Source organism: Streptomyces sp. Tue6028 (genome assembly GCF_002300165.1).
Taxonomy (GTDB): Bacteria; Actinomycetota; Actinomycetes; order Streptomycetales; family Streptomycetaceae; genus Streptomyces; species Streptomyces siamensis.
On the sequence record NZ_MLCE01000008.1, the window covers coordinates 1 to 113369 of the forward strand.

At 72.2% G+C, this 113369-nt stretch carries 97 protein-coding genes (1 of these 97 running past the window's edge); 44 read left to right on the plus strand and 53 right to left on the minus strand.

Translation table 11 applies throughout. The annotated features are described in order from the left end of the window. The first annotated feature begins 277 nt into the window (after positions 1-277). The 5 genes from BKI49_RS06550 (at position 278) to BKI49_RS06570 (ending at position 4052) form a co-directional block, all read left to right on the plus strand. Positions 278-670, plus strand: a complete 393-nt coding sequence (locus BKI49_RS06550; protein ID WP_095933244.1) for a YidH family protein — start codon at positions 278-280, stop codon at positions 668-670. Beyond that, entirely contained in the window at positions 667-996 is a 330-nt protein-coding gene (locus BKI49_RS06555) for a DUF202 domain-containing protein (RefSeq protein ID WP_095933407.1), read from the plus strand. Before BKI49_RS06550 ends, BKI49_RS06555 begins: the two co-directional genes overlap by 4 nt. A 336-nt stretch (positions 997-1332) precedes the next feature. Then, complete coding sequence (locus BKI49_RS06560; RefSeq protein ID WP_095933245.1) at positions 1333-1629, plus strand: hypothetical protein; 297 nt, start codon at positions 1333-1335, stop codon at positions 1627-1629. A 179-nt stretch (positions 1630-1808) separates the two neighbouring features. Then, positions 1809-2831 carry a phosphotransferase family protein gene (locus tag BKI49_RS06565; RefSeq protein ID WP_095933408.1) on the plus strand — a complete coding sequence of 341 codons (1023 nt, stop codon included), beginning with the start codon at positions 1809-1811 and terminating at the stop codon, positions 2829-2831. Between the two features lie 6 nt (positions 2832-2837). Beyond that, positions 2838-4052, plus strand: a complete 1215-nt coding sequence (locus tag BKI49_RS06570) for an acyl-CoA dehydrogenase family protein (RefSeq protein WP_095933246.1) — start codon at positions 2838-2840, stop codon at positions 4050-4052. 176 nt (positions 4053-4228) lie between these two features. Here BKI49_RS06570 and BKI49_RS06575 read toward each other — a convergent pair whose 3' ends face one another. From BKI49_RS06575 to BKI49_RS06585, 3 genes are read right to left on the minus strand one after another with little or no spacing between them, the layout of a single operon-like run. Then, the gene (locus tag BKI49_RS06575; protein ID WP_028801670.1) at positions 4229-4822 is read right to left on the minus strand and encodes a TetR/AcrR family transcriptional regulator; all 594 of its coding nucleotides are present in this window, start codon (positions 4820-4822) and stop codon (positions 4229-4231) included. 41 nt (positions 4823-4863) lie between these two features. Continuing rightward, the gene (locus BKI49_RS06580) at positions 4864-6531 is read right to left on the minus strand and encodes a class I adenylate-forming enzyme family protein (RefSeq protein WP_095933409.1); all 1668 of its coding nucleotides are present in this window, start codon (positions 6529-6531) and stop codon (positions 4864-4866) included. Continuing rightward, positions 6528-7292, minus strand: coding sequence for an SDR family oxidoreductase (locus BKI49_RS06585; RefSeq protein WP_095933247.1), 765 nt, complete (start codon positions 7290-7292; stop codon positions 6528-6530). Before BKI49_RS06585 ends, BKI49_RS06580 begins: the two co-directional genes overlap by 4 nt. A gap of 491 nt (positions 7293-7783) precedes the next feature. Between BKI49_RS06585 and BKI49_RS06590 the strand changes: the two genes are divergently transcribed. Both BKI49_RS06590 and BKI49_RS06595 read left to right on the plus strand, forming a co-directional pair. Beyond that, positions 7784-9061, plus strand: a complete 1278-nt coding sequence (locus tag BKI49_RS06590) for an exo-beta-N-acetylmuramidase NamZ family protein (protein ID WP_095933248.1) — start codon at positions 7784-7786, stop codon at positions 9059-9061. An 86-nt stretch (positions 9062-9147) separates the two neighbouring features. Continuing rightward, positions 9148-10464 (plus strand): serine-threonine protein kinase, encoded by a 1317-nt coding sequence (locus BKI49_RS06595; protein ID WP_095933249.1) that lies wholly within the window; start codon positions 9148-9150, stop codon positions 10462-10464. A gap of 60 nt (positions 10465-10524) precedes the next feature. Here the strand turns inward: BKI49_RS06595 and BKI49_RS06600 are convergent, their stop codons facing one another. Further along, positions 10525-13311 carry a penicillin acylase family protein gene (locus tag BKI49_RS06600; RefSeq protein ID WP_095933250.1) on the minus strand — a complete coding sequence of 929 codons (2787 nt, stop codon included), beginning with the start codon at positions 13309-13311 and terminating at the stop codon, positions 10525-10527. A 286-nt stretch (positions 13312-13597) separates the two neighbouring features. Here BKI49_RS06600 and BKI49_RS06605 point away from each other — a divergent pair, with 286 nt between their 5' ends. From BKI49_RS06605 to BKI49_RS06615, 3 genes are all read left to right on the plus strand, one after another. Further along, positions 13598-14200, plus strand: a complete 603-nt coding sequence (locus BKI49_RS06605; protein ID WP_095933251.1) for a hypothetical protein — start codon at positions 13598-13600, stop codon at positions 14198-14200. A 612-nt stretch (positions 14201-14812) separates the two neighbouring features. After that, on the plus strand, positions 14813-15589 hold the full coding sequence (locus tag BKI49_RS06610; protein WP_179332354.1) for a 3-keto-5-aminohexanoate cleavage protein: 777 nt from the start codon (positions 14813-14815) through the stop codon (positions 15587-15589). Between the two features lie 85 nt (positions 15590-15674). Further along, positions 15675-16742, plus strand: a complete 1068-nt coding sequence (locus BKI49_RS06615; protein WP_095933252.1) for an RNA ligase (ATP) — start codon at positions 15675-15677, stop codon at positions 16740-16742. 235 nt (positions 16743-16977) lie between these two features. Here BKI49_RS06615 and soxR read toward each other — a convergent pair whose 3' ends face one another. Further along, positions 16978-17475, minus strand: coding sequence for a redox-sensitive transcriptional activator SoxR (gene soxR, locus BKI49_RS06620; protein WP_095933253.1), 498 nt, complete (start codon positions 17473-17475; stop codon positions 16978-16980). 107 nt (positions 17476-17582) lie between these two features. On the opposite strand from soxR, the gene BKI49_RS06625 reads away from it, so the two are divergent. Continuing rightward, complete coding sequence (locus tag BKI49_RS06625) at positions 17583-18044, plus strand: MaoC family dehydratase (protein ID WP_095933254.1); 462 nt, start codon at positions 17583-17585, stop codon at positions 18042-18044. A gap of 21 nt (positions 18045-18065) precedes the next feature. On the opposite strand, the gene BKI49_RS06630 is transcribed toward BKI49_RS06625, so the two are convergent. The 3 genes from BKI49_RS06630 to BKI49_RS06640 all read right to left on the minus strand — a co-directional run bounded on the left by BKI49_RS06630 (position 18066) and on the right by BKI49_RS06640 (position 20291). Next, positions 18066-18692, minus strand: a complete 627-nt coding sequence (locus tag BKI49_RS06630; RefSeq protein ID WP_095933411.1) for a TetR/AcrR family transcriptional regulator — start codon at positions 18690-18692, stop codon at positions 18066-18068. A gap of 123 nt (positions 18693-18815) precedes the next feature. Continuing rightward, complete coding sequence (locus tag BKI49_RS06635; RefSeq protein WP_095933255.1) at positions 18816-19070, minus strand: YiaA/YiaB family inner membrane protein; 255 nt, start codon at positions 19068-19070, stop codon at positions 18816-18818. 69 nt (positions 19071-19139) lie between these two features. Then, positions 19140-20291 carry an acyl-CoA dehydrogenase family protein gene (locus tag BKI49_RS06640; protein ID WP_095933256.1) on the minus strand — a complete coding sequence of 384 codons (1152 nt, stop codon included), beginning with the start codon at positions 20289-20291 and terminating at the stop codon, positions 19140-19142. Positions 20292-20380: 89 nt separating this feature from the next. Between BKI49_RS06640 and BKI49_RS06645 the strand changes: the two genes are divergently transcribed. From BKI49_RS06645 to BKI49_RS06655, 3 genes are all read left to right on the plus strand, one after another. Continuing rightward, positions 20381-21022 (plus strand): TetR/AcrR family transcriptional regulator, encoded by a 642-nt coding sequence (locus BKI49_RS06645; RefSeq protein WP_095933257.1) that lies wholly within the window; start codon positions 20381-20383, stop codon positions 21020-21022. A gap of 365 nt (positions 21023-21387) precedes the next feature. Beyond that, positions 21388-22113: an ArsR/SmtB family transcription factor gene (locus tag BKI49_RS06650; protein WP_095933258.1), complete on the plus strand. Its 726-nt coding sequence runs from the start codon at positions 21388-21390 to the stop codon at positions 22111-22113. 109 nt (positions 22114-22222) lie between these two features. Further along, positions 22223-23212: a DMT family transporter gene (locus tag BKI49_RS06655; protein WP_095933259.1), complete on the plus strand. Its 990-nt coding sequence runs from the start codon at positions 22223-22225 to the stop codon at positions 23210-23212. Between the two features lie 65 nt (positions 23213-23277). Here BKI49_RS06655 and BKI49_RS06660 read toward each other — a convergent pair whose 3' ends face one another. The 11 genes from BKI49_RS06660 to BKI49_RS35685 form a co-directional block, all read right to left on the minus strand. Beyond that, positions 23278-24360 carry a Zn-dependent alcohol dehydrogenase gene (locus BKI49_RS06660; RefSeq protein ID WP_095933260.1) on the minus strand — a complete coding sequence of 361 codons (1083 nt, stop codon included), beginning with the start codon at positions 24358-24360 and terminating at the stop codon, positions 23278-23280. Between the two features lie 17 nt (positions 24361-24377). After that, entirely contained in the window at positions 24378-25766 is a 1389-nt protein-coding gene (locus BKI49_RS06665) for an aldehyde dehydrogenase family protein (RefSeq protein ID WP_095933261.1), read from the minus strand. Between the two features lie 105 nt (positions 25767-25871). After that, complete coding sequence (locus BKI49_RS06670; protein ID WP_095933262.1) at positions 25872-26330, minus strand: DUF3574 domain-containing protein; 459 nt, start codon at positions 26328-26330, stop codon at positions 25872-25874. Between the two features lie 20 nt (positions 26331-26350). Beyond that, on the minus strand, positions 26351-27694 hold the full coding sequence (locus BKI49_RS06675; RefSeq protein WP_095933263.1) for an ABC transporter ATP-binding protein: 1344 nt from the start codon (positions 27692-27694) through the stop codon (positions 26351-26353). A gap of 350 nt (positions 27695-28044) precedes the next feature. After that, complete coding sequence (locus tag BKI49_RS06680; protein ID WP_306453543.1) at positions 28045-28752, minus strand: class F sortase; 708 nt, start codon at positions 28750-28752, stop codon at positions 28045-28047. Positions 28753-28807: 55 nt separating this feature from the next. Beyond that, entirely contained in the window at positions 28808-29500 is a 693-nt protein-coding gene (locus BKI49_RS06685) for a hypothetical protein (RefSeq protein WP_095933265.1), read from the minus strand. A gap of 101 nt (positions 29501-29601) precedes the next feature. Further along, the gene (locus BKI49_RS06690) at positions 29602-30846 is read right to left on the minus strand and encodes an MFS transporter (protein ID WP_095933266.1); all 1245 of its coding nucleotides are present in this window, start codon (positions 30844-30846) and stop codon (positions 29602-29604) included. Continuing rightward, positions 30846-32249, minus strand: a complete 1404-nt coding sequence (locus BKI49_RS06695; RefSeq protein WP_095933267.1) for a CitMHS family transporter — start codon at positions 32247-32249, stop codon at positions 30846-30848. The genes BKI49_RS06690 and BKI49_RS06695 overlap by 1 nt, the downstream gene beginning before the upstream one ends. A gap of 121 nt (positions 32250-32370) precedes the next feature. Then, positions 32371-34683, minus strand: a complete 2313-nt coding sequence (locus tag BKI49_RS06700) for a molybdopterin oxidoreductase family protein (protein ID WP_373557523.1) — start codon at positions 34681-34683, stop codon at positions 32371-32373. 409 nt (positions 34684-35092) lie between these two features. Further along, positions 35093-35710, minus strand: a complete 618-nt coding sequence (locus BKI49_RS06705) for a TetR/AcrR family transcriptional regulator (protein ID WP_095933269.1) — start codon at positions 35708-35710, stop codon at positions 35093-35095. Further along, positions 35707-36579 carry a nuclear transport factor 2 family protein gene (locus BKI49_RS35685; RefSeq protein ID WP_257004642.1) on the minus strand — a complete coding sequence of 291 codons (873 nt, stop codon included), beginning with the start codon at positions 36577-36579 and terminating at the stop codon, positions 35707-35709. The genes BKI49_RS06705 and BKI49_RS35685 overlap by 4 nt, the downstream gene beginning before the upstream one ends. A gap of 201 nt (positions 36580-36780) precedes the next feature. On the opposite strand from BKI49_RS35685, the gene hmgA reads away from it, so the two are divergent. From hmgA to BKI49_RS06725, 3 genes are read left to right on the plus strand one after another with little or no spacing between them, the layout of a single operon-like run. Further along, on the plus strand, positions 36781-38121 hold the full coding sequence (hmgA, locus tag BKI49_RS06715; protein WP_095933270.1) for a homogentisate 1,2-dioxygenase: 1341 nt from the start codon (positions 36781-36783) through the stop codon (positions 38119-38121). A 49-nt stretch (positions 38122-38170) separates the two neighbouring features. Beyond that, positions 38171-38920 (plus strand): GntR family transcriptional regulator, encoded by a 750-nt coding sequence (locus tag BKI49_RS06720; protein WP_095933271.1) that lies wholly within the window; start codon positions 38171-38173, stop codon positions 38918-38920. 42 nt (positions 38921-38962) lie between these two features. Beyond that, the gene (locus BKI49_RS06725; RefSeq protein WP_095933272.1) at positions 38963-40180 is read left to right on the plus strand and encodes a type ISP restriction/modification enzyme; all 1218 of its coding nucleotides are present in this window, start codon (positions 38963-38965) and stop codon (positions 40178-40180) included. A gap of 225 nt (positions 40181-40405) precedes the next feature. Here the strand turns inward: BKI49_RS06725 and BKI49_RS06730 are convergent, their stop codons facing one another. Further along, entirely contained in the window at positions 40406-41125 is a 720-nt protein-coding gene (locus BKI49_RS06730) for a TetR/AcrR family transcriptional regulator (RefSeq protein ID WP_095933273.1), read from the minus strand. Positions 41126-41188: 63 nt separating this feature from the next. Here BKI49_RS06730 and BKI49_RS06735 point away from each other — a divergent pair, with 63 nt between their 5' ends. The 3 genes from BKI49_RS06735 to BKI49_RS06745 all read left to right on the plus strand — a co-directional run bounded on the left by BKI49_RS06735 (position 41189) and on the right by BKI49_RS06745 (position 44368). Next, on the plus strand, positions 41189-42157 hold the full coding sequence (locus BKI49_RS06735; RefSeq protein ID WP_095933274.1) for an ATP-binding cassette domain-containing protein: 969 nt from the start codon (positions 41189-41191) through the stop codon (positions 42155-42157). Continuing rightward, positions 42154-42936 (plus strand): ABC transporter permease, encoded by a 783-nt coding sequence (locus BKI49_RS06740; RefSeq protein ID WP_095933275.1) that lies wholly within the window; start codon positions 42154-42156, stop codon positions 42934-42936. The genes BKI49_RS06735 and BKI49_RS06740 overlap by 4 nt, the downstream gene beginning before the upstream one ends. 211 nt (positions 42937-43147) lie before the next feature. Continuing rightward, positions 43148-44368, plus strand: a complete 1221-nt coding sequence (locus tag BKI49_RS06745; RefSeq protein ID WP_095933276.1) for a CaiB/BaiF CoA transferase family protein — start codon at positions 43148-43150, stop codon at positions 44366-44368. Positions 44369-44527: 159 nt separating this feature from the next. On the opposite strand, the gene BKI49_RS06750 is transcribed toward BKI49_RS06745, so the two are convergent. The 3 genes from BKI49_RS06750 to BKI49_RS06760 all read right to left on the minus strand — a co-directional run bounded on the left by BKI49_RS06750 (position 44528) and on the right by BKI49_RS06760 (position 46264). Then, the gene (locus BKI49_RS06750; RefSeq protein WP_028801703.1) at positions 44528-44797 is read right to left on the minus strand and encodes a hypothetical protein; all 270 of its coding nucleotides are present in this window, start codon (positions 44795-44797) and stop codon (positions 44528-44530) included. 115 nt (positions 44798-44912) lie between these two features. Further along, on the minus strand, positions 44913-45725 hold the full coding sequence (locus BKI49_RS06755; protein WP_095933277.1) for an anti-sigma factor: 813 nt from the start codon (positions 45723-45725) through the stop codon (positions 44913-44915). Further along, a complete protein-coding gene (locus tag BKI49_RS06760) occupies positions 45722-46264 on the minus strand; it encodes a sigma-70 family RNA polymerase sigma factor (RefSeq protein ID WP_095933278.1) in 543 nt (180 codons plus the stop codon). The genes BKI49_RS06755 and BKI49_RS06760 overlap by 4 nt, the downstream gene beginning before the upstream one ends. A 238-nt stretch (positions 46265-46502) precedes the next feature. On the opposite strand from BKI49_RS06760, the gene BKI49_RS06765 reads away from it, so the two are divergent. From BKI49_RS06765 to BKI49_RS06780, 4 genes are all read left to right on the plus strand, one after another. Then, complete coding sequence (locus BKI49_RS06765; RefSeq protein ID WP_095933279.1) at positions 46503-48041, plus strand: DUF4331 domain-containing protein; 1539 nt, start codon at positions 46503-46505, stop codon at positions 48039-48041. 122 nt (positions 48042-48163) lie between these two features. Continuing rightward, entirely contained in the window at positions 48164-50002 is a 1839-nt protein-coding gene (locus BKI49_RS06770; protein WP_095933280.1) for a tetratricopeptide repeat protein, read from the plus strand. Beyond that, the gene (locus BKI49_RS06775; protein ID WP_095933281.1) at positions 49999-51864 is read left to right on the plus strand and encodes a sulfite exporter TauE/SafE family protein; all 1866 of its coding nucleotides are present in this window, start codon (positions 49999-50001) and stop codon (positions 51862-51864) included. Before BKI49_RS06770 ends, BKI49_RS06775 begins: the two co-directional genes overlap by 4 nt. A gap of 45 nt (positions 51865-51909) precedes the next feature. Next, positions 51910-53559, plus strand: a complete 1650-nt coding sequence (locus BKI49_RS06780) for a serine/threonine-protein kinase (protein WP_095933282.1) — start codon at positions 51910-51912, stop codon at positions 53557-53559. 3 nt (positions 53560-53562) lie between these two features. On the opposite strand, the gene BKI49_RS06785 is transcribed toward BKI49_RS06780, so the two are convergent. Beyond that, entirely contained in the window at positions 53563-54372 is an 810-nt protein-coding gene (locus tag BKI49_RS06785) for an SGNH/GDSL hydrolase family protein (protein WP_095933283.1), read from the minus strand. A 448-nt stretch (positions 54373-54820) separates the two neighbouring features. Here BKI49_RS06785 and BKI49_RS06790 point away from each other — a divergent pair, with 448 nt between their 5' ends. From BKI49_RS06790 to BKI49_RS06810, 5 genes are all read left to right on the plus strand, one after another. After that, positions 54821-55246: a hypothetical protein gene (locus BKI49_RS06790; RefSeq protein ID WP_257004644.1), complete on the plus strand. Its 426-nt coding sequence runs from the start codon at positions 54821-54823 to the stop codon at positions 55244-55246. A 417-nt stretch (positions 55247-55663) separates the two neighbouring features. Beyond that, positions 55664-56482, plus strand: coding sequence for a glycosyltransferase family 2 protein (locus BKI49_RS06795; RefSeq protein WP_095933284.1), 819 nt, complete (start codon positions 55664-55666; stop codon positions 56480-56482). After that, positions 56479-57492 (plus strand): glycosyltransferase family 2 protein, encoded by a 1014-nt coding sequence (locus tag BKI49_RS06800; protein WP_095933285.1) that lies wholly within the window; start codon positions 56479-56481, stop codon positions 57490-57492. Before BKI49_RS06795 ends, BKI49_RS06800 begins: the two co-directional genes overlap by 4 nt. Positions 57493-57512: 20 nt before the next feature. Next, positions 57513-58286, plus strand: coding sequence for a polysaccharide deacetylase family protein (locus BKI49_RS06805; RefSeq protein WP_179332360.1), 774 nt, complete (start codon positions 57513-57515; stop codon positions 58284-58286). Continuing rightward, entirely contained in the window at positions 58279-62136 is a 3858-nt protein-coding gene (locus BKI49_RS06810; protein ID WP_095933286.1) for a lipopolysaccharide biosynthesis protein, read from the plus strand. Before BKI49_RS06805 ends, BKI49_RS06810 begins: the two co-directional genes overlap by 8 nt. A gap of 133 nt (positions 62137-62269) precedes the next feature. Here BKI49_RS06810 and BKI49_RS06815 read toward each other — a convergent pair whose 3' ends face one another. Then, complete coding sequence (locus BKI49_RS06815) at positions 62270-63691, minus strand: GH39 family glycosyl hydrolase (RefSeq protein ID WP_095933414.1); 1422 nt, start codon at positions 63689-63691, stop codon at positions 62270-62272. A 167-nt stretch (positions 63692-63858) separates the two neighbouring features. Between BKI49_RS06815 and BKI49_RS06820 the strand changes: the two genes are divergently transcribed. Then, positions 63859-64953 (plus strand): DUF5925 domain-containing protein, encoded by a 1095-nt coding sequence (locus BKI49_RS06820; RefSeq protein ID WP_095933287.1) that lies wholly within the window; start codon positions 63859-63861, stop codon positions 64951-64953. 96 nt (positions 64954-65049) lie between these two features. Next, positions 65050-65802 (plus strand): DUF72 domain-containing protein, encoded by a 753-nt coding sequence (locus tag BKI49_RS06825; RefSeq protein ID WP_095933288.1) that lies wholly within the window; start codon positions 65050-65052, stop codon positions 65800-65802. Between the two features lie 91 nt (positions 65803-65893). On the opposite strand, the gene BKI49_RS06830 is transcribed toward BKI49_RS06825, so the two are convergent. Continuing rightward, a complete protein-coding gene (locus BKI49_RS06830) occupies positions 65894-66262 on the minus strand; it encodes a GntR family transcriptional regulator (protein WP_179332355.1) in 369 nt (122 codons plus the stop codon). Positions 66263-66332: 70 nt separating this feature from the next. On the opposite strand from BKI49_RS06830, the gene BKI49_RS06835 reads away from it, so the two are divergent. Both BKI49_RS06835 and BKI49_RS06840 read left to right on the plus strand, forming a co-directional pair. Further along, entirely contained in the window at positions 66333-67262 is a 930-nt protein-coding gene (locus BKI49_RS06835; protein WP_095933290.1) for a GNAT family N-acetyltransferase, read from the plus strand. Then, a complete protein-coding gene (locus tag BKI49_RS06840; protein WP_095933291.1) occupies positions 67243-67743 on the plus strand; it encodes a ribonuclease FAU-1 family protein in 501 nt (166 codons plus the stop codon). Before BKI49_RS06835 ends, BKI49_RS06840 begins: the two co-directional genes overlap by 20 nt. Before the next feature lie 115 nt (positions 67744-67858). On the opposite strand, the gene BKI49_RS06845 is transcribed toward BKI49_RS06840, so the two are convergent. The 4 genes from BKI49_RS06845 to BKI49_RS06865 form a co-directional block, all read right to left on the minus strand. After that, entirely contained in the window at positions 67859-68473 is a 615-nt protein-coding gene (locus BKI49_RS06845) for a class I SAM-dependent methyltransferase (RefSeq protein WP_095933292.1), read from the minus strand. Positions 68474-68990: 517 nt separating this feature from the next. Next, on the minus strand, positions 68991-69440 hold the full coding sequence (locus tag BKI49_RS06855; protein ID WP_095933294.1) for a GNAT family N-acetyltransferase: 450 nt from the start codon (positions 69438-69440) through the stop codon (positions 68991-68993). 125 nt (positions 69441-69565) lie between these two features. Then, the gene (locus tag BKI49_RS06860) at positions 69566-71641 is read right to left on the minus strand and encodes a hypothetical protein (protein WP_373557525.1); all 2076 of its coding nucleotides are present in this window, start codon (positions 71639-71641) and stop codon (positions 69566-69568) included. 359 nt (positions 71642-72000) lie between these two features. Then, positions 72001-72681 (minus strand): DUF4328 domain-containing protein, encoded by a 681-nt coding sequence (locus tag BKI49_RS06865; protein WP_143658389.1) that lies wholly within the window; start codon positions 72679-72681, stop codon positions 72001-72003. A gap of 286 nt (positions 72682-72967) precedes the next feature. On the opposite strand from BKI49_RS06865, the gene BKI49_RS06870 reads away from it, so the two are divergent. Continuing rightward, positions 72968-74008: a lytic polysaccharide monooxygenase auxiliary activity family 9 protein gene (locus tag BKI49_RS06870; RefSeq protein ID WP_095933296.1), complete on the plus strand. Its 1041-nt coding sequence runs from the start codon at positions 72968-72970 to the stop codon at positions 74006-74008. A gap of 58 nt (positions 74009-74066) precedes the next feature. Here the strand turns inward: BKI49_RS06870 and BKI49_RS06875 are convergent, their stop codons facing one another. Next, positions 74067-74927, minus strand: a complete 861-nt coding sequence (locus BKI49_RS06875; RefSeq protein WP_095933297.1) for an esterase/lipase family protein — start codon at positions 74925-74927, stop codon at positions 74067-74069. A 171-nt stretch (positions 74928-75098) separates the two neighbouring features. Further along, the gene (locus BKI49_RS06880) at positions 75099-75542 is read right to left on the minus strand and encodes a MarR family winged helix-turn-helix transcriptional regulator (RefSeq protein WP_095933298.1); all 444 of its coding nucleotides are present in this window, start codon (positions 75540-75542) and stop codon (positions 75099-75101) included. A 105-nt stretch (positions 75543-75647) separates the two neighbouring features. Here BKI49_RS06880 and BKI49_RS06885 point away from each other — a divergent pair, with 105 nt between their 5' ends. Beyond that, entirely contained in the window at positions 75648-76022 is a 375-nt protein-coding gene (locus tag BKI49_RS06885; protein ID WP_095933299.1) for a cupin domain-containing protein, read from the plus strand. Between the two features lie 83 nt (positions 76023-76105). Here the strand turns inward: BKI49_RS06885 and BKI49_RS06890 are convergent, their stop codons facing one another. From BKI49_RS06890 to BKI49_RS06940, 11 genes are all read right to left on the minus strand, one after another. Beyond that, positions 76106-77080, minus strand: coding sequence for a DNA polymerase Y family protein (locus BKI49_RS06890; protein WP_095933300.1), 975 nt, complete (start codon positions 77078-77080; stop codon positions 76106-76108). Further along, complete coding sequence (locus BKI49_RS06895) at positions 77077-80589, minus strand: DNA polymerase III subunit alpha (protein ID WP_095933416.1); 3513 nt, start codon at positions 80587-80589, stop codon at positions 77077-77079. Before BKI49_RS06895 ends, BKI49_RS06890 begins: the two co-directional genes overlap by 4 nt. A 227-nt stretch (positions 80590-80816) precedes the next feature. Next, the gene (locus tag BKI49_RS06900) at positions 80817-81899 is read right to left on the minus strand and encodes a S1 family peptidase (RefSeq protein WP_095933301.1); all 1083 of its coding nucleotides are present in this window, start codon (positions 81897-81899) and stop codon (positions 80817-80819) included. Positions 81900-82188: 289 nt separating this feature from the next. Further along, positions 82189-83196 carry a slipin family protein gene (locus BKI49_RS06905; RefSeq protein ID WP_257004653.1) on the minus strand — a complete coding sequence of 336 codons (1008 nt, stop codon included), beginning with the start codon at positions 83194-83196 and terminating at the stop codon, positions 82189-82191. 243 nt (positions 83197-83439) lie between these two features. Further along, positions 83440-84339, minus strand: coding sequence for a S1 family peptidase (locus BKI49_RS06910; protein ID WP_095933302.1), 900 nt, complete (start codon positions 84337-84339; stop codon positions 83440-83442). Positions 84340-84598: 259 nt separating this feature from the next. Further along, positions 84599-85381, minus strand: a complete 783-nt coding sequence (locus BKI49_RS06915; protein ID WP_095933303.1) for a DUF1684 domain-containing protein — start codon at positions 85379-85381, stop codon at positions 84599-84601. Between the two features lie 4 nt (positions 85382-85385). Further along, positions 85386-86720, minus strand: a complete 1335-nt coding sequence (locus tag BKI49_RS06920) for an NtaA/DmoA family FMN-dependent monooxygenase (protein WP_095933304.1) — start codon at positions 86718-86720, stop codon at positions 85386-85388. After that, positions 86717-87796 carry an LLM class flavin-dependent oxidoreductase gene (locus BKI49_RS06925; protein ID WP_095933305.1) on the minus strand — a complete coding sequence of 360 codons (1080 nt, stop codon included), beginning with the start codon at positions 87794-87796 and terminating at the stop codon, positions 86717-86719. Before BKI49_RS06925 ends, BKI49_RS06920 begins: the two co-directional genes overlap by 4 nt. A gap of 70 nt (positions 87797-87866) precedes the next feature. After that, positions 87867-88619: an amino acid ABC transporter ATP-binding protein gene (locus BKI49_RS06930; protein ID WP_095933417.1), complete on the minus strand. Its 753-nt coding sequence runs from the start codon at positions 88617-88619 to the stop codon at positions 87867-87869. A 129-nt stretch (positions 88620-88748) separates the two neighbouring features. Continuing rightward, positions 88749-90503 carry an FAD/NAD(P)-binding protein gene (locus tag BKI49_RS06935; RefSeq protein WP_095933306.1) on the minus strand — a complete coding sequence of 585 codons (1755 nt, stop codon included), beginning with the start codon at positions 90501-90503 and terminating at the stop codon, positions 88749-88751. Beyond that, positions 90500-91351 (minus strand): amino acid ABC transporter permease, encoded by an 852-nt coding sequence (locus tag BKI49_RS06940; protein WP_095933307.1) that lies wholly within the window; start codon positions 91349-91351, stop codon positions 90500-90502. The genes BKI49_RS06935 and BKI49_RS06940 overlap by 4 nt, the downstream gene beginning before the upstream one ends. A gap of 443 nt (positions 91352-91794) precedes the next feature. Between BKI49_RS06940 and BKI49_RS06945 the strand changes: the two genes are divergently transcribed. Beyond that, positions 91795-92751 carry an ABC transporter substrate-binding protein gene (locus BKI49_RS06945; RefSeq protein WP_095933308.1) on the plus strand — a complete coding sequence of 319 codons (957 nt, stop codon included), beginning with the start codon at positions 91795-91797 and terminating at the stop codon, positions 92749-92751. A gap of 211 nt (positions 92752-92962) precedes the next feature. On the opposite strand, the gene BKI49_RS06950 is transcribed toward BKI49_RS06945, so the two are convergent. Next, complete coding sequence (locus BKI49_RS06950; protein ID WP_095933309.1) at positions 92963-94270, minus strand: DUF5685 family protein; 1308 nt, start codon at positions 94268-94270, stop codon at positions 92963-92965. A 290-nt stretch (positions 94271-94560) separates the two neighbouring features. On the opposite strand from BKI49_RS06950, the gene BKI49_RS06955 reads away from it, so the two are divergent. Next, positions 94561-94998, plus strand: a complete 438-nt coding sequence (locus BKI49_RS06955; RefSeq protein WP_028805261.1) for a cell division protein SepF — start codon at positions 94561-94563, stop codon at positions 94996-94998. 44 nt (positions 94999-95042) lie between these two features. On the opposite strand, the gene BKI49_RS06960 is transcribed toward BKI49_RS06955, so the two are convergent. Then, the gene (locus BKI49_RS06960; protein WP_095933310.1) at positions 95043-96233 is read right to left on the minus strand and encodes an acyl-CoA dehydrogenase family protein; all 1191 of its coding nucleotides are present in this window, start codon (positions 96231-96233) and stop codon (positions 95043-95045) included. A 224-nt stretch (positions 96234-96457) separates the two neighbouring features. Then, a complete protein-coding gene (locus BKI49_RS06965; protein ID WP_095933311.1) occupies positions 96458-98065 on the minus strand; it encodes an MFS transporter in 1608 nt (535 codons plus the stop codon). A 260-nt stretch (positions 98066-98325) separates the two neighbouring features. Here BKI49_RS06965 and BKI49_RS06970 point away from each other — a divergent pair, with 260 nt between their 5' ends. Together BKI49_RS06970 and BKI49_RS06975 are read left to right on the plus strand one after the other, a co-directional pair. Then, complete coding sequence (locus BKI49_RS06970) at positions 98326-99495, plus strand: glycosyltransferase family 39 protein (protein WP_095933312.1); 1170 nt, start codon at positions 98326-98328, stop codon at positions 99493-99495. A 239-nt stretch (positions 99496-99734) separates the two neighbouring features. Further along, positions 99735-100760, plus strand: coding sequence for a phosphatase PAP2 family protein (locus BKI49_RS06975; protein ID WP_095933313.1), 1026 nt, complete (start codon positions 99735-99737; stop codon positions 100758-100760). Positions 100761-100893: 133 nt separating this feature from the next. Here the strand turns inward: BKI49_RS06975 and BKI49_RS06980 are convergent, their stop codons facing one another. From BKI49_RS06980 to BKI49_RS06995, 4 genes are all read right to left on the minus strand, one after another. Then, positions 100894-101109, minus strand: coding sequence for an I78 family peptidase inhibitor (locus BKI49_RS06980; protein WP_028805256.1), 216 nt, complete (start codon positions 101107-101109; stop codon positions 100894-100896). 351 nt (positions 101110-101460) lie between these two features. Further along, positions 101461-102441 (minus strand): helix-turn-helix transcriptional regulator, encoded by a 981-nt coding sequence (locus tag BKI49_RS06985; RefSeq protein WP_095933314.1) that lies wholly within the window; start codon positions 102439-102441, stop codon positions 101461-101463. 156 nt (positions 102442-102597) lie between these two features. After that, positions 102598-103884 (minus strand): ABC transporter substrate-binding protein, encoded by a 1287-nt coding sequence (locus BKI49_RS06990; protein WP_095933315.1) that lies wholly within the window; start codon positions 103882-103884, stop codon positions 102598-102600. Next, positions 103859-104389: an MTB12 C-terminal domain-containing protein gene (locus BKI49_RS06995; RefSeq protein ID WP_179332356.1), complete on the minus strand. Its 531-nt coding sequence runs from the start codon at positions 104387-104389 to the stop codon at positions 103859-103861. Before BKI49_RS06995 ends, BKI49_RS06990 begins: the two co-directional genes overlap by 26 nt. Positions 104390-104510: 121 nt before the next feature. Between BKI49_RS06995 and BKI49_RS07000 the strand changes: the two genes are divergently transcribed. From BKI49_RS07000 to BKI49_RS07010, 3 genes are read left to right on the plus strand one after another with little or no spacing between them, the layout of a single operon-like run. Beyond that, positions 104511-104993 carry a hypothetical protein gene (locus tag BKI49_RS07000; protein WP_095933317.1) on the plus strand — a complete coding sequence of 161 codons (483 nt, stop codon included), beginning with the start codon at positions 104511-104513 and terminating at the stop codon, positions 104991-104993. A gap of 10 nt (positions 104994-105003) precedes the next feature. Then, complete coding sequence (locus BKI49_RS07005) at positions 105004-108054, plus strand: ABC transporter permease subunit (protein ID WP_095933318.1); 3051 nt, start codon at positions 105004-105006, stop codon at positions 108052-108054. Further along, a complete protein-coding gene (locus BKI49_RS07010) occupies positions 108051-108770 on the plus strand; it encodes an ATP-binding cassette domain-containing protein (protein WP_095933319.1) in 720 nt (239 codons plus the stop codon). Before BKI49_RS07005 ends, BKI49_RS07010 begins: the two co-directional genes overlap by 4 nt. Here the strand turns inward: BKI49_RS07010 and BKI49_RS07015 are convergent. After that, a complete protein-coding gene (locus BKI49_RS07015) occupies positions 108667-109395 on the minus strand; it encodes a LysM peptidoglycan-binding domain-containing protein (RefSeq protein WP_306453544.1) in 729 nt (242 codons plus the stop codon). The genes BKI49_RS07010 and BKI49_RS07015 overlap by 104 nt on opposite strands. A 119-nt stretch (positions 109396-109514) precedes the next feature. Then, the gene (locus BKI49_RS07020) at positions 109515-110183 is read right to left on the minus strand and encodes a transglycosylase family protein (RefSeq protein WP_095933320.1); all 669 of its coding nucleotides are present in this window, start codon (positions 110181-110183) and stop codon (positions 109515-109517) included. Between the two features lie 536 nt (positions 110184-110719). On the opposite strand from BKI49_RS07020, the gene BKI49_RS07025 reads away from it, so the two are divergent. Both BKI49_RS07025 and BKI49_RS07030 read left to right on the plus strand, forming a co-directional pair. Further along, complete coding sequence (locus BKI49_RS07025; protein WP_095933321.1) at positions 110720-111493, plus strand: hypothetical protein; 774 nt, start codon at positions 110720-110722, stop codon at positions 111491-111493. A 110-nt stretch (positions 111494-111603) separates the two neighbouring features. Next, positions 111604-112002 (plus strand): hypothetical protein, encoded by a 399-nt coding sequence (locus BKI49_RS07030; protein WP_095933419.1) that lies wholly within the window; start codon positions 111604-111606, stop codon positions 112000-112002. A gap of 56 nt (positions 112003-112058) precedes the next feature. On the opposite strand, the gene der is transcribed toward BKI49_RS07030, so the two are convergent. Then, on the minus strand, positions 112059-113369 hold the 3' portion of the coding sequence (der, locus tag BKI49_RS07035) for a ribosome biogenesis GTPase Der (RefSeq protein ID WP_095933322.1). The gene runs 165 nt beyond the window's last position; only the last 1311 of its 1476 coding nucleotides appear in the window; its start codon lies beyond the right edge, outside the window; it ends in the stop codon at positions 112059-112061.

Sequence of the window (113369 nt, forward strand, 5' to 3'; positions counted from 1 at the left end):
TCACGCCGAAGGGCCGGGCAGCAGACCGAGGGGCAGGCCTCACGCCGAAGGGCCGGGCAGCAGACCGAGGGGCAGGCCTCACACCGAAGGGCCAGGCAGCAGACCGAGGGGCAGGCCTCACACCGAAGGGCCAGGCAGCAGACCGAGGGGCAGGCCTCACACCGAAGGGCCGGGCACCGGACCGCCTCGGACGGAGGGGCCGGCCTGGCGCAGAGGGGCCGGGCCTCGCCCAGAGGGCCCGGCATGCGTCCCACACGGGACCGGTAGGGTCCTGGGCGTGATCGAACTCGTGCGGAATGTCCGGTTGTGGTTCGCGCCCCAGGAGATCCGCCAGGAGGGCGGGACACCGGACTACCGGTTCTCGCTGGCGAACGAGCGGACCTTCCTCGCCTGGCTGCGCACGGCGCTCGCGCTGATCGGCGGCGGCTTCGCGGTGGACCAGTTCCTGCCGGACCTGCGCTGGGCCTGGCGCGTCGGCCTCGCGCTCGCTCTGCTGGGCGCGGGCGTGCTCTGCTCGCTGCGCGCCGTCAATCACTGGGTGCGCTGCGAGCGCGCCATGCGTCGCGGCGAGGATCTGCCGGTGTCGCGCTTCCCGGCGCTGCTGAGCATCGCCGTCGCCGTCGTCGCGCTCGCGATGGTGTTCGTGGTGCTCGCCGGGTGGGCGGGGTGACCGCGCAGGCCCAGGACGAGCGGGACCCGGGCCTCCAGCCGGAGCGCACCCGCCTCGCCTGGCGCCGTACGACCCTGTCGAGCACGGTCGCCGCCCTGCTCGCCATGAAGACGGCGCTGCACGGCGGCCGCTCGGTGGCCGGTCTGCTGGCCTGTGCGCTGTGCTGCGCGCTGTGGCTGGGCTTTCTGGCGCTGGCGCATCACCGCATCCGGACCCTGTCGACGGCCGGCCCTGGTGGCCCGGCGGCACTCGCACCCCGGCACGCGACCGCGGCGGCCCTGTGCACGGTGGCGCTGGCCGTGTGCGCGCTGGCGCTCGTGTTCTGAGGAAGAGCTCCGCCGGTGCTCCGGGGCCACTCCCTTCGCGTGCCCCGGGTCCGCCGCCCCGGTCGGCCCACCGATCGGCCCATCGGCCGGCCTACCGATCGGCCCATCGGCGGCCTACCGATCGGCCCACTCGTCGGCCCACGACGTCGGGACGAGTCAACGGCGGGCGGGCCCGCCCAGCGGCCCGGTCCGTCGGGCGCGTCCGTTCCGCGGGCGGGTGACGGTCTCGACCCTCCGGAGTACATGGACGGCACGCGTGCCCGAAAAGACGCGATTGCCCTGTTTCGCGGCGCTAGCCTGAGCCGTCATTCCACGCCACTTCCGAAGGTGAGCAGCATGACCACCCTTCACCAGGAGCATCCGACCCACGAGCACACCCACGGCCCGGACTGCGGTCACCCCGAGGTGCGGCACGGGGACCACGTCGACTACGCGCACGACGGACACCTGCACCGCGAGCACTCCGGACACTGGGACGAGTGCGAGCCGAGCGGCCACGTCGCGCACGAGGAGCACGCACACCAGCACGGCGAGGGCTGCGGACACACGGCCGTGGCGCACGGCGACCACCTCGACTACCTGCACGACGGCCACCGGCACGCCCGGCACGACGGGCACTGGGACGACCACTGAGCGGTCGCCCCCGGCGCCGACCTGGCACCCCCCTCACGGCGTCTCCCCTCGGCCGCGCGGCCCGCACGTTCCGCGCGACCTCGGGGAGACGCCGATCACGTTTCGCGCACCCACTGGACGACATACCGACCGGTCGGCATCATGGTCGACATCCGGTTTCCGTGTGCGTAGGAGCAATGATGAGCCCAGACCACCCGCCAGGTCTCGATCTCGACCAGCTGCGCGGCCTGCTCGACCGTGAGCGCCCGGGACTGGTGCACGGCCCCCTGACCGGCCGGCTGATCGAAGGCGGACGGTCGAACCTCACCTACGCGGTCACCGACGGCGCCGCGAAGTGGGTCGTCCGACGGCCTCCGCTGGGCCATGTGCTGGCCACCGCGCACGACATGAAGCGCGAGCACCGGGTGATCAGCGCCCTGCACCCGACGGCCGTGCCGGTACCCGCCCCGCTGCTGCTGTGCGAGGACGAGTCGGTGCTCGGCGCGCCCTTCTACGTCATGGAGTTCGTGGAGGGAACGCCGTACCGCACGGCGCAGCAGCTCGCCCCGCTCGGCGCGCAGCGCACCCGCGACGCCGTCCTCGGGCTGGTGGACACACTGGTCGAGCTGCACGCGGTCGACCCGGAGGAAGTGGGCCTCGGCGACTTCGGCCGCCCCGAGGGCTTCCTCGACCGGCAGCTGCGCCGCTGGGGCAAGCAGCTGGACGCGTCCAGGAACCGTGAGCTCGCGGGGATCGACGAGCTGCACGCCGCCCTGGGACGCGAGCTGCCGCACTCCCCGGCACCCGCCGTGGTGCACGGCGACTACCGGCTCGACAACGTGCTGATCGGCACCGACGACCGCATCAAGGCCATCCTCGACTGGGAGATGTCCACGCTCGGCGATCCGCTCACCGACCTCGGCCTGCTGGTGATGTACAGCGCGCCGCTGGACCTGCCGAACTCCCCCATCAGCACGACCGCCTCGGCCGTCGGGCACCCCGAGCCGGCCGAGCTCGTCGAGCGGTACGCCGCGCGCTCGGGGCGCGACGTGTCCGCCGTCTCCTGGTACACGGCCTTCGCCTGGTTCAAGCTCGCCGTGATCCTGGAGGGCATCCACTACCGCTACACGCTCGGCCAGACGGTCGGCGCCGGCTTCGACCGCATCGGCGAGCTGGTGCCCTTCTTCATCGAGCACGGCCTGACCACCCTTCAGGAAGGCTGATCCGCCATGGACTTCGCATTCGACGCACGCACCGAGGAGCTGCGCGCCAAGCTGCTCGCCTTCATGGACGAGTACGTCTATCCGGCGGAGGCCGTCGCCGAGGAACAGCGCGCCCGGCTGGCGTCGCCCTGGGACACCCCGGCCGTCGTCGGGGAGCTGAAGGCCGAGGCCCGCAGGCAGGGCCTGTGGAACCTCTTCCTGCCCGACTCGGAGTACGGCGCCGGGCTGACCAACCTCCAGTACGCGCCGCTCGCCGAGATCACCGGCCGCAGCCCGCACCTGGCGCCGACCGCGCTGAACTGCGCCGCGCCCGACACCGGGAACATGGAGGTGCTCGCGCAGTTCGGCGACGAGCAGCAGAAGAAGCAGTGGCTGGAGCCGCTGCTCGCCGGTGAGATCCGCTCGGCGTTCGCGATGACCGAGCCGGAGGTGGCCTCCTCCGACGCCACGAACATCACCACGCACATCCGGCGGGACGGCGACGAGTACGTCATCACCGGCCGCAAGTGGTACATCTCCGGGGCGATGAACCCGGACTGCAAGATCTTCATCGTGATGGGCAAGACGGACCCAGAGGGGTCCGACATCCGCCGTCAGCAGTCGATGGTGCTGGTTCCGCGCGACACCCCGGGCGTCGAGGTCCGGCGCGCCATGCAGGTGTACGGCTACGAGGACCACTCGCACGGAGGCCACGCCGAGGTCGTCTTCGACCAGGTGCGGGTGCCCGTCGGCAATCTGGTCGGCGAGGAGGGCGGCGGCTTCGCCATCGCCCAGGCGCGGCTCGGGCCGGGGCGGATCCACCACTGCATGCGGCTGATCGGCATGGCCGAGCGGGCGATCGAGCTGATGTGCCGGCGGGCCGTGTCCCGGACGGCGTTCGGCAAGCCGCTCGCCCAGCAGGGCGTCGTGCAGAACTGGATCGCCGACGCCCGGGTCGCCGTCGAGCAGCTCCGGCTGCTGGTGCTGAAGACCGCGTGGATGATGGACACGGTCGGCAACAAGGGTGCGCACACCGAGATCCAGGCCATCAAGATCGCCACGCCTCGTACCGTGGTCGACATCCTCGACAAGGCCGTGCAGTTGCACGGTGCCGGGGGTGTCAGCCAGGACTTCCCGCTGGCGGAGCTGTGGGCGAGCGCGCGCACGCTGAAGCTGGCCGACGGCCCGGACGAGGTGCACCAGCGGTCGCTGGCGCGGCGGGAGATCAAGCAGTACCTGTGACACCGGGCTCCGCGGGAGCGGAGGGGGCGGGCCACACGGGGGTCCCGCCCCCTCCGCCCGTGTCCGTCCCCCCCCGGGGGCTTCGCTCAAGATCCCGCTCGTCGAACGCCGGAGGGGCTGCATTCCCACGCGCCGGGCGGTGCGTGGGAATGCAGCCCCTCCGGCGACGGGCCCGGCTACGGGCGCAGGGCGCGCAGGAGCAGGTCGGCCAGGTGGTCGGCGACCTGCTGGGGAGTGAGCGGGCCGTCGGGGCGGTACCACGTGGACAGGTGGTGCACGGAGCCGAAGTGGTAGTCGACGACCAGGTCCGCGGGCGTGGCCGTGGAGAAGACGCCCTTCTTCTGGCCCTCCTCGATCAGCGCGCGGAAGCGCTCGTGGTAGCGCCGGCGTTCCGCACGCACCTGCTTGTGCTTCTCGGGGCTGAGGTGGTGCATGGAGCGGAAGAAGATCGACGCGTCGTCGAGGTTGTCGATCGTCGTGACGACGACGTCGGCCGCGGCCCCGCGCAACCGCTCCTCGACGGGCGCGTCCGCGTCGGCGAAGGCGTCCAGCCGCTCCTGCTGGATGCGCAGCACGCGCGCGTAGACCTCGTGCAGGAGGTCGTCCTTGGATCCGAAGTAGTGGTACAGCGCCCCCTTGGTGACGCCGGCCGCCTCCACGATCTCCTGCACGGAGGTCCGGTCGTACCCCTGCTCCGCGAAGAGCCGGGTGGCGGCGGCCAAGAGCCGCTGCGGGACGGGCGTGCCGTCACCGTCCGTCGTCCTGGGCACTGCCGCCACCTGCCTTCCGAGGGTTGTCTTCGCGTTGTCGTCTACTGGGACTCATGGGAGCGGGAACGCAGTTCCCGACGGAGGATCTTCCCACTTGCCGTCTTCGGCAGGTCGGGGAGGATCTCCACCTCCCGCGGGTATTTGTAGGCGGCCAGTCTCTCCTTGCAGTACGCGGCGAGCGCGTCGGGGTCCTCCTCGGCGCCCGGACGCAGGCTGATGTACGCCTTGACGGTCTCGCCGCGGTAGCCGTCCGGCACCCCGACCACGGCCGCCTCGCGGACCGCCGGATGGGTGTAGAGGACGTCCTCGACCTCTCGGGGCCACACCTTGAAACCGGACGCGTTGATCATGTCCTTCTTGCGGTCGACCACGTACAGCCAGCCGTCGGCGTCCATGAAGCCGATGTCGCCGGTGCGCAGCTCGCCGTCCGGGAAGGTCTCGGCGGTGGCCTCGGGGCGGTGCCAGTAGCCGGGGACGACCTGCGGTCCCCGTACGACGATCTCGCCCTGCTCCCCGAACGGCACCTCCTGCCCGAGGTCGTCGACGATGCGGACGACGGTGTCGGGGCCGGGCACGCCCACGGCGAGCGTCCCCGAGACCGGGTCCACCGGCGCTTCGCGGCTCGGTGGCACGGAGGCGCAGGGCGCGGTGCACTCGGTGAGTCCGTAGCCGTTGCGGATGTAGGGCCCGAAGCCGGCGCGGAACTTCTCGACGAGGGCGGGCGGCAGCGGGGCGCCGCCGGAGGAGATGACCGTGAAGGAGGCGAAGTGCCCGGGGGTGACCGCCGGGTGCGCGGCCAGGGCCATGAAGGCGGTCGACGGGCCGACGGTGTAGTGGGGCGCGTGCTCGGCGAACGCGTCGAGGACGACACCCGCCTCGAAGCGGTAGGCGAGGACGAGCGTGCCGCGGCTGTTGAGGCAGGCGGCGAGCTGGCAGACCATGCCGGTGATGTGGAACAGGGGCGCCATCGCGAAGTACACGGGCGACTCGGGCAGGCCGAGGCCGGTCCGCTGCCGCTCGGCGTTGTACATGATGTTGCCGTGCGTGTTGGTGGCTCCCTTGGGGGTGCCGCTCGTGCCGGAGGTGTAGCTGATCAGGGCGATGTCGGCGGGTCCGAGGTCACGGCCGTCGGGTGCCGGGTGGCCCTGCCGGGCGACGTCCACGAGGTCGGCGGTGCCCGCGGCTGCGGGCAGCCGCTCGAAGTTCAGGACGCGGGTGTCGTTGCGCGACTGGAGGTCCAGCTCGCACGCCGTCAGGACGAGGCGCACGGAGGAGTCGGCGGCCGTCTCCCGCAAATAGGAGTCCCAGGCCCGGTCGGAGCAGACGAGGGCGACGACCGCGGCGTCGTCGAGCACGTGCCGGACCTCGGCCGACTTGTACATCGGGTTGACGGGGACGACGGTCGCGCCGGCCTTCCAGGCGCCGAGCAGGGCGACCACGAACTGCGGGGAGTTCTGGAGCAGGACCGCGACCCGGTCGCCGCGCTCCAGGCCGCCGGCGGCGAGGTGCCCGGCGACGGAGTCGCTCAGCGCGTCGATCTCGCGGTAGCTGAGCCGGCCGTCGAAGTAGGCGAGCGCGGTGCGGTCGGGGGTGTGCGCCACGGCCGCGCGGACCGCGTGCACCAGGGTGTCGGGCGGGCTCACGGGGGCACGCTGGGCCTCGTCGAGCAGCGCCAGCCACGGCTGGGCGGCGTAGACGGAAGTGGTCACCTGCCCGCCTCCCACTTCTGCTGGATGTGGTTCATGTTCGTCATCCAGCGGTCGGGGTCCGCGGCCCGTGCCGCGTAGAACCCGGCGACCTCGGGGTGCGGCAGGATCAGGAAGCGGTCCTCCTCGATGCCCTTGAAGAGCGCGTCGGCGACGTCCTCGGGCTCGATGGCGGTGGGCTGGAGCACCAGGTCACCGGCGCTTCCGGTGGCGTCGAGCATGTCGGTGCGCACGCCCTGCGGACAGATCGCGTGGACCTTGAGGCCGCGGTGGCGGTACGTCAGGGAGAGCCATTCGGCGAAGGCGTACGCGCCGTGCTTGGTGACGCTGTAGGGCGCGGCGCCGATCATGGTGAGCAGTCCGGCGGCGGAGACGGTGGAGACGAACCGGCCGCTGCCGCGCTCCAGCCAGGCCGGCAGCAGCTCCTGGGCGGCACGTACGTGGGCCATCACGTTGACGTCCCAGGCGAGCTCCCAGACCTTCTCGCCGGCGGCCTCGGTGCCGGCGGAGGCGAGACCGGCGTTGGCGCAGTAGACGTCGATCGTGCCGCCGAGGGCGTCGCGCGCCTCTGCGACGATCCTGGACGCGTCGCCCGGGACCGCGACGGCGCCGATCTCGTCGGCCACCGCCTGGGCCTTGGCGGCGTCCAGGTCGTTCACGACGACCCTCGCCCCCTCGGCGGCGAAGCGCCGGGCCAGGGCGGCTCCGATACCGCCTCCCGCTCCGGTGACGACCACTCGGGCATCCTGCACGGCTTCCACCATCGGTCTCCTTCGACGCGACGCGAATCGGCTCTGCTGCAGCGCCAGACTAACCAGTCGGTATGTTGTGAGGGAAGGGGTGCCCGGCGTCGTGGGAGGCCCGGGCGGTGTGATCTGCGCGGCTCCCCCGCGGCGAGGCGACGCTCCCGGCCACCGCTCACCGACGGCACCACGCCTCCCGCCGCGCGTCCCGACGACGCCACGCGCCCTGGGACGCGTGCGGAACCCCGGGCGGGCGAATCCCACACGGTACGACGGGCGCCGTCCGTGGATCCCGGGCAGTGTGTAGTGATCCGGGTGCGACATGCGCGGCCTCACCCGGACGGCACCGCTGTGCGGGACGGGACTCGGGCCCGGCACACCGTCGCAGCCCGGCGGCACCGTCGTCGAGCGGCGGGCGGCGCGCGGTCCGGGCCGCGCCCGCGGTATTCCGGATCGCCCCGCGGAGCGCGTAGCGTGCCCATGCCAGCTTCCGCGATCACGGAGGTCACACCATGCGCCCCGACGCTTCCGGCTCCGCACGACGTGGGGGGACCCCCCTGTCCAGACGGGCCGTCCTCGCCGCCGGCACCGCCGCGGCGGCCCTGGCTCCGGTACCGGCCGCCGCGGCCCCGGGCGGCCGCGCCAAGCTGCGCACCGGCTTCGAGCGCCTCGAAGGGGACGGCTTCGCCCTGCTGGACGGCGAGCGGGTCGGCGTGGTCACCAACCCGACGGGCGTCACCCGCGACGTCCGTCACATCGTCGACGTCATGCACACCGACGCCCGGGTGAACGTGATCGCCGTCTTCGGCCCCGAGCACGGCTTCCGCGGCACCGCGCAGGCCGGTGGTTCCGAGGGCCGTTACGACGACCCGGCGACCGGGCTCCCCGTCTACGACACGTACCAGAAGAGCGGACAGCCGCTCGCCGACGTCTTCACCGCCTCCGGTGTGGACACCGTGGTCTTCGACATCCAGGACGTGGGCGCCCGCTTCTACACGTACATCTGGACGCTGTACGACTGCATGGAGGCCGCGCAGCTCGCCGGCAAGCGCTTCGTGGTGCTGGACCGGCCGAACCCGGTGACGGGGCGGGACGCCCTCGGACCCGTCCTGCACAAGGAGTTCGCGACCTTCGTCGGACGGCAGCCCGTCTCCCAGGCGCACGGGATGACCGTGGCGGAACTGGCGCGGCTGTTCAACAAGGAGTTCCTGACGAAGCCGGTGAAGCTGGACACCGTCCTGATGTCCGGCTGGAAGCGCTCGGACTTCTACGACGCCTCCGGGCTGCCCTGGGTGCCGCCGAGCCCGAACATGCCGACGCCCGACACCGCCCTGGTCTACTCGGGGTCCTGTCTCTTCGAGGGCACCAACCTGTCGGAGGGGCGGGGCACCACCCGCCCGTTCGAGCTGCTCGGCGCCGAGGGCGTCGACGGGCGGTGGGCCGCGGCGGCGGAACGGCTCGGGCTGCCCGGCGTGCACTTCAGGGAGGCGTACTTCGCCCCCACGTTCTCCAAGTTCCAGGGCAAGACCATCGGGGGCGTGCAGATCCATGTGCACGACCGGGCCGCCTTCGACCCCGTACGCACCGGCATCGCGCTGCTCGTGACGGCCAAGCAGGTCTGGAGCGGCTTCGCCTGGCGCTCCGACAACTGGATCGACAAGCTCACGGGTTCGACCCTGGTGCGCACGAAGATCGACGCCGGGGCGACGGCCGACGAGGTCGTGGCGGCCTGGCAGGACGAGCTGAAGGCCTTCCGGCAGATGCGCAAGGAGTATCTCGTCTACAAGTGAGTGAGCCGTGACGTATGGCCAACCTCGTGCCCCGGTAGGACGATGCGCCCATGTCGCACCGCCCACGGGGGACGAGGGGGTCTGTCATGGCCGATCCGGAAGTGAGTGTCTCTCCCTACTGGGAACTCACCTTCGACGCGGACGGGGACGCCGACGGCCGGGAGCTCGACCGGCTGCTCGCGGAGGTGTCCCGGCGCAAGGTCCGCGATCTGATCGTGTTCGCGCACGGCTGGAACAACGACCGCTCGGGTGCGACCCGCCTCTACAGCCGCTTCTTCGAGCCCGTCCCCGGACTCGCCCCGACCGCGCGCCTGGGGTACGTGGGTGTGGTGTGGCCGTCGATGCGGTTCTCGGACGAGCCGATTCCCGACTTCCCCCGGCCGGTGGCCGCGCAGGACACCGCGACCGCGCAGCCGGTGCTGGACAAGAACACCCGGCACGCGCTCCTGGAGGTCTTCCCCGGGCGGGCGACGGTCGTCGAGCAGATCGCGCGACTGCTGGACCAGCAACCGGACGAGGGCGCCTCGCTGGAGGAGTTCGGCCGTCTCGTGCGGCTGCTCGTCGAGGTCCGGCCGCAGGGGCCTCAGACGTCCTTCGCCGCGGACACGCTGGCGGAGGGTGTGCCGGAGGGCGATCCGCTGATGCTCTTCGGGGACACGGCGACGGTGTGCGACGAGTTCGCGCGAGCGCTCGCCGGGCCCGGGGACGGTGAGGCCTTCGCGCTGCCCCGGTTGTGGGACGGTGCGCACGAACTGCTGCGCCAGGCCACGTACTACGCGATGAAGCGGCGTGCGGGGACGGTCGGCGAGCGGGGGCTCGGGCGGGCCGTGGGCCACCTCGCGCGGACGGCCCCGGACGTGCGTGTCCATCTCGTCGGGCACAGCTTCGGCGGGCGGCTGGTCTCCTTCGCCCTGCGGGGGCTGCCGCAGGGCGTGCGTTCCGTGAAGTCGGTGACCCTGCTCCAAGGGGCCTTCTCGCACTACGCGTTCGCCGCGCGGCTGCCGCACGACCCGCGGGCGAGCGGGGTGCTCGACGGCCAGCACCACCGCATCGACGGCCCCCTGGTGTGCTGCTACTCCCACTTCGACTCGGCGCTCGGGAAGATCTATCCGCTGGCCTCGCGGATGGCGGGCGACTCCCGGACGGCCACGGCGGAGTTCGGCCTCGACCGGCTGCTGGGCGCCAAGTGGGGTGCGATGGGGCACGACGGGGTGCAGGCGGTGCCGGGGACGAAGAAGTACGCGCTGGCCGAGGCCCTGCGCACGCAACTGCCCGCCTCCGGCTGCGTGAACGTGGACGCCGCGGCCGTGGTCCGGCGCGGCGGTGCGCCCTCCGGGGCCCACAGCGACATCTGCCACCGGGAACTGGCGCAGCTGGTGCTGGCGGCGGGCCGCGTCCGCTGACCCGCCGCCCGCGAGGACGCCGGCGACCCCCGGGGCCGCCGGCGTTCTCGTGCCGCCCGGCTACCGGTGCGAGGTGTACTCGACGACCTGCTGGTAGGTCGGCCGGTTCTGCCAGCTGATCTTGCCGTGCTTGATGCCGCCGAGGGTGCGCTGGACGATCGAGTCGGCGCACCACTGGTCGCCCGCCGAGCACTGGTCGTCGCCGGGGTAGACCTGGGCGGCGGTCTTGCCCGCGGCTTCCTTCAGGGTGCTGATCAGTGCGTCACGGCAGGCACCGAGGCTGCCGGAACCGCAGTACTTCTGCGTCAGACCGCCCTGCACCGACTCGCCGAGCACGGCGCGGATGTCCTTGTCGACATAGCTCCACCAGCCGTACTGGAAGGAGCTTCCGGCGTGCGAGCCGGTCGGTCCGTGCCCGGCCGACGGCGCCTCGTCGACGGGGATGCTGCCGGTGAACGCGGCGTACAGGTCGCTGCCGAGGACCGGCTCGAACTCCGCCTTCACCAGCAGCGGCCACCAGGCGTCCAGGATGCGGATCGCGTCGGCGTCGGCGTACGTGTGGGATCCGGCCGAGGTCTCCGTGCGCTTCGCTCCGGCCGTGACCCAGGCGGAGAGCTTGCTCACCGCCGCCGCGGCGGCGGGGTCGGTGACCGTCGAGCTGTTGATCACCTTCAGCAGCTTCGGCAGCACGTCCTCGGCCCGCAGGTCGGCGAGGGCCGCGTCGGCCATGGCCTTCACCAGCGCGGACCTGGTCACTCCGCCCGCGGAGACGAGCTTCTTGACGCGGTCCTCCAGGAGGTTGCCGCGATGCACGGAGCCCTCGCCCCAGGGGGCCGCGGCGTAGTCCTTGGCCTGCTTGTTGTTCCAGGAGATGTAGTAGTCCTGGTCCACGGAGTTGGGGTGCGCGGAGGCCGGGGTGTACTGGGCGGTGTTCGTCGCGGCGTCCCAGTTCCGCCACTCGTACGCGGGCTGCGCCCACACCGGGAAGTCGGCGTCGACACCGGTGGCGCGCACCGGGTTGTCCCCGCTGTTGTAGTACGCGGTGTGCGAGGAGTCGGCGTAGAACCAGTTGAAGGTGTAGTTGATGTGCTGCACCGCGCTCTGGAAGGTCTGCGGGCTCTTCACGTAGTCGGGGTCGTTGAGCATCTGGAAGCCGATGATCGAGTCGGCCTCGTGCATGAAGGACGAGCGCAGCGTGGTGTACGCGACCTTCTTCCCGCCGACGGTCGCGCGGTACTCCACGGGGCCGTACTTGGTCCGGTAGACCTGCATCCGGTACGAGCCCGCCGCGGTGCCGTCGGCGACGGTCGGCTTCCAGGAGTTGGTCCGCTCGACCTTGTCCATCGCCGTGCAGGTGCCGTGGTACAGGTAGTGGTAGTCGTCCTGGCACAGCTCGACGGCATAGGTGTCGATGATGTCCTGACCCGACGTCGTGGCGCTCCAGGAGTAGTCCTGGCCGCGGCCGAGTTCGACGTACATGCTCAGGCCGGCGAAGGAGGCGCCGCGGGCGCTCAGGCCCGGTCCCTGGATCTCCTGGAGCATGAGCAGCTGCGGAGCGAAGTAGCCGGTCTGCGGGCCGAAGACGGCGATCGGGTGGCCGCTCGCCGTGTGCTTGCCGCTCACCACGAGGGCGTTGGACATGCCGCGCTTCGCCGAGCTGACGGAGGTCTTGGCGGCCGTCGTGGAGGCGCCGGTGGCGGCGGCGGTCCCCGCGCTGCCGGTGCGGTCGTAGACGAGCGGCTCCCGGGTCACCGAACCGGCGTCGGGCAGAGCCTGGCCCTGGGCGTCGTCCGGTTTGACGGCGTACGGGAAGCTCTGGCCGTCGTGGACGGTGAGCACGGCCTCCGGGTCGTTGCGCTGCCGGAAGGACTCCCAGACCTTGGTGCCCTCCACCACGCCGTACTTGGACTGGGCGGCGAGCAGCGAGAGGGCGTTGTTGACCTCGCCGCCGCCTCCGGAGCCGAAGAGCGCGCCGATGACGGACGCCAGCGCGACCAGGTCGGTGAGCTTGAAGTGGTCGATGGTGCCGGCGTTGGTGATGGAGTCCTTGTGTCCGGTCAGGACGTACTCGCCGGGGAAGTAGCGACCGCTGTCGGAGGCGTCGATGTAGGCGTTGATGCCGGCGATGTAGGCGTTGGCGTCGGCGAGGGCCTGCTTGCCGCGCTCGCCGGCCTGGGCGGTGGCGTTGTCGATCTGGGCCTGGAGGTCCGCCTCGGTGTAGGGGGCGTTGCGCCAGAACTCCTGCTCCAGCCCCTGGTTGGACGGGGCTCCGCCGGCGAACGAGGTCAGCTGGCCGCGTCCGACGTGCCGGAAGACGTCCATCAGCCACAGCCGGTCCTGGGCGGCGGCGTACCCCGCGCCGAACTCGGTGCCGTAGCGGGTGGTGCCGGTGATGTGCGGGACGCCCGTCTTCTTGTCCCGCACGATCGTCACGTCGCTGCGCGGCTTGGTGGTGGAGGCGACCTGGTCCGAAGGGACGCCGAAGGACGCGTCGTTGAAGAAGTCGTTGATCTTGGCGTCGGTGAGCCCGGAGTAGCCCTTGGCCAGGTTGCCGTAGGGGGCGAGCTGGTCCTCCGCGTGGCCCGGCTGGGTGCCGAAGGCCTGGTTGAGCAGGATCTCTACGAGGGTCGCGTTGCCGTTCTCACCGGGCGGGAGGATGTCGGAGCACTGGCCGCCGCAGTAGTCGTTCGTGGCGGCGGCCGAGGGGGCCGCGGTCGCCGCCGCCTGGGAAAGCGGTGACAAAAGACCGGCAATGAGCACGCATACGGATGCGCTCTTGAGGAACTTGGGGAATCGACGGGGAGTTCTCAGTCTGTCGAGGACGGTACGTGGGGTGCGCCGTGGCATGGCAGCTCCTCCCGACGGGGGTGGGCCGGACGTTACCGCCGGTATCCCCGAGTTGGAAGATGAACATGCGTCAGTTTTTTGGATTCATCGCACCCGGGCCGGGCCGTCGACAGGCGGCTGACAGTGGTGGGAGGCAGGCCGGGAGGGACTCGGTGGTCGGCTGGTGGCGGTCATCGGAAAAAAGGATGGAGCCGAATCGCTTGTCGATACGTCTATTCGGCGACGTCCGTACGACGACGCCGAAGTGACCGAAGTTCAGGTGCAGGTGTGACGGAGGTGCAGGGCGATGGCGGGTTTCCGGAGTCTGGCGAGACAGGTGCGGGATCCGAGGTGCGATCTGGCACTGCGGCGGTACTCGCTGCGCAAGTGCCTTGAGAGGTTCGCCCCTTATGGGCACCGGGCGACCTGGGACCATCTGTGCTCCCGGGCCGGGTTCGGTCCGGAGGACCGGTCCCCCGATCCGGCGCGGCTCGTGGCCGCGCTGGAGGAGTTGGAGGAGGCCCGCTCCGTCTGGCTCGCCTACGAGGTCGAGTTCGCGCAGCGCCGCAAGAAGGAGAAGCACGACGGACTGCGCAGGCCGGGCAGTGTCGACGACTGGCACCGGCTGACCTGGGGCGGCTTCGGCGTCGCATGGTGCGACGACCCCCGTGTACATCCCCGTGAACCACTGGCCGAGGTGCTGCGCCGGCTGATCGCCGCGCTGGAGCGCGAGTCGGGCACGGTCTGCCCGGTGTGCGCCGGAGAGCGCCTCACCTGGAGGTACGACCTGGCCCACGAGCCGTCGTCGGGACCCGTCTGCACGAGCTGCGGAATCGTGGTGCCGCGGCCCGTTCTGACACCCGAGGCCCTGGCGGAGTCCAGGCGTGGACGGCTGCTGATGTCGGCCTGAGCAGGACGGGGGTGCGTCGACGGAGCCGCACCCCCGCGCGAACGCGCTTGGCCCGCCGGCCCGTCGGCCGCCCTGGGCCGCCGAGGGCCGTCGACCACGCGGGGCTGTCCTGAAGCCCGTCGACGCCGTGGGCCGCCGCGGCCTGTCGACGCCGTGGGGCCACCCGGGCCGAACCGCCGGCCCAGGGCCGCCCGCGATTCGCCGATCCCCTGGGCGCCGCCCGCGGCCGGTCGACTGCGCGGGGCCGTCCTGAAGCCTGTCCACGCGGTGGGGCGGCACGGACCGTTGACCCTCGCGGCCACCTCGGCAGGCGCCGCCCGCGACCCGTCGACCACGCCGGACCGACCTGAAACCCGTCCACGCAGTGAGGCGGCACGGACCGTTGACCCCGCGGGGCCGACTCGGCAGAAGGCGCTCCCGGGACTGCCCGCGACTCTTCGATCCCGCGGCGCCGCCCCCGGCTGGACCGCGCCGCAGTCGCCCGCGGGGTGCGGGTCGGACGCGTGGCCGTCCCGCGGGGTGCGGGTCGGACGCGTGGCCGTCCCGCGGGGTGCGGGTCGGACGCGTGGCCGTCGGGGGCCGGTTGTCGGTGGTGGGTGGCACCATCGAGGCATGGTGCAGGTCTGTCTGAACGGAGCGCGCGGGCCGGCCGACGGTGCCGTCGTGCCGATGTCGCCTGAGGCGATGGCCCGGTCCGCGGCCGAGGCGGTCGCGGCCGGGGCGTCGGACATCCATGTCCATCCCAAGTCCCCCTGCGGCCAGGACACTTTGTCGCCGAAGGCCCTGGCGGCCACTCTGGAGGCGATACGGGCGCGGGTGGACGTCCCGGTCGGGGTGACCACGGGCGCGTGGGCCGAGCCCGATCCGGTGGCCCGCGTGGAGCGGGTCCGGTCCTGGACCGTCCTGCCCGACCACGCCTCGGTCAACTGGCACGAGCCGGGCGCCGAGGACGTGGCGGCGGCGCTCCTCGACCGTGGCATCGGCGTGGAGGCGGGCATCTGGTCGGGCACGGACGGCGCGGAGCGCTTCGCCGCGTCGCCCCTCGGGCCGCGCGTCCTGCGCGTCCTGGCCGAGGTCATGGACGACTCGCCGCGCTCGGCGCAGGAGTCGGCCCTGACGCTGCTCGCCGACCTCGGCACAGACCCTTCGCTTGCCGGCGGCCTCACCCGCGCGGAGCGGCACCACGGCCGGCCCGTGCTGCTGCACGGCCTCGACGGCGGCACCTGGCCGGTGCTGCGGCTCGCGGGCCGGCAGGGGCTGGCGACGCGTATCGGCCTGGAGGACACCCTGACCCTGCCGGAGGGACAACGGGCGGCGTCCAACGCCCAGTTGGTCACGCGGGCACTGGCCGAGTACCGCACGGCACGCGGCGGAAGCGCCACACGCTAGCAGCAGCAAATCCGCTCGATCCAGCACTTTCCCGTCCGGACAGTGGGAGGCGATGAAACACAGCTGAGGAACCCGAGGAGTCCCGATGTCGACGCTGCGCGTCACCGCCGAAGTGCTGACCATCCACGAGCATCCGAACGCCGACGCCCTCGAACTGGCCCAGGTCGGCCTCTACCGGGCCGTGGTCGCCAAGGGCGCCTACCGCACCGGCGAGCGAGCCGTCTACATCCCGGAGCAGTCCGTGCTCCCGGCCGGACTGATCGAGGAGCTCGGGCTGACCGGCCGCCTGGCGGGCAGCGGTTCGGACCGGGTCAAGGCGGTACGGCTGCGCGGTGAGCTGTCGCAGGGCATCGTGTGCCGCCCGCGGGCGCTCGCGGACGTCGACCTGGCGCGGGCCGCCGAGGAGGGGACCGACTTCGCCGAGGTGCTCGGCATCGTCAAGTGGGTGCCGCCCGTCCCGCCCACGATGGACGGTGACGTCGAGTCCGCGCCCGACCTGCTGCCCTGGGTCGACATCGAGAACCTCCAGCGCTATCCGGACATCTTCACCCCCGGCGAGCCCGTCGTCCTGACCGAGAAGCTGCACGGATCGGCCTGCCTGCTGACGTACGTCGCCGCCGAGGACCGCGTGTACGTCTCCTCGAAGGGTTTCGGCGCCAAGTCCCTCGCCCTGAAGGAGGACCCGCGCAATCTGTACTGGCGGGCCGTGCGCGGGCACGGGGTCGCGGAGGCCGCGGCCCGGCTCGCCGGCCACCTGGGCGCGCGCCGCGTCGGCATCTTCGGCGAGGTGTACGGGGCGGGCGTGCAGGACCTGTCGTACGGCGCCGACGGACGCCGCGAGACCCTCGGCTACGCCGTGTTCGACGTGTCCGCGGAGATCGACGGCGAGGTCCGCTGGCTGGACGCGGCGGCCCTGCTGGAGGGCGAACTGCCGCTGGTGCCACGGCTGTACGAGGGGCCGTACGACATCGCGAAGGTCCTGGAGACAGCGACCGGCCGGGAGACGGTGTCCGGGCGCGACCTGCACCTGCGCGAGGGCGTGGTCGTCCGCACGTCCACCGAGCGCTACAGCCCGGTGACGGGCGGCCGGGCCATCGCGAAGGCGGTCAGCCCGGCCTACCTGACCCGCAAGGGCGGCACGGAGTACGAGTGACCCACCGCGCCCACCGGTCCCGGGCCTCGCCGCCCCGGGACCGGACGTGGCGCGGGTGCGCCGCCGGATCCCGCCCGGACGCGGGGCCCTGCGGCGATGCCCGGAGGCCGTCGCAGCCCGGTCTCGCGAGGCCGGTGACCGGGACCGGCGGCCGTCGCGCACCGGCCCCCGTCAGCCCGGTGACGGGAGCCCGGAGGCTGTCGCGCGCCCACTCACGCGAGGCCGGTGACCAGGCTCAGCGGCAGTCGTTCGCCGGCTCCGGCCGCGCGGTGCGCCCGGAGCGTTCCACCATGAGCCGGGAGCCGGTCTGACGCTCGCCGAAGACGTCGTCCGGGTTGGAGAGCACACAGTTCTCCAGGGACAGGCAGCCGCAGCCGATGCAGTCGGTGAGGTGGTCCCGCAGCCGGCCCAGCTGCTTGATGCGCTCGTCGAGTTCGGAGCGCCAGGCCTCCGAGAGCCGGGCCCAGTCCTCCCGCGTCGGGGTCCGCTCCTCGGGGAGTTCGGCGAGGGCCTCGCGGATCGTGGCGAGCGGGATACCGACGCGCTGCGCCGCCCGGACGAAGGCGACGCGACGCAGTGCGTCACGGTGGTAGCGGCGTTGGTTCCCGCTGGTGCGGCGGCTGCTGATCAGGCCCTTGGACTCGTAGAAGTGCAGGGCGGAGACGGCCGCGCCGCTGCGGGCCGACAGCTGGCCGACCGTGAGCTCGTGGATCTTCTCTGGAATCTGGGGCACCCCTCGAACCTAACCCACCCCGGCATGCCCGCGGTGCGTTGACAGGAGCCCTCCATCCGACCATGCTAAGCAGTTGCTTAGACATTGCGACGCGGGAGGCCAGGGACATGGCAGAGCCGAGGATCTTCACGTCCGCCGACGACCTGAAGGCGGCGGTGGGCGAACAGCTGGGACACAGCGACTGGCTGGAGGTCGACCAGAAGCGGATCGACCTGTTCGCGGACGCCACGGGCGACCACCAGTGGATCCACGTAGACCCGGAGAAGGCCGCCGCGGGCCCGTTCGGCACGACCATCGCGCACGGCTACCTCACGCTGTCGCTGCTGCCCGCGCTGGTGCCGCAGGTCATGCGCGTCGAGGGCATGAAGATGGGCGTCAACTACGGCAGCAACAAGGTGCGCTTCCCCGCCCCGGTGCCGGTGGGCTCCCGGCTGCGCGCCACCGCGGTCCTCACGGACGTCACCGAGGCGGGCGGCGGCGTGCAGGTCACGGCCGCGGTGACCGTCGAGCGCGAGGGCGGCGACAAGCCGGTGTGCGTGGCCGAGTCGGTGTCCCGCTACTACTTCTGACCGCCGCCCGGTGCGCCCGGGCTACTTCCCGGCTCCCACCATCCGCAGCACGAGGTCGGCGTAGAGCGCGCCGACCTCGTCCGGCGTCCGGGGTCCGTCCACGTTGAACCAGCGGGCCACGTCGATGCAGAGGGAGAGCACGGCGAGGGTGGTGCCGGGGACGTCGGGCACGTCGAAGTCGCCCGCGGCCACGCCGTCCTGGATGATCCCGCGCACCTCGGCGTCGACCTGGCGGCGCAGCCCGATGATCTCGGCGCGGGCGTCGGGTCCGAGCGAGTCCAGTTCGTACTGCACGACCCGCGCGGTGGTGCGCCCTCCGGCGTGCCAGCGCACGAAGGAGCTCACGGCGTCCGCGAGGCGCTCGGTCGCGTCGCCCTCGCCCCGGGCGGCCGTCCGCAGGATGTCGAGGGCCTTCGCGTGACCGATCCTGCTGATCCGGTGGAGCAGCTCTTCCTTGGTCTTGAAGTGGATGTACAGGGCAGCCGGGCTCATGCCGGCACGGCCCGCGATGTCCCGGGTCGTCGTCGCGTGGTACCCGCGCTCGGCGAAGGCCTCCACGGCGGCGACGAGCAGCCGCCGGGCCGCGTCCGGGGTGACCTCGGCCCACGGCTGCATCTCGCCGCCGGCCGTCTCCTCCGCCGTACTCATCGCTGTTCGCCCCTTCTCCACCGACAGGGTGAACACCATACCCCTGAACCTGAGCGCCCGCTTAGATCCCCCGCTCGGCACGGAAGCACCGGCCCGGGGCGACATGCTCCGCCCCGGGGTGGATCAGAGCTTCTCGAAGGGGTCGTACACCCGCCCGCCGGCACGCGTGCCGTCCTGACGGTCGCGGATCACCTTGGCCAGGGTGAAGGCGGACGTCACCAGGTACAGGACCGCGATGGCGAGGAAGCCCCGCACCCAGGCGTCGGCCTGGAGCTTGAAGATGCCCAGGGCGGTCGCGGCCATGGCGACCGAGAAGGAGGCGACGGCCTGTCCGTAGAAGGCGGCCGTGTTCTGCTGCTTGACCGGTGTCTCACTCATGGGGAAAGCGTCGCCGCCGGGGCCGGGCCGTCGCATCCGCCGAGATACTCAGGAACGCGCGGGACGTACTCAGAAGGCCGAAACCCCGGTCAGCGCACGCCCGATGACCAGCTTCTGGATCTGGCTGGTGCCTTCGTAGAGGGTCATCACGCGCGCGTCGCGCAGCAGCTTGCCCGCCGGGTACTCGTCGATGTAGCCGTAGCCGCCGAAGACCTGGAGGGCGTTGTTCGCGGCGCGCACGGCGGCCTCGGAGGCGAACAGCTTGGCCTTCGAGGACTCGGTGGCGAACGGCAGGCCGCGGTCGACGAGATCGGCGACCCGCCAGGTCAGCAGCCGTGCGGCGTCCACGTCGACGGCGATGTCGCTGATCAGCTCCTGCACCAGCTGGTGCTGGGCGATGGGCTTCCCGAACTGCTCCCGTTCGCAGGCGTACCGCACCGCGGCGTCCAGCGCGGCCTGGGCGATGCCGACGCATCCCGCCGCCACCGACATCCGGCCCTTGGCGAGCGCGGACATCGCGACGGCGAAGCCCTTGCCCTCGGGCGCCATCATCGCGCTCGCCGGTACCCGTACGTCATCCAGGACCAGTTCCGCGGTGGCCTGCCCGCGCAGCCCGAGCTTGCCGTGGATGGTGCGGCGGCTCAGGCCGGGGGTGTCGGTCGGTATCAGGAAGGCCGAGACGCCCTTGTGGCCGGGCGCGTCGGTGGAGCGGGCGAACAGCAGGACGACGTCGGCCCAGGTGCCGTTGGTGATGAACATCTTGGTGCCGTTGACGACGTAGTCGTCGCCGTCGCGCACGGCCCGGGTCGCCAGACTGCCCGCGTCCGATCCCGTACCGGGCTCGGTGAGCCCGAAGCAGCCGACGTACTCGCCGGCCGTGAGCCCCGGCAGCCAGCGCCGCTTCTGCTCCTCGGTGCCCCAGTGGGCGATCGACTTGGCGACGAGGCCCAGCGAGACGGAGACGATGCCGCGGACGGACGAGTCGCCGCGCCCCAGCTCCTCCGTGACCAGGCAGTACGCCAGGTGGTCGCCGCCGCTGCCGCCGTACTCCTCGTCGATGGTCAGCCCGAGGAAGCCGACCTCGGCCAGCTTCTTCACGACGGACCGGTCGACCTCCTCGGCGCGGTCCCACTCGACGACGTGCGGGGCGATCTCGCGGTCCACGAAGTCCTTGGCGAGCTGCCGGACGGCGGTCTGCTCCTCGCTGAGCTCCAGGTTCATACCGAGTCACCCCACAGATTGCGGACATTGAAAGCAGTACATTTAAATTAGCACTGCTAGTTTCCGAATGCAGCCCTACTATGTGCGCCATGGCCCGACCGCGCAAGCCCCTGCTGAGCACCGACCGCATCGTGGACGCCGCGCGGGAGCTGGTGGACGCCGAGGGCCTCGCGGCCGTCTCGACGCGCCGGCTCGCCGCCGAACTCGGGGTCAGCGGGCCGTCCCTGTACAACCACTTCCGCACCAAGGACCAGATCCTGGAGGCGGTCGCGGACTCGGTCAGCGCACAGGTCGACCTGACGATGTTCGAGGACGGCCGCGAGTGGCGCACCGCGCTGCACGACTGGGCCGTCTCCTACCGGGCCGCCCTGCGCGACCACCCGAACATCGTTCCGGTGCTCGCGCGCGGCCCCGGGCGGCGGCCCGCGGGCCTGCGGCTCGCCGACGCGGTGTTCGGTGCGATGGTCGAGGCGGGGTGGCCGCCCTCCCAGGCCACCTCGATCGGGGCGCTGATGCGGTACTTCATCATGGGCTCCGCGCTGGGCTCGTTCGCCGGGGGCTTCGTCGACGACGCGGACGCGTACGACCCCGCGGACTATCCCCACCTGGGGCAGGCGCACCTGCTCGCCGAACAGCAGGAGAAGATCGACGAACGGGCCTTCGAGACGGGCCTCACCGCGCTGCTGGACGGCCTGTCGACCCAGTACGCGCAGCTGACGGTGGGGAGCTGAGCGGACCGGTCCGGGCAGGTCGGCGGCCTCCCCCGTGGCCGCGCCCGGGACGACGGAGACACCCCGCCTCGGCCTCCGCCGGCCGCGCAGGGCCTGCGGAGGCCACTCGGCACCTCGGGCCTCTCGCCGCCACGCCACGGCTTGTCGCACGTCCCGGCCCCTCGGCCTCCGGCCGTACGCCCCGGCCGCCATGGCACTTCGGCACCTCGGCCTCCGGCGACCGCGTCCGGGACGGCTGGGACGCGGCCACGCCGCCACCTCCAGCGGTCACGTCCGGCCTCCGCGGACATGCCCGCACCTCGGCCTCCGGCCGCCGCGCTCCGGCGGCGAGGACGTTTCGGTGGGGACCGTAACGTCCGTGGCGCATGCTGGAGGGCATGACGAGGCCGACGCGCAGCAGGGCAGCGGGACTCGCGGGGTTCGCGGCGCTGATCGCGGACGAGACGCGGGCCGGGTTCCTGCTCGCCCTGCTCGACGGGCGGGCCTGGACCGCGGGCGAGCTGGCGCGGCACGCCCAGGTCGCCCCCTCCACGGCCAGCGAGCACCTCGGCAGGCTCGTCACGGGCGGGCTGCTCACCGAGGAACGGCAGGGCAGGCACCGCTACGTACGGCTGGCGGGTCCCCGCGTCGCGCAGATCGTCGAGGATCTCGCCGCCCACGTCGGGCCGGCCGGGACCGAACGCCCGCGCACGCTCCGGGAGTCGAGCGCGGTGTCCGCGATGGCTCGCGGCCGCACCTGCTACGACCATCTCGCCGGGCGCCTCGGCATCGCCCTCACCGATGCCCTCACCACCCGCGGCCTGCTCCGCCAGGACACCGGGTTCGCCCTCACCGACGCCGGACTGCGGTGGTTCGACTCCGTCGGCATCGGCCTCGACCTCACGGCCCGTCGCCCGCTCACCCGGGCCTGTCTGGACTGGACCGAACGCCGGCCGCACCTCGCGGGCGGCGCCGGCGCGGCCCTGTGCCGGCACGCCCTGGACGCGAAGTGGTGTGTGCGGGTCGGCACGGAGCGGGCCGTCAAGGTGACCCCCGAGGGCGAACGGGCCCTCGCGGAGCTCCTGGGCGTCGAGGCGGCCGCGCTGCGCTGACCTGCCCCTGCCCGCCCCTTCCCCGCGCACGGGGATGCGGCACCGGCGCCGCAGGCAGGCGTCCGAAATCCGCGAGACCTCCGCCCGCCCCCCGCCTAGCCTCAGGAGCATGATGAACACCTCCCGGCCCGCCCCGTCCACCGGGCGCACGCGGCTGCTCGCCGCGGGCGCCGCGACCGTCACCGTCGGACTGTGGGCCTCCGCCTTCGTGTCGATCCGCAGCGCGGGCGAGGCGTACTCGCCGGGCGCGCTGGCACTGGGGCGGCTGCTCGCCGGGGCCCTCGCGCTCGGGGGCGTCTGTCTGATCCGCAGGGAGGGGTGGCCGCCCCGGGCGGCCTGGCCCGGGATCGCGATATCCGGACTGCTGTGGTTCGGCTTCTACATGGTCGTCCTGAACTGGGGCGAGCAGCAGGTGGACGCGGGCACGGCGGCACTCGTGGTGAACATCGGCCCGATCCTCATCGCCCTTCTCGGCTCCCGGCTGCTCGGGGACCCGATGCCGCCCCGGCTGCTGGCGGGCATGGCCGTGTCGTTCGCGGGTGCCGTCGCCGTCGGTCTGTCGATGTCGGGCGAGGGCGGTTCGTCGGTCCTCGGGGTCGTCCTGTGTCTGCTCGCCGCGGTGGGCTACGCGGGCGGTGTGGTGGCGCAGAAGCCGGCGCTCGGCCGGGCCGGCGCGCTCCAGGTCACCACGTTCGGCTGCCTGGTCGGTGCCGTCGCCTGCCTGCCCTTCGCCGGGCAGCTCGTTACGGAGGCGGCGAAGGCGCCGGCCTCCGCCACGCTCAACATGGTCTATCTGGGCCTCTTCCCGACCGCGCTGGCCTTCACGACCTGGGCGTACGCGCTGGCCCGCACCACCGCCAGCCGCATGGGCGCGACGACGTACGCGGTGCCCGCGCTCGTCGTCCTGATGTCCTGGCTGTTCCTCGGCGAGGTGCCGGGGCCGCTCACCCTGGCGGGCGGGGCGCTGTGCCTGGCGGGTGTCGCGGTGTCGCGCTCCCGGCCCCGTGCCCGGACGGCGGCGGCCTCGGAACTCGTGCCTCCGGACGCCGGGACGGCGACGACCGCCCCGGAGCGCCGCCCCGAACCGGAACAGGCCTGATCCAGGGCCGGTGCCGGTCCGCCCGGTCCCGGACCGGCAACCGGCCCGGGATCGGGCGGGCGCGGCTAGAACACGACCAGGGCCCGGCCGCCCTTGCCCGCGATCATGTTGTCGAACGCCGCCGGGATGCCGTCGAGGGCGATCCGGTCCGTGACCAGGCTCCCGAGGTCCAGGCGCCCGGCCCGGACGTGCTCCGCGAGGACCGGCAGGTCCCGCGCCGGGTCGCAGTTGCCGTAGACGCAGCCCGCGAGGGTCCTGCCCCAGTGGAAGATCTCCAGCGCGTTGAAGGTGACCTGCTGGTCCTTGCCGCCGATGCCGACGACGGTGGTGCGGCCGCCGCGCCGTGTGGAGTCCCAGGCGCTGCGGATGGTCACGGCGCGCCCCACGCACTCGACGGCGACGTCGACGCCCTGCTTGCCGGTGAGGCCGCGGATCTCGCGCGCGGTGGTGTCGGAGGCGACGACGTAGTCGGTCGCTCCGGCGTCCCGCGCGAGGGACTCCTTCTCGGGCGAGACGTCGACGGCGACGATCTTCGAGGCACCCGCGATCCGGGCGGCCTGGAGGGCCGCGAGCCCGACCCCGCCGACGCCGAACACCGCGACCGTCTCGCCGGGCCGCACCTGCGCGCAGTGGTGGACGGCGCCGTAACCGGTGAGGACGGCGCAGCCGAGGAGGGCCGCGTCGGTCAGGGGGACTCCGTCCGGTGCGGGCAGGACGCAGTTCGCGGCGACGACGGTCTCCTCGGCGAACGCGGCCACGTTCAGGCCGGGATGGAGGTCGCTGCCGTCCGAGGCGCGGCGCGCGTACACGTCCGCCGTGCCGGCCAGGGCGTTGGCGCACAGCCACACCTCGCCGAGCGAACAGGCGTGGCAGGCGCCGCAGGACGGCGCCCAGTTGAGGACCACGCCGTCGCCGGGCGCGACATGGGTGACGCCCTCGCCGACGGAGACGACGGTGCCGGCGCCCTCGTGTCCGAGGACGGCGGGGACGGGCACCCGCATGGTGCCGTCGGACAGGGACAGGTCGGAGTGACAGACCCCGGCGGCGGCGAGCCTGACCCTGACCTGGCCGGGGCCCGGTTCGGGGAGGTCGATCTCGGCGATCTCCAGCGGAGCGCCCACGGAGGGAAGGACTGCGGCGCGAACCATGTGCGTGCTCCTGGGGCCTAGAACTGGAGGGACTTGGTCTGGAGGTACTCGGACAGGCCGTGCGATCCGAGCTCGCGCCCGACGCCCGACTGCTTGTAACCGCCGAACGGGGCGAGGGGGTTGAAGCGTCCTCCGTTGATGTCGACCTGCCCCGTGTCGAGCCGCCGCGCGAAGGCGACCGCCTCGGCCTCCTCGCCCGCCCAGACCGCGCCCGCGAGCCCGTACACCGTGCCGTTGGCGATCCGCAGGGCGTCCTCCTCGTCCTCGTAGCGGATGATCGACAGGACCGGCCCGAAGATCTCCTCCTGGGCGATCGACATCTCCTCGGTCACGTCGGCGAAGACGGTGGGGCTGACGAAGTACCCCTGTGTGTGCGGGGATTCGGTGCCTCCCGCGACGAGCCGCGCGCCTTCGGCCAGGCCCTTGTCGATGTAGCCGCGGACGCGGTCGCGCTGCTTGGCGTTGACGACGGGGCCGATGCGGTCGCCGTACTTCGCGGCGGCGGCCGCGGCCAGCTCGACCGCCTCCTCGTACTGCCCGGTGTGCACGAGCATCCGGGTCCAGGCGCTGCACGTCTGGCCCGAGTTGGACATCACGTTGGCGACCCCGACGGCCACCGCCTTGGCCAGGTCCGCGCTGGGCAGGATGACGTTGGCGGACTTGCCGCCCAGTTCGAGGGCGACCCGCTTGACGGCGGCTCCGGCCGTGGCGCCGATCCGCCGGCCGACCGCGGTGGAGCCGGTGAAGGAGACCAGGTCGACGTCCGGGTGCTCGGCGAGGGCCTGGCCCGCGACCGGACCGAGGCCGGTGACGAGGTTGAACACACCGGCCGGGATGCCCGCGTCGGTCACGGCCTCGGCGAAGAGCTGCGCGGTGAGCGGGGTGTCCTCGGCGGGCTTCAGGACGACGGTGCAGCCCGCCGCGAGCGCCGGGGCGACCTTGGCGACGATCTGGTGCAGCGGGTAGTTCCACGGGGTGATCGCGCCGACGACGCCGACGGGCTCCTGGTAGACGGTCGAGTTGCCGACCCTCTCCTCGAAGTCGTGCGTCGCGGCCAGTTCGGCGTAGGAGCCGGCGACCAGGATCGGCACGCCCGCGTGCACGGCCTGGGAGAACGCGAGCGGCGAGCCCAGCTCGGCCGTCACGGTCTCGGCGATCTCCTCCTTGCGCGCGACGAGTGCGTCACGGAGCGCGGCGAGCCGCGCGGCCCGTTCGGCGGGCGGGGTCGCGGCCCAGCCCGGGAAGGCGGCGCGGGCCGCGCGCACGGCGGCGTCGACGTCCTCGGCCGTGCCCGCCGGGACCCGGCCGATCACCTGCTCGTCGACGGGGTTCACGACCTCGATCGTGTCCCGGCCGGCGGCGGGGCGCCAGGTGCCGTCGATGTACATGCCGTCATGTGCCTTCATCGTGTTCCTCCCGGGCGGGGACGCGTCGTCCGGACCCTAAACTAGCGATGATAGTTTTGGGGCGCCAGGGGTGGCCGGCCCCAGGGCATCCTCGGGGGCCGTCCGTCAGAAGTCGACCTGCTCCTGGTCGTCGACCCGGCCCACCGACTCCTGGGCGAACGCCCGCTGGTAGGCACTCCGGATCTCCTCGATCCTCCGGTCGCTCGCAGCGGCCCGCGCGACCGGGTAGAGCAGCACCAGCTCGTACGACCGCTCCCGCTCGATCATGCCGTGCGCGTCCCGCCACTGGCCGCGCCCCTCCCGCACGGTGAGCCCGTCGGGGAACTCCGGCGTCACCTCGTGGTCGACGAAGTCCATGAACTGCCGGTCGGTGACGGCGGATCCGCCGTCGGGCCGCGTCGTGCCGAAGAGGAGCCGGGTCTCCACGTACGCGGCTCCGCGCACCGCGGCCCGCGGTTCCCCGTCGCCGAACACGGCATGGGTGGCGGGAGCGCCGGCGAGGAGCAGGACGGTGGCGGTGGCGGTGGTGGCGACCGGACGGGCGTGCAGACTGTGCGGGGTCATGCGGGTCTGCCTAGCGGAACTCACTCCTCCAGGTCCGGCAGCCGCGCCGGAGCCGGACAGATGCGTTCACCGTGCTGGTCGAAGACGAACAGATGCGCGAGGTCCACGAGGAGGGGGACCTGCATGCCGTGCCGCAGCTCGATGTCGGGCGTGGTGCGGACGACGAGGTCCCCGGGCAGCCGGCCCTCGGGCGGCGCCAGGTCGGGGACGTCGGGTTCCGCGTCCCCCGGATGCTCCAGGACCACCACCGGGCCGGCCCGCAGGGCCCCGGCGCGCTCCCGCAGCCGGTCGAGGACCGTGCCCTCGCGCCGCCGTCGCCGGACCGGGCGGGTCGGACGCGGCGACTCCAGCTCCGGTACGACGGCGGGCCGCGACCCCGTGTTGAAGTGGACGAGGACCTCGTGCCCCTGGTACTCCACGTGCTCGACGAGCCCGCTGATCGCCACCTCGCCGGGCCGGGCGGCGGACGGCTTCGCGAGCCGTACGGCCTCGGAGCGCAGTCCGACGATGACCTCGCGGCCCTGCTGGACCCGCAGCAACTGGTGGTCCAGGGACAGGGGTTCGGGCAGCCGGAGGTACTGCTTGCCCAGGCTGATCGACATCGCGCCGTCGAGCGGCGCCCGGACCAGGCCGCGCAGCAGGTTGATCCGCGGAGTGCCGATGAAGGCGGCGACGAAGACGTTCGCGGGCAGCGAGTAGACCGTCCGGGGCGTACCGAGCTGTTGCAGCACCCCGCCGCGCAGTACGGCCACCCGGTCGCCGAGCGACATCGCCTCCGCCTGGTCGTGGGTGACGTAGACCGTCGTCGTGCCCAGATCCCTGGTGAGCCGGGCGATCTCGGCCCGCAGGTGGTTGCGGAGCTTGGCGTCCAGGTTGGACAGCGGCTCGTCCATCAGGAAGGCGGACGGATGCCGCGCGATCGCCCGTCCCATGGCGACGCGCTGGCGTTCGCCGCCGGAGAGCTGGTTCGGGAAGCGGTCGAGGAGGTCCTGGATGCCGAGCATCCGGGCGGTGGCGTCCACCCGCGGGCGCGGATCGTCGCCGGGCGACTCGATGCGCAGCGGGAAGCCGATGTTGTCGCGGCTGGTCATGCTCGGGTACAGGGCGAAGTTCTGGAAGACCATGGCCATGTCACGCCCGGACGGCGGCAGGTCGTTGGCGTACTCGCCGTCGAGACGCACCTCGCCCTCGGTGACCTCTTCGAGTCCGGCGATCATCCTCAGCACCGTCGACTTGCCGCAGCCGGAGGGCCCCAGCAGGACCAGGAACTCGCCCGGCCGGATGTCGAGCGACAACCGCTCCACCACGCGGACGCCGCGTGTGTACGACTTGCTGACGCTGTGCAGGGAGATGGCGCGTGTCATGAGAGGTGCCCCCGGGGGCTCACTGGACGCCAGAGCGTGGTGTCGAACGTCCCGTGCGGGTCGTACGGGACGCATGAGTCACGGAAGTTAACGGACCGCGCACGCCCGGGGGAAGACATCCGGCGGGATCGGACCATCCGGTTCGGCACGGGCGTAAACGGACGATCAGGTACCGGTGGCCGCCGGTGCCCCGCCCGGTCCGGGCACCGGCACGTCGGACACCCGGGCGCCTGGCCGTAGGACTCCCGGCCACCCCGCCCGGACCGTCGGGCACGGCCCGGGCGGGCCGGGGCACCGGACCGCGGTGCGGTGCCCCGCCCGGCGCGACCGGCCGGGTGCGGCGGGCGCCCTCACGTGGTGCGGGCGCGCCCCCGTGTCTGAGTGAGGTGGGCGAAGACGACGATGTTGCCGGCGTAGCCCTTCCTGCGGTCGTAGACACCGCCGCACGTGATCAGACGCAGCTCGGGGCGCTGCCTGTCGCCGTACACCTCCTTGTTGGGGAAGCGTGCTTTCTCGTACGTCCTCACGGCGTCCACCGTGTAGACGGCGACCCGCCCGTCGGCGCGCCGGGCCTCGATCAGCCGGCCGACCGGCAGCCGCCCGAGCGCCGCGAAGACCGCGGGTCCCGTCCTGGTGTCGCGGTGCCCGACGACGACGGCCGTGCCCCGCTCGCCCGGCGTGGCTCCGCCCTCGTACCAGCCGACCACCTTCGGGTCGTCCACGGGCGGCACGGTCAGGCGCCGCTCGCGATCGAGCCGGACGGCGACGGCCGGGGCCGCCAGCCGGAAGTACGGGATGTCGATCGCCGTCGCACGCGAGCGCGGGAGCGGTGTCGGCGGCCGGACCGGCCGGGCGGGAGCGGTCCGGCCCGCCCGTGCCCCGCGCGGCACGCCGCCGGGCCGCCGCGCGTTCGCCCGGTCCGTACGTCCCGCGTCCCTCCCGGGCGCGGTGGCGGCGGCCGGGCCGGGGGACTCGGCCACGGCCACCGCCCCGGACCCCGTCGGCTCGTCGCTCCCCGCCCACCGGACGCCGCCCGCCACCAGTGCGGTGGCGAGCACGGCGGTCCGCGTCAGACGGTAGGCGCGCGTCCGGTACCAGGGCCTCCGGGAGCGCCTACGCCGCACCATCGGTACGCCGGCGCAGCCTGAGGTACACGACCCCCCCGGTCACGACCAGACCCACGGCCGCCGCGCCGGCGACCGGCGAGAAGTCCTGGGTGCGCGCGAGTCCGCCACCGCCCGCGGCAGGTCCGCCGTTCGGTCCGCCGTCGAGCCCGCCCGGTCCGGCGCCGGGACCGCCCTGTCCGCCCGTCCCGCCACCCGGAGCCGTCGCCGTCACCGTCGGGCTGGGGGTCGCGCCGGCACAGTCCACCTTGAAGACCTTGTGCTTGCCCGCGCCGTTGCCGCCCGCGATCGCCCAGGTCAGCTTGTACTGGCCGTTGGGAAGCACCATGTCGGCGGTCCGGCCGTGGCCGGACGCGGGGAGGGCGAGTGTGCCCGAGAGGACGGAGCCGTCGACCACGGGGGGCTGGGCCGCGATCGACCAGCTCACGGACTGACTCGGGTCGAAGTTGAAGGCGTCCAGGTAGAACTCGCAGACCTTCGGCTCGTCCCTCTGGTCGTCGACGGAAGTGGTCGTGCTGTGGACCTTGACGTCGCCGTTGTCGCCGGGAGCGGCGAATGCGGCCGGGGTCCCCAGAACAGCGGCGCCAGCGGCCGTGAGCGCCGCCAGGGCGACGGCGGCGCCCGCGCGTGCGGCGGCGGTGCGCGACGGCGCCGGCCGGAACGACAGAGGCGAGGTGGGCATGCACATCCTCCAAGTCAGATGATTTTCATACAAATCAGGCGTTCATCTGACTCTCTTTCACATCCGTCCGGAGAAGAGCGGCAACACCGCCCTGCACCCCGTCAGATATCGCTCTTGCGGCGCAACGGAACCCCTGTCCGCGCTCCCCCGGCACGCACCCGGCCGGGCTTCGCCGGCGAACGCAGCGCGATCCCCGAGGACAGCAGCAACAGCGCGCCGAGCATCACGAACGGTGCGGCCACGCCCGCGACTCCGGCCACCAGCCCCGCCGCGGCGGGCGCCGCCACCTGCCCCAGCCGGTTGCCCGTCAGTCGCAGCGCGAGCGCCGTGGAGCGGGCGCCGTCGGGGGCGGCCTGCACCACCGTCGTCATGGACAGCGGCTGACCGACCCCGAGGCAGAAGCCCAGGACGACGAGCACCACGGCCAGCGCCCACACCGGCAGCGGCAGCGCGACGCCGGCGCACAGGACGGCCGCCAGCAGACAGGTCACCGTGAGGAGCAGCGCGCGTCCCAGCACCCGCAGCAGAGGGGTCAGCACCAGCCGGCAGGCGATGGTGGCCGCCGCGCGCAGGCTCAGCAGCAGCCCCACCACGGACGGCGCGATCCCCCGGTGCTCGCCGACGACGGGGAGGTACGCCGTGAGGATGTCGGTGGCGGACAGCACGGCGAGGCTGACGAAGATGCCCGCGGGCACGCCCCTGGTGCGCAGGATGCGCCCCACGGGGACCCGATCACCCTCCGTGCCGTGCGACTTGACCGCCGTACGGTGCTCGATGCGCCACAGCGAGGTGAGCGCGACCGCCGCGAGCACGCCCGCGACGAGCAGCGCGAGCGCACTGGTGCCCGCCATGTCGGGGCCGCCGATCAGGGCGCCCGCCGCGACGGGGCCGACGAGCTGGCCGAGCGAGGCTCCGATGGTGAAGTGCCCGAAGTTGCGGTCCTGTTCGTGCGCGGCGGACCGGCGGGCGACGAGCGACTGTGCGCCGATCACGAAGCAGAGGTGGCCGAGTCCCATCACCCCGCTCCAGACCGCCATCGACCACAGGGTGCCGGCCACGCCGCTCAGCGCGCAGCCGCCGGATATGAGGACGACGCCCAGCGACAGCAGCGGCGCGCACCGGCCGTGGTCGGTACGGCGGCCGAGCGGCACTGCGGCGAAGAGGGGCAGCAGCGCGTACACACCGGCGATCACACCGATCGCGCGCTCGTCCGCGCCCAGCGCGAGGGCCCGGTAGGAGACGGCGGGCCGGGCCATCGACACCGCCCCCTGCGCGAAGCCGAAGGCGATGACGAGGCGCAGCAGCCAGCCCCTGCCGGGCCGCTCGCGAGGTGAGGCGTCGGGCATCAGATGATGCCGAAGAGGATTCCGGCGCCGAGCACCACCAGTGAGATGAGCGCCGCCCACTTCACCACGAACCGCGTGTGGTCGCCGAACTCGACCTTGGCCATGCCGACCAGGACGTACACGGCGGGCACCAGCGGGCTCGACATGTGCAGCGGCTGGCCGACGATCGAGGCGCGGGCGATCTCCAGGGAGGAGACGCCGTGCGCGTGTCCGGCCTCGGCGAGGACCGGGAGGATACCGAAGTAGAAGCCGTCGTTGGACATGAAGTACGTCAGCGGGATGCTCAGGACGCCGGTGACGAAGGCCATGTGCGGGCCCATGCCGTCGGGGATGTTGTCGACGAGCCAGCCGGCCATGTGGTCGACCATGCCGGTGCCCTGGAGGACGCCGGTGAACACGGCGGCGGCGAAGACCATGCCGGAGACGTTGAGGACGTTCTCGGCGTGGGCGCCGAGGCGGGCCTTCTGGTCGGGCATGTGGGGGAAGTTGACGGTGAGCGCGAGGGCGGCGCCGAGCAGGAAGAGCACCGGGATCGGCAGCCACTCCATGATCATGGCGGTGAGGAGGGTGACCGTGAGGAGCGCGTTGAACCAGTAGAGCCTGGGGCGCAGGGTGGCGCGTTCGGGGTCGAGTCCCTTGAACGCGTCGTCCTCGCCGGACGGGTCGGCGTCCGCGTCGGTTCCGGAACCGGCCCCACCGGTGCGCACGGGCCTGCCGGCGTCACCGCCGCCCGCGGCGACGAGCACCGTCTCGGCCTCCTGCGGCTCCAGCACCTCGTCGAGGGTGAGCACGCCGAGCCGCTTGCGCTCGCGGCGGCCGAGGACGAAGGAGAGGGCCAGGACGCCGAGCAGGCCGACGGCGAGCGCGGGGATCATCGGCACGAAGATGTCGGACGCGTCGACCTTGAGCGCGGTGGCGGCGCGGGCGGTCGGGCCGCCCCAGGGCAGCGTGTTCATCACGCCGTTGGCCATGGCGGCGACGCCGGTCATCACGACGAGACTCATCTTCAGCCGCTTGTACAGCGGGTACATCGCCGAGACCGTGATCATGAAGGTGGTCGAGCCGTCGCCGTCCAGCGACACGATCGCGGCGAGGACCGCGGTGCCGACGACGATGCGCAGTGGATCGGCCTTGCAGAACTTGAGGATCCCCCGGACGATCGGGTCGAAGAGGCCGACGTCGATCATCACACCGAAGTAGACGATCGCGAACATCAGCATCGCCGCAGTCGGGGCGAGATCGGTGACGCCGTCGATGACGTAGTCACCGAGGTCGGCGCCCTTGCCGACGAAGACACAGAAGAGTGCCGGGATCAGCACGAGCGCCGCGATCGGCGACATCTTCTTCAGCATGATCAGGACCAGGAAGGTCGCGATCATGGTGAAGCCGAGGATGGTCAGCATGAGTGGATACCTAACGTTCGCCCTTGAACATCCCACCGGGCAGGCGGTGCGACGACGTTAGGTCCCGTCAAACGGCGTTAACAAGACGTTGACACGCGAGCAATAAGCGCAAAACTCCAGGTCACAAGGTTGCGGTGAGTTCGACCGGTACTCCGTTGAGGACCGCGTTGCCCGACAGCGGGTCGAGCAGACTGCCGTCGAGGAGCTGGTTGACGTTGACTCCGGGGGCGGCGGAGGCATGCCGCATGCGGGTGCCGGGGCGGTCGTGGCCCCAGCCGTGCGGCAGGCTCACCACGCCCGGCCGGACGCCGTCGGTGACCTCGGCCGGGGCGACCACCTCTCCCCCGGCGCCCTTCACCCGTACGTCCGCTCCGTCGCGCACCCCGAGGCGTTGCGCGTCCTCGGGGTGGATGTGCAGGGTGCAGCGGTTGGTTCCGCCGGTGAGCGCGGGCACGTTGTGCATCCAGCTGTTGTTGGAGCGCAGGTGACGGCGGCCGATCAGGACGAGCCCGTCGGGGCGCTGCGCCAGCGCCTCCCGTAGGCGCGGCAGATCGTCCGCGAGGGGCTGCGGCAGCAGTTCGACCTTGCCGCTCCTGGTCTTCAGCGGCTGCGGCAGGCGCGGTGCCAGCGGGCCGAGGTCGATGCCGTGCGGGTGCGCGAGCAGCTTCTCCAGGGTCAGCCCGTCGGGCCGTACGCCGAAGCCGTCGCCGTAGGGGCCGAGGCGCAGCATCATGTCGAGCCGCCTCTCGGGACCGGTGTCCCCGGTGAGTTGTGCGGCGAGTTCGCGCGGGTCCCGGCCGTGCACGGGCGAGTGCTCCTCGTGGACCGCCTTGCCGAGGGTCTGGTCGATCACCATCGTGTCGACGGCGGACGGATCCGCGCCGTGCATGCCGGTGGCGGCCAGGATCAGCCGGGCCAGGATCTCCGACTCGGCCATCCGGCCGGGCTCCAGGGGCACGGCGGGGCGGGTGTAGCGGACCTGGTTGCGTACGGCGAGGGTGTTGAACGCGAAGTCGTGGTGCGGGCTCTGGGAGGGCGGCGGCGGGGGCAGCACGACATGGGCGTGGCGCGAGGTCTCGTTCAGGTACGGGTCGACGCTGACCATGAAGTCGAGCGAGTCCAGGGCCTTGTCGAGCCGCGCGCCGTCGGGGGCGGAGAGCACGGGGTTGGCGGCCACGACGACGAGCGCGCGGACCGGCTCGCCCTCGGCGGTGGCGGTGTCGATCTCCTCGGCGAGCGCGGAGAGCGGCAGCTCGCCCTTCGCCTCGGGATGCCGGCGCACGCGCGAGTGCCAGCGGCCGAGCGCGAAGCCGTGGCCGGGTCCCGCGGGCCGGGGCGACTTGTCGGTGGCGGCCTGCGGGAAGAGGGCGCCGCCGGGGCGGTCGAGGTTTCCGGTGAGGATGTTGAGGACGTCCACGAGCCAGCTGGCGAGCGTGCCGTGCGGGACGGTGCAGCTGCCGATGCGCGCGTACACGGCGGCGGTCGGGGCGGCGGCGAGTTCGCGGGCCAGGGCCCGGATCGTGTCCGCGTCCACGTCACAGGCGCCGGCGACCGCCTCCGGGGTGAAGTCGGCCAGCTCGGCGCGCAGTTCGGCGACGTCCTGGACGTGCGGAGCGAGGTCCCCCAGATCGACGAGGTCCTCCTCGAAGAGAACCTGTGCCATCGCCGCGAGCAGCAGCGCGTCGGTGCCGGGCCGGATCGCGATGTGCCGGTCGGCGAGCCGTGCGGTACGGGTGCGGCGCGGGTCGATCACCGTGAGGGTGCCGCCGCGGGCCTTGAGCGCCTTGAGTTTGCCCGGGAAGTCGGGGGCGGTGCACAGGCTCCCGTTGGATTCGAGCGGGTTGGCGCCTATGAGGAGCAGGTGGTCGGTGTGGTCCAGGTCGGGCACGGGGATCGCGTTGGCGTCGCCGAACAGGAGCCCGCTGGAGACGTGCTTGGGCATCTGGTCGACCGTGGAGGCGGTGAACAGGCTGCGGGTGCGCAGGGCGGCGAGCAGCACGGGCGGGTAGAGGGCACCGGCCATGGTGTGCACGTTGGGGTTGCCGAGGACGATGCCGACCGCGTTCGGACCGTACCGCTCGGCGACGGGGCGCAGTCCCGCGGCCACGGCGTCGAAGGCCTCCTCCCAGGTGGCCTCGCGCAGCTCGCCGTCCTTGCGGACGAGGGGCGTGCGCAGCCGGTCCGGGTCGCCGTCGACCGCGCCGAAGGAGGCGCCCTTGGGGCAGATGAACCCCTTGCTGAACACGTCGTCGCGGTCACCGCGGGCACCGGTGACGCGACTCCCCTCGACGGTGAGGGTCAGCCCGCAGGTGGCCTCGCACAGGGGGCAGATCCGCAGGGCGGTGCGGGCGTCGGAAGTGGTGCCGGAGGTGCGGGACACGGGTCCTCCCGGAGGGCTGTGGCGTCGGTGGCACACGAACTGGGGCCCGAGCATACCGACCGGTATGCATGGAGGGGAGGGGTGTCGGGAACCCGGTCGGAAATTCGCCGGCCGTTCGGCACGGTCACGGACCCCGCACGCCTGCCGTACGCCGCCCCGCGTGGACGCCGTACGCCCACCCCGCGCGACACCGGCCGAGCGCCCGCCGGCACGCACCTCGTCCGGCCGCCGGCACGTACGTCGTACGCCCGTCGGCACATACGTCGCACGCCCGCCCGGCACAGGACCGGCGGCAAGGTGCCGGACCGTCCGCGCGCCTTCCCGCCTTCCCGCCTTCCCGCCTTCCCGCCTTCCCGCCTTCCCGCACGGGCGACGTCTGCGCGCCGTGCCGGATCCGCGTACGGCGGACGCCCGCGCGCGCCTCCACCGGGCACGGCCGGGCGCCCGCCCGCGCTCGTACGGTTCAGTCGAGGACCCTGGCCAGGTACGCGCGCAGCAGCTCCCGGGTCTCCTCGATGATCCGCTCGTCCCCGTTCGGAAAGACCCGGAAGGCGAGGTGCACCAGGGTGTCGGCCGTCTCGACCGCGATCAGGAAGGTGCGGCGCAGATCGTCGTCCGGGGTGCGTCCGAGGTAGCCGGAGAGCAGGTCGGTGAGGCGGTCGGCGACACGGGTGTTGGGCTCGGAGTAGCGGGAGCCGACGGGGATCTGGTTGCCGAAGTCGACGAGGGAGAAGCCGGGTGCGGTGCGCTTCATGGCCAGGTACTCGTCGAGCACGGCGTCCATGGCCGTGCGCCAGCCGGCGCCCTCGGCCGCCGCCAGGCGCGCCGTGACACGCTCGGTGTAGCGCTCCAGATTGCGCTGCGCGAGCGCGTCGGCCATGGCGCGCTTGTTGCCGAAGAAGCGGTAGACGGAGCCGATGGGCACGCCGGCCCGCTGGGCCACGGCCCGGGTGCTCAGGCCGTCGTAGCCGACCTCGTCGAGGAGGTCGGCGCAGGCGTCGAGGATTCTGGTCAGTCGTTCGGCGCTGCGCCGCTGTACGGGCGCTCTGCGCAGCGAGGTCGCATGGGGCACGGGCTTCATGATGCCTTTCCGCCGGGATCCGGTGAACCTCCCGTATCAGTACGGCCCTCGATGCGGTGGGCACTCATCTTCTCGGCGGAGCCGGGTACGACGGCGCGCGAGACCCATGGGGCGGACGTGAGACGTACGCCGCGCGGGACCCCGCCCGCCCTGGTGAACCCGTCGGCGTACGGGGACCTGTCGGCGGTCACGGCCCCGTCGTCGGCGCGGGCCGGCCCGGCGGCCGACGTGGACACGTCGCCGGGTACGGATCCGGCCACGGACGTGGATCCGGTCACCGAGGCGGACCCGGACCCGGGCGCCGACAGCGACCCGTCGGTGGCCGTGTCCGTGGACCCCCCGGTCGGCGTGGCCCCCGCGGCGCCCGGCGTCCCGGCCTCCGACGCCGTGATGTCGGCGGTGCTCTCGACGGGCTTGCCGCGGACGGCCCACACGGTGCCGTCGTCGGCGTACAGGCGCGCGGTGACGTGATGGGTGCCGCGTGGGACGAGCCGCCCGGCGAGGTGGTACTCGGCACTGCGGAGCCGGGCGATGGTCCGGCCGTCGACATAGAGATGGGCGATGCCGCGACCGGCCGCCGGGACGGGGCGCGTACCTGCGGGCGAGAAGCGGAAGTTGCGGACCTCCAGGGTCACGTCCCAGCTGTCGTCGGAGTCCGGCTGAACCTCGATCGAGACATACGGCGCCCCTTCCTTGTCCACCTCGCGGTAGTTCCGGCCCTCTTCGTCCATCTCGTCCAGCACCTTGCCCACGGGCGAGACCGACGGTCCGTCCTCCCGCTCGTGCGCGTCGCCGGAGCCGCAGCCCGACGGCCCGCCCAGCAGCGCGCAGACCGCGAGCGCGGCAAGCAGTCCGCGCGTCCTCGACATGCCTGGGAGCGTAGAACACGGGTCCGACAGCCGGATCCCCCTGGAGTCGGGTTCTTGCACGGTACAGCGGCCCCTGAGGACTACGTCGGTGCGCTGATCGGACCGGGGCCGGCCGACGGAGGTTGACCGGAGCGGACCTCTTGCGCACGGAATCCGCGAATCCTACGGTGATGCATAGGAATCAGGCGCGAGGGAGCGATCATGAGCGGGGACGCCAGGAAAAGGGCCGAGGGGCTGACCTACCTCTCCGGTTTCGGCAACGAACACAGCTCGGAGGCGGTGCCCGGGGCCCTGCCGCACGGCCGCAACTCGCCGCAACGGGCGCCGCTCGGGCTGTACGCGGAGCAGTTGAGCGGTACGGCGTTCACCGAACCCAGGGCGCACAACCGGCGCTCCTGGCTGTACCGGATCCGGCCGTCTGCCGCGCACCCGGCGTTCACCCGCACGGACAACGGAGCACTGCGCACGGCGCCCTTCACGGAGACCGTGCCCGACCCGAACCGCCTCCGCTGGAACCCGCTGCCGGAACCCGCCGAGGGCACCGACTTCCTCGCGGGCCTGTGGACGCTCGGCGGCAACGGCGACGCGGCACAGCGCACCGGCATGGCGGTGCACCTGTATCACGCCAACTCCTCGATGGAGCGGGTGTTCAGCGACGCCGACGGCGAGCTGCTGATCGTGCCCGAGCGCGGCGGGCTGCTGCTGCACACCGAGTTCGGGCTGCTGCACGCGGAGCCGGGCCATGTCGCGCTGATCCCCCGCGGCGTGCGCTTCCGCGTGGAGCTGCTGGACACCGCGCCCGACGGCGGCGCGAGCCCGGCGGCCCGCGGCTATGTGTGCGAGAACTACGGGGCTCCTTTCCAGCTGCCCGACCTGGGCCCGATCGGCGCCAACGGCCTGGCCAACGCACGTGACTTCTTCGCGCCGGTCGCCGCCTACGAGGACGTCGAGGGCCCGGTCGAGGTGGTGAACAAGTTCTGCGGCAACCTGTGGACCGCGACGTACGACCATTCGCCACTCGACGTGGTCGCCTGGCACGGCAACCACCTGCCGTACGTCTACGACCTGCGCCGTTTCAATGTGATCGGCACCATCAGCTACGACCACCCGGACCCGTCGATCTTCACCGTGCTGACCTCCCCCTCGGACACCCCGGGCCTGGCCGGGGTCGACTTCGTCGTCTTCGCGCCGCGCTGGCTGGTGGGCGAGGACACCTTCCGGCCGCCGTACTTCCACCGGAACGTGATGAGCGAGTACATGGGACTCATCGAGGGCGCGTACGACGCGAAGGCGGAGGGCTTCGTGCCGGGTGGTGGTTCGCTGCACAACATGATGTCGGCGCACGGTCCCGACCGGGAGACCTTCGACCGGGCGAGCGCCGCGGAGCTGCGTCCGCACAAGATCGACGACGGGCTGGCGTTCATGTTCGAGACCCGCTGGCCGGTCACCGCGACGGCACAGGCGGCGCGGGCGGAGCACCTGCAACAGGCCTACGACGACGTGTGGCAGGGCCTCCAGCGGCACTTCCGTCCGACGGACTGAGATTCACCACCCGTTGCATTCGACGCCCGCGACCGGTACGGATACCCTCGTGACCTCCTTCGCCCCGGACTCGATCGTCCTGAACCGCAAGCTGCCGCTCTGGTATCAGGTGTCGCAGTCCCTGCGCGCGTCGATACTCGGCCGCTCGCCCCAGGACCCGCTGCGCCTGCCCACCGAGGAGCAGCTGGCGGGCCACTACGGGGTGAGCGTGCTGACCATGCGGCAGGCGCTCAAGGAGCTGGAGGACGAAGGGCTCATCACCCGCCATCGCCGGCGGGGCACGTTCATCGAGCCGAGCGCGCAGCGCGGCGCACCCGTGCGGCTGCTCGGCTCGGTGGACGCGATCGTGGCGCAGCAGTCGGGCATGACGACGCGGCTGCTCGACCACGGGTCGGTGCCGGTGTCCGCCGAACTCGCCGAGTACTTCCCGGATCTGGCCGAGGTGGGCACGTACCACCGGCTGCGCAGCGACGAGAAGACGGGCGAGCCGACGAACCATGCGCGCAACTACGTGCGTCCCGAGCTGGCCGCGCTGATCGACCCGGAGGATCTGGTGCGCTGGCCCATGACCAAGGTGCTCCGGGACGTGGTGGGGGTGCGCATCAGCCGGATCACCGACACGGTGGAGGCGCGGCTCGCGGACCCGGAGACGGCGCGGCTGCTCCAGGTGCCGCTGCTGAGCCCCATCCTGCACTACACGGGCATCGTGCACGGCGAGGACGGCCGCGCCCTGGACGTGGCCCGCATCCACTACCGCGGTGACCGGTTCTCCTTCACCGTCACCCTCGACGCCCACTGACGCATGCCGCACCAAGGCGGCGGGCGGCGGCCACGTCGTACGATGCCGGGCGTGACGCACGACGACGCCCCGCTGCTCGCGGACCTCATGCCGTGGTCCGTCGCACCGCCGAGGCTGGGCCGGGGGTGGCCGACGGCCCCCGACGCGGCGTCCCTGAAGGCGCGGTGGGACGCCCTGCTGAAGGCGGAGGGCCCGGACCGCGAGGCGCTGTTCGAGCCGACGCGCTCGCGCACGACGCAGTCGGCCGTCGGCCAACTGCCGGGGCAGTCGACCGGGACGGGCCGGCTGGCGCGCGAGTCGGGTCCGTGCCCGGAGCCGGTGCGCGTGGTCCACGGCCCCTTCGACGAGCAGTGGCTGATCCCGGACCACCGGCTGATCGACGCGGCACGGCCCGAGTTGTGGCGGGTGGCCGACGCACGACAGGTGTTCGCGGTGGAGCAGCCGGCCGGGTCCGATCCGTCCGGGCCCGTGCTGCTCGTCTCGTCGGCGCCGCCCGTCGTCCCGCCGCCCGCGAAGGCTGTCCCGGGCCGGACGCCGACGCCCCGTTCCGGTCGCGTCCGCCCGCTGTACCGGAGGCCCGGGGGCCTGGAACCGAACCTGGCGCCCGGCCTGCTGGACCATCTCGGCACCCGGCTGGGCCACTCCCCCGAGCCCCTGGACTTCCTCGCCTGGACGGTGGCCGTCGCGCGGTCCGGCCCGGACGGGCCGGTGGTCCCTCTCACGGCGGACCTCCAGGAGTGGGCGCACGGCGTCGAGTTGGGCCGCCGGATGCTGTGGCTGATGCGCCGCGACGGCGAGCGTCCCAAGCTCCCCGGCGGCCGTCGCCCCTATGTGCGCGCCCCGCTGCCCGCCCGCCCCGTCGACCTGCGCTACGACCGTGACGAGGAGGCCCTGCTGCTGGACGAGGGCCGGATCTCTCCGGTGCCCCCGCAGGCCTGGGACTTCGAGACGGGCGGAGTCCGCGTGCTGGAGCAGTGGTTCGCGGCCAGGACGGCGGCGACGGAGCCGGGCACCCTCGAAGCGGTGCGGCCCGCCGGCTGGCCGCAGGCCTGGACCTCCGAGCTGCTGGAACTCGTCACGGTGCTCACCCTGCTGGCCGAACTCCGGCCGCAGCAGCGGGACCTGGCCGTCGGGGCGCCCGTCACCGCGGACGGGCTGCGCACGGCGGGCGTCCTTCCGGTGCCGGACGCGGCCCGCAGGCCCGCCTCCGTCCTCGACCACCACGAAGAGGGCCCGGAAGGCCAGTTCGCCCTGATCTAGGGGGTTTCGTTTGGATCAGCTCGGATCAGGCCACGGCATCCGGTGGGGTGCATCGCAAGGCGGAGGACCACCCGCGTACTGGGCGTACTCGGGTGGTCCGACAACGCGGCGAGGTGCCGTGCCGGGCGTCGCGGACCCGGGCTGATCCAAACGAAACCCCCTATCGCACCGGGTGCGCGGGGTCCGCCCCGAGCCGGCGCACCGGGTGCACGGCCCTCGCGGGTGTCACCCGGCCCGTGCGGGGTCGAAGGCGTCGAGCACCCGGCTCAACGCCCTTTCGAAGACCGCCTCCAGGTCGATCGGGCCCGCGTCCTGCATGACGGCCGCGGCCATCCGCGGGTAGGCGCCGGTCGACACCTGCCCGATGAGGTAGGAGATCCGCATCGCGTTCTCCTGCTCCTCGGACCACGGCAGGGTGCGGGCGCGTTCGGCGGTGGCGAGTTCGTTGCCCACGTACGTCGTCACGACGCCGTTGAGCATCGCGATCAGCTCCATCTTGGTGCCGTAGGGCATGTCGAGCGGGTCGAGGCAGGCCAGACAGTGCTCCAGGTAGCGCAGGGCGTTGGGGCTGAAGCCGTACACCGGGGACATCAGGCGCGGCATCCAGGGATGGCGGTGCATGAGGGCGCGGGTCTGGTGCGCGACCGTCGTCATGTCGGCGCGCCAGTCGCCGGAGGGTTCCCGGATCTCGTGCTCGCCGCTGATGGCGTCGACCATCAGCTCGTACAGGTCCTCCTTGCGCGGCACGTAGTTGTAGAGCGACATCGTGCCGCAGCCCAGTTCGGCCGCCACGTGCCGCATCGAGACCGCGTCGAGTCCCTCCGCGTCCGCGATCCGCACGGCCGCCGCCGCGATGTCCGCGCGGCTGCGGGCCGGCCGCGGGCCGCGGCCCGCACGCTCCGGACGGGCCCAGATCACTTCGGGTACGGCGTTGCGCCCTGCCATTGGTCGATCACCTCGCGACCATCCTAGTTACGTACAGCGTACGTAGTGCGCTATGGTGCCCCTATGACTACTACGTACGCTGTACTTAGTGAGGGTCTGGAGAAACGGTTCGGAGAGGTTCGGGCACTGCGGGGGCTGGACCTGGCCGTGGCGCGGGGCACGGTCTGTGGAGTGCTCGGGCCGAACGGCGCGGGCAAGACCACGGCCGTACGCGTGCTCACCACACTGCTGCGGCCCGACGCGGGCTCCGCGCGTGTCGCGGGCCACGACCTCGTCCGGGAGACCGGCGCCGTCCGCCGCGCCATCGGGGTCACCGGGCAGTACGCGTCGGTCGACGGCGATCTGACCGGGCGGGAGAACCTGCGGCTGTTCGCGCGGCTGCACCGGATGCGGGACTCCGGGGCGCGCGCCGCCGAACTCCTCGCACGCTTCGGGCTGACCGAGGCCGCCGACCGGCCGGCCTCCACCTACTCCGGCGGCATGCGGCGCCGGCTCGACCTGGCCGCGAGCCTGGTCCGCCGCCCCGAGGTGCTGTTCCTGGACGAGCCCACCACCGGGCTCGACCCCACGAGCCGGAACCAGATCTGGGAGGCCGTGCGCGCCCTGAAGGACGACGGCACGACCGTGCTGCTGACCACGCAGTACCTGGAGGAGGCCGACCGGCTGGCCGACGACATCGCGCTCGTCGACCGGGGCCGGGTCGCCCACACCGGCTCGCCCGCCGGGCTCAAGGCGCTCATCGGCTCGTACGCCGAGGTGGTCGTGGCCCACGCGGACGCGCTGACCGGGGCGGCCGGGGTGCTGGACCGGCTCACGGGCGGTGAGCCGTCGTTCGACCGCGAGCGGGGCGCGGTGGGCGCCGTCACCGCCGACCCGACGCTGACCCTGCCGCGCCTGGTGCGCGAACTCGACGCCGCGGGGGTCCCGTTGCTCGACGCCAGCCTGCGCCCGCCGACCCTCGACGACGTCTTCCTCCGGCTGACCGGAGAGCGGACCGGCACCCCGGCCCACGTGAAGGAGCCCGCGACATGAGCACATTGGCGTACGACGGCGGCGCGATGCTCGGCCGGCAGCTACGGCGCATCCGGCACAACCCGGGTCTGCTGATCCTCACCCAGACCATGCCGATCACGATGCTGCTCTTCTTCGGATACGTCTTCGGCAGCGCGCTCGCCACGCCCGGCCAGGAGTACCGCGCCTTCCTGGTGCCGGGACTGATGGTGGCCACCGCCGCCAACGGGATCATGACGGGTATGTTCCAGGCCGCGCAGGACTCGCACCGCGGCGTCATGGACCGCTTCCGTACGCTGCCGATGAGCCGGGCCGCCGTGCCGCTGGGACAGGCGGCCGCGGACGTGGTCGTCACCGCGGCCGGCACGGTTCCGCTGATGCTGGTGGGGCTCGCCGTGGGCTGGCGGATCGAGGGGTCGGCCCTCGAAGCGGCCTGCGGGGTCGGGCTGTTGCTGCTCTTCCGGTTCGCGACCACATGGATCGGCATCCTGCTGGGCCTCCTCTCGCGGAGCGAGGAGGCGGCGGGCCAGCTGGGCGGGGCCACCTTCGTCCTGCCCCTGCTGTCGAACGCCTACATCCCCACGGACAACCTGCCCGGCTGGCTGCGCACGCTCGCCGAATGGAATCCCATCAGTGCGGTGACCACCGCGCTGCGGGACCTGTTCGGCAATGCACCGGCCCCGGCCGACGGCGCCTGGCCGGTGACACATCCGGTCGCCGGTTCGCTGGCCTGGTGCACCGTCATCGTCGCCGTGTTCCTGCCGGCCGCCGTCCGCCGGTACGCGACGGGCGGACGGTGACCGGCGTACCGAACGCCCGCATCTGGTCCCCGTGCCGCATGGTGCCGCCGGTCGGGCACTGGGTGCTCATACGTGGGCGGTTCGCAGCTGCCTGGGAGCGCACCGCCCTGGGGTGCACCAGCCACTGAATCGCGCGGGCGATCAGTCACCCTGGGCCCCGGAAAGTTGCCTCGTCAACATCCATGCATGACAAAGGTGTGAGGGGCAGGCCATGATCCACGGCATGCAGTCACACCCGAAGTCCCAGCCGCTGCCCCTGGAGGGCATCACCGTCGTCGCCGTCGAGCAGGCCGTCGCCGCCCCCTTCGCGACCCGTCAGCTGGCCGATCTCGGCGCGCGGGTCATCAAGGTCGAACGCGTCGACGGCGGGGACTTCGCCCGCGGCTACGACACCGCGGCGGCGGGGCTCGCCTCGCACTTCGTGTGGTGCAACCGGGGCAAGGAGTCCGTCGCCCTCGATCTGAAGGACCCGCGCGGGCTCGACGTCGTGCACCGGCTCGTCGCGGACGCGGACGTGTTCGTGCAGAACCTCGCGCAGGGGGCGGCGGCGCGCCTGGGCCTGGACGCGGCCACCCTGTGCGCGCGGCACCCTCGGCTGATCGCCGTGGACATCTCGGGATACGGGGCGTCCGGACCGTACGCCGGCAAGCGCGCGTACGACATGCTCGTGCAGTGCGAGGCGGGGCTCGTGTCGGTGACGGGCACGCCCGAGCAGCCGGTCAAGGCGGGGATCCCCGCGGCGGACATCGCGGCGGCCATGTACGCGTTCTCGGGGGTGCTCGCGGCACTGGTGCGGCGCGGCACGACCGGTCGCGGCGGCCCGGTGGAGGTGTCGATGCTGGACGCCCTGACGGAGTGGATGGGGCATCCGCTGCATCACGCGATGCACGGAGGAACACCCCCGGCGCGCACGGGGCTGGCACACGCCGTCATCGCGCCGTACGACGCCTATCCGACGGCGGACGGCGGACGGGTGCTGCTGTCGGTGCAGAACGACCGGGAGTGGCGGCGTCTGGCCCACCAGGTGCTGGGGCAGCCGGATCTGGCGGACGACCCGGCGTACGCGACGAACGCGGCGCGCGTCGACAACCGGGAGCGTACGGACGCACTGGTGGCGAAGGCGCTGGAGGTGCTGGACACGGACGAGGCGGTGGCCCGGCTGGAGAGCGCGGGTATCGCGTGCGCGCGGCTCAGGGACCTGTGGGAGGTGGCGGAGCACCCGCAGCTGGCCGCCAGGGACCGGTGGCGCGAAGTGGACTCACCGGTGGGGCCGTTGCGGGCGCTGCTGCCGCCGATCACGCTGCCGGGTGGGGAGGAGGCGCGGATGGGGTCCGTACCCCGGCTCGGGGAGCACACCGGGCCGGTGCTGCGGGCGCTGGGGATGGCGGACGCGGATGTCGCGGAGCTGCAGCGGGAGGGGGTGGCCCGCTGAGTCCGGTGACTCGACGAGGGGTGGTGACCCGCGCCCCGGTGTGGTGACCCACCGGGCGCGGCTGCCTGCCGTGGGGATGACGGACGTGGAAGGGCAGCACTGCGCCGTGGCGGTGGGGCCGCCGGAGCACGGGTCGGGGAACGCCGGTACCGACGGCCGTCAGTGGCCGCCGAACAGCGAACGGCGCAGCCGCCTGAGCGGTGCGAAGAGCGAGACCCGCCGCACACGCGCGACCCTGCCGTTGCTGTCGTGCGCGGTGTCACGCGCGGTGAGCTCACGCATCAGCGACGTCGCCTCGGCCGTCTCACGCTGCGGAACGGCAGGACCGCCCAGCACCGCGAGATGGCGGTCGAGACGCGAACTGGTCGCGCTGCTCCCGCAGGTGATCGCAGGGACACGGGCCCTGCTGCGCACTGTTATCTGTTCCATGTCACTCCCCACCCGTACGAGTCCACCCGGCCCGGGCAGGCTAACCCTATCGCCCCCTCATGGCACTCGTGTATCGCGGGCGCAGGATTCACCTTCCCTGTAAGGGTGTTGACGATTACTCTCCGAATCCAACCGATTCCAGGGCGAGTTGGACAACCGGCTGCGTAGTGGGCTGCGCTGACCCTCCGTGAGGCTCGACCGTCACAGCGAGTGACGTCGCGCGGGTGCTGAGATCGTCGGCGACCAAGGGCGTGTCGCCGTCGAAGAGGCCGAGGGAGAGCGGATTCTCGTTGGGGCGCATGAGCCACAGCTGATGCACGCGCCCTCCCGAGGGAGTGCCCAGTCCGCTCACTGTCACGACGGCGCGCCGCTCGGACGCGGAGGCGACCACTCCGATTCCTCGCCCCTGCGCGTCGCGTTCACTGGTCGCACGCGCGTCGGGCGCCGCCAGAACGTGGGCGATCTCACGTGCCTGCGCACGCTCCCGGTCGAGTTCGTCCCGGGTCTGTGTGGCCTGCACGGCGAAGAGCGAGGCGACGACGAGGGCCGCCGCGGCCGTGGCGGTGGCGAGCGGCGCCATCAGGGGCCGCAGCCGGGGTGCACGCGCGCGTGCGGGCTGCCAGTCGTCGCGGGCACGCGAGGACGACTGCGCCGGGCGGGCACGGGACGGCTGCGGGGCGGGATCCTGGGGTGTGGTGCGCACGGCGGCCAGCACCCGTTCGCGCAGCACGGCCGGCGCCGGTGCCGCCGTCGACCAGGCCAGCCGTACGGCGTCCTCGGTCAGCGCGCGCACCTCTGCGGAGCAGCGCACACAGCCCCGCAGATGGCGTTCGAAACGGCGCCGCTCCTCGGGTTCGAGGGCGTCGAGGGCGTACGGGGCGGCCAGCGAGTGCAGATCGCGGCGCATCAGCCGGTCGAGGAAGCTCATGCCGCACCTCCCAGGCACTCGCGCAGCCGCGCCAGACCGTCCCGCATGCGGGTCTTGACGGTGCCGAGCGGCAGCGAGAGCCGTTCGGCGACTTCACGGTACGTGTAGCCGTCGTAGTAGGCGAGGGTCACCGACTGGCGTTGCAGCGAGGTCAGACGGTCGAGACAGCGGCGCACCCACTCGCGCTCCAGCCCGGCCTCGACCTCCTCGGCGACCTGGTCGAATGCCGGGTGGTGCGCGCGCCGCCCCTCCCGCTGCTCGCGCTCGGTGGCCGCGCGGGCGCTGCGCACCCGGTCGACGGCCCGGCGGTGCGCGAGGGTGAGGATCCAGGACAGCGCACTGCCACGCCCCGGGTCGAACCGCGCCGCGGAGCGCCAGAGTTCGAGCAGCACCTCCTGAGCCACCTCCTCCGTCTGCGCGGGGTCCCGGACCACGCGGCGCACTAGTCCGAACACCGGACCGGACACCAGTCCGTAGAGCTCCTCGAATGCCTTCTGGTCACCTCCGGCCACGAGCACCAGAAGTTCGTCCGCCTCCACCCGTCCCCCTCTCCGGCCGCACACGGCCCGTCCTTTCCCCTACGTGTTCGCAGCGAGCGCGTCTCTGGATGGGTTACGGATCAGCGGACCGAAAACGCGGGTCCGGCGCAGAAGAAACGAGCGTCCGGTGAAACGAGCCGCGCGAGCCGCCGTAAAGACGTTTGGGATTCGACCAATCCACCCCGGCGACCGCTCCGAATGGCGTGCGTCAGGCAATTGGGACGTGAGGACGGACGGCATGACACCTATCTCCAGGAGTGGCGCGGGACGCAGGAGTCTTGCGACTCTCATCTGTGGTGCGCTGGCCGCCGGGGGGCTCGCAGCCGCCGGCGTGACCGCGTTGGAACCGGGGGCGGCATCCGCCTCCAGCCACCGGGAGGCTCCGCTGATCTCGGGGCAGCCCCAGTACGACAACACGGACGTGTACGCGTTCGTGAGCCCGGACAAGCCCGACACGACCACCATCGTGGCGAACTGGATCCCCTTCGAGGAACCCGCCGGCGGACCGAACTTCTACACGTTCGCCGACGACGCCCAGTACGACCTCCACATCGACAACAACGGTGACGCGCAGGGTGAGTTGGTCTACCGCTACACCTTCAGGACGCACCGCAAGAACGGCGACACCTTCCTCTACAACACGGGTCCGGTCACCAGCCTCGACGACCCCGACCTGAACATCACGCAGACGTACGACATCGACCTGCTGCGGCTGCGCGATCAGAAGCTGGTGTCGCGGACCAAGGTGGCCGACGACGTCCCGGTGGCGCCGTCGAACGTCGGCAAGGCCTCGATGCCGGACTACGGCAAGCTCCGCTACCAGGCCGTGCACAAGCTCGCGGGCGGTTCGACGACCTTCGCGGGCCAGGCGGACGACCCCTTCTTCCTGGACCTTCGCGTCTTCGACCTGCTCTACGGCGGCAACCTGAGCGAGGTCGGGCGGGACACGCTGAAGGGCTACAACGTCAACTCCATAGCCCTCCAGGTGCCGAACGACATGATCCGCGAGTCGGCGGGCCAGCCGGTCGTCGGCATCTGGTCCACCACCCAGCGCAAGGACGCGCACGGCGACTGGACCCAGGTCTCCCGGCTCGGCATGCCGCTGGTCAACGAGGTCGTCAACCCGCAGAAGGACAAGGACAAGTTCAACGCGTCCGCGCCGTGGAACGACGGCCAGTTCCTGAAGAACGTGACCAACCCCGAACTGCCGAAGCTCATCGAGGCGATCTACAAGATCAAGGCGCCCGCCGAGCCCCGCAACGACCTGGTCGACGTCTTCCTGAAGGGCGTGAAGGGCCTCAACCAGCCGCCGAACGTCCGCCCGGCCGAGGAACTGCGGCTCAACACCTCGATCAAGCCGACCATGCACCCCAAGCGGCTCGGTGTGCTCGACGGCGACAACGCGGGCTTCCCGAACGGACGTCGGCTCTCCGACGACGTGATCGACGCCTCGCTCCAGGTCGTCGAGGGTGAACTGGTCGGCTCCAAGAACGACTTGGGCGACGCGGTCGACAAGAACGACAAGAAGTTCGAGAAGTACTTCCCGTACGTGGCCGAGCCGACCTCGGGCTCGCGCGGCGCGCTCGCCAAGGGCACGACCAGCGGGACCGACGTGCGCAGCCAGCTGGGCGACGCGCTGAAGCCCGCGGGTGCGACCGGCAGCGGCACGGACACCACGCTGATCGCGGCCTCCGCCGCGGCCGGCGCCGCCGGGTTCCTGCTGATCACCACCGGATTCCTGTGGTGGCGCCGGCGGATGCACAACCGGGCCTACTGACCCGGTCCACCGACTGGCGCGGCCCGCACGCAACCGTCCCCCACGGCGCGGGCCGCGCCGTCATCAGCTCGGCAACGACCGTTCCCGCACAGGTGTTTCGCACCGGACCTTGAGGAGAGGGCATGTCCCCGCGTACGAACGAGAGCGCGCCGGAGAGCGAACGCGGCGAGCCGTCGGTCGCGGCGCCCGAGACGGACGGCGTGTCCGTCACGTCCGACGGGGCCGCGCGGGCCGACGGGGGCGCACGGACCGCCGGAGCCGCACGGGCCGACGGGAGCACACCGGTCGGCGTGTCCACCGGGGACCCGGAAGACCTCGCGGGCCACAGGCAGGATGTCGACGCTGCGGACGGCGGTCACGCCGAAAGCGGCGCGGGCTCCGGGCACGTCGAAGGCGGCGCGGACAGCCCTCACTCCGAGGGCAGCGCCGACGGCGGGCACGCCGGACGTGCGGCCGGCGACAGGCACTCCGAAGACATCACGGGCGACAGGCACGGCGGAGGAACGGCGGGCGGCGAGGACGACGGCGTCGCGAGCGGCACGCCCGCCGAGGGCACCGCGAGCGGCGCGCGCGGGCAGGGCTCCGCGCACGACGACGAGCGTGTCGCCGCGGTGCGCCGGCTGTCCGCCTCCGGACGGCGCCGACGCGCCGCCCAACTCGCCCTCTGCGCAGGCGCATTGGCCGTCGCCATGACTGCCGGGGCGATCGTGCTCGGGGCGGCCCGGGACAGCGGCGGGCGCGCCGTCGCCTCCGTGCCCGGCGCCGTCTCGCCGCAGCTGCTCGCCGGCGGCGACCTCGACACGAGCATCAGCTCCCTCCAGACCCATCTCAAGGCTCAGCCGAAGGACTACGGCGGCTGGGCGACGCTCGGCCTCGCCTACGTCGAGCAGGCCCGCACCAAGGGCGACCCCTCCCGCTATCCGCAGGCCCAGGAGGCGCTCGACCGCTCGCTGCGGCTGCGCCCCGACAACGACCCCGCGCTGGCCGGCCGCGCGGCCCTCGCCGCGGCACGGCACGACTTCACCGGCGCCCTGGAGTACGCGGACAAGGCCCTGAAGCAGAACCCCTACAGCGAGCGCGCCCTCTCCTCCCGTATCGACGCCCTCGTCGAGCTCGGGCGCTACGAGGACGCGTCGAAGGCCGCCGACCTGGCCGACAAGCGGCGACCGGGCGTCCCCGTCTTCACGCGGTACGCCTACGTCCACGAGCTGCGCGGCGACACCAGGACGGCCCGCCGGGTCCTGCGCCAGGCGCTCGACTCGGCGACCACCCGCGGCGACGTCTCCTACGTCGCCACCGCGCTCGGTCAACTCGCCTGGAGTCAGGGCGACTACGACACCGCCCTCACCTACTACGCACGAGCGCTGAGCGCCGACGACAGCTATCTCCCGGCTCTCGAAGGCCGCGCCCGTGCCCAGGCCGCCCAGGGCGACGAAGCGGCGGCGATCCGCGGCATGGAACAAGTCGTCGAGCGCTACCCGCTCCCTCAACCCCTTGTGGAACTAGGCGAGTTGTACGAGGACCGGGGCGCTGCGGGAGACGCCCGGAAGGCCCACGACCAGTACGCCCTGGTGCAGGCCTGGGTCTCGCTGGCACGCGCCAACGGCGTCAACGCCGACCTCGACACGGCCCTGGCCGCCGCCGACCACGGGGACCGGGCCGCCGCACTGAAGGCGGCGCGCGCCGAATGGGCCCGCCGTCACACCGTGCACACCGCGGACGCGATGGCCTGGGCGCTGCACGTCAACGGACGCGACGCGCAGGCCCTGCCCTACGCCCGCAGGGCCACCGCCACCGGCTACCGCAACGCCTCCTTCCTGTACCACCGCGGCATGATCGAGCGCGCCACCGGCCACGAGAAGGAGGCGCGCGCGTCGCTGCAGGCCGCCCTCGACCTGAACCCGGGCTTCTCCCCGCTCGGCGCCCGCGAGGCCCGTACGGCACTGGAGGCCGCGAAGTGAGGACCCGCCGACTGCTCGCCTCCTGCGCCGCCGCCTTCACCGCGGCCTGCGCGCTCGCGGTCGTCCCGGCCGGTCGGGCGAGCGCCCACCCGCTCGGGAACTTCACCGTCAACCGGTACGACGGACTCGTCGCCGCCCAGGGGCAGTTGCGCATCGACCACGTCGAGGACCTGGCCGAGATCCCGGCCACGCAGGCCCGGCCGCGGATCGACGAGCTGGGGATGACCGGCTGGGCGCGCGAGCGGTGCGCGACGGCCGCCCACGGCAGCGAACTCTCGGTCGGCGGGCGCGACGTGCCCCTCGCGGTCGGCGAGAGCCACGCGCGGGTAAGGCCCGGACAGGCCGGGCTCGACACCCTGCGCGTGGAGTGCCGGCTGACGGCGCCGCTGCCCGAGGCGGACACCGTGTCCCTGCGCTTCCGCAGCGCGGGGAGCGACCGGGGGCCCGGCTGGCGCGAGATCACCGCGCGCGGCGACCGGATGACGCTCACCGCGTCGGACGTACCGAGCACGTCGGTGTCCAAGGAGCTGACGGACTACCCGAAGGCGCTGCTCTCCTCGCCCGCCGACACCGCCACCGCCACCCTGCGGATCCGCCCCGGCGGGCCGGCGCTCACCGAGGAACGGCGGAACGCGCCCGCCGCGTCGGTGCTGCCGCGCGGCGCCGACCGGTGGACCGAGGCACTCGACGGCCTGGTGGCCCGCCACGACCTCACCTTCGGTTTCGCCGCGCTGGCCCTCGTCATCGCCGTCGCGCTGGGCGCGATGCACGCGCTCGCGCCCGGTCACGGCAAGACGCTGATGGCCGCGACGGCGGCGGCCCGCGGGGGCCGGGCCCGGCTCAAGGACGTCCTGCCGCTCGCCGCATCGGTGACGGTCACCCACACGATGGGCGTGGTCGCGCTCGGTCTGCTGGTCACGGCCGGTTCCGCCGCGGCGCCGACCGTGATCGCGTGGCTGGGCGTGGCGAGCGGGGTCCTGGTCACGGCGGCCGGCGCAACCCTCGTACGACGCGCCTGGCGGAACCGTTCGCACGGCCCCGCCCACGACCACGGTCACTCCCACGACCACGCTCACAGCGACGAGCACACGCACGACCACACGCACGCGGGCGCGCACCCTCACGGGCACGGGCACGACCACGAGCTCTCTCCGGACCACGGCCTGGACCACGACCGACCGCACGGGCACGACCACGACCACCACCACGACGACGACCACGCCCACAGCCACGCATCCGGCGGGACCCGCGCCCCCGAGCGCACCCGGCACGGCCAACGGCCCCTGGTCCTCGCGCACTCCGCCGCGCCCACCGCAACCGCCACCGCGCCGAGCACGGTCGGCACCTCGGACGCGTCCGACCCACGCGAACGCACCGTCGACAGCCCCCACAAGCACCAGCACGGTCACGGCCACAAGCACGACCGCATGCACGGGCACCCCCACTCCCCCGGCACCCCCCGCTCCCGCACCCTCGAACACACCCACGGCGGCTTCACCCACACGCACGAGATCGCGCCCACCCTGCGCGGCACGCTCCTGCTCGGCTTCGCCGGCGGCCTCGTGCCCAGCCCGTCCGCGGTCGTGGTGCTGGTCGGTGCCGCCGCGCTGGGCAAGGCGTGGTTCGGGTTCCTCCTGGTCCTCGCCTACGGCGCCGGGCTCGCGCTGACGCTCACGGCGGCCGGGTTCGCCGTCGTCAGGCTCGGCGGCGGGATGAGCCGGGTCCTCGCCCGGCGTCCGCGCTGGGCCGCGGGCCGCACCGCGGCCCTGGTGCGCAGGGCCGCGCCCCTGGGATCGGCGCTCGTCGTCGTAGCGCTTGGGGCTGGATTGGTGTTCAGGGGGGCCGCATCCGTACTCGGCTGAGCTACTTTTGTGGAGAAATCGCGCGGATGCGAAGAGGGGGCGCACGTGTCCGAAGACCCGGGCAGTGAACGTGTGATCGCGGGGCGCTACCGTCTGCTGTCGCCCTTGGGCGAGGGCGGCATGGGCACGGTGTGGCGTGCCCGCGACGAGGTGCTGCAGCGCGAGGTGGCGGTGAAGGAGGTCCGCGCCCCGGCCGGGCTTCCGGACCCCGAGGTCGAGCGGATGTACGCCCGGCTGGAGCGGGAGGCCTGGGCCGCCGCACGCGTCTCGCACCGCAATGTGGTGACGGTGTACGACGTGGCCACCGAGGACGGCCGTCCGTGGATCGTCATGGAGCTGGTCCGTGGCCTCGCCCTCTCCGATCTGCTGGACGCGGAGGGCCCGTTGGCCCCGGCACGCGCCGCGCACATCGGCGCCGAGGTGCTCGCCGCGCTGCGCGCCGCGCACGAGGCGGGAGTCCTGCACCGCGACGTCAAGCCGGGCAACGTCCTGATGGCGAACGACGGGCGGATCGTCCTCACGGACTTCGGGATCGCGATGGTCGAGGGCAGCTCGGCGCTGACGATGACCGGTGAGGTCATCGGCTCCCCCGAATTCCTCGCTCCGGAGCGGGCGCTGGGCCGCACGCCGGGCCCGGAGTCCGACCTGTGGTCGCTCGGCGTCCTGCTGTACGCGGTGGTCGAGGGCAATTCGCCGTTCCGGCAGAACACTCCGCTGAGCACGCTGCGGGCGATCGTCGACGAGCCGTTGCCGGCGCCGCGTCGGGCAGGTTCCCTCGGTCCCGTCATCGAGGGCCTGCTGGCCAAGGACCCGGCCGAGCGGATGACCGCGGACCAGGCCGAGCACGACCTGCGCGTCGTGGCGGCGGGCGGCGCGGCGCCGACCACGCGCCGGAACACACTGCCCGTCATGCCTCCGGGGCCGACGGGCTCCGACGCGCCGACGCTCGGCACGTTCGGCCCCGCTCCCCAAGGTCCACCCGGGCCCCGGGGCCCCGGCGGGCCGCTGTCGAGCACCGCGCCCACGACCGCCGCGCCCCGCGAACCGGACCGCAACCGCCGCGCGGCCGTGGTCCTGGTCGCGGGCCTGGTCGCGTTGGCGCTGGCCCTCGGCGGGCTGACGTACGCGCTGCTGAACCGGGACGGCGGGGACGGCGACCAGGGCAGTGGCGGCAGCAGCAGCGGTGCTCCGGGCAACGGCGGCGGGAGCTCCGGTACGGGTGGAACGCACAGCGAGAGCGGCAGCACCGCCTCGACCGGTCCGAGTCCCTCGACGAGCGCTCCCGGCGGCGGCCACGCGACGACCGCTCCGCCCGCGCAGTCCGTGCAGGTGACGGTCACCGGTCAGCACACCGACTATGCGGGCGCCTGCCCGCCGCCCGGGGACGGGGCGCCCTCGTTCACGGCGACGTTCACGGTGGGCCGTGTCCCGGTGGACGTCGAGTACCGCTGGGTGACGAAGTCGGGCGAGGTGACGGACCCCGGCTGGAAGACGCTGTCGTTCCCCGCGGGGGGCGGCAAGACGCGGCAGAAGACGGTCGTCGCGACGACGTACGACACGAGCGGGACGTTCCGGAACGAGATCGGCGTGGAGGTCCGGGCTCCGGTCCGGGTGACGTCGAACTCGGTCGCGTTCACCATCACCTGTGCGACGGAGACCCCGACGGACGGGGCCTCCGCCTCTGTGTCGCCCTGAGGGTCAGGCCGTTGAGGTGAGGACCGGCAGGTAGCCGCCGGAGTGACCGGACGCGGTCGGGTGGTACGACTCGCCGATGTTCAGCCAGTTCAGGCTGTGCAGCCAGGCGGCGCCGGAGCAGATCTCGTGCCCGGTGAAGGTGCCCCTGACGTCGCCGAAGGTGAAGCCGTGGTCGGCGGCACGCTTGGCGATCGCGCTGTCCAGGTAGTCGGCCGCGCCGTTGATCGCGGCCCGTTCGGTCTCCGAAAGGCCTGTGATGCAGCTGCCGTTGAGCTTGTAGAAGCGGGGGTAGCCCAGGACGACCACGTGGGCGGCCGGGGCCTTCGCGCTGATCGCCGAGTAGACGGTGTCGAGGTTGCCGGGGAGCGTCGAGTCGACGTACGCCTTCGCGGTGGCGATCCGTGAGAGGCAGGAGCTCTCCGACTGGAGCACACACGTCGTCATGACGTCGGAGAAGCCTGCGTCGTTGCCGCCGATGCTGATGGTGACCAGGCCCGTGGAGGAGCTGAGCGGGCCCAGCTGGTTCGCCGTGACATCACCCGTTCGGGCGCCGGAGCAGGCGGTGAAGTCGAACGACGAGGGTGAATGGGCGGCTGCCCAGAGGTAGGGATAGGCCTTCGTGCTGCGCTTGCAGTCGCCGCTGGAGCTGATGTAACTGCCCGCGCCGACACCGGAGGAGTAGCTGTCGCCGAGTGCCACGTATCCGGTGGCCGCGGCGGTCGAGGACGCCTGCGCCGTCGCAGCCCCGGTGAGGGCGAAACCGGCGGCGAGGAGGAGCGAGGTCACGTATGCCGTAATTCGGGAACGTCTCATGGAACCTCCCTTTAGCAGGATCTCTGCCACAACTTTGGTAGCAGCTACGCGTGTTGACTGGAAGTGTCCATGCCAAGAATTTTCGGCTCTTACCGTTGTTGCCCGAACGTCTTCACCGGCCTGTTCGTTGCCCTGACGACGCGTTCATGACCCTGCGTCAGATGGCGGCAGGCCGTCTGGGCGGGCAGGACCGTCACCGGCGGGAGAACGACCCGGATCGCCGGACCGGGCCTCCGAAGATCGTCCCGAACGAGGTGGAGCGGACCGATTCCGCTTGACAACTCCGTTGATCTGTAAAGCCGTTGCCCCCGCGAGACAGCGCCTTCGGGTAACGCATGTTCAAAGGACCCCAAGAACCGCCATGGGCGCCTTCCGCATCTTGACGACCCCCCGTCCGCTGCGCGACATTGAAGCCCGGCATCCGGCGCTTCAGGGGGCAAAGTCGCCAATGCAGACCATACGCATCAAGCCACCTTCATCAGGTGAAACAGAGGGGCCACGGCAGCATCCGGGGAGGGACCTGCTGCCGTTGCTCGCGGGCGCGGCCACCGTGATCGGCGGCGTCGGCGCGGTCCTCGCACTCGCCGACGTGGACTCACCGCTGCGTGGCCCGTTCACGCTGTTCTTCCTGCTCGCGGCGCCGTCCGTGGCCATCGCGGCCGCGCTGCGCGGACTGGAACCGTTCGGGCGCGCGGTGGCCTCCATGGCCGGCGCGGTCGCCCTCAACATGCTGGTGGCCCAGGGAATGCTGGCCGTGCACCGCTGGTCGGTCCGCGGCGGAATCGCGGCGGTGACCGCGCTCAGTTCCCTCATCCTGCTGCTGGTCCTCGCGCGCCGGCTGCGCCGTCGAACGGCGAACGGAGGGGCCACCTGAATTGATCACGAAATACGCAAACGGATGAGGAAAATCCGTTCGAGTCGTTAGGTAACGGCCAAACCAACAAAAACGTGAGGCCTCGTTCCAGGTCTTGCCATACAGACTCAATCGTCAATACCGTCGTACATCTCACCCGCATCGGTCCATCATCAGCGGCTCTAGGGGAGGGCTCAAGGACCGCGATGGTTCCCGGCGCGGGGCGCGGTTGGGGGGTGCCGTACTCGGTGGCCAGACGTATGCCGAGTCGTGCCGCGCGACCGGTTCCCGATTCCGGGGCCGGCCAGCTTTGCAAGCTCACGCGGCATGCACGGAGATCCATTTCGTCATGCTCAAGTGAGAACCCCCCTTTCGAACCGGACAAAGAGCCGGACCGCCCAGGGGCGGGCGGTCCACCGGACGAGAGGGACCAGACTCATGAGCTCAGTCCTGCGGCCCGCCTTTTCGGGCCAAGATCCGTCAATGGCGCGCAAGTACCGGCCGATCTCTTCTCACCTGGCCATTGCGCCTCCGGTGAGTGTCGTCATTCCCGCCATGAATGAGGCCGAGAATCTCCCGTACGTCTTCAAGACGCTTCCCGACTGGATACACGAAGTCGTTCTTGTCGACGGCAATTCCACCGACAACACCGTCGAAGTGGCCCGTGACCTGTGGCCCGACGTCAAGGTCGTCGAGCAGCGCGGAAAGGGCAAGGGCGACGCCCTGATCACCGGATTCGAGGCGTGCACCGGCGACATCATCGTGATGGTCGACGCGGACGGCTCGGCGGACGGTCAGGAGATCGTGTCGTACGTGTCCGCGCTGGTGTCCGGAGCCGACTTCGCCAAGGGCTCGCGCTTCGCCAACGGCGGCGGCACCTCCGACATGACGCCGATCCGCAAGCTCGGCAACAGAGTCCTGTGCGCGACCGTCAACGCCAAGTTCGGCGCCCGCTACACCGACCTCTGCTACGGCTACAACGCGTTCTGGCGGCACTGCCTCGACAAGATCGAGCTGGACTGCACCGGCTTCGAGGTCGAGACCCTGATGAACATCCGGGTGGTCAAGGCCGGTCTCAAGGTGCAGGAGATTCCCAGCCACGAGTACCTCCGCATCCACGGCAAGAGCAATCTGCGCGCCGTGCGGGACGGGTTCCGGGTGCTCAAGGTGATCCTCAAGGAGCGTTCCAACCGGCGCGCGCTGCGCCGCAGGCCGCACGCCGCCCAGCTCGACTCGGGCCGGGGAGAGACGTCTTGAGCGAGCCGGACATCTCCGTGGTGATCTGCGTCTACACCGAGGACCGCTGGCAGGACATCCTCGCGGCGGTCTCCTCGGTGCGGGCGCAGTCGCTGCCCGCCCTGGAGACGCTCCTCGTCGTGGACCACAACGCCACGCTCCTGGAGCGGCTGACCAGGGAGTACAAGGAGACCGATGCGGTTCGGGTGCTCGCCAACGCGGGCCCCCGCGGCCTGTCCGCGGGCCGCAACACCGGGATCGCCGCCTCGCGCGGCGGGATCATCGCCTTCCTCGACGACGACGCGGTGGCCGAGCGGGACTGGCTGCGGCACTTCGCCGAGGGATACGCGGACCCGCGGGTCATGGCCGTCGGCGGCCGCACGATGCCGATCTGGGCGTCGGGCCGCCGACCGGTCTGGTTCCCCGAGGAGTTCGACTGGGTGGTCGGCTGCACCTACAAGGGGCTGCCGCCGGGCCGGGTGCGCGTCCGCAATGTCCTGGGCGGCAACGCCTCGTTCCGTCGAACGGCGTTCGACGTGGCGGGCGGATTCGCCACCGGCATCGGCCGGGACGGCGACAGACGCCCGCTGGGCTGCGAGGAGACCGAGCTGTGCATCCGGCTCACCCGCGCCCGGCCCGACGCGGTCCTGCTGATCGACGACCGGGCGGTCATCCACCACCGGGTGCCCGAGGTGCGCGAGCACTTCCGGTACTTCCGCACGCGCGCGTACGCCGAGGGCCTGTCGAAGGCACTCGTCGCGCGAAGTGTCGGCGCCGACAAGGGACTCGAGTCGGAACGCCGCTACACGACCAGGGTGCTGCCGGCCGGCGTCCTGCGCGGGCTGCGCGACGCGGCACTGGCCCGGCCGGGCGGCGCGGGCCGCGCGGGCGCGATCGTCGCCGGGGTTCTCACCGCGGCCGGGGGGTACGTACTCGGGAGCGTCCGGGCGCGCAGGGGCGGAGCCGTGTTCTCGGTGGTCCCGGTGCGCACGACCGACGGCGGCCGCGGGGGCGGGGAGGTGGCGGCGTGAACGAACCGGTGCCGATCCTGATGTACCACTCGATCGCCCACTCCCCCAACGACGCGACCCGCGCCCTGTCCGTCGCGCCCGAGGCGTTCACCGAGCAGATGGCGCTGCTCGGCGACCGGGGCTTCACCCCGGTCGACACGGCGCGGCTTGCCGCCGGCTGGCGGTCGGGGGCCGCACTGCCCGTCCGTCCCGTGCTGATCACCTTCGACGACGGCTACGAGGGCGTGCACCGGCACGCGCTGCCCGTGCTCGCCAAGCACGGCTTCGCCTCGACCCTGTTCGTCTCCACCGGCTGGCTCAGGGGCCCGTACGACACCGGGGGCGGCCTCGACGCGATGCTGGACTGGGACCAGGTGCGCGAACTCGCCGGGGAGCAGATGGAGATCGGCGGGCACAGCCACACCCACCCGGAGCTGGACCAGATCACCGACGAGGCGCTCTGGTCCGAGCTGCTGCGCTGCAAGGAGATCATCGCCGACGAACTGGGCGCGCGCCCGGTCTCGTTCGCCTACCCGTACGGCTATTCCAGCCGCAGGGTGCGCCGTACGGTGCGGGAGGCGGGGTTCGCCCAGTCGCTCGCCGTCGGCAACGCCCTCGCGCGCCGCCGCCAGGGCCCGTACGCCCTGGAACGCGTCACCGTGCGCCGCACGACCGGCATCGACGAGTTCGAGCAGCTCGTCGAAGGCCGTGCGATAACCCGCAACTTCGCCCGGGACCGCGCCCTCACCAAGGGGTACGCCATGGTCCGAAGAGCACGACAGGTCCGCCGGAAGGCCATCCGTTCCCGTGTCTGACACGACGACCACAGCCCAGGCCTCCACACCCGCCGAGGCGCCCGAGCAGCCGCCGGCGCGCCGGTTCCGCCTGCCCGGCCGGAAGGGCAAGGGCGCCGGCGGGGGGAACCAGCTGTTCCGCAACGCCTACGCGCTGATGCTCAACACCGGCATCTCCGCCGTGCTCGGGCTCGGCTACTGGCTGATCGCGGCCCGCTACTACTCCGAGTCGGCGGTCGGCCAGGGCTCCGCCGCCATCGCCGCGATGAAGCTCCTCGCCGGCCTCACCGCGGTGACGCTGACGGGCGCGCTGGCCCGCTTCATCCCGGTCGCCGGGCGCAGCACCGGGCGCCTGATCCTGCGCACGTACGCGGGCAGTTCGGTGATCGTGGCGCTGGCCGCCGGGGTCTTCCTGCTCACCCTCAATCTCTGGGGCCCGTCGTACCGCTTCCTGCACGGACCGCTCAACGGCCTCGGGTTCGTCCTCGCGGTCGTCGCCTGGTCCCTGCTGACGCTCCAGGACGGTGTGCTGACCGGGCTGCGCAGCGCCCTGTGGGTGCCGGTGGGCAACACCGTGTTCTCCGCGGCCAAACTGCTGCTGCTCGTCTGTCTCGCCGCCGCGATCCCCACGACGGGCGTCTTCGTCTCCTGGGTCGCCGCGATCGCCCTGTCGGTGGTGCCGCTCGGGCTGCTGGTGTTCCGGCGGCTGGTGCCCCGGCATGTGAAGGCCACCGAGGGCCACGCGAAACCGCCCTCCCTCAAGGAGATCGGCCGCTTCCTCGCCGGGGACTACACGGGCTCCCTGTTCTCGCTCGCCGTGGTCTACCTCGTCCCGGTGATCATCGCGTCGCAGGTCAGCTCCGCCGACAACGCCTACTTCTACATCACCACCACGATCGGCGGCACGGTCAACCTGCTGGCGATCAACATGGGCGCCTCGCTGACCGTCGAGGGCTCGCACGACCCGGCACGGCTGGCCGCCAACACCCGGGCCGCCCTCAAGCGCATGGCCCGGATCATGCTGCCGGTGTGCGGACTGCTGTTCCTCGGCGCCCCGTTCATCCTGCACGTCTTCGGTGAGGGGTACGCGCACGCGGCGACCCCGCTGCTGCGCTGGTTCGCCGTCGGCGCGGTGCTGCGGGTCGTGATGGAGACGTACTTCGCGGTCCTGCGCGCGCAGAGCCGCACCGCGGGACTGGCCTGGTTGCAGGGCCTGCTGTGCGTCCTGGTCCTCGGCCTGACCGTGCTCCTGCTGCCCCGGATGGGCCTGACCGGCGCCGGCGTCGCGGAGATCTCCAGCCTCGCGGTGATCGTCATGATCGCCGCCCCCAGGCTGTACCGGATCGTGCGCACCGCGCCGCCCGCCGAACTGCCCGCGGACGCGGCGCCGGACGGCGACCTCGCCGACCTGGGGGCCCGCGAGGCGCCCGCCGCCAAGCCCCGCGAGGGGCGGCACGGGCCCGCGTGGGCGCTGGACTCGGACACCCTCGCGCTGGGCGTCCACGTCGACTTCGACCATCAGGAGCGCAGGCCGGACGTACGGCCGGGCCCGGGCACCCCGCCGACCGGGACGCCCAAGGCACGGCGGCCGGAGCACCGGCCGACCTGGGCCCTGCGGGCGCAGCCCGGCCCCTCGGTCGGGCTGCCCGTCGAGGCGCGCGAACCGGGTTCCGAGGCATCGCTGGGGCCTGCGGAGGCACCCGAGGTCGACGCGCCGTTCGAGACGGACGGCACGGACGGTGTCGTCGCGGTGGCACGCAAGCCGGTGCCGAACGTCTCCGCCGCCGCGGCGCGGCCGGACGCGGACCCGCCGCAGCCACCGGACGACGCCCTGCCGTCGCTGCGCGAACGGCTGCGGCACCCGTCCAGACCCGGTGTCGTCCTCGGCTGCCTGCTGATCTCGGCGCTGCTGCTGTACTGGGTCCCGGCGCTCGCCCTGGACGACCGCTCGCTCGACGAGATGGGCGGACTGGGCCTCATCTCCGTCCTGCCGCTCCCGACCCTGGTCGGGGCCGCCCTGCTGATCGTCGTCTTCGCGTCGCTGCTGTGGACCGCCCGCGAGCACCGCGGGCTGCTGTGCCTCACGCTGCTCGCCACCGTGGTGTCGCTCCACGCGCTGCCCGCGGTGATCGAGACCGAGCCGCGGTTCGCGACGGCGTGGCAGCACCTCGGCTTCCTCGACTACATCGACCGGACCGGGTCCGCGGTGCCCGACCTGGACGCCCGCTGGAGCTGGCCGGGCTTCTTCGCGGTGGCCGCGTTCGTCGCGAAGGCGTGCGGGGTCAGCGACCTCACCGAGGTCATCCGCTGGTGGCCGATGACCGTCCAACTGCTCTACCTGGCACCGATGTTCCTGCTGGTGCGCTCCCTGCGGGCCGGCTGGCGCGCCAAGTGGACCGGCATCTGGATCTTCGCGCTCAGCGGCTGGGTCGGCCAGGACTACTTCTCACCGCAGGGCTTCACCTATCTGCTCTACCTCGTCTTCGTGGCCGTCCTGCTCGTGTGGTTCCGGGCTCCGCGCGTGCTGTGGACGAAGGCGCGTCCCGGCGAGGCGGAGGTCGAGCCGACGAACCGCCGCCAGCAGGCCGTGCTCCTCATGGTCCTCACGGGGCTGTTCGCGGCGACCGTGCCCGCGCACCAGTTGACCCCCTTCGTGATGCTGGGCGTCCTCGCGGTCCTCGTGCTCATCGGCCGCTGCGAACTGCGCGGCCTGCCCATCCTGTTCGCCGTGCTGGTCGCGGTCTGGCTGAGCTTCATGGCCGAGCCCTACTGGTCGGGACACTTCGACGATCTGTTCGGCGGCGTCGGCGGCGTGGGCAGCAACGTGTCGACGTCGGTCTCCGGGCGCATCCAGGGCGGCAGCTCCTCGCACAAGCTCGTCCTGTACACCCGCGTCCTGCTCGCGGGCGGCGTGATGGCGTTCGCCTGCTGGGGCTGGTGGCGGCGGCGCGACCACAAGTACCGCGAGCGCTCCCTGCTCGTCCTCACCTTCGTGCCGTTCCTCGGCTTCGGCATGCAGTCGTACGGCGGCGAGATGGCCCTGCGGGTCTTCATGTTCGCGCTGCCGGGCGCGGCCCTGCTGGCCGGACTCGCGTTCTTCCCGCGCACGGGCATCACCGCGAAGGAGCGTGAGCGGGACCGGGTGAGCCTCGCACCGGTCGCCGCCCTGATGGCGGGACTGCTGCTCATGGGCGGCTTCCTGGTGGCCCGTTGGGGCAACGAGCCCTTCGAGCGGATCAGGTCGGGCGAGGTCGCGGCCATGAACTACGTGTACGAGCACGACGACCCGACGGTACGGCTGCTGTGGCTGAGCAACGACACGGTCGACAACGTGACGCCGGCGATGCCGTGGGGCGCGAAGGACATGGAGAAGGTGCAGTACGTGCCCACACTGGCGCCCGCCGACCCGGTGCTGGTCTCCGGGCTCGTGAAGGCCCTCAAGGACGCGGGCCCGAACTCGTACCTGATGATCAACCGCAGTCAGGTGGTCTACCTCGAACTGGACGTGGGCTATTCGGCGACGTGGGAGTCGCGGCTGATCACCCACCTCGACGACCGTCAGGAGCTGAAGAAGGTCCTGGCCAACGACGACGTCACCATGTACGCGCTGCGCAAGCAGCCCTCGGGCAAGGTCGAGAAGGCCGATCCCGGTCCGATCGGGCCCCAGGTCACCTGGACGCCGTGGTCGGTTGTGGGCGGCCTGGCGGCGATCGCGCTCATCGTGCTGCTGGCCGCCCGGGAGGTCGTCCGTGTCGCGGCACGGCCGAGCGTGCGGCAACTGCGCTGGCTGCAGAGCAGCTTCTGGTTCTCGCTGCCGCTGCTCGCGGTGCTGCTGGCCTCGATGGTGCAACGGTTCCTGACCATGAAGTAGCGCCCGTACCGAGGACGAGGGGGCTCACGCGGTTCTCCGCGCGGGCCCCCTCACTCGTGCGGCTCGGCCGGTGGCGCCTCCACCACGCAAGGGGGGCTCGGCATGTCGGCGCCTGCACCACGTACCCGGGGACTCAGCGCGTCAGCCACTTCACCTCGTACGCGCCCATCGCGAACCGTTTGCCGTCGACCTTCGCGCTGATCGAGCGGTCGAGCGTGTTGACCACGAGCACGGTCCTGTCGGTGGCGAGGACGCGGACGTTGGGCACGTCGTCCGCGGCGACGGTCACGGACCTGTACGCCGTGCCCGGTGCGAACTCCTTGCCGAAGCGGGTCACCAGGTCGTACATGGGGAGCTTCCCGCCCCCGCCGGCGGTGTCCGTCGGTGTCCACAGGCAGCCCGGGCAGCCGGTGCCCTTCTCGTCCTCCGGATTCCAGTAGAAGCCGGACGACGCGCCGCCCTTGACCATCGCGATCAGGCCGGCGGCCTGGACCGCCACGCGGTGGGTCTCGGACCAGCCGTTGCGCTCGTCCTTGCCGTCGGCCGGTTCGACGTAGTACTCGGCCCACCACAGCGGCAGGTCGTGGGTGCGCGCCCGCACCCACTCCCCGACCGCGGTGAGTTTGTCGGTGGCCGCGAACTCGTCGGGCAGCATCTCGTCGTCATTGGTGTAGCTGGAACCGTCGACGACGACGAAATCCGCTCCGGCCTTGTTCTTGTTCCAGTAGTCGAAGGCGTCGAGGACCCGCTGGTCCATGGCTCCCCAGGTGCCCTTCACCGTCGTGGACGCGCCTTCCTTCTGCCGCGGGTCGAGGCTGTCCATGACCAGGTAGGGCCCGCCGACCATGATGTCCTTGTCGACCTTCTTCAGCGCCTTGTAGACGAGGTTGTAGAGCTCGGTGTAGCCCTCGTAGTCCCAGCGGCCCTCGCTGTTGTTCCAGAAGCCCTTGAACTCGTTCCAGACGATGAAGTGGCGTACGTCCGGATAGCGCTTGGCGACGGTCGCGGCGAGCGCGGCGAAGTCCTTGTAGTGGGACCGCTCCGGGGCCGTCTCCAGGGAGGACTGGCTCCAGTCGGTGTTGCCGGCGCCCGCCTTGCCGCCCTTCATCCAGTCCGGTGCGCAGCACAGGGTGACGACCGGGGTGCCGCCGGTCTTGCGGACGAAGTCGATGCGCCGGTCCATCGCGGAGAAGTCGTAACGCCCCTTGGACGGCTCGGGATTGTCCGCGCCCCAGCCCATGATGTGCTGGTTCTGCGGCACCGACTGCTTCTCCAGCAGCCCCTCGGCCCGCTCGACGGCGGCGTCGCTGCCCTCGTCGGCACTGAACTGGGTGTGCGTGAAGCCCCAGCCCACGTCCGGCCGCAGCGACCCGGGCGGGGTGACGGGCGTGCCGTGCACCCTGTCCCCGTCGCGGGTCGTGCCGGCCGTGCTCCCGCCGTCCCCCGGAAGCGTGTTGAGCAGGGTCACCACCAGGGCCAGAGCGGCCACACCGACGCCGAGCAGCGCGGTGAGCCGCCACCGCCGTGCCCCCGAATTCCACCCATGACGTCCCATCATGGGCAACAGTAACCGCGGGTCTCCGCCGTCGGACAGATCCCGTGAGTGCACAGCCCTGTAACAGGATGGAAGGGACACACCGGAAGCACCGGACCTCGGGTGACACGCGCGGCGCACTACGGAAACCGGGTGCATGCGAAGCCCGTGTGACGGATCATGGCGGCATGTCTGCCAACCCACACGACGCTCTGCCGATCCGGCTCAACGTCGACGACAGCGACTCGCCGTCGGACGTCGTCGACGCGCTGTTCCTCGGCCGCTTCGCGACGGGCGAGCAGCCGCACTCGCACGCGGCGAACATCGACCGCGTACGGTCCGGGGCGACCCTGCTCCCGCCGGGCGCCCGTGTGCTGCGCTCCGCGCGCGACGACGACCGCAGCGCGACCCTCGCCGAGGGCGACGGCTGGACCCTTCTGGTCTCCCGCTGGAACCGCGGCGCCGACGTGACCGTGACCGCCACCAGCGCGGAGCTGGCCGAGAAGGTGCTCGGCCAGGCGACGGACGGCGCCGCGGACGAACCCGAGCCGCAGCCGGAGAACGTGACGATGGGGTTCTGGTACGTGTCGCCGCGCCGCGGCCCGTACCGCACGACGCGTCAGATCTCGGCCGGTACGTGGGAGGAGGTCCGCGCCAACTACACCGAGCCGGTGGCCGACGCGATGGACCACCTGATGAAGACGACCCCCGAGGACATCGCCGGCCGGCTGCTGCTCCTGCACGGCCCGCCCGGCACCGGCAAGACCTCGGCGCTGCGCACACTGGCCCGCTCGTGGCGCGACTGGTGCCAGGTCGACTGCGTCCTCGACCCCGAGCGGCTCTTCTCCGACGTCGGCTATCTGATGGACATCGCGATCGGCGAGGAGGACGCCACGGGCAAGGGCCGCTGGCGGCTGCTCCTGCTGGAGGACTGCGACGAACTGATCCGCGGCGAGGCGAAGCACACGGCGGGCCAGGCGCTGTCCCGTCTGCTCAACCTCACGGACGGGCTGCTCGGCCAGGGCCGCAACGTCCTCGTGGGCGTCACGACGAACGAGGACCTCGAGCGTCTGCACCCTGCCGTGGTCCGCCCCGGCCGCTGCCTCGCCCGTATCGAGGTCGGGCCGCTGACCCGCTCCGAGGCCGTCGGCTGGCTGGGCACGGAGGAGGGCGTCCCGCGCGACGGCGCGACCCTCGCGGAGCTGTACGCGCTGCGCCGGGGCACCAGCCCGACGTCGGTGCCGGACCAGCGCGACGGCGCGGACGCGGGACTGTACCTGTAGGCCGACGCCGGGTGCCGTGCGCACCGGTGGGCCGCCCCCGGGTGCGGTGCGCGCCGCGCCCGGGTGCGCCGGACGGTCCGGTGTTTTCATGGAGTCATGACCCTGTACGTCGGCACGTCGGGGTGGCAGTACAAGGACTGGCGCGGCGTCCTCTACCCGGACGGACTGCCCCTGCGGCTCTGGCTCGAGGAGTACGCGGCACACTTCGCGACGGTCGAGATCAACAACGCGTTCTACCGGCTGCCGTCGCGCGAGACGTTCGAGAGCTGGCGGGAACGCACTCCCGACGACTTCGTCGTGGCCGTCAAGGCGAGCCGCTATCTGACCCACATCAAGCGGCTGCGCGACCCGGAGGAGCCGGTGCACCGGCTGATGGACCACGCCGCAGGACTCGGCGACCGTCTCGGACCGGTCCTGCTCCAGCTGCCGCCCACGCTGCACGCCGACCCCGGACTCCTCGACGACTGCCTCGCCCGCTTCCCGTCGGGCACGCGGGTCGCCGTGGAACCGCGGCACGACTCGTGGTGGACGCCCCGGGTGCGCGAGGTGCTGGAGGCGCGGGGCGCGACGCTGTGCTGGGCCGACGTGCTGGCCCGGCCGGTGACCCCGCTGTGGCGGACCGCCGCATGGGGCTACGTCCGCTTCCACGAGGGCCGCGCCCGGCAGTGGCCGCGCTACGGCCGGCAGTCCCTGGCGTCGTGGGCGGGGCGCGTCGCGGACGCCTGGCCCGAGGGCCACGAGGTGTACGCGTACTTCAACAACGATCCGAACGGGGCGGCGGTCCACGACGCGGTCGCCTTCGCCCGCGCGGCACGCGCGGCGGGACTGACCGTCACGCGGACCCCGTAGCGTCGTCCGTCGGCGGACCGGGGCCGCGGCCCTCCGCACTCGGCGCGAGGCCGTCACGGGGAGGGTCCACGGCCCTTGTGCGGCATGGGCACTAGGCGCCGTACGCCGCCCGCAGGGCGTCCCGTGCCGCGTCGAGGGCCGCCGCCTCACTGAGCCCGAGACGGCGTACGCGTTCGGCGTACCCCTGGGCCGCGGTGGCGGCCTCGCGCGAGGCGGCGTCGCCCGCGGCGGCCACGAACGTGCCGTTGCGGCCCCGCGTCTCGATCACCCCGTCCGCCTCCAGGGCCCGGTACGCCTTGGCGACGGTGTTGGCGGCCAGGCCGAGCGACTCGGCGAGCCCCCGCACCGTGGGCAGTTTGTAGCCGACCGGCAGCGCACCGGAACGGGCCTGCTCGGAGATCTGGGCGCGCACCTGTTCGTAAGGAGCGGCCCCCTCATGAATGTGGATCTTCAACGTCACGCAGCGATTGTCCCGTACGCGCCGGAAAATGAGAGGCATCCGCCGTGACGCACGCGTAGCGTGCGGCCCCATGACAGTGATCGTCCGCGAGCTGCGCCTCGGAGACCCGGCGGACGCCGAGGGCTTCGCCCGCATCCGTCACCTGGCGCTCCCCTTCATGCTCTTCACGCCCGAGTCCATCGCCCATGACGTGGAGCACGCCCATCCGGACTCCCACTACCGGCTGTTGCTGGCCGAGGAGGACGGCGAACCGATCGGCACCGCGCACGTGGGCATGGTGTACGACAGCCCCGAGCAGGGCCAGGGCTCCCTCACCGTGTACGTGCACCCGGAGCGGACCGGACGCGGCGCGGGCGCGCTGCTGGTGAGCACCGCCGAGGAGCGGCTCGGCTCCCTGGGCGCGAAGAAGCTGCACACATGGGTGCTCGACAGGCCCGCGGACCGCGCCTTCGCGGAGAAGCGCGGCTACCGCGCCGGCCGCTCCGCGCACTTCCTCCGCTTCGACCTGGCGAACACCCCCCTGCCGCCGCTCCAGGAGACGCCCGCGGGCGTCGAACTGCGCACCGCCGCCGACTTCGCGGACGACCCGCGCCCTCTGTTCGAGCTGGACGCGGAGACACTGCTGGACGAACCGAGCGATCTCGACCGTGAGTTCACGGACTATGAAGCGTGGCTGAAGGAGACCTGGCACCACCCGCTCCTCAGTCATGAGCTGACGTCGGTGGCGGTGGTCGACGGCCGGCCCGCCGCGTTCAGTGCGGCCCGCACCGACGGCGGCACGCGCTACGGCACGGTGATGACGGGCACCGCCCGCGCCTTCCGCGGCCGCGGACTGGCCAAGCTCGCCAAGAACCACTCCCTGCACCGCGCCCGCGCCGCGGGCTTCACACAGGCGTTCACGGGCAACGACTCGGGGAACGGCCCGATGCTCGCGATCAACCGGTGGCTGGGCTACAAGATCTGCGCGACGGAGGTGACGTATGCCCGCGAACTCGTCTGACGAACGGCGCTCGTTGAGCGTCGTGCTCGTCAAGTACGGGCGTACGAAGATCAGTTACCCGGCCGAGCTGCTGCGGGACGACGGCAACCGGGTGACCGTGCGCGCCCCGTGGGCGGGCGACGACGCCCGCGACTTCGGCTTCGTGCGGTTCGAGCGGGGCGACGTCTTCACCGAGCACTACTGGCGCGACCGCTGGTACTCGGTGAAGGAGGTCCGCGACGCCGAGGGCGTGCTCAAGGGCTGGTACTGCGACATCACGCGCCCGGCGACGGTCTCCGGCGACGAGCTGATCGTCGAGGACCTCGACCTCGACCTGTGGCGCTCGGCCGACGGCAGGACCGTACTGCGCCTGGACGAGGACGAGTTCGCGGCCAGCGGTCTGGCGACCACCGATCCGGAGGCCGCCACCGCCGCCGAGCACGCCCTGGACGAGCTCGAACGCCTCGCGCGCGAGGGCGACTTCGAGTCCCTGCTGGCCTAGGGGGTGCCGTTCGGATCAGCCCGGGTCCGCGACACCCGGCACGTCCTGATCGGACCCGACACCGACGATGCCCCGGCCCCCGCCCGGCACCCGCCGGGCGAGGGCTCGACCCGGGTCATACGGTGGCGACCACCGCGTACCGCTCGTCGTCGACCTCGCGGCCCCACAGGCGCGCGTCACCCGACAGCGGTTCCACGGTCAGGCCCGCCACCAGGGGCTCCACCAGGGCGGCCAGCCGCTCGGCGGGCAGGCCGACCGGGCTCAGGGTCCCCCACCGGCCCTCGACGAGCACGAGCCGCCCGCCCGGGCGCAGCAGTCCGTGCCAGTGCCGCAGGACGCGCCCGGGTTCCGGCAGCGCCCACAGCACATGGCGGCAGATCAGCACGTCGAACCGCTCCTCGCCGACGGGCGGTGCCGCCGCGTCACCGAGGAGGAACACCGCGTCACGACCGGCCAGTTTGGCGCGGGCGAGCTCGACCATGCGGGGCGAGGCGTCGACCCCGGTGACCCGGTGCCCGCGCTCGGACGCGAGCAGTGACAGGCTGCCCGTCCCGCAGCCGACGTCGAGGACGTCCGACGCCGGACGCGGCAGCCACGCCGCCATCCTGGCCGCCCACGCCTCGCGTACGACCGGGTCGCGCAGGCCGTGGTCGGGCTCGTCGTCGAAGGTGACGGACTCCGCGTCCCAGTCGACGCCCGCTCCCGGATTCGTGTCAGTGTGATGCGTCATGGGCCCCAGGGTGACAGCCACCACTGACAGTCGATTCGTGACAGGCGCCACAGACAGATCCCGGCCGATGAGTAACTCTCCCGGAAAGGGTCTACCTCCGTACGACCGCGGAAATCGGTAGGCACAAGGAGGCAGCGATGCGCCGTGTGACCGTGCAGAAGCCCCAGAGGAAGTCGGACTCCCGTCGCGTGCGGGAGGAGACCGACGAGCGCCCCGCCGGGCGCCCCGAAGTCCGGAAGGACATCGCACGAACGTGGTGGCCGGACGGCTGATCCGGCGGCCCGACAACCCCCAGATCGTGACGGCCGACCGTGGCAACGGGCCGGGCCGTCACTCCCGACGCGCACCGCGCCGGACACCGGCCGCCGGTCCGGACGCGCACCGCGCATGACACCGGCCGCAGGTCCGGCCTCGCTCGGTGACAGGAACTGCCGTCGGTCCGTCCACGCCGCAGTGACCGCCCGGCGCCCGCCCCTTGGTCCGTCCGCACCGCAGTGGCCCGCCTTCGCCCGGACGCTCAGTCCAGCCGCTTGCGGTAGTGGACCCGGTCGTACGGGCCGTCCACGCGGCGCTCCACGACCTCGTACCCGTACTTCGGGTAGATCTTCTGGTTCTCCCACATCTTCGCGTTCGTCAGCAGCCGGATCTCGGGGAGCCGGAGCTCACGCGCGCGTGCCTCCACGAAGTGCAGAAGCCTGCGCCCCACGCCCGTGCCGTGCGCGTCGGGGCGGACGGCGATGATGTCGAGGTACAGATGGTCCTCGCGCGCCTCGACCACGACGAGCCCCGTCAGCGGCTCCCCCGTGACGAACACATGGCCCGCGGCCACGTTCGCCTCGTGATCCGCCTCCATGGGCGCCGGAACCAGCCCGATGCGCTCGATGTACGGGTGGAACGCCGTGTCGATCACGGCCTTCACGGCCGGCACGTCGGCGGAGACGGCCGGCCGGATCTCCTCTGCTGTCATGCCGCGAACGCTACCTACTTGATCGCGGCGTCAGTACTCCCCCGGCGCCACCGCCCGGCTCCCCCGCCGGCGCCGGCCGCGAGATCTCCGGCGCCGACTGCGAGGTCCCCGGTGCGGGGCGGCGCTCAGCCCCTGGCGTGCTCGGCGTCCGGCGTCGCCGCCGCCTCCCGCTGTGCCGGGATGACCGGGAGCGCGCGCAGCGCCATGCCCGCCCGGTGTCCGTCGGCCGCCGCGCACAGCGCACGGGCGGCCTCGTCGAAGCGGACGACGGACGGCGGGTCGGAGGGGCCCAGCAGGTGCTGCTTGAGCTCGTTGCGGGCCTCGGCGAAGGTGTCCTTCTCCGGCTCGCGCACGGACTCCAGCAGAGCCGGTATGCCGGAGGCGTCCGGAGTGAGGACGGCACCGGCCCGGACCGTCGGGAAGGTGTCGCGGAAGTCCTGCTCGGAAAGCCCGCTGGTGTTGGCGACCGCGTAGGGCTTCTCGCTCGCCAGATAGTCGGATATGACGCTGGAGACGTCGCTGACCAGCAGGTCGGCCACGTTGAAGCAGGCGTAGACGGTCGGCCGGGCCCCGACGACGACCTGGTGCTCCCACGCCGGGAACGAGGCCCAGTACGCGGCTTCCCAGGCGGCGGTCGCGGCGGCCACGGCCGCGGCCCGGCCGGGTGCGGGCACCGTCTGGACGAGCATCCGTTCCGCGTCGTCCGCGCTCGCCCGGAACGAGGACGTGGTCAGGCCGTCGAGTTCGGCGGACCGCCGGGCGAGTTCCGCCGCCGCGGAGGGCGCGGGCCGCTCGTCGGCGTGGTCCGCGGCACGCACGGCGTTCGCGGCGCGGATCATCTCCTGGATCCGGGTGTTCGCGACTCCCGCCCGGGGATCGACCGATCCGGTCAGCGGGTGCGGCTTGTACAGAAGACGGACCCGGGAATCGGCGAGGAGGGCGCGGACGATGTTCTCGCCGGCCTCGACGACCGAGGTGTTGCCCGGGTTGCCGTCCCAGCCCTCCCACGTGGGGGCGTAGAGGACGGTGGTGTACGGGCCCGCGGGCGCACCGGAGTACGGCTCGATCGCTTCCAGCTGCGGACGTCCGATCTCCACGACGTCCCGGTCGTCGACCCCCACGGCCGCCAGGGCGTACCGTTCGCGCGCCGCGGGACCGGCCACCCACACCTCGTCGTAGGCCTTCGCGTACGGGTTGCAGCTGGACAGCTTGTCGCTCTCGCCGTGATTGACGAACGCGTGCTTGATGGTGGGGATCCGCAGCACCTGCGAGGTCTTCCCCGAGTTCGACGGGTGGATCAGCGTCTTCAGCGAGGAGTGCTCCAGCCTCATCAGGTCGGCGACCTTCGGCAGGCACACGATCGGGATGTCGGTGGACGCGATGTGCTTCACCATGAAGCGCTCGCGCAGCACGATCAGCGGGCGGCCCTCCAGCCGGGCCAGCGGCTCCAGCCACATGTTCGCCTGGTAGGCCGAGCTCGTCCCGCCGGAGAAGTACATGCCCACGGTCGGCCGGTACTCGGCGAGCCATGCCTCGAACCACTCCAGCGCCTGCTCGCTCGTCACCGGCCTGCGTCCCTTACTCAGCCGCACCACCAGCATGCCGACGGCGACCGTCGCGCAGGCGACGGACAGGGCGATTCCCGCGGCGGCCCACCAGGCCGAGCCGCCCGCCGCGGTGATCACGAGGCCTGCCGCCGAGGGCAGGCCGAACAGGAGGAGCCGCTGCCCGGAGCGGTTCATCAGCAGCGCCGGTGGAGCGGCGCTCAGCCGCAGCGCCGAGGCGTCGATGTTCCGGGTCACCACGGGCAGGGTGCGGGTGCGGCGCACGAGGATCGCCAGCGCCTGGCAGGCGGAGTGCAGGGCGTAGAAGAGCAGCAGGCCGCAGACGAGAGCCAGGTATTTCTTCTCGTAGTCCTGATCCTCGATGCGGATCAGGCCGGCCACCATCAGGAGGTCGCGGACCACTTGGCGCACGAAGACGGTGGCGTGCAGCTTGCCGAGGGCAGCGGCCATGCTGCGCTGCCAGCGGTGCAGGGCGATGTCCGCCGCGAGTCCGACGGCGGCGGAGGCCACGAGGAGGGGGACGGACGGCAGGAAGGCGCCCACCGCCTGAGCGGCGAACGACACCGCGAGCACCGTGGGCAGGAAGAAACGTGCCGCCGCGGTGCGCAACCGGGCGGGCAGGGGCGATGCTGACACTTGGGGGGCTCCAGGCAACTCAACATCCTCGCGCGCGCTCGCCGACCGGCACGATCGGGCGACCCTGGCCGGAAGCAGCTGTGTGCGGATGTTCTCTCTTCAAAAAGGTGGTCGGACTTTATCTGCTGGGTGGCGGGAATCTACCTGCAGGTGGGCTGAAATTTACCTAGCGGTGTCCGACGTCACCCGGAGCACCGTCTCGCCGGTCCTCCGTGGGCCCGTCGAGCGTCCTCGGCCCGCACGGAGTCCGCTGCTTCTGGTGCTCGCCAGGACACGGAACGCGACATCGTGGCCCCATGGCAGCTCCCGCCCGGAGCCGCTCCACCGACCGCGTGGGCATGCATACGCCCACGGGGCCTTCAAGGCGCCGTTCGGCCTGCCGCCCGAACCTCGACGGGCGCGATCGAAGCGGCGCGCTCCAACCGGCGAACGAGCTGCCAGAGGACGACGATCGACAGCACAGCAGCACAGATGTACAGACCGTCGCCGATGATGATCTGCCGCAGGGCATGACGAGCCTGGTCCGCAGTGACAGCCTTCTTCAAGTCCCTGGAGGCATCGTTCAGCGCATACGAATTCGCTGCCACCAGGACAGAAAGCCACCACGCCGTGAGCAGGGGATGTCCGCGTCTGCGCTGCGATTCCGGCTGGCCGGCAGCCCACAGATCGTTGACGAACATCTTGGGCACGAAGAGCTGCGCCACCGGTACCACCCAGCCGAAGACCAGCCACGCCCTGCGCCGGCGCTGTCCCTGACGCCAGAGCACATCCGCGACGTCGCGCATGGTGGCGAGCCAGATACTGAACTGAAGCAGGGCCACGAGGAGCAGCCCTGTTCGCCAGCCCATCAGGTTCCTGAAATACGTGTCGACCTCGACCAGCGGGTTGTCGACGTAGGGCCCCGGCGTCATCGGCCCCACCAGCAGTCGGTACTTGTGCCACGCCGTCAGCCCGGCCGCGAGAGTCACCAGCGCGAACGCGGCGAGCGCGACGCCGGTGAACCAGGCCTGCCCGCGCGGCACCCTGACTGTTCCGACCACTTCACACCTCCTGGAGGCCGCCCGTTCGGACTCCTCGCAGGTCGGCAGCGGATCTTAACCCTCGGGGAGCGGATGGACCACGGACGGTGCAGCGAGTCGGGCACAGGCAGAGCGGGCTGCCGCACCCCCCTTCCTCAGCCCCCCGTTAGCCCCGCCTTAACGGCGCCATAAGGATCTCCCCCACCCCCCTCCAGCAGGCGATTTCCCGGTTTTTTGGGGCTAGTTTGCTGATCGCCCCCACGGGATCCACCCCACGCACCGAGGACCGTTTCCGAGGAGTTCCCTCATGTCTGCACGCCGCAAGGCCGCCGCCGTCGTCACCGTCGGCATCGCCCCGCTCACGCTCTCGGCACTGGCCGCCGCCCCCGCGTCCGCGCACGGCTCGATGGGCGACCCGGTCAGCCGGGTGTCCCAGTGCTACGCGGAGGGCCCCGAGAGCCCGAAGTCGGGCGCCTGCAAGGCGGCCGTCGCCGCGGGCGGGACGCAGGCGCTGTACGACTGGAACGGCATCCGGATCGGCGACGCGAACGGGCGGCACCAGCAGCTGATACCCGACGGGAAGCTGTGCAGCGCGAACAACGACGAGTTCAAGGGGCTCGACCTGGCCCGCGCCGACTGGCCGGCGACCTCCGTGAGCAGCGGCGCGTACACCTTCAAGTACCGCGTGACCGCGCCGCACAAGGGCACGTTCAAGGTGTACGTGACCAAGGCCGGCTACGACGCGTCGAAGCCGCTCGCCTGGGACGACCTGGATCTGGCGCACCCGGTCGCGACGGCCACCGACCCGGTCGCCTCGGGCGGCTTCTACACCTTCTCCGGCACGCTCCCGGAGCGCTCCGGCAAGCAGCTGCTGTACGCGGTGTGGCAGCGCTCGGACAGCCCGGAGGCCTTCTACTCCTGCTCCGACGTCACCTTCGGCGGCAAGAGCGGCAGTGGCGGCAGCGGTGACAGCGGCGGCTCGTCGGGCGGCACCGCTCCGGCGCCGACCGCCTCGGCGCCCTCCGAGGAGCAGATCGAGGACGGCACCGACAAGTCGACGGTCGAGCACCACGGCCACGGCGACAACGACGCCCGTACGTCCGCGGAGCCGAAGGCGGCCACGGACGCGGCCGGCGCGGACGCCTCGTCCGAGCCCGCCGGGGCGGGCACGGACGGCTCGAACCGGCCGGAAGCGGCCGGCTCCTCCGGGAACCTCGCCGAGACGGGCGGCGACGCCGGCACGCCCTACATCGCGATCGGCGGAGCCGCCGCCCTGGCGCTCGGCGCCGCGGCCCTGTTCGCCTCGGTCCGGCGCCGCGCGGTCACGGGGGGCCGCCGCGGCCGCTAGGCACGGGGAATCCGGGGGCTGTCCGGCGGCTCAGGCCGGACAGCCCCCGGCGGCGTGCTCAGCTGAACGCGGAGGCGCAGGTGGTGGCCTTGGCGTGCGCCGGGTCGAGGGCGTTCGCCACCTCGTGGAAGGCGATGCGGTCGAAGAGACCGATCGCCACGTGCTCGGAGAGGTCGAGCCCGCACAGGTCCTGCAGCAGGACGTTGTCGACGTCGGGCCCGCTGAGGAACTGCGAGCGGTACGGCGTGGCCACCTCGTCGTACTTGGTGGCGATGACCGTGTAGTGGACGCCCGCGACGGTGTCGCCGCCGGCGTTGAGCTTGGTCAGGAAGTCGGAGCCGGCGATCTGGTCCGCCAGTCCGGGAGTGGTCGCCTTCAGCAGGTCCTCGGCGCCCGGGAAGTACGGCAGCAGGTTGGTGAGGCCGCTGAGGGTGGTGCCGTGGTTGTCGGGCGCGATGCCGACGAGGGCGTTCACCTTGGCGGCCCCGCCGAGGAACTTGAGGTAGTAGCGGGGCATCATGCCGCCCTGCGAGTGGCCGACGAGGTCGGCCTTGGCTGCGCCGGTCGCGGCGAGGACCTTGTCGACGAAGACCTGGAGCTGTCCTGCCGACTTGTCGATGGGGCCGAGGCCGTTGAAGAGGGGCACTCCGGGCAACTGCCCGTAGTCGAGGGAGAAGACGCAGTAGCCGCGGACCTCGAGGTAGGGAGCGAGGGCCAGCCAGTTGTCGATCGAGTTCCCGAAGGTTCCGTGGACGAGGACGACGGGGCGGGGGTGGGCGGCGGACGGCTTGCAGGAGTAGTCGTTCCAGCCGTGGCTGGGGGCGGATTCCGCCTGGGCGGTGGCGGCGGGGACGACGGCGACCGCGGCGGTCAGCAGCAGCGCGGCGAGGGGTCTGAGCACTCGCTTCCAGGGCAGCATCGGGTGATCTCCTTGCGGCTCAAGGGAGTTGCGACGGCGTACGCCCTGTGATCCGGATCACGAGGATGCTGTTCACTCGTCAAGTTACGGGCGAGTAGCTCCGGTGTGAAGTTACGCGCGAGTAAAAACTTCCAGCGGTAATTAAAGGTGGCGGCTACACCCGATGAACCGTCACCAGGCAGGCCTGATGGGACCATAGGGCGCGATGCGGCCCAAACGGTCGTGCAACGCGCGCATTTCACCCTCGCCCAGCAGGTCGCCCCACGCGCGCACGACGTCGGCGGCGGCCTCCTCCGCGGCACGCGTACAGGCCCAGCCCCGCTCGGTCAGCACGATCAGCCGGGCGCGCGCGTCGTCGGGGTGCGGGTGCCGCTCGACGTACCCCTTGCGGACGAGTTCGTCGACCAGCTGACTGGCGGCCTGTTTGGTGACCCCGAGATGAGCGGCGAGGTCGGTGACCGTCGCGCCGCCGGCGGCGAGGCGGGCGAAGGCGAAGCCGTAGGCGGGCCGCCCCTCGAACCCGCGCTCCACGACACCGTCGTTGATGCGCTGCGTCAGCTCGCCCGCGGCGGCGAGCAGGGCGACGGCGAGGGCCATGGCTTCGGAGTTCTGCACGGGTGCATTGAAACACCCTTGACGAATTGGTCAAGCGGCTTGACCATAGAGGTCGTCGAGATGGTCAAGCAGCTTGACCATCTTTCCTCGATCCAGGAGTCGCCCATGCCCGTCGTCCGTTCGTCCGAAGCCGTCGTCCACGAGATCCACGGCGCCCGATTCGTCTCGTACGCCACTCCCCGCAGCGGGAGCAAGGAGTTGTGCGCCTGGCGGGGAGAGATCCCCGCGGGACTCAAGGCCCCGGAGCACACCGTCAGCCATGAGGAGATCTTCCATCTCCTCTCCGGCGAACTGCTGATCACGCTCGACGGCCGCACCGAGCGGGTGACCGCGGGCGACACCGTGATCATCAATCCGGGAGCCACCCTCGGCGTCGAGAACCCGACCCGGGAGACCGCCGTCTCCTGGGTCACCACGTCGATCGGCCTCCGGGCGGAGCTGGCCGACGGCTCGGTCCTCACACCTCCGTGGGCCAACTAAGACCTGTCAGGCAATTCCCGGCGCCGCCCGGGCAGGCGGGAATTGTCGGACAGTGTCTGGCGCCCCCGGCCGGATCCGGGACGTCACGCGGCCAGCGTCCCCGGCCCGATCACATGCGGCCCGAACCTCGCCCGCGCCCTGTCCGCGACCTCCTCGATACGGCGGACCTTCTCGTCCACCGGGTCGAAGGTGAGCTGGTACGAGGCCTGTTCGGCGGGGGTGAGCCCCTCGGCGCGCAGGGCGATCCCCCGGACCCGGGCCCGCTGGAGGCCGAGCGCCTCGTACATGCGGTACGCCGTCTCGGTGAGCGCCGACGAATGGGCGGTCGGTTCCTTGAGGGTGCGGCTGCGTGTGGTCGTGGAGCGGTCGGCGTACCGGACGGTGAGGGTCAGCGTGCGGCAGACCTTCTCCAGGGCGCGCAGCCGGGCACCCAGGTCCTCGGCCGCGCAGAGCAGCGCGCGGCGATGCCGGGAGGGGTCCAACTCGTCCCGCCCAAAGGGGTGTTCGGTGGCGAGGGAGCGTGAGGTGGCGTTCGGCACGACCCGGCCGCGGTCGATGCCGGACGCCTTCTCGCGCAGTTCGCGGCCGGCCCTGGCGCCGGTGAGGCGTTGCAGTGTGGACAGGGGTGCGGCGGCGACCTTGCCGATGGTGTCGAGGCCGTACTCGCACAGGGTGCGGGCGGTGGCGCCGCCGACTCCCGGCAGCGCGGCGACGGGCCGCTCGGTGAGGAACCCTGCGACGGCGTCCGGCTCCCCGGGCACCACGGGGGTCACGCCCGGCGCGGCGTCCCGCAGGGCCATCCGCGCGAGCATCGGACCGGGTCCGGCACCGATCACGCAGTCGATCCCGTGCAGGGCGAGCGCCCGCAACCGGATCAGCGAGGCCAGCTCCACGGCATCGCGTCCGAAGTACCGCTCGGCACCCCGCAGGTCCAGCAGCGCCCCGTCGGGTGGCAGCGCCTCGACGACGGGAGTGAAGTCCTCCAGGAGTCCGAGGAGTCGAGGCAGGGCCGCCTCGTACATCGGAGGCAGCTGGAAACGTACGCAGAGGATGGTCATCCCGCACTCCCCGGACTCTGGTGCCACAACTTCTTTCCACCCGCGGGCCCTTCGCCCGCGGGACGCAGATCGGCCCAGGGGTGCATCTCGTACCCCGTGGACATGCGGATCGTGCGGCCCTCCGCCGGGCCGCCGCCGGACTTCTCCGGCCCGGCCGGCTCCCCGCGCTCCCCCGGCTCCGGCTCCGGCTTCCGCGGTACGGGCTCGGCGAGGCGCGCGGCGACCACGTCGAGACCGCCCCGGGCGCGCAGTTCGACCAGTTCGGCGAGGTTCCAGGCCGCCGCGCCCACCACGCTGAGGCTGCGCGGGCCACGGCGCTGCACCACTCCGCGCACCAGCAGCAGCCAGGAGTGGAAGACGGTGTGGGCGCAGGCGTCGTGCGAGTCGTCGAAGAAGGCGAGGTCGACCAGGCCGGTGCCGTCGTCCAGGGTGGTGAAGATGACCCGCTTGCCGGACCGGATCGGCGGGGTCTGGGTGGCCGCCTTGGCCCCGGCCACCAGGACGGTCTCACCGTGCCGCGCCTCCCGCAGCCGGCGCGCCGTGACCACGCCCAGCTCCTCCAGGAACCCTCGGTGGTCGTCCATGAGATTGCGGGAGGCGTCCATGGAGAGCACACCGAGCTCGGCGCTGAGCCGCTCCGCCGAGGAGAGATCGGGCAGCCCGGCCGGTGCCGTCGTCCGCCCTCCTGCCGAGGGCGCCTCCCCCATGTCGAGGAGTGCGGGAGGGAGCTGATCCGCCCGCCCGCCCCGCGCGCCCCGGTGCAGTTCGGTCAGGTGCAGTTGCAGATCACGGCGGTTGGCACCGAAGGCGTCCAGCGCGCCGACCTGGGCCAGCCGCTGGGCGAGCGGGCGGCTCGGCCGGGCCCGCTCCCAGAAGTCGAGCAGCGACCCGTACGGCTGCCCGTCCGCGATCCGCGCGGCCTCGGCCTCGCTGATGCCGTGCACGTCGGAGAGCGCCAGCCGGAGGCCCCAGCTCTCGGACCCCCGTGAATCAGACACCAGTTCGATATGATGGGCGACCGCGGACCGGTTCACGTCCAACGGCAGGATCGGCACCCCTCGCCGCCGTGCGTCCGCCAGCAGCAGCCGCTTCGGGTACATCCCGGGGTCATGGGTGAGCAACCCCGCGTAGAAGGCGGCCGGGTGATGGGCCTTCAGCCAGGCCGACTGGTACGTCGGCACGGCGAAGGCGACGGCGTGCGCCTTGCAGAAACCGTACGACCCGAAGGCCTCGACGATCTCCCAGGTGCGCGCGACGGTCTCGGCGTCGTACCCCTTCGCCGCCGCGTGCTGCGCGAACCAGAACCGGATCCGCCCCTGCGACTCGGGGTCGGAGAGCCCGCGCCGCACCCGGTCCGCCTCGTCGCGTCCGCAGCCGGTCATGATGGCGACGATGTCGATGATCTGCTCGTGGAAGACGACGACCCCGTACGTCTCCTTCAGTGGCCGCTCCAGGTCGGGGTGCGGATAGCGGATCGGTGCCCGGCCGTGCCGCGCCTCGATGAACGGCCGGACCATGTCGGCGGCGACCGGCCCCGGCCGGAAGAGCGAGATGTCGACCACGAGGTCGTGGAAGGTCGCGGGCTGCAGCCGTCCGACCAGGTCGCGCTGGCCCGGGGACTCGATCTGGAAGCAGCCCAGCGTCTCGGTCGACTGGATCAGCCGGTACGTCGCCGGGTCGCCCGGCGGCACCGAGTCGAGGTCCGGCCGGTCACCCGTCGCCCGCTCCACCTCGGCCACCGCGTGCGCCATCGCGGACTGCATCCGCACGCCCAGCACGTCGAGCTTGAGCAGCCCGAGGTCCTCCACGTCCTCCTTGTCGAACTGCGACATGGGCAGGCCCTCGCCGCTGGTCGGCACGACCGGCGTACGGGCGAGCAGGGAGGCGTCGGAGAGGAGCACGCCGCACGGGTGCATGGCGATGCCGCGCGGGAGGGCGTCGAGCGCCTCGACCAGCTCCCACAGCCTCCCGTACTTCTCCCCGTCCCGCCGGCACTCCTGTGCCAGCTCCCGCAGTTCGGGCAGTTCCTCCATCGCCGCGCGGGCGTCGCGGGCACGGATGTGCGGGAAGGACTTGGCGATCCGGTCGATGTCGGCCGGGTCCATGGAGAGGGCGGCGCCCACGTCGCGGACGGCGTGCCGGACCCGGTAGGTCTCGGGCATCGAGACCGTGGCGACCCGCTCGGTGCCGAACCGGGCGATGATCGCGCGGTAGACCTCCAGCCGGCGCGCGGACTCGACGTCGATGTCGATGTCGGGCAGCACCGCGCGCCGCTTGGACAGGAAGCGTTCCATCAGCAGCCCGTGCTCGACGGGGTCGGCGTGCGCGATGCCGAGGAGATGGTTGACGAGGGAGCCCGCGCCGGAGCCGCGCGCGGCGACCCTGATGCCCATGTCCCGTACGTCGTCCACGACCTGGGCGACCGTCAGGAAGTAGGAGGCGAAATCGTGGTGGGCGATGATGTCCAGTTCCTGGTGCATCCGCTCCCAGTAGGCCCGGTCACGGTCGTAGCCGCGCAGCACCATGCCCGCCGCCGCACGGGAGGCCAGGGCCCGCTGGGCGGTGCGGCGGCCCGCGCCGACGAGGTGGGCTTCGGGGAAGTGGACGGTGCCGATGCCCAGGTCGTCCTCCGGGTCGACGAGACAGGCGACGGCGGTGGCCTGGGTCTGCTCGAGCAGGTGGTGCGCGGTGTCGCGGCGGTAGCCCGCGGCCTCGACGATCCGTTCGGCCGCGCCCAGCATGGCCGCCTCGTCCTTGAGCCAGGCCTCGCCCGAGTCCAGCCCGCGGCGCGGGTCGACCGGGACGAGCAGCCGGGCGGCGTCCAGGACGTCGGCGACCGGGCCCATGCCGGGGTCGGCGTACCGGACGGCGTTGCTGAGCACCGGGCGCACCCGCTGTTCGGCGGCGAACCCGACCGTGCGGGCGGCCAGCCGCAGGGATCCCGGCCCGGTCCCCTCGCGGCCGTGCCAGACCGCTTCCAGCCGCAGGGCGTCGCCGTAGACCTCCCGCCAGGGCGCGAGCAGCTTCGCGGCCCGGTCGGGGCGTCCGGCGGCCAGCGCGCGGCCGACGTCGGAGGCGGGACCGAGGAGTACGGTCAGGCCTTCGGCGTGGTTGTCCGGCCAGGACAGCCGGGGCCGGTCGCCCGGGTCGCCCGCATGCGCGGCCGTAACGATTCTGCAGAGATCGGCCCAGCCCGCCGCGCCGTCCCGCGCGAGGAAGGTCGCACGAGGTGCCGACTCGTCGACGAAGGCGCCGCCGCGGACCGGAACGCGCCGCTTCCCGCCACGCTCGGGCTCCCCCACCGCGAGCTCGGTGCCGAACAGCGGACGGACACCCGCCCTGGCGCACGCCTTGGCGAACCGGACCGAGCCCGCGAGGGTGTCCCGGTCGGTGAGGGCGAGGGCGTCCATGCCCCGCTCGGCGGCACGCTCGGCCAGCCGCTCCGGGTGCGAGGCCCCGTACCGCAGGGAGAACCCGGACACGGTGTGCAGATGCGTGAATCCCGGCACACGCACCTCCCGCACCCGTGAGCCCGCACGAGCTCTCGAACATTCGTTCCCAATTACCTCACCCCCACCATAGACCAATTTTCGAACTACTGTGCGACATCCGTCCGAGCCCTTCCCACCTGCGCAAACGCGGGCCGGCTGGGCCGTGGGGGCCTCTCCGGTACACACGGCGGAGTCCCGCCCCCGCAGCCTGCGCGGGGACGGGACTCTGCCGGGACGGTGAGCCGTCAGCCGATCTGGGCGCCGAAGGCCGAGAGCGCCTCGGAGACCGGCTGGAAGAAGGTCTCGCCGCCCGAAGTGCAGTCGCCGCTGCCGCCGGAGGTGAGGCCGATCGCGGTGTCGCCGGAGAAGAGCGAGCCGCCACTGTCACCGGGCTCGGCGCAGACGTCGGTCTGGATGAGCCCGTTGACGACGTCGCCGTTGCCATAGTTCACGGTGGCGTCCAGGCCCTTGACCGTGCCGTCGTGCACCTGGGTGGTGGAGCCGCTGCGAGTCACCTTCATGCCGACGGTGGCGTCGCCGGCCTTGGTGATGGCCTGCGTGGAGCCGTTGTAGAGGTCGACCTCGCTCGGGTGGTCGACGTTCCCGGTGTACTTGACCAGACCGAAGTCGTTGTCCGGGAAGCTGGACTGCTCGTTCTTGCCGATCTCGGTGCCGCTGGAGTCCGACCAGGTCGAGATCGCCTCGGTGCAGTGCCCGGCGGTGATGAAGTACGGCTGCCCGTCCTTGACCACGTTGAAGCCGAGCGAGCAGCGCCCTCCGGAGCCGGTGATGGCGTCGCCGCCGGCGATGAAGGGCTTGAACTCTCCCTTGGTGCGCTGGAGTTCGGCCTTGGCGCCGAGCCCCTTCACGACCTTGGAGAGCTTGGTCCACTCGGTCGCGGAGACCGTGCGGTCCGCGGTGACGACGACCTTGTTGGTCTCCGGGTCGGTCGCCCACGACGTACCGGGGATGGACGCGTCGCTGCTGAGCGTCGCGCGGGCGCTCTTCAGCTCGGCGAGGGAGTTCTCGACGACTCTGGCCTTGGCCCCGGCCTCCGTGACGGCCTGGGCCGCGGTCTCGTCGAGCACGTTGACGACGAGGTGCCGGGACTTCGCGTCGTAGTACGTTCCCGCCGCGTCGGCGCCGAGGTCCTTGCCGAGGGTCGAGGCGAGCTTTCCGGCCGCCGCGACCGAGAGGGTGTGCGGCGCGCCGGTCCTCGGCGTCTCGCTCGCGTTCGCAGTCTGGAAGGTGACTCCCGCGGCGACGAGTGCGGCGATGCCCGCACCCGTCATGACGGCACGCCGCCTGGGTATGCGTCGGTGCTTCAACTGACGTCCTCCTGTGGGGGGTTGGTCACGAAGGTCGTGGGGGACCTCCGAGACCGGAAGGCGTACGCGCACGGGCCCGGCGCACGACAAAAAGCCGCGTCAAACCGCGTCCGTGCCGGTTGTTCCCAGCCCACTATTCCCAGGCACACAGGGGGCACACAAGGTCGACTTCAGGACGCGCGTACGCCAACGGGCGTACGCCCCCTGCGCCTTGACTGCGCGTGGTAGTGCCACGTGGGTTTCCGGTGCAAACACTGCGTGCAGGTGACCGTTGTGCGGACGGTGAGGACTAGTCCTGTCCTGTTTTCGATCCCTCGGGCTCTTCGCTCAAGGGAACGTCAGGGGAGGGAAGTTGCTCCCGCACCGGTCGACCGGGCTCCTGGACTTCGGCCGGTGAAGATGCCGGGGCCTGGACGGAGGGCCGCAGCGCCTCGACGGACTGCTGCGCCCCGGCCGACTGCGGTGCGTCCTGGAGCCCGGCCGACTGTCGTGCCTCGACCGGCTGTTGCGTCACGGCGGGCTGCTGCACCCCGACCGACTGCTGCGCCTTCTCCAGGAACCTGAGGAGCTCCACCGGGAACGGGAGCACGAGCGTCGAGTTCTTCTCGGCCGCGACGGCCACCACCGTCTGCAGCAGCCGCAGCTGGAGCGCCGCGGGCTGCTCGGACATCACCCCGGCCGCCTCCGCCAGTTTCCTGGAGGCCTGGAGTTCCGCGTCCGCGTTGATGACCCGGGCGCGGCGCTCACGGTCGGCCTCGGCCTGCCGGGCCATGGACCGCTTCATCGTCTCCGGCAGCGACACGTCCTTGATCTCCACGCGGTCGATCTGCACGCCCCAGCCGATCGCGGGGCTGTCGATCATCAGCTCCAGGCCCTGGTTGAGCTTCTCGCGGTTGGACAGCAGGTCGTCCAGGTCGCTCTTGCCGATGATGGACCGCAGCGAGGTCTGCGCCATCTGCGAGACCGCGAAACGGTAGTCCTCGACCTGGATGACCGCGTCGGCCGCGTCGACCACCTTGAAGTAGACGACGGCGTCCACCCGCACGGTCACGTTGTCCCGTGTGATGCCCTCCTGCGCCGGCACGGGCATCGTCACGATCTGCATGTTGACCTTGCGGATCCGGTCCACGAACGGAACGATCATGGTGAATCCCGGACCGCGCACGTTCGAGCGCAGGCGGCCGAGTCGCAGCACCACGCCCCGTTCGTACTGTTTGACCACTCGGGCACCGGCCAGCGCATAGACCAGCCCCGCGGACGCGACGGCGACTCCCGCCGCCACCAGCTCCTCGACCATCACGGCCCCCCAGGGTCCGAAGTGGGCGCATCAGGTGCGTACAGCGCGTACGGCATGTACTTCGAAGGTAACTCCGTCACCTGAGCAAGGGCGAGCCCCCGCACACCGGTTGGGTGCGGGGGCTCGCCTGCTGCCGGCTGCTGCTGGTCCGGCCGGGGTGACGTGGGGGGTTGCCGGTCCGGTCGGTGGGTCAGTCGTTCGATGGTCCGACGGCCGGTGATCCGACGGTCGGTGATCCGTCGGTCAGCCGACGCTCACGCCGTAGTAGTTCAGCGCCTCGACGACCGGCTGGAAGAAGGTCGTACCGCCGGAGGTGCAGTTGCCGCTGCCGCCGGAGGTGAGGCCGTAGGCCGTGGATCCGGAGTACAGCGGACCGCCGCTGTCGCCGCCCTCGGCGCAGACCGTCGTCTGGATCATCTGGTAGACCACGTCGCCGCCGCCGTAGTTGACCGTGGCGTTCAGCGCGGTGACCCGGCCGCTGTGCGTACCGGTGGTCGAGCCACGGCGGTAGACGGTCGTGCCGACGCTGGGCGTCGCGGCGCGGGTGATGGTCTGGCTGCCGACCGCGCTCGGGTGCGCGATCGAGGAGTTGGTGTAGCGGACCAGCGCGAAGTCGTTGGTCGGGAAGCTGTAGCTGACGTTCGTGCCCAGCGTCGTGGTGTGGCCCGAGTTGGAGTACCAGGTGGAGGCGACCTCACCGCAGTGGCCGGCGGTCAGGAAGTAGTAGGTGCTCCCGCTGTGCACGTTGAAGCCGAGCGAACAGCGGTAGGAGCCACCGTAGATGGCGTCGCCGCCGGTGATCAGCCTCTTGAACTCGCCCGGGGTGTGCTTGATGGTGATCGCGTCGGCGTTGCCGCCCGCATCCTTCTTGATCTTGGCGATCTCGGCCTTCGAGACCGTGCTGTCGACGGTGACGACCACCCGGTTCGTCTTGGCGTCGACCGCCCATGCGGTGCCCGCGACATCGGACTTGAGTACCGACTTGTTGACACTGCTCAGCTGAGTGGTGCTGAAGGTCTGGGCGTCGGATGCGTTCGCGTTGGGGACCGCGAACGCGGCCGCGGCCACGAGTCCGGTGGTCACGGCGATCAGCCGGGTCCGTCTCGCTATGCCGCTGCGGGGGGTGGTGCGCTTGATCCTCACGTTTCGTTCCTCCGAAGGGAAGTCGGGGGTCCTCGTCTCGTGGGGTTGAGGGCCCGTGAGGCGCAGCCGGGGGCCCGCTCATCCGGATTCCGGACAAGCCGTGCTCCTGACAAGCGCTGGGGGGAGTATTCGGCCGCACGGCCGACCGGCGCAAGGGCACCTTTCGGCCGTGCAGCGTTCAACTTGCGTATGTCCCCGTGCTCTTGGCCCCTGCTCCCGGCACGTGCGCGGCCCCCGGCCGCCTTCGGGGTTCCGGCGGTCAGCGCAGCCGGCGCTCACCCGCCTCGACGGCCGCGTCCAGCGTGTTGCCGGGCGGCGGGAACGGGCAGATGAAGTGGTCGGCGAACGCGCACGGCGGGAGCACGGCACGGTTGAAGTCCACCGTCGTACGCCCCTCGTCGTCGGGCGCCGCCGGGCGCAGGAACCGGAAGCGGTAACTGCTGTCCCCGCTGGTCGTGTCGGCGAAGACGGCCCACAGCGAGCCGTCGCTCTCCACCGACACCTGGAGCGTCAGGTCCTGGTCGTCCAGGGTGAAGGCGAGGACTCCGCCGAGCCCGAGGCCGCGCGCGACGCCGTCCGCGTTCTCGACGCGTACGGTGCGGTCCTCCCCGTACGGCGTGAAGTGCCCCGGCACCGACCAGCGCGGGTCGTAAGGGGTCGCCTCGATGCCCTCGAAGGCCTGGCGCGTGGGTGCGGCGGGGTCGTAGTCGCGCACGCCCCAGACTCCCTCGCGCACGAGGACGACGAACCGGCGCTCACCGTGTCCCACACGCGCCCCGGAGGCCGGCCCGTAGTCGGCGTCGAGCACGACCTCACCGGTGAAGGGCTGTCCGTCGAGGGTCAGTCCGTCCTCGTCCACCGCCGCCAGCACGACGCCGTCGTCCTTGGCCGTCCATTGTCCGGGGATGTCCGGAAGTCGACCCTCCGGATAGTCCTCGATCCAGTGCGTGCCCGTGAGGGCGAGCGGTCCGTAGGGTTCGGCCACCGTCCTGGTGCGGTGCTCGTGCCAGTGCTTCCAGTCCTCGGATGCGTCCGTCGTCATGTGATCAACCCTTCCATACGGGCTCCGGCAACCCGAGGTGTGAGCGCAACGTGGTGCCCGTGTATTCCGTGCGGAACGTGCCGCGCTCCTGGAGCAGCGGCACCACCCGGTCGACGAACTCGTCGAGTCCACCGGGAGTCGGATGCGGTAAGAGGACGAACCCGTCGGCGGCGTCCGTCCGGACCAGTTCGTCGAGTTCGTCGGCGACGGCCTGCGGGGTGCCGACGAAGGACTGCCGGGCGGACGCCTCGATGACGGTCTGCCGGATGGACAGGCCCTTCTCCCGTGACAGGGTCCGCCACCTCTCGGCGACCGCGAGGAGTTCGGCGGCCCGCGCCCGGCCCCGCACGAGGGTCGATCCGGGGTCCGGGTCGATGTCGGGAAGGGGGCCGTCGGGATCGTAGGCGGAGAGGTCCACGCCCCAGATCCGTTCCAGGGCGACGATCGCGTCCTGCGGGGAGATCCGCTCTCGTCTGACCGTGGCGGCGCGTTCCTGTGCCTCGGCGGCCGTGTCACCGAGGACGACGCTGACCCCGGGCATGATCCTGAGGTCCTGAGGCGCCCTGCCGTACGCGGCGAGGCGTCCCTTCACATCGGCGTAGAGCGCGCGGCTCTCCTGCGGCGTGCCGTGCCGCGTGAGCACGACGTCGGCGGCGGACGCGGCGAACTCACGGTCTTGCGGCGAGTCCGCGGATCCGATGACCACGGGGTGCCCCTGCGGCGCGCGGGGGACGGTGAACTCGCCCGCGATGTCGAAGTGCCGGCCGTGGTGCGCGAACGGGCGGGGTGTCCCGTCGGGCGTCCAGGAGTCCCACAATTCCCGTGCGACCTGCACGAATTCGGCGGCGCGGGCGAGGGGGTCGCGCACCGTCCCGGCGGAGTCGGGGGCTTCGGGAGGGCCTGCCGGGTCCGGGTGGGCGAGGCGCCGGAAGTTCTCGGCCGTCCGGGCGTCCGGCGACGTCACCACGTTCCAGGCCGCCCGGCCCCCGCTGAGGTGGTCGAGCGTGGCGAGTCGCCGGGCGAGTTCGTACGGTTCGTGGAAGGCCGTACAGGCCGCGGCGGCGAGTCCGAGCCGCTCGGTCACCGCGGCGAGCCCGCTCAGCACGGTCAAGGTCTCCGGCCGTCCCACGACGTCGAGATCGTGGATGCGTCCTTTGTGCTCGGGCAGCCGCAGCCCCTCCGCGACGAGGAGGAAGTCGAAGAGTCCGCGTTCGGCGGTGCGCGCCAGGTGGGCGAAGGAGGCGAACTCGGCCGGGGACCCGGGGCGCGGGCCGGACCGGACGGTGTCGTCGGTGCCGGGGACGTGCGCGGCGAGATGGATCCGCTTGCGTACGGTCATGACGCTCCCCCTGTCACGGCGTACTGGTTGGCGGGCCGCGTCAGCCCCAGGTGTTCCCGGAGCGTGCTGCCCGGATAGAAGGTGCGGAACAGTCCGCGGTGCTGGAGCAGCGGGACCGTTCCGTTGACGAGCCGTTCCAGGTCACGGCGCGGCTCGACGGGCGTGAGGTGGAAACCGTCGACGGCGTCGGCCCGGTGCCAGGCCGCGATCAGTTCGGCGAGGTCGACGGGGCCGCCGCGGTACAGCGGGCCCTGCGCGGTCTGCCGGGGTCCGCCGCCGCCGTGGCCCGGCTCGGCGGCGCGCTCGCCGTCGCCGAGGTCGACCGAGAGGCCGGCGAGCACGCGCAGGCGGTCGGGGTCGCGTCCGGACTCGGCCGCGGCCGTGCGCAGTTCGTCGCGCACGGCACGCGCCTGCGCCGGGCCCGCGACCCGGACGAGCGCCACGTCCGCGTGACGGGCGGCCGTCCGCCGGGCGTGCCGCTCGGTGGCGTCGACCACCCGCACGGGGTGGCCCTGCGGAGGGCGCGGCACGGTCGAGGGGCCCCTGACGGCGAAGGCGCTGCCCTCGAAGTCGACATGGTGCAGCTTGTCCCGGTCGACGAAGCGGCCGGTGGCCTCGTCGCGGATCACCGCGTCGTCCTCCCAGCTGTCCCAGAGCCGGGCGGCCAGATCGGCGGCCTCCCCCGCCTCCCGCCACAGGGCGTCGGCGGGCGCGGCGTGGCGCCGGCCGAACAGCCGGGCCTCGCCCTCGGTGGTCGACACGTCGATGTGCCATCCGGCGCGGCCCCGGCTGACCCAGTCGAGGGTCGCGACGGCGGCCTGGACGTGGAAGGGCTCGGTGTGGGTGGTGGTCACGGTCGGCACCAGACCGATCCGCCGGGTGGCGGGCGCGAGCCGCGCCAGGACGGCGAGCGCGTCCAGTCCGGGCCGCGCGAAGGAGTCGCCGAGCGTGACGAAGTCGAGCGCGCCGAGCTCCGCGAGCCGCACGGACTCCCCGAGGGAGGCGACGTCGTGAACCCCCTGCCGGTCGAGGGCGGCGGCCAGATGCAGAAGCGCCCGGCCGGGCTGTGCGGTCATGACGCGGAACCTTTCGGTGGGGGGATCCACGGGGCCAGGGCCGCTCGGGGCCCGTGCTCGCGGGGCCCGTTCACAGGACCTTGGCCAGGAACGCCCGGGTGCGTTCGTGTGCCGGGCGCTCCAGTACGTCGCCGGGGGCGCCCTGTTCGACGATGCGGCCGTCGTCCATGAAGACCACGGTGTCGGCGACCTCGCGGGCGAACCCGATCTCGTGCGTGACGACGATCATCGTGGTGCCTCGATGGGCCAAGTCCTTGATGACGTCGAGGACTTCGCCGACCAGTTCGGGGTCGAGGGCGGAGGTCGGCTCGTCGAAGAGGAGCAGCTTCGGTTCGAGAGCGAGGGCGCGGGCGATGGCGACGCGCTGCTGCTGGCCGCCCGAGAGCTGCTTCGGATAGGCGTCCGCCTTGTCGGCGAGCCCGACCCGGTCGAGCAGCCGGCGTGCCGCGGCGACGGCGTCCTCACGAGGCCGCTTCAGGGCGTGGACCGGCGCCTCCACGATGTTCTCCAGCACCGTGAGGTGCGGGAAGAGGTTGAAGTTCTGGAAGACGAAGCCGATCCGGGTGCGCTGTCCGAGGATCTCGCGTTCGGGCAGCTCGTACAGCTTGTCGCCGGAGCGCCGGTAGCCGACGAACGAGCCGTCGACGCTGATCCGGCCCTGGTCGACCTTCTCCAGGTGGTTGATGGTGCGCAGCAGCGTCGACTTGCCGGAGCCGGAGGGCCCGATGACGACGGTGACCTCCCCGGCGCGGACCTGGAGGTCGATGCCCTTGAGCACCTCCAGTGGACCGAAGCTCTTGCGGACGGACTTGATGTCGACCATGGCGGGGGCCCCGGTCTGGTTCGTGCCGGCCGCCGCGGCGGAGACGGCGGTCTCGCCGGTGGCCTCGTCGGGCGCGTTCATCGGTGGTGGTTCCCTTCACGGAGGACAAGGACGGAGACGGGTACGGCGTCAGGCGGCGGCGCGGCGGGGCAGTGCGCGCAGGAAGTCCAGCGCGGCACGCGCCGTCGCGTCGTTCTGCCGGAAGGCCGGGCCGCCGGTGCGCGGCCGGGTGAAGGCGCCGGAACCCCGGGCGTCGGTGTGCGGGCCGAGCGCGAAGCGCCGGGGATGCGGGGTGCCGGAGGCGTCCAGGATCCGGCCGTCCGCGGGGTCGACGGCGAGCAGTCCCTCGGGGGTCGTGGCCGCCCCGTCGGCGTGCAGCTCGCGAAGCAGGGGGTCCCGGCTGCGCGCGACGGTGGGGTGGGGCAGGCGGGCCTCGACGAGTGCGCGTGCCTCGACGGTCGCGCCGGGCACGCCGGCGCCGCTCGCCCGGAAGACGCCGTGCTCGGCGGTGACGGTCATGCCGGCGCCCACGAATCTGAGGATTCCGGCCCGGGACAGAGCGAGCATCTGCCGCAGCCGCGGGCCGGGCGGGCCCGACGCCAGATAGCTGAAGAAGCCGTGCCACCACGAGCCGATGTCGCCGAGCCGGACCAGCTGGCCGTAGACCGAGAGCAGCCCGAGGAAGACCGCCAAGTCCTGGCTGTGCGTGGGGTCGTGGCGTCTGCTCAGGTCCTGTTCGATATAACTGCGCAGGCCGCTCTGGAGTTCCTCGGGCGAGGCGTACCGCACTCCCTCCAGCGGGTGGTCGAGGGCGGTCAGGTCCAGCCGGTCGGCGGGGTCGGGCACCGCGTCGGCCACCAGGGCCCGGATCCCGGCGGCGTCGCCGGCCGCGTACTTCTCCTCGAAGTCCGTCCACGCGGTGCGGGTGCGTTCGGGGTGCGCGGAGAACAGCCGGTGGTAGTGGGCGAAGCCCAGTTCCTTCTCGATGAGGGGCCAGACGTCCTCGCGGAAGTCGAAGCCGTCGGGACGCGCGAGGAGCGCGTCGACCTCGGCCGGCCCGAAGAAGCGGGGCAGCGGGGGCCGTTCGCCCTCCCAGCCGTAGCCGATCTTGGAGTGGTAGGGGACGCCTCGCCGGGACCCGACGTACAGGATGGGCTCGCGGCCGGACGGATGGTACGTCTCTTTGTCGTGGCGTCCGCCGCGTCCCTCGGTGAGCAGCACCATCAGGTCGACGAAGGCCAGTCCGAAGCCGCGCACGAGGACGGGTTCGCCGGGGGCGAGGACGGACAGATCGCTGTCGGCGGTGAAGTCGGGCGGCAGATGGACCAGGCCGTGCTCGCGGGCATGGGCGGACAACGCGCGCTGTTCGTCGTCGAGTTCGGCGTCGAGGTGGCCGAGGGTCAGGACGACGAGGTCGGCGTGGAGCGGTCGGGGCCGGCCCTCCAGCCACACCTGCTGGCGGCCCTCGGCGGGACCGCCGACCCGCAGGGCGCGCCGCGCGTGGTGGTGCACCCGGATGCCCGGCGGCAGTGCGGCCACGGCACGCTCGTACACCCAGCGCATGTAGGCGCCCTGCCGGGGCCGGTCCGCGAAGGTGCGTCCGTCCAGGCTCGCCCATTCGTGCAGGGTGGGGCCTTCGAGGACCGGGCCCGCCATGTCCACGGTCGCGTCGGTGAACATCGTGACGTCCTGGGCCTGCGAGTTCATCCACAGCAGCGGTGACTGCGCCTCGCGCCAGATGCGCCCGGCGCCGGGCGGATAGGGGTCGACGAGATGGATGTCCAGGTCCTGATCCCCGTACAGCTCCGCGGCGTTGGCGGCGATCCGCTCCAGCAGACCGGTCCCCCGCGGACCGGCTCCGACGATCACCAGCGAGGGCCTCATCGCGTGCGCTCCGAGCCGCGCGCGTAGTGCTTCTCGACGTAGTACTGGCCGACGCTCAGCACGGAGGTGACGACGACGTACCAGAGCGTGGCCACCATGAGCAGCGGCATGACCTGATAGGTGCGGTGGTACACGAGCTGCACCGAGTAGAGCAGGTCCTGTACGGCGATGACGCTGACGATGGACGTGCCCTTGAGCGTGCCGATCAGCATGTTCCCGGCCGGCGGCACGATGGAGCGCATCGCCTGCGGCAGCACGATCCTGCGCCAGCGGCGCCACCGGCTCAGGCCCAGCGCCTGTGCCGCCTCGATCTGGCCGCGGTCGACGGAGAGGATGCCGCCGCGCACCACCTCGGCGGCGTACGCGGCCTCGTGCAGGGTCAGGCCTAGGACGGCGACGGTGACCGGGCCCAGCAGGTTCACCGTCTTCACGCCGAGGATCTGCGGATACAGCGCCCCGATGTTGAACCAGAACAGCAACTGCACCAGGATCGGCATCGACCGGAAGAGCCAGACGTACCCCCAACTGACCGCCCGGAGCACGGGGTTGGTGGAGAGGCGGAACGCGGCGAGCGGGGTGCCGAGGGCGAAGCCGAGCGCCATGACGACCGCGGTCAGCCAGAGGGTGAGCCAGAGGCCGCGCAGTACGGAGGCCGAGGTGAAGTAGTCGCCGACGACGCCCCATTGGAAGGCGTCGTTGTGCGCGAGGGAGTTGAGGGCGAGCCCGAGCAGGACCAGGACCGCGACAGCGGTGGCCCACAGTCCGAGACGGCGTTGCGGGACGATGCGCAGGGGCGCCGCTTCCTGTGGTGCGGCCGCGGCGGCCTTGGTGAGTGTGTCGGAGGACATGCGAAGGCTCCGTGATACGTCGGATCGAACACGGTGGATGCCTTCACACGGAGCGCCTCGGGGCGCCGACGGCCGAGCCCCTCAGCAGGGCCGTCGATCGAGAGTACGGTGCCGTTTCCGTTCACTGTCAAGCATGTCCACACTGTGAGCCGTACGTCTCAGGCCAGTTGACGCGGAAACGGATGCCTGTTCCACTTGGCGCATGCATCCGCAGCAGTGGCTGGTCACGCGCTCCCACATCGACTTCGGTCGAGTGTGGTCCTCGTCCTGTTGAGCTGACCCCCTGCGCGTACGCCCCCTGAGGCAGTTGTCGCGTCTCGCCTTTTTCGCCGTTCTCCCGGCCTTCCCCGCCTTCACACGCGCACCCCTCCCCTCCCGGCCTCGCGCCGCCCCGCGTCACGCCTTCTCGCTTCTCGCCGCCTGCCTTCAGGAGACCGCACACGATGAGTACGTTCACGCGTACCCGAAATCGGTATTTTGCGACGTTTACCCTTCTCACCTCCGCGACGCTGCTGCTCACCGCCTGCGGCTCCGGCTCGGACGGCACCGGCGGGGCGGGTACCGCCCAGGCCGCGGCCAAGGCCGACAAGATCCCCACCACGGACGTCGTCTCGGTCGTCCGCAAGGACGAGGCCGCGGCCCGGCTGCTGCCGGCCGGCACCACCTCGCTCACCGTCGGGGTCAGCATCTCCGGCGCACCGCCCGGCACCACCTACCTGACCGACGGGAAGACCCTGACCGGCCAGGACGTCGACTTCGCGAACGCGGTCGCGAAGACGCTCGGCATCAAGCTGAAGCAGGAGTCCGCGAGTTTCGAGGCGATCCTGCCGGCCCTGGACAGCGGCAAGTACGACTTCGGCGCCAGCAACTTCGGCGTCACCGACGAACGCCGCAGGACCATCGACTTCGTCACCTACATCAACGACGGCCAGGGCTTCGCCACCCGCGCCGACAGCAAGCTCTCGAAGATCACCGAACTGACGCAGCTGTGCGGCCTGAACGTCGCGACCGCCGCGGGGACGACCTTCGAAGCGACGCTGGAGGAGAACAACAAGGCCTGCGCCGAGGCCGGCAAGAAGCCGTACAAGGTGCAGACGTACAGCGAGCAGGGCGCCATCTGGTCGTCGCTGCAACAGGGCCGCAGCGACATCGTGATGAGCACCATCAACGGCCTGCGCTACGCCGTCGCCCACCAGCAGGGCGTGAAGTTCCTCAACGAGTTCCACCGCCTCGACGTCGGCTTCGCCTTCGAGAAGGGCACGAAGCTGGCACCCGCCTTCCGGGCCGCGGTGAACAAGCTCATCGCCGACGGGACGTACGCGAAGATCCTCGACAAGTGGGGGACGACCGGCTCGGCCATCGAGACGTCACGGATCTCGCCGCCGGAGCTGAAGGACTGAATCAACTCACCGCTGCCGGAGGGCACTTGGCCGCTCCGCGAAACAGACGTCCCCCGCCCTTGCCATAGGTCGTGCCCGACCCGCGGCAAGGGCAGGGGTGCATGACCGACCCGGCAGCAAGGGCAGGGGTGCATGACCGACCCGGCGGCAAGGGCAGGGGCGCGCCCCCCGACCCACGGCGAGCGGGCGGCTCACTCCCGCCCGCGGACCCTCACAGCCCGCAGTCGCAGCACGAGCAGCATTCACAGCACTCGCAGCACTGGCAGGCCTCGCAGCAGTTGCAGTCGCAGTCACAGTCGCTGAGGCAGCCCTCGCGCTTCTTGCGCGACCAGGGACCCTCGTACTCCTCGGCGCAGCAGACCTTGCAGGTGCAGCACAGGCCGATCGCGGCGGCGCACCCGGCCCAGAAGCCGCGCTTGCCGGGACCGGGCGGCTGGAAGGAGGGTCCACCGCCGAAGGGGTTGCCGCCACCGCCGTACGGGTTCTGCGGATCGTAGGGACCGTGCGGGGCGTGGGGGCTCTGCGGGCCGTACGGACCGCCCTGCTGGGGCGGTCCGAACGAACCCTCGACCGGGTGCAAGCCGCCGGCCGGCGGCGCCAGGACGCCTCCCGGCCCGTGCGCGCCCGCACCCCCGCGCGCGCCGTCCGCCGCGTGCCCGCACGCGGACGAGCCGAACGCGCGGTCCACCGACCTGCCCAGCTCGTGCGCCAGCAGCAGGTGCGCCAGCTTGCCGTCGGTGAACTCGACCTCGCGCAGCGCGAGCCGGATCCCGTGCAGGGCGTCGTCGGCGAGCCGCCGTGCCTCGGTGAGCGACGTCCCGGTGGCCGTGAGCGGGTTCCAGGCTCCCGACGCGGCGTCAGTTTCCCTGTCCTCGACGGCGTCCAGCAGGTGCGCCAGCCGTCCGAAGAGCCGTCCCGCCTCGGCGAGCGGCTCCGCGTTGCCGGGCCGGCCGGCGAGTACGGCGGTGTGCGCGAAGGCTGCGGCCGTGGCGGTCTCGGTCGGTTCGGTGACGGTGAGCAGCGGCGTTCCGGGCCCGGCCAGCGCCTCGATGCCGATCTGCCGGTCCACGGCGTCGACGAGCACGGCGGTGTCGAAGCCGACGTCGGAACCGGTGCGCGCGCCGGCCCTGCCCCAGCTCGCGGCGACCCGGCGGGCGGCGAGCGCCACGGGCCGGCGCGCCAACAGCCCGTCCCCGTCGGCCACGTGGTCGCGGACCTTCGCCGAGGCGAGCACCAGCGAGACAGCGGCGGCGAGGCGCGCTCCCTCGCCCTGAGCGACGGAAGCGGTGCGCATGCCGCGCAGCGGGCAGGGCCCGGCGGTCCGGCGCCATCCCGTCGCCCGCTCCGCCTGAGCCTCCGTCAGAACGGATATCAGCAGACCGTCATAGTTCGTGACGATCCGCGCGAACTGCCCGTGGTCACCGCGCAGCGCGAGACACAGCCCGCACAAGTGGGCCATCCACTGGGTCTTGAGTCCTTCACCGAGACGGTGGCTGCAGGGCCTCACGATTCCGAACACGACACTCCCCCGTGACACGTACGACGTTGAGCGGCGGCATCCTAACGACCACTCCGTTCACCCGTACGCACCGACCGTCACCCGAACGCCGTGGGAAATCATATTTCACTCTCAGTCAGCAGCCGTACACAGCAAGACCCTTGGGATACCGGGGCTCTCGACGGATTCGCTGTGCACCAGTACCGTCACGAAACCCCCGCGCGGCGTCTATCCACTTGGCGCGACATCCGCATCATGGACGACCATGGGGATGCGGAAAGCACGAAAGACCGCTGTGAGAGGAGGCGTCCATGGGATCGGTGCGCAAGGCGAGTGCCTGGCTTGGCCTCGTCGACGACAACGATGACGAGCGTTACTACGACGACGACTACGCCGAGGGACAGGAGTCCGGCGAGGCCTGGGTCACCGACCCGCGGGTGAAGGTCGCGTCCGAGACGGCGGAGGAGAAGGGCCGCCGGATCGGCACGGTCACCCCGGACAGCTTCCGGGACGCGCGCGGCATCGGCGAGCTCTTCCGGGACGGCGTCCCGGTGATCATCAACCTCACGTCCATGGAGCCCGCCGACGCCAAGCGCGTGGTGGACTTCGCGGCCGGCCTGACCTTCGGCCTGCGCGGCACGATCGAACGGGTCGCCACCCGGGTCTTCCTGCTGACCCCCGCCAACACGGAGATCGTCAGCGGCGAGGCCGCGGGTCGTCAGACGGACGGTTTCTTCAACCAGAGCTGAGGCAGGGCCGCTCACCGGCCCTGCCCCACGGGGTCCCCAAGGCTCTACCGGAAGGCGTCGAGTCCGGTGAGCGCCTTGCCCAGCACGAGTTGATGCATCTCGACGGTGCCCTCGTAGGTGAGCACCGACTCCAGATTCGTGGCGTGCCGCATCACGGGGTATTCGAGCGAGATTCCGTTGGCGCCGAGGATCGTCCGCGCGGTGCGGCAGATCTCGATCGCCTCCCGCACGTTGTTGAGTTTGCCGAAACTGACCTGTTCGGGACGGAGCCGTCCCGCGTCCATGCGCCGCCCGAGGTGGTGGGCGAGCAGAATTCCCTTGTGCAGCTCGACCGCCATGTCGGCGAGCTTCGCCTGGGTCAGCTGGAAGCCGCCGATGGGCCGGCCGAACTGCTCGCGCGTCTTCGCATACTCGACGGCGGCCTCGAAACTGGCCCGCGCCGCGCCCATGGCGCCCCACACGATCCCGTACCGGGCGTGCGAGAGACAGCTGAGCGGTCCCTTCAGCCCGACGACGTCCGGCAGCACTGCGTCGGCGGGCAGCCGTACGTCGTCCAGGACGAGCTCGCTGGTGACGCTCGCCCGCAGTGACCACTTGTGCTTGATCTCGGGCGCGGAGAATCCGGTCACGTCGGTGGGGACGACGAAGCCGCGGATTCCGTCGTCCGTCTGGGCCCAGACCACGGCGACCCCGGCGACGGACCCGTTGGTGATCCACATCTTCCGCCCATTGAGGACCCAGTCGCCGCCGTCGCGCTTGGCGTGGGTGCGCATGGAGGCGGGGTCGGAGCCGTGGTCGGGCTCGGTGAGCCCGAAGCAGCCGATGATCTCTCCGGAGGCCATCCCCGGCAGCCAGGTCTGCTTCTGCTCCTCGCTGCCGAACCGGTGGATGGCGTACATGGCGAGGGAGCCCTGAACGGAGACGAGGGAACGGATGCCGGAGTCGGCGGCCTCCAGCTCCAGGCAGGCCAGACCGTACTGCACCGCGGACGCCCCGGCGCACCCGTACCCCTGGAGGGACATGCCGAGTGCCCCGATGGCGCCGAGCTCCCGCGCCAGCTCCCGGATGCCGGGCAGCTCGCCCTTCTCGTACCACTCGGCGACGTGCGGCAGCACCCGGTCGGCCGCCCAGGTCCGCACGGTGTCGCGGACGGCGAGGTCCTCCGGGTCCAGCAGGTCGTCGATGCCGAGCGGGTCGGCGGGGTCGAAGGGCGGGAGCTTCGAGGACGCGGACATGAGGCAGCCTCCGGCACGCTAAAACTAGCAGTGTTAGTTACGACGTCGCGGCCGACGTTACGACGCAGTGTCCCGCACGTCCAGGGGCCCTCCCCCACACGACCACGAAACACGGCCGCGAACGTACGGCCACAGACTCACGGCCACGCGCCACGGGCACGCGCCCTGCCGGAGGACCCGCACGGGCCGGCGGGCGGAGTCGGTGGGCGCACGGCCGGAGAGAGCTACGCGGTCACGCGGGACTCGGCGACCTCGCGGGGTGCCGGGATCTCCGCCGGACCCGCCGCCGGCGCCGGGCACTCCATGACCCGCGGCAACCGCAGCGCCATCACCGCGCCGAGCATCAGCAGGCCCGCGCTGACCAGCAGGGTCACATGCAGACCGTGCACGAAGGAGTCCCGCGCGGCATGCCGAAGGGCCGCACCGGGCGCCCCGCCGAGCCGCCCGGCGACCTCGTACGCCTCCCCGAGCGAGTGCCCCGCCGCGGTCGAGTCGGCGGCCGGAACCCCGGGAACCGACGAGAGCCCCGGCTTGTACGCGGCGTTCATCACACTCCCCAGCAGCGCGATCCCGATGCCCGCACCCAGCTGGTAGGAGGTCTCGCCGATGGCGGCGGCCCCACCGGCCTGCGCGGGCGGCGCCTCGCTCAGCATCGACTCGTACGCTCCGAAGAGCGTGGTCTCCAGACCGAAACCGAGCAGCACGAAGCCGAAGAGCAGCAGCCCCGTGTTGTCGTTCCCGCCCATCGCGGTCAGCGTGACGACCGCGGCGGCGGTCAGGCAGAAACCGAGGCTGACCATCGTGCGCGGGCCGAATCGCCGCAGCATCTTGGCCCCGGCGAGCCCGGCGGCCATCGCCGCGACGGTGAGCGGCAGCAGCCGCAGCCCCGTCTCCAGCGGCGAGAGGCCGAGCACGAGCTGGAGGTACTGCGCCGCGATCAGCTCCAGACCGACCAGGGCGAGCATGGCGAGGACGATGCATCCCACCGAGGTACTGAACGCGGGCCGCGCGAACATCCGCAGGTCGACCAGCGGATGCGCACGCCGCCGCTGGCGCCGGACGAAGCCGGCCAGCAGCGCGCCGCCCAGGAGCAGGGGGCTCAGTGTGAGCGGGCCGAACGGGGCCTCCCCGCCGCCGAGCCGCTTCACGCCGAGGACGAGCCCGAAGAGTCCGGCGGCGGCCATCAGGGCGCCGACGATGTCCCAGGGACCGTTGCGGTCCCCCTTCGACTCGGGCAGCAGCATCCGTCCGATCGGCAGGCTGACCAGCATCAACGGGATGTTGACCAGGAAGACGGACCCCCACCAGAAGTGTTCGAGGAGGAAGCCGCCGAGCAGCGGTCCCACCGCCGCGCCCACGGCGGCCACCGCGCTCCAGATGCCGATCGCCAGGGCCCGCTCCCGTCGGTCGGGGAAGACCTGGCGCAGGATCGAGAGCGTCGCGGGCATGATCATCGCGCCGCCGACGCCGAGCAGGGCCCGCGCGAAGATCAGGACCTGCGCGCTGTCGGCGCAGGCCGCGACGGCCGAGGCGACGCCGAAGAGGGCGTATCCGAGCAGGAGGACGCGTCGGCGGCCGACGCGGTCACCGAGCGTGCCGAAGAGTATGAGGAGCGAGGCGCAGACCAGCGGATAGATGTCGACGATCCAGAGCAGCTCTATCGCGCCGGGCCTGAGGTCCTCGGTGACGGCGGGCACCGCGACGTGCAGCACCGTGGCGTCGAGCGCCACCAGCAGCAGACTGACGCACAGGACGACGAGGACGACCCAGCGGTTGGCACCGGCCCCGGTCTCCCGACGGCATCGCGCAGCGGCCGTGGTCGTCCCGGACATGTACGTACCTCCCAGATGTTCCCTCGCGTTCGGCGGAAACCTCAGGGTGGGGACTCCCTGGGGCTGTGGCCTGGGGGAGCGGAGTCCCGGCCCACGCAACAAAGGCGAGTGAGCCGCCCACAGTACGCGAGTTCCCGGCGATGACGCGTGGCAGACCTCTCACGTTCTTCCTGCATTGCGTGTGGCGTACGCCACGCTCCCCTCGGAGCACCACGCCCCGCCGGGCCCCACGGTTCCGGGCGACATCGATAATCGAGCCCGTGACCGATCTTGAGACACCTGTCGCGAAGCCGCCCCGCGCGGGCGCCCTGCGCCGCGCGGCCCCCGCCCTCCTCGGGTACGCGGGCGTCCGCGCGCTGGGGCTCGTGGTCCTCGCCGCGTGGAGCGCGGCGAACGGCAAGAGCGCGCACACCCTGCTCACGGCCCGCTGGGACGCGCTCTGGTACACCCGGGTCGCCGACCTCGGCTACGGCTGGGAAGTCCGACTGCCGAACGGCGACGTGCACTCGAACCTCGCCTTCTTCCCGCTGCTGCCCTGGCTGGAGCGTCTGGGCTCGGCCCTCACGCCGCTGTCGTCCGCGGACGCGGGCCTGCTGGTGAGCACGGCGGCGTCGCTGGCCGCGGCCTGGGGGATCTTCGCCGTCGCGGAGCATGTGTACGGACGACGGGCGGGCGTCTGTGCCGTGCTGGTGTGGGCGGTGCTGCCGATCGGTGTCGTGCAGTCGATGGCGTACAGCGAGTCACTGTTCACGGCGCTCGCCGCCTGGTCGCTGTACGCGGTGCTGACCGGCCGCTGGATCACGGCGGGCCTGCTCGCCGCGCTCGCGGGGCTGACCCGGCCGGTGGGAGTGGCGGTGGTCGCGGCCGTCTGGGTGACAGCGGTCATGTCGTTCGTACGGGACCGAAGCGCGCCCGGCCCGGACGGCGCACCCCGGTGGCGGCGCGCCCTCGGCATGCTTCTCGCGCCGCTCGGCGCCGCCGGCTACGTGCTCTGGGTCGGCCGTCGCACGGGCAAGGGCCCGCTCGGCTACCTCGACGTGCAGGCGGGCTGGCGCAACGGCTTCGACGGCGGCTACGCCTTCGCGCGCTTCGTCGCCGACAAGTTCACGTCCTTCCCCTCGGCCCTGGCCGGCGTCGGACTGATCGTCGGCGTCGCGCTGGTCATCTGGCTGTACGTGACGTGCGTGCGCCAGGGGCAGCCGCTGCCGCTCCTGGTGTACTCGGGGATCGTCACCGCGCTCGCCCTGTGCGCGTCGAGCTACTTCGGCTCGAAACCGCGCCTCCTGCTGCCCGCCTTCCCCCTTCTGCTGCCCCTCGCCCTCGCCCTGTCCCGGCTGCGTACGCCCAGGTCGGCGGCGGTCCTGGGCGGCGTGGCGGCGGCTTCCGCGGTCTACGGCGCCTTCTGGCTGAACGGCTCCGGTCCGCCATGATCGACTCCCGGACGCCCGGTGAGCTGCCGGAGAATTCCAGCCCAGCATTCGGTGAACGAATATATAAGCGTCATAAAACCGAACCACGGACGGATCAATGGAATTACGGAGTCCACTCTCCGAGGATTAGACATTCATAGAAAATAAACACGGACCTGAGAGGAATCCCACATCACATCGTCATCACAAAGCGAGTGATTCGGCCTGGAACGCAGCTCACTCGCTGTAACGTCGATTGAGTGCGTACCGAACGAAACCTGACCCGTCTGGACCGGGTCTTCGCCCGGCTCGACCGTGAACCTGAACGGCCGGCCCACATCGACGTGCCGAGGATGAGCCGGCACAGGGTCGTGCTGTTCGCGGCGACCCTGGCCTTCTACCTGGCCATCGTGTGGGCCGTCGCCATCACTTCATGGCTGGTCAGATTCGACTGGCAGGTCATGTTCTTCCGGCCCTACCAGCAATGGCCGGAGATCCACGCGTTCCTGGACTACTACGTGGTGCTCGGCCAGCGCGGCCCCACCGCCGTGATGGTCGCCGCCTGGCTGGGCTGGCGCTCCTGGCGGCAGCACACCCTGCGCCCGCTGCTCACGCTGGGTGCCTCGCTGCTGCTCCTCAACATCACGGTCGGCGCCGCCAAGTTGGGCATGGGCCGCCTCGGCCCCCACTACGCCATCACCATCGGCTCGAACGAGATGGGCCTGGGCGGCGATATATTTCCTTCGGGCCACACCGCCAACGCCGTTGTGACCTGGGGCATCCTGGCCTATCTGGCCTCGACCCCACGGGCCCGGCGCTGGCTGTCCGCGCTTTCCGCGGTGACGTCGCTCGGCGTCGGTCTGACCACCGTGTACCTCGGCACGCACTGGCTGAGCGATGTGCTCCTCGGCTGGGCCGCGGGTCTGCTGATCCTGCTGGCGCTGCCTTGGTGCGAGCCGCTGATCGCCCGCGCCGAGACCGGGATCTTCTCGCTGCGCGACTCCTGGCGCGCCCGTCGCGGCCGTGTCGTGCCCGCCCCCGCGGCCTCGCCGGTCGGCGTGCCCGCCATGGTGCCGCACCCCGCCACCGCGGACGGCGAGGTCCCCGCGCGGGAGTCGGCCGCCTCCGTCCGCGCGCCCCGGGCACCGGTGTACCTGGCTCCCGGCCCGCACACGGCCCGCTCGGAGCGCACCCCGGTCACCCCGGTCGGCAGTCGCCGCCCGCCGCACGCCGACCGGGTGGCGCGCTCGGCCACCACCTCGGCCCGCCCCCTGACGGGCGGCTGAGGACAACCGAACGGCGGGGCCGGTACGCACACCTCTCCCCGCACCGCGAAGGCCCCCGGCTCCTGACAGCCGGGGGCCTTCGCGCGTCGGTCGGGTCCTGCCGGGACCACCGGGTCCCGTCGGTGCGGTGCCGTCAGCCCTTCCAGCAGCGCGTGACCCTACCGTCCGTGACCTCGAAGTTCAGCCGCCCCACGAGGTACTCCATGGTGATGATCGCGCCCGGGGGCAGCGAGCGCACCGTGGTCCAGCCGTGCTCCTGGGCACGGCGCTCGGCGCTGCTCGCCTCCAGTCCTACGTAACTCTCCGGACTGTCCTGGGGCTCTGCGGAATGAGGGGGAATGGGTGCCATGACGGCCACGTTAGGCGGCGTCGCCCCGGCCGGGGAAGTCCGGATCGCCACCCAGCGTCACCCATACCCCTCCGGTCACACTTCTGTCACAGGATCACGACACGTGTTTCGGTCGAACTCCGTCACACGCACGAGGGGTTCCCTACGCGTTCTGCACTCCTTCGAACGTAATTCGGAGCCGGCGTGACACCGTCCCGAACAGCTCGATGGAATGTACGGATCCAAAGCCTCGGCGCGGCCTTTCCATTCCGATTCCGGGGCCCGCCGTGGAATCTGACGCCCCATGGGAAATACCCGTTCCGGCACAGGAACCCCGCGCGCGGCGTGCCGGCCCACGACGCCCGGTGCACATCACTGCCGTGGCGGTGAACTCCGCTCCAGAGCCCGGGACAGCCGGTCCCGGGCCGCGGTGAGCGCGTCGGTGAGCCCGGCGGGTTCGAGGACCTCGAACTCGAATCCCGTCATCGTCACGTGCACGACCATGACGTCGAGACTGGCCGCCCCGGTCCGCAGGACACAGCTGTCCGGACCGGCGGCCTCGAGTGTTCCTGCGGACGGTGAGATCCGCTCGGCCGCCTCCTCCAGGGGCACCAGCAGCCGGACGACGGCGTGCGTGGCGTACGCGCCGGTGGAGACGCCCTTGGAGACGTACGCGGCGAGGTCCTCGGCCGGTGGGGTGCGGGGCGCGAACCGCGGTCCGTGCGGCGGCCTGGGCGTGACACGGTCCACCCGGAAGGTGCGCCAGTCGTCGCGGTCGACGTCCCAGGCGACCAGGTACCAGCGGCGTTCGGTGCACACCAGGCGGTGCGGCTCGACGGTGCGGCGGGTCGAGGAGCCGCCGTGGTCGCGGTACTCGAACCGGAGCCGCTCGCCGTCGCGGCAGGCGTTGGCCAGTTCGGTGAGGACGGCCGGGTCGACCGCCGAGGGCTGCGGGCCGCGCAGCATCGGCACGGTGAACGCGTTCAGGGCGCCGATCCTGCGGCGCAGCCGGTGGGGCAGCACCTGTTCCAGCTTGGCGAGGGCGCGTACGGAGGTCTCGCCGATGCCCTCGATGCCCTGGCCGGCGGCCGTGCGCAGGCCGACCGCGACGGCCACCGCCTCGTCGTCGTCCAGCAGCAGCGGCGGGAGTTCGGCTCCCGCGCCGAGCTGGTAGCCGCCGCCCGTGCCGGGGCTGGCGTTGACCGGATAGCCCAGCTCGCGCAGCCGGTCCACATCGCGCCGGACCGTCCTCGGCGTGACGCCGAGACGCTCCGCGAGATCGGCACCCGACCATTCCCGGTGGGCCTGGAGCAGGGACAGCAGACGGAGCAGCCGTGCGGAGGTGTCCAACATGGGCCCGAGTCTGTCAGCCCTTGCGGACATCTTCGGTCCGCGAGGACTCGGTCTCGCGTCGGCATGGACTTCCCTTAGCCAGCTAGGTCCCCCGTCGGCATGGACTCCCCCACTGCTGCCGGTCTGCGTAGGGGAGTCCTGGCGGCGGCCGGGGGCTCAGGGCCGGTAGGACAGTTGCGGGACCTGGAAGCAGGTGGAGTTCATGTCGCCCTGGGAGACCCAGCCCCGGCCGTCCTTCCAGCGGGCCACCGACAGGCAGGCCCGCCGTGTCGTCGGCGGCTCGGCCAGCCGCTCGTACGTGACCGGCAGCAGCAGCCCGCCCGCGGTGTAGGGCTCGCCGCGGTTCATGAAGGCGTCCACGCACGCGCGGGTGACCCCGGCCGCCGTGCAGGACTTCGCCGCGTCGGCGAACCACCGTGCGGCCGCCCAGCCCTCCAGCTGCCACTGGGAGTGCGACCCGAACCCCTTGGTCGCGTCCCGGAACTCGCGTACGGCGGGGTTCGCGGTGTCCTCGTAGTCGCGGCTGGACCCGGTGGCCCACAGGGCGTTGCGGCACCGCGGCGAGTCCTTGTAGTCCTCGGCCACGGTGGACGTCCAGTTCTGCACATTGGTGACCTTGGCGATGACCTCGGCGTCCACGTCGTCCATCGCCTTGCACAGCTGCGCGTTGCCGTGCGTGTCGACGGCGTCGAAGACGAGGTCGGCTCCCCGGTCCTTCAGATCGGCGGCGGCGGCCCGGAAGTTGGGCAACGCGAAGTCGACCTGTTCGGTGACCACCTTGTAGCCCTCGGCCTTCAGACCCTGGGTGACGAGCCGGGCGTAGGCGGCCGACGCGGACTGGTTGTAGGAGACGACGGCGGCCGTGCGGGCGCCGTGCACGCGCTTGAAGTAGCGGTACACCTCGGTACCCCCGTACAGGTTCCCGCCCCAGCCCGGCGTTCCGTCCCGGGGCGCGAGACTCCCGTAGATCCCGTACAGGTGCGGGTAGGTGTCGTACGCCGGCCCGATGGGCTGGCCCCCGATGTCGGGCACGCGCGCGTGCGACACGCGCGGGGCGCCGGCGTAGTCGAGGGCCGTGGTCGCGACGAGTGCGACGACCTTGTCCTCGTCGATCAGCCGGTGCACGCACTCGTTGTTGCCGACACCGCTGCCGCCGTCGTCGCACAGCCGCACCTCTACGCGGCGCCCGTCGATGCCACCACGGGCGTTGAGGCGGTCGAAGTAGGCCTTCGCCCCGTCGCGCGGGCCGGTGAAGGCCGAGCCGCCGACGGGGCTGGTGGCACTGGTGACGATGCCGACCCGGATCGGGGCGGTGCCTCCCTGCCGGGTGGGGGTGGACCGGTTCTCGAAGTCGCTCTCGGGGAGGCGGCTGCCGCAGGCCGTGCCCAGCAGGAGGAGCAGCGCGAGGGCGAGCGCCTCAGCAGCCGGGGCCGGGCGACTCATTGCCGCTCAACTGGACCAGTGCGCACAGGGTCTTGACGGATACCTTCCAGGTGCCGTCCTGTTCGACGGCCGTCCCGGAGGCGCCCGGCAGCGCGGTCGCGCCCTTCAGGGTCAGCGAGTACGTGACGTCCGCGTCCCGCGGTGACGTGAACTCGATCTCCTCGACGTGCGCCTGCACCTCCTGGCCGCGCTTGTCGCCGTTGAAGCTCTTCAGGACTTGGGTCATGGCGTCGCCGTTCTCCAGGACGCTCTGCTTGTCCTTCTGAGGGACGGCGGGATCGAAGAACTTCTCCCAGTTCCGCTCGATCTCCTTCTCGGCTGCCGCCGGGTCGGACGGGGCGGTGGCGCTGGGCGAGGGGTCGGCGGACCGCTCCACGGAGGGCGCGGGCGGGGCGCCGCCTCCACCGCCGCTGTCGTCGCCGCATGCCGTGAGGGCGGCGGCGAGGACGAGAACCGCCGCCGCTGCCCGGCCACTTGGCCGCCTGAGTTCGCTCCCGAGAACCATCTGGCTCACCACCGGGTGTAGTCCGGGCCATGTGCGCCCGGTGCTTTCAGGGTCAGCTTCCAGAAGGCATAGTGCAAGCCATTGGCTGACATGGACAGACACACGACGTGTGGGAGCCCGGATGCGGACATCTCGACTGCGGACCGTGCACCCCGTCCTGTGGGCCGGGTGGGCCGCGCTCGCCGCCGGAGCGGTGCTGTGCGTCATCGGCTGGTACGGCATCTCGGGCGAGCGCTACGCGGAGCGCCAACTGCCGTATCTCGCCTCGTGCACGGTGCCCGGCGCGGCGCTGATCATCGCGGGCGCGGTGCTGCTCACGCACGGCAGGAACGCACTGGCCGCGGCGCGCGTCGAGGAGTTGTACGGACTGCTGGTGGCGACCGAGCCCGCCGGGGCGGCGGAGTCGGGGGGCGCCGTGAGCGCGCCCCTGGCCTCCAGCGGCGACCTGTCGATGGTGCCGGGCGGCACGCTGTGGCATCGCGCCGACTGCCCGCTGGTCGCCGGGAAGGCGGAGGCGGTGCCGGTGGACTCGCGGGTCCTGGCCGGCGGGGAACTCGGGCCGTGCCCGATCTGCGAGCCGTCCGCAGCCGGTCCGGGCGACTGACGGCCCTCCCGTGGCGTCCCTGACGTACGACCTCACGCTCGCCGGTCTCTCGGTGGGAAGTGCCGCCGCGCTCACCGGGGTCGGTCTGATCGTCACGCACCGCGCCACCGGGGTGCTCAACTTCGCGCACGGCGCCGTCGCCATGGTGTGCGCCTTCCTGCTGCGTCAGTTCACCGTCGAGTGGGGCTGGCCGCTCGCGCTCGGTACGGCCGTGACCCTGCTCGTGGTGGCCCCCGCCATCGGGGTGGCGCTGGAGCGCTTCGTGTTCCGGCCGCTGGCCGTGCTCGGCGGCGACCCGGCGCAGACGCTGGTCGCGTCGATCGGCGTCTTCGTGCTGCTGGTCGGCGGGGCGGCACTGGTGTGGGGCACCGGGGCACGGGCCGACGCGCCGACCGTGGTGTCGGCCGACCCCTGGGGGCAGCTGGCGGTGGCCCTCGCGCTCGCCGCGGGCGTGGGCGCCGTACTTCGCTCGCCGAGGGGACGCCCGCTGGGCTCGCGGCGGCGGACCCGCTTCGCCATCGAACTGCGCGCCGTCGTCGACGACCGCCCGCTCGCCGTGCTCGGCGGCATCGACGCCGACCGGGTGGCGGCGGCCGGCTGGGCCTTCGGCTCCTTCACGGCGGGTCTGACCGGCGTGCTCCTCGCCCCGTACGTGCGTCTGGACCCGTACGGGATGCCGCTGCTGGTCATGGAGGTGATGGCGGTGGCGGTGGCCGCGCGGATGCGCAGTCTCCCCGTCGCCGTCGTGGTGGCCCTCGGTGTGGCGGTCGGGCAGAGCCAGTTGACCCGGCTGCACCCCGCGGGCCGCGCCGAACCGCTGCTCCAGGCGGTCGGCGCGAACCTGTTCGTGGTGGCGCTGCTGTTCTCGGCGCTCGTCCTGCCCGGCGTCGGCACCCGTGACGCGCTGCCGCGCACGGCGACGGCCCGCGTGGCGACGCCGCCGGGGGCGTGGATCGTGGCGGTCGTCCTCTTCCTGCTGCCCCTCGGGTTCGCCGGCTCGGACCTGCACACGTCGGTCCAGGTGCCGGCGTTGGGCGTGGTGCTGCTGTCGTTGGTCGTGGTCACCGGCCGCGGCGGTCAGATCTCGCTGGGGCAGGCCGCGTACGCGGGTCTGGGCGCCCTCTTCACGGCGCTGCTCGCCGCGGGCCGCTTCCCCGGCCTGCCGCGCCTTCCCGAACTGGCCGCGCTCGCCGTGGCCGTGCTCCTGGTCGCGCCGCTCGGTGTGCTGACCGGCTGGCCGGCCATCCGGCGGCACGGCCTGGCGCTCGCGCTCGCGACGTTCGCCGTGGGGGTGGGGGTCAGCCGGTTCGTCTTCGCCCAGCCGTACGCCACGTCGGGGCTGTCCCTCGGCCGCCCGGCCGGCTTCGGCGGCGACCGGGCGTACTACGTGCTCGAACTGGGGCTGCTGGCAGCCGCGTTGCTGGCGGCGAACGCTCTGCGCCGGGGACGGACGGGCCGCGCCCTCGCCGCCCTGCGCGACCACGAGCCGGGCGCCTCGGCGGCGGGCGTCCGCGTCCCGGCCCTGAAGCTGGCCGCGTTCGTCGCGGGTGCCGCGCTGGCCGCGCTGGGCGGCGGGATGCTCGGCATGGGGCTGCGCGCCTTCGACGCCACGGCCTACGACCCGGTCCGCGGGCTGCTGTGGTTCGCGGCGGTCGTGGTCCTCGGCGCGGACAGCGTCCTCGGCGCACTGGCCGCGGCGGCGCTGCTGGTGGGCCTCGACGCGGGGGCGCGCGGCGGCGTCGCGGCGGCCCTGGTCGGCGTCCTGGCGGTCCTCGTCGGCCGGTTCCCCGGCGGTCCCTACGAGGCGCTGCGCACGGCGGCCTCCCGCCTCCGGCTGCGCCGCGAGGTGTCCTTGACCCCGCTGGGGTCGCGGGTACGCCGGCGGCTGCTGCCCGTGGCGACCCGGCCGGCCGACCGCCCCGCACCGCGCTCCGGCACGCCGGTCCCTGCCGCCGTACCCGCACCCCGCAGCGGCCAGGGCCACACCGCCCCACCCGGCCCGCACACCCGGCCTCGGCCCACTCCTCCGCCGTCCACGCCCACCCGGCCCGGCGACCACCACCCCTCGCCGCTCTCCGGCACGCCGGGCCCCGCTGCCCGTACCGGCCCGGGCCACACCTTCCAGCCCGCCCCGGGCACCGTCCGGAGCGACACCACCCCAGCCGGCCCGCACACCCGGCCGGGAGCCACTCCCCCGCCGTCCCCGCACACCCGGCCGGGGGCGGCGGCACCCTCGCCGCCCCGCGGCCGGCCCGGAGCGACCGCTCCCGCGCCGCGCGGCTCCCTGCCCGGAGCGGCCGTCCCATCGGGGCACCGCACCCGGCCGGGGGCCGTCTCCGCTCCCCCGGCGGGCGCCGAGCCGCGGGCTCCCCTCTCCGTGTCCCTGCGCGCCCGCGGTCTGCGCGTCGGGTACGGCGGGTTCACCGCCCTCGACGGGGTCGACCTGGACGTCCGGTCCGGACGCGTCACGGCCGTCGTCGGGCCCAACGGCGCCGGGAAGAGCACGCTCTTCCACTGTCTCGCCGGCACGCTGCGGCCGTCGGGCGGGCGGGTGCTGCTCGGCGGGCGGGACATCACCCGGCTCCCCGCGCACGCGCGCACCCGGCTGGGGATCGCGCGGACCTTCCAGCAGCTCGCCGTCTTCCCCACCCTGACCGTGGCCGAGAACGTCCGGGTCGGTGCCGAGCAGGGTCGGACCACCGATCCGGAGGCCGCGGAACGGGCGTTGCGGCTCCTCGGCCTCGACGGGCCGGTGCGGGCGTTCCCCGCGGCGGGGCTGCCCACCGGCACGCTCCGCCGCGTCGAGCTGGCCCGGGCGCTCGCGGGGAGTCCCCGGGTACTGCTGCTGGACGAGCCCGCGGCAGGACTCGACGCCCCCGAAGTGACCGCGCTGGCGCGGGTGCTGCGGGCGCTCGCCGCGGACGGCACCGCCCTCCTCGTCGTCGAGCACGACCTCGATCTCGTCGCCGACCTGGCGCACACCGTCCACGTCATGGTGGCGGGACGGATCGTCACGTCCGGCCCCGCCGACCGCGTACTGGAGAGGGGGTACGGCGGGTGAGCATCGCCCTGCGCCACGCGCGCGTGCGCTACGGCCCGCTGGAGGCCCTGCACGGGGTGACCCTGGTCGCCCCGGGTCCCGGTCTCACCGTGCTGCTCGGCCGCAACGGATCCGGCCGTACGACGGCGCTGCACGCGTTGGCCGGAACCGTGCCGCTGTCCGGCGGGGCGGTCGTGTGGGACGGTGTCGACGTCACCCGCCGGACCGCGCACGAACGCGCCCGGCTCGGCCTGTGCCTTGTCCCCGAGCGCCGGGCCGTCTTCGGTTCGCTCACCGTGCGCGCGAACCTGGAGCTGGCCGCGGGCGACTTCTCCCCCGCCCTCGACGCCTACCCGCGGCTGGAGCCCCTGCTCTCCCGCCGCGCGGGCACGCTCTCGGGCGGGGAGCAGCGGATGCTCGCCGTCTCCCGTGCCCTGCTCGCCCGCGCGCGGGTGGTGCTCGTCGACGAACCCGCGCAGGGCATGTCCCCGGCGGTCGCGGCACGGACGTACGACCTGCTGGCCGGTCTCGACGCGTGCGTGGTGGTCGCGGAGCAGCGACTGCCGCCGGGGCTGCGGGGGCGGACCGACCGGACGACGTTCGTGTACGAACTGAGCCGGGGCGCGGTCGTGTTCAGCGGAGAGGCGGCGGAGCCTGCGCGAAGAGCGACGGGCGCAGTGGCGGACCGAACAGGACGGGGCCCAGGTTGCGGGAGCCGGCCGAACCCTCCGGGATGACCAGCAGGGTGCCCTCGTTCAGCTTGTCCGGCGAGCTTCCGACGATCTGCTTGTTGGCCTTGTACAGCGCCTGCCAGCCGCCCTTGACCTTGTACTTGCGGGCGATCGACGCGAGTGTCTCGCCGTGCTTGACCACGTGCATGCGGCCCTGGAGCGCGTATCTCCGGGAGCAGACAGGCCATGCGCCCCAGCCCTGGGAGGCCACCACCTTCTCGGCGATCTTGATCTGCTCCGCGCGGGTGGCCAGGTCGGCACGCCGGGCGTACTTGAGCCCGCCGAACGCCTCCCAGGTGGGCTGCCAGAACTGCAGCCCGCCGTAGAAGCCGTTCCCCGTGTTCGCGTCCCAGCGGCCGCCGCTCTCGCACTCGGCGACGCAGCCCCAGGGCCACTGGTCCTTCGCGCAGTCGTACGACACCCGTGTCATGTCGGGGCCGGGAAGCGGGGGCGGGGGCGCGGCGACCGCGTCCGAGGGCACGAGGACGGCCAGTGCGGTGACGGCGACGACGGTGGCGGCCGCGACCGCGTGCCCGAGGCGCCCGGCGGCGTGTCTGGCGTGCTCGGCCGCCTGCCGGAGGCGGTTGATCGACGGGGGTGGCGTGACCGGCCGGGTCGGCATGAGGAACATCGCGCCCACGCTAGGCGGCCCCTCCGTCCAGCCGGTCGAGCCGCGCCCGGTGCGGCCGGGGCCCCACCCGGTCGGAGGACCGGGCGGGGCCGCATGCCCGGGACGAGGGGGAGTGCGACTCAGAGGTCGAGCCGCAGCCCGGGCACGATCAGGTTGGGGTCGTCGCCGATGACGGCCCTGTTGGCGGCGTAGACCTTCCGCCAGGTGGTGCCGTGCCGTTGGGCGATACCACTCAGCGTGTCGCCGCTGCGGACGGTGTAGTCACCGCGGGACGCGTCACGGTTGGTGTGGCCCGACGGCCGTGCCGGCGTCTTCGACGGCTTCGGCTTCGACGGGGCCGACTTGGGTGTCGACTTCGTGGCGGCCGTCCCCGCGGCCGATCCGGCGCCCGAGGACGCGGGCGCGTTTCCGTAGGCTCCGGCGCGCGCCGCACAGGTGGGCCACGCGCCCCACCCCTGCGCCCGCTGGACCTTGGTGGCGACGGCGATCTGCGCGCTCCTGGAGGCCTGGTCGGCACTCGACGCGTAGGCGGTGCCGCCGTACGCGCGCCAGGTGCCCGCGGAGAACTGGAGCCCTCCGTAGTAGCCGTTGCCGGTGTTGATGTGCCAGTTGCCGCCGCTCTCGCACTGCGCGATGCGGTCCCACACTCCACTGTCGGCCGCGGCGGCGTCACCGCTCGCGGCGAGCAGTCCGAGCGGGGCGAGGAGTGCCGCCCCGGCGAGGACCGCCGTCGTACGGGCCTTGCCGGCCGTACGAGCCTGATGGGTGTTCTCGGCACATTCGGACATGTAATTCCCTCTCGAAACACCCGGGGTCCCCCAGGGCGGGGCGCGACGGCCCGCGCATGGGACGCGGTCGGCGCGCTCCGCCCCGTCCGCCGGAGGCTGTACTGAGAGCTGGATGGTTCGGCCGGCGGACCTGCCCGAGCGGTGCTCGTTGCACACGGCGGAGGAATCTAGGGAGCCGACCGCCCCGATATCAACCAACTCCTTGTCATTCGAGGCCAGTTAGCCGTTACCGCGAGTATCGTCGATTTTCGGCCACCCACTTCATTGGGTGATTTCAGGATTTATCGACCCGTCATCTTCGCGATCTGTGACCCACTTCACCGACTCAACTTCCCTGGCATTCCGACAAGTTGACTGGGAGTGACCGATTCCGCAGGCGATCTCACCCTGGGCGTCGGATGGTTCGATTCCGTTCGCGCTCGGGCGTGACTCCGGCCACAGATCGCCCGTTGTCATCTTCATGAGCCGGGATCCCCCGGGTTCATGGGCCGGGAGCCACCCGGCATCACCACGCACCGCATTCCCGAGGAGCCACCGTGCCGCGCATGCTCGACGTCAGCGACGACGTACGCGCCGAGATCGGCGACGAAGAAGCCGACCGGCTGCTCGCCGGAGAGAACGCCCCCGGCAGTTACGACTGCACGTCCTGCCGCACCCCGGGCGACTCGGAACAGGAGCGGACCAGCACCGTCCTGTTCATCGGCGACGAGACCGCCGTCCTCGCCTTCGCCCACGCCACCTGCCTGCCCTCGCAGGTCGTGCAGGTCACCGAGGAGCAGCTGCAGGGCGCCGTCCGCTCGATCCACCCCGACGGCATCCCCACCGAGTTCGTTCCGGAGCAGGCCGTACTGGGTGTCACCAGCGGACTCGTGCTGATCAACGGCGAGTTGCACCCGGCGCTCGTCGTCGAGCCGACCGGCCCCATCGTGCGCCCCGGCTCGACCGACATCGGCGACGACTTCCTCCCCCTCCTCATCGAGCAGGGCTTCATGCCGGTGACCGCGGTGAACGGGGTGCCCCCGGTCCTGCACGGCTGGTCCGTGCTGCTCGCCATGGGCCAGCTGCACGCCGTGCTCCAGCCGGGCACCGGCGGTGGCTCCCCCGTCGCCTGGTGGCAGGCCCACCAGGCGCTCCAGGTCGCCGAGAGCTGGCGGTCGGCCGCCAACAAGCACCAGCAGGTGCTCCTGTTCGCGGCCCCGGTCGGCTCGATCGGCCGCCAGCCCCGCGAGGACCTGCTGCGCGACGCGCTGGACAAGGCGGCGGCCAACGGAAAGCTCGTCGCCGCCACCATGCCGCTCGCGGGCACCTGAGCCGGCCCCCGGGGAGCCCGGGCGCGAAAGTGCGCCGGGCACACTCCGGTTGACCTGCGAAAGCGACGTGGTGGCCGCATCCGTTGGGCGGCGGGGTCGTTGGCACATACGTGCACACCTACGAAGCCCCCCGCCGCCGGCCCTTCCAGCCGGACGCGCCCGCGCGATCGGCTCAGGACACCTCGGGCGGTCCATCGGCCACGCCGATCTACGACGCGCTGTACGCCGAGTGGCTCAGGACCTTCAGGACCCTGCCCGGCGACCGGCACGGCGAAGAGGATATGGGCTTCACGGCCTTCGGGAGCATGCCGCGCGGTGCGACCTCGTACGGCGCGTCCAGCTCGTACAACTCCTACAGCGCGGGTGCGCACTCCGCGCGGCAGAGTGCCGTGCAGCAGGGCCACACCACGACGGCGACGGCCATCTGGCAGCCGAGCGGGCGGCAGCACGGCACCGGGTGGCACCACGTCCCCGCCGCGCTGCCGCCCGCACCGCGTCGGGGTCTCTGACCCCGCCCATGAGGAAGGGCCGGCTCCCCGGGGGAGCCGGCCCTTCCTCATGTCTGCTACTTCTTCTTCGCGCCGCGCTTCTCGCGCACCCGCACCGAGATGTGCAGCGGCGTGCCCTCGAAGCCGAACTCCTCGCGCAGCCGGCGCTCGATGAAGCGACGGTAGCCGTGCTCGATGAAGCCGGAGGCGAAGAGCACGAACCGCGGGGGCTTGGTGCCCGCCTGCGTGCCGAACAGGATGCGGGGCTGCTTGCCGCCCCGGATCGGGTGCGGGTGGGCGGCGACCAGCTCGCCGAGGAAGGCGTTCAGCCTGCCGGTCGGGACGCGGGTCTCCCAGCCGGCCAGGGCGGTCTCGATCGCCGGGACGAGCTTCTCCATGTGACGGCCCGTGCGCGCCGAGACGTTGACGCGCGGCGCCCACGCCACCTGGCCGAGCTCGGTCTCGATCTCGCGCTCCAGGTAGTAGCGGCGCTCCTCGTCGAGGGTGTCCCACTTGTTGAAGGCGAGGACGATCGCACGGCCCGCCTCGACCGCCATGGTGACGATGCGCTGGTCCTGCACGGAGATCATCTCGGACGCGTCGATCAGGATGACGGCGAGCTCGGCCTTCTCGACGGCGGCGGCCGTGCGCAGCGAGGCGTAGTAGTCGGCGCCCTGCTGGAGGTGGACGCGCTTGCGGATGCCCGCCGTGTCCACGAACTTCCAGGTGACACCGCCGAGTTCGATGAGCTCGTCGACCGGGTCGCGGGTGGTGCCCGCGAGTTCGTTGACGACGACGCGTTCCTCGTTCGCCACCTTGTTGAGCAGCGACGACTTGCCGACGTTCGGGCGGCCGATGAGGGCGATGCGGCGCGGTCCGCCAACGGCGGAGCCGAAGGTCTGCGCGGGGGCCTCGGGCAGCGCCTCCAGGACCGCGTCGAGCATGTCGCCGGTGCCGCGGCCGTGCAGCGCGGAGACCGGGTGCGGCTCGCCGAGACCGAGGGACCACAGGTACGAGGCGTCGGCCTCACCGCTCGGGCCGTCCACCTTGTTGGCGCACAGGACGACGGGCTTGCCCGCCTTGCGCAGCAGGCGGACGACGGCCTCGTCGGTGTCGGTGGCGCCGACCTTGGCGTCGACGACGAAGACGACCGCGTCGGCGGCCTCGATCGCGTACTCGGCCTGCGCGGCCACCGACGCGTCGATGCCGAGGACGTCCTGCTCCCAGCCGCCGGTGTCGACGACCTTGAAGCGGCGGCCCGCCCACTCGGCCTCGTAGGTGACACGGTCACGGGTGACGCCCGGCTTGTCCTCGACGACCGCCTCACGGCGGCCGATGATCCGGTTCACCAGGGTCGACTTGCCGACATTGGGACGGCCGACGACGGC

What these genes read in the sequence shown, in the direction of transcription:
- BKI49_RS06560 (WP_095933245.1), top strand. Translation starts at nt 1,333, where the DNA reads ATGACCACCCTTCACCAGGAGCATCCGACCCACGAGCACACCCACGGC.
- BKI49_RS06565 (WP_095933408.1), top strand. Translation starts at nt 1,809, where the DNA reads ATGAGCCCAGACCACCCGCCAGGTCTCGATCTCGACCAGCTGCGCGGC.
- BKI49_RS06570 (WP_095933246.1), top strand. Translation starts at nt 2,838, where the DNA reads ATGGACTTCGCATTCGACGCACGCACCGAGGAGCTGCGCGCCAAGCTG.
- BKI49_RS06585 (WP_095933247.1), bottom strand. Translation starts at nt 7,292, where the DNA reads ATGGTGGAAGCCGTGCAGGATGCCCGAGTGGTCGTCACCGGAGCGGGA.
- BKI49_RS06590 (WP_095933248.1), top strand. Translation starts at nt 7,784, where the DNA reads ATGCGCCCCGACGCTTCCGGCTCCGCACGACGTGGGGGGACCCCCCTG.
- BKI49_RS06595 (WP_095933249.1), top strand. Translation starts at nt 9,148, where the DNA reads ATGGCCGATCCGGAAGTGAGTGTCTCTCCCTACTGGGAACTCACCTTC.
- BKI49_RS06600 (WP_095933250.1), bottom strand. Translation starts at nt 13,311, where the DNA reads ATGCCACGGCGCACCCCACGTACCGTCCTCGACAGACTGAGAACTCCC.
- BKI49_RS06605 (WP_095933251.1), top strand. Translation starts at nt 13,598, where the DNA reads ATGGCGGGTTTCCGGAGTCTGGCGAGACAGGTGCGGGATCCGAGGTGC.
- BKI49_RS06610 (WP_179332354.1), top strand. Translation starts at nt 14,813, where the DNA reads ATGGTGCAGGTCTGTCTGAACGGAGCGCGCGGGCCGGCCGACGGTGCC.
- BKI49_RS06615 (WP_095933252.1), top strand. Translation starts at nt 15,675, where the DNA reads ATGTCGACGCTGCGCGTCACCGCCGAAGTGCTGACCATCCACGAGCAT.
- BKI49_RS06625 (WP_095933254.1), top strand. Translation starts at nt 17,583, where the DNA reads ATGGCAGAGCCGAGGATCTTCACGTCCGCCGACGACCTGAAGGCGGCG.
- BKI49_RS06630 (WP_095933411.1), bottom strand. Translation starts at nt 18,692, where the DNA reads ATGAGTACGGCGGAGGAGACGGCCGGCGGCGAGATGCAGCCGTGGGCC.
- BKI49_RS06635 (WP_095933255.1), bottom strand. Translation starts at nt 19,070, where the DNA reads ATGAGTGAGACACCGGTCAAGCAGCAGAACACGGCCGCCTTCTACGGA.
- BKI49_RS06640 (WP_095933256.1), bottom strand. Translation starts at nt 20,291, where the DNA reads ATGAACCTGGAGCTCAGCGAGGAGCAGACCGCCGTCCGGCAGCTCGCC.
- BKI49_RS06645 (WP_095933257.1), top strand. Translation starts at nt 20,381, where the DNA reads ATGGCCCGACCGCGCAAGCCCCTGCTGAGCACCGACCGCATCGTGGAC.
- BKI49_RS06650 (WP_095933258.1), top strand. Translation starts at nt 21,388, where the DNA reads ATGCTGGAGGGCATGACGAGGCCGACGCGCAGCAGGGCAGCGGGACTC.
- BKI49_RS06655 (WP_095933259.1), top strand. Translation starts at nt 22,223, where the DNA reads ATGATGAACACCTCCCGGCCCGCCCCGTCCACCGGGCGCACGCGGCTG.
- BKI49_RS06660 (WP_095933260.1), bottom strand. Translation starts at nt 24,360, where the DNA reads ATGGTTCGCGCCGCAGTCCTTCCCTCCGTGGGCGCTCCGCTGGAGATC.
- BKI49_RS06665 (WP_095933261.1), bottom strand. Translation starts at nt 25,766, where the DNA reads ATGAAGGCACATGACGGCATGTACATCGACGGCACCTGGCGCCCCGCC.
- BKI49_RS06670 (WP_095933262.1), bottom strand. Translation starts at nt 26,330, where the DNA reads ATGACCCCGCACAGTCTGCACGCCCGTCCGGTCGCCACCACCGCCACC.
- BKI49_RS06675 (WP_095933263.1), bottom strand. Translation starts at nt 27,694, where the DNA reads ATGACACGCGCCATCTCCCTGCACAGCGTCAGCAAGTCGTACACACGC.
- BKI49_RS06685 (WP_095933265.1), bottom strand. Translation starts at nt 29,500, where the DNA reads ATGCCCACCTCGCCTCTGTCGTTCCGGCCGGCGCCGTCGCGCACCGCC.
- BKI49_RS06690 (WP_095933266.1), bottom strand. Translation starts at nt 30,846, where the DNA reads ATGCCCGACGCCTCACCTCGCGAGCGGCCCGGCAGGGGCTGGCTGCTG.
- BKI49_RS06695 (WP_095933267.1), bottom strand. Translation starts at nt 32,249, where the DNA reads ATGCTGACCATCCTCGGCTTCACCATGATCGCGACCTTCCTGGTCCTG.
- BKI49_RS06700 (WP_373557523.1), bottom strand. Translation starts at nt 34,683, where the DNA reads ATGCTCGGGCCCCAGTTCGTGTGCCACCGACGCCACAGCCCTCCGGGA.
- BKI49_RS06705 (WP_095933269.1), bottom strand. Translation starts at nt 35,710, where the DNA reads ATGAAGCCCGTGCCCCATGCGACCTCGCTGCGCAGAGCGCCCGTACAG.
- BKI49_RS35685 (WP_257004642.1), bottom strand. Translation starts at nt 36,579, where the DNA reads ATGTCGAGGACGCGCGGACTGCTTGCCGCGCTCGCGGTCTGCGCGCTG.
- hmgA (WP_095933270.1), top strand. Translation starts at nt 36,781, where the DNA reads ATGAGCGGGGACGCCAGGAAAAGGGCCGAGGGGCTGACCTACCTCTCC.
- BKI49_RS06725 (WP_095933272.1), top strand. Translation starts at nt 38,963, where the DNA reads ATGCCGGGCGTGACGCACGACGACGCCCCGCTGCTCGCGGACCTCATG.
- BKI49_RS06730 (WP_095933273.1), bottom strand. Translation starts at nt 41,125, where the DNA reads ATGGCAGGGCGCAACGCCGTACCCGAAGTGATCTGGGCCCGTCCGGAG.
- BKI49_RS06735 (WP_095933274.1), top strand. Translation starts at nt 41,189, where the DNA reads ATGACTACTACGTACGCTGTACTTAGTGAGGGTCTGGAGAAACGGTTC.
- BKI49_RS06740 (WP_095933275.1), top strand. Translation starts at nt 42,154, where the DNA reads ATGAGCACATTGGCGTACGACGGCGGCGCGATGCTCGGCCGGCAGCTA.
- BKI49_RS06745 (WP_095933276.1), top strand. Translation starts at nt 43,148, where the DNA reads ATGATCCACGGCATGCAGTCACACCCGAAGTCCCAGCCGCTGCCCCTG.
- BKI49_RS06750 (WP_028801703.1), bottom strand. Translation starts at nt 44,797, where the DNA reads ATGGAACAGATAACAGTGCGCAGCAGGGCCCGTGTCCCTGCGATCACC.
- BKI49_RS06755 (WP_095933277.1), bottom strand. Translation starts at nt 45,725, where the DNA reads ATGAGCTTCCTCGACCGGCTGATGCGCCGCGATCTGCACTCGCTGGCC.
- BKI49_RS06765 (WP_095933279.1), top strand. Translation starts at nt 46,503, where the DNA reads ATGACACCTATCTCCAGGAGTGGCGCGGGACGCAGGAGTCTTGCGACT.
- BKI49_RS06770 (WP_095933280.1), top strand. Translation starts at nt 48,164, where the DNA reads ATGTCCCCGCGTACGAACGAGAGCGCGCCGGAGAGCGAACGCGGCGAG.
- BKI49_RS06785 (WP_095933283.1), bottom strand. Translation starts at nt 54,372, where the DNA reads ATGAGACGTTCCCGAATTACGGCATACGTGACCTCGCTCCTCCTCGCC.
- BKI49_RS06790 (WP_257004644.1), top strand. Translation starts at nt 54,821, where the DNA reads ATGCAGACCATACGCATCAAGCCACCTTCATCAGGTGAAACAGAGGGG.
- BKI49_RS06795 (WP_095933284.1), top strand. Translation starts at nt 55,664, where the DNA reads ATGAGCTCAGTCCTGCGGCCCGCCTTTTCGGGCCAAGATCCGTCAATG.
- BKI49_RS06805 (WP_179332360.1), top strand. Translation starts at nt 57,513, where the DNA reads ATGTACCACTCGATCGCCCACTCCCCCAACGACGCGACCCGCGCCCTG.
- BKI49_RS06815 (WP_095933414.1), bottom strand. Translation starts at nt 63,691, where the DNA reads ATGGGACGTCATGGGTGGAATTCGGGGGCACGGCGGTGGCGGCTCACC.
- BKI49_RS06820 (WP_095933287.1), top strand. Translation starts at nt 63,859, where the DNA reads ATGTCTGCCAACCCACACGACGCTCTGCCGATCCGGCTCAACGTCGAC.
- BKI49_RS06825 (WP_095933288.1), top strand. Translation starts at nt 65,050, where the DNA reads ATGACCCTGTACGTCGGCACGTCGGGGTGGCAGTACAAGGACTGGCGC.
- BKI49_RS06835 (WP_095933290.1), top strand. Translation starts at nt 66,333, where the DNA reads ATGACAGTGATCGTCCGCGAGCTGCGCCTCGGAGACCCGGCGGACGCC.
- BKI49_RS06840 (WP_095933291.1), top strand. Translation starts at nt 67,243, where the DNA reads ATGCCCGCGAACTCGTCTGACGAACGGCGCTCGTTGAGCGTCGTGCTC.
- BKI49_RS06845 (WP_095933292.1), bottom strand. Translation starts at nt 68,473, where the DNA reads ATGACGCATCACACTGACACGAATCCGGGAGCGGGCGTCGACTGGGAC.
- BKI49_RS06855 (WP_095933294.1), bottom strand. Translation starts at nt 69,440, where the DNA reads ATGACAGCAGAGGAGATCCGGCCGGCCGTCTCCGCCGACGTGCCGGCC.
- BKI49_RS06870 (WP_095933296.1), top strand. Translation starts at nt 72,968, where the DNA reads ATGTCTGCACGCCGCAAGGCCGCCGCCGTCGTCACCGTCGGCATCGCC.
- BKI49_RS06875 (WP_095933297.1), bottom strand. Translation starts at nt 74,927, where the DNA reads ATGCTGCCCTGGAAGCGAGTGCTCAGACCCCTCGCCGCGCTGCTGCTG.
- BKI49_RS06885 (WP_095933299.1), top strand. Translation starts at nt 75,648, where the DNA reads ATGCCCGTCGTCCGTTCGTCCGAAGCCGTCGTCCACGAGATCCACGGC.
- BKI49_RS06890 (WP_095933300.1), bottom strand. Translation starts at nt 77,080, where the DNA reads ATGACCATCCTCTGCGTACGTTTCCAGCTGCCTCCGATGTACGAGGCG.
- BKI49_RS06905 (WP_257004653.1), bottom strand. Translation starts at nt 83,196, where the DNA reads ATGGTCGAGGAGCTGGTGGCGGCGGGAGTCGCCGTCGCGTCCGCGGGG.
- BKI49_RS06915 (WP_095933303.1), bottom strand. Translation starts at nt 85,381, where the DNA reads ATGACGACGGACGCATCCGAGGACTGGAAGCACTGGCACGAGCACCGC.
- BKI49_RS06920 (WP_095933304.1), bottom strand. Translation starts at nt 86,720, where the DNA reads ATGACCGTACGCAAGCGGATCCATCTCGCCGCGCACGTCCCCGGCACC.
- BKI49_RS06925 (WP_095933305.1), bottom strand. Translation starts at nt 87,796, where the DNA reads ATGACCGCACAGCCCGGCCGGGCGCTTCTGCATCTGGCCGCCGCCCTC.
- BKI49_RS06930 (WP_095933417.1), bottom strand. Translation starts at nt 88,619, where the DNA reads ATGGTCGACATCAAGTCCGTCCGCAAGAGCTTCGGTCCACTGGAGGTG.
- BKI49_RS06935 (WP_095933306.1), bottom strand. Translation starts at nt 90,503, where the DNA reads ATGAGGCCCTCGCTGGTGATCGTCGGAGCCGGTCCGCGGGGGACCGGT.
- BKI49_RS06940 (WP_095933307.1), bottom strand. Translation starts at nt 91,351, where the DNA reads ATGTCCTCCGACACACTCACCAAGGCCGCCGCGGCCGCACCACAGGAA.
- BKI49_RS06945 (WP_095933308.1), top strand. Translation starts at nt 91,795, where the DNA reads ATGAGTACGTTCACGCGTACCCGAAATCGGTATTTTGCGACGTTTACC.
- BKI49_RS06955 (WP_028805261.1), top strand. Translation starts at nt 94,561, where the DNA reads ATGGGATCGGTGCGCAAGGCGAGTGCCTGGCTTGGCCTCGTCGACGAC.
- BKI49_RS06960 (WP_095933310.1), bottom strand. Translation starts at nt 96,233, where the DNA reads ATGTCCGCGTCCTCGAAGCTCCCGCCCTTCGACCCCGCCGACCCGCTC.
- BKI49_RS06965 (WP_095933311.1), bottom strand. Translation starts at nt 98,065, where the DNA reads ATGTCCGGGACGACCACGGCCGCTGCGCGATGCCGTCGGGAGACCGGG.
- BKI49_RS06980 (WP_028805256.1), bottom strand. Translation starts at nt 101,109, where the DNA reads ATGGCACCCATTCCCCCTCATTCCGCAGAGCCCCAGGACAGTCCGGAG.
- BKI49_RS06985 (WP_095933314.1), bottom strand. Translation starts at nt 102,441, where the DNA reads ATGTTGGACACCTCCGCACGGCTGCTCCGTCTGCTGTCCCTGCTCCAG.
- BKI49_RS06990 (WP_095933315.1), bottom strand. Translation starts at nt 103,884, where the DNA reads ATGAGTCGCCCGGCCCCGGCTGCTGAGGCGCTCGCCCTCGCGCTGCTC.
- BKI49_RS06995 (WP_179332356.1), bottom strand. Translation starts at nt 104,389, where the DNA reads ATGGTTCTCGGGAGCGAACTCAGGCGGCCAAGTGGCCGGGCAGCGGCG.
- BKI49_RS07000 (WP_095933317.1), top strand. Translation starts at nt 104,511, where the DNA reads ATGCGGACATCTCGACTGCGGACCGTGCACCCCGTCCTGTGGGCCGGG.
- BKI49_RS07015 (WP_306453544.1), bottom strand. Translation starts at nt 109,395, where the DNA reads ATGTTCCTCATGCCGACCCGGCCGGTCACGCCACCCCCGTCGATCAAC.
- BKI49_RS07020 (WP_095933320.1), bottom strand. Translation starts at nt 110,183, where the DNA reads ATGTCCGAATGTGCCGAGAACACCCATCAGGCTCGTACGGCCGGCAAG.